This window comes from Kitasatospora sp. NPDC042419, assembly GCF_056437345.1.
On record NZ_JBWKAW010000019.1, the window covers coordinates 114,853 to 196,357 of the forward strand.

Below are 81,505 nucleotides of genomic sequence, written 5' to 3' on the forward strand. Positions count from 1 at the left end.
TGCCGGTCCCGTGGGCCTCGACCAGCCCGATGTCGGCGGGGGCGAGTCCGGCGTCCGCCAGCGCCGCCTCGATCAGGGCGGCCTCCGACAGCACGTTCGGGGCTGTGAAGCCAGTGGAGCGACCGGTCTGGTTCACCGCCGAGCCCCGGACCACCGCGTGCACCCGGTCGCCGTCGCGCCGCGCGTCCTCCAGGCGCTTGAGGACCAGCACGCCGCAGCCCTCGCCGCGGGTGAAGCCGTTGGCCCGGGCGTCGAACGGGCTGCACCGCCCGTCCGGCGACAGCGTGCCCGCCAGCTGGTGCAGCCGGGTCGCGCGCGGCGAGAGCACCAGGTTCACCCCGCCGGCCAGTGCCACGTCGCACTCCCGGCGGGCGAGGGCCTGCCGGGCCAGGTGGACCGAGACCAGGGACGAGGAGCAGGCGGTGTCCACCGTGATGGCCGGACCGGCCAGCCCCAGCGCGTACGCCAGCCGGCCCACCGTGAAGCAGTGGCCGTTCCCGGCGGCCCAGTGGGTGTCCGGCTCCCCGCGGTGCCAGTCCCAGTACTCCTGCCCGGTGATGCCGACGAACAGCCCGGTCCGGGCCGCGACCAGCCGGTCCGGGGGGAGCGCGGCGTTCTCCAGGGCCTCCCAGGCGACTTCCAGCAGCAGCCGCTGCTGGGGGTCGACACCGCGGGCCTCCTCGGCGCTCATCCCGAAGAACTCCGCGTCGAAGTCCATGACCTCGTCCAGGAACCCGCCGACGTGCGGCAGCCGCTCCCACTCCGCGGCGAACGGCCCGCGGCGGGCGGCCGGCAGCGGGCCGACCAGGTCGCGGCCCTCCGCCAGCGCCGTCCAGTACCCGTCCGGGTCGGTGATGCCGCCCGGGAGCCGCAGGCCGATCCCGACGACCGCCAGCGGCCCGGTGCCGCTCGCGGCGTCCAGCTGCGCCCGCAGCTTCCGGACGGTGTCGAGCGCCCTGGTGAGCGGCGTGGGCGCGGCCGCGGTGGTGCCCCGTCCGGTGTCCACGGCGCCCTCTCGCTGTGCCTCCATGTCCTCAGCCCTCGCCGTCCGTGGCGGTGTCGGCGCCGGCGTCCTCGCCGGCCGCCGGGTCGCCGAGCAGCCGCTCCACCAGCACGGCGGAGAGCGCCCGGGCGGAGCCGTACGTCCACAGCAGGGTCGGCGACAGCCGCAGTCCGAACGCCGCCTCCAGCCGGTTGCGCAGTTCGAGCCCCATCAGCGAGTCCAGCCCGAGCGCCTTGAACGGCGTGTCCCGGTCGATCGCCTGGACGTCCAGCCGCAGCACCCGGCCGGCCAGCTCCTGCACCTTGGCCTCCAGGAGTTCCTGCCACCGGTCCTCCGGGGCGGACCGCAGTTCGGCGAGGAAGGCCGCCCCGGCCGTGGTGGCGCTCCCGCCGTGCCGGGCGAGCTCCCGCAGCGCGCTCCAGCTGTCCAGGGTCGCGGTGTCGGGGTACGCCTCCAGGTACTGCCGCAGGTCGATCGGCACGTAGGAGACCACCTGCTCGTCCCCGCCCAGGAACCCCTCCAGGGCCCGCCAGGCCTCCCCGGTGGTGAACCCGGCCATCCCGCGCTCCGCCAGCCGGGCACCCCGGTTGTCCTCCTGGGCGGCCAGCCCGACGTCGCTGAACGGCCCCCACTGCACGCTCAGCGCGGGGAGCCCGCGCCGCCGCCGGGCCACCGCGAGGGCGTCCATGAAGGCGTTGCCCGCCGCGTAGGCGGCCTGACCGGCGTTGCCGAACAGCGCCGCCGCCGAGGAGAACAGCAGGAAGAAGTCGAGCGGGTCGTGCTCGGTGGCCGCGTCCAGGTTGAGCGCGCCGTCCACCTTGGGGGCCAGCACCCGCCGCAGCTGCTCCGGCGTCAGGTTCAGGACGGTCGCGTCGTCCAGCAGGCCGGCCGCGTGCGCCACCCCGCGCAGCGGCGGCAGCTGTTCCCGCACCCGCCGCACCGCCGCCGGATCGGCGACGTCGGCCTCGAAGGTCTCGACCGTCACGCCGCGGGCGCGGATCGCCTCGATCCGTTCCACCGCCCCGGCCCCGGGGGCCGAGCGCCCGACCAGCGCCAGCCGGCCCGCGCCGCGCTCCGCCAGGAACTCCGCCAGCGAGAGGCCGAGGGCGCCGAGGCCACCGGTGACCAGGTAGGTGCCGTCGCCCCGGAAGCGGCCGTCCCGCAGCGGTTCGGGGGCCACCGAGGTGACCGTGGACGGGTCCGACAGCACGAACTTGCCGATGTGGTTGCCGCGCGACATCTCGCGCAGTGCCTCCGCCGCCTGCGCGAAGGGGTACCGCAGCAGCGGGAGCGCCGCCAGCTCGCCCGCGGTGACCCGCTCCCACACCTCGGCGAACAGCCGGGCGAACAGCGCGGGGCGGCGGGCGATCACGGCGGCGAGGTCCAGTGAGGCCAGGCTGATGCCCTTGCGGAACGCCCCCAGGCTCAGCGTCCGCTCGCCGTAGATGTCCTGCTTGCCGACCTCGACGAAGCGCCCGCCCTCCGCCAGGACCTCAAGCCCCAGCGGGATCGCCACGCCGGTCAGCGAGTTGAGGACCACGTCCACGCCGCGGCCGCCGGTCGCCTCGCGCACCCGGTCGGCCCAGGAGAGGTCCCGGGAGTCGAAGACGTGCCGGATGCCGAGCTCCCGCAGCCGGCGGCGCTTCTCCTCGCTGCCCGCCGTCGCGACGACCTCGGCGCCGAGCAGCCGCGCCACCCCGACCGCCGCCAGACCCAGGCCGCCGGCGGCCGAGTGGATCAGCACCGTCTCCCCGGCCTCCAGCCCGGCGAGGTGCCGCAGCCCGTACCAGGCGGTGATCGTCACCGCCGGGACCGCCGCCGCGGTGGCGTCGTCCATCCCCTCCGGCACCGGGTGCGCGTGGTCGGCGCGCACCGTCTGGTGCGAGGCGAGCGAGCCGCCGCTGGTGCAGGCGACGACCCGGTCGCCGGGGGCGAACCGCGACACGCCCTCACCCGTCCTGGTCACCACGCCCACGCCGTCCAGACCGAGCAGCCGGGCGTCGGCCGTCGGGTCGGGGTAGGTGCCCATCACCTTCATCACGTCGATGAAGTTCAGCGCGGCCGCCGTCACCGCGATCTCGATCTCGCCGGGGCCGGGGGCGCGCCGCTCCAGCGGGCGGAACGCCAGCCCGTCCCAGGTGCCCTGGCGGTCGGGGCCGAGCCGGAAGGGCTGCGGCCCGACGGTCCGCCAGGCGGGCCCGGCCTGGTCCGCCGCGGCCTCCGCCGCGCCCGGGCCCCGCACCAGCCGGCCGACCAGCCGTTCGCCGTCGCGCAGCACCACCTGGTCCGCGCCCTCGGCGGCGAGCAGCTCGGCGGCGCAGTCCGCCGGCCAGGCGCCGTCCGCCGACCCGGTGTCGACGAGCACCGGCCGCAGTTCGGGGTGCTCGCGGCGGAGCACCCGGCCGAAGCCCCAGTACAGGGCCGCCCCCGGGTCGCAGGCGCCGGCCGCGCCCGGCGCGGGCTGCGCGTCGGCCGTGACCACGGCCAGCCGGGGGACCACCGGACGGGCCGTGCAGGCGCGGACCAGCGCGGCCAGTGCGAGCAGGCCGTCCCGCTGGGCCTGCGGCCCGGCGTCGGCACGCGGCGCCAGGAACACCACTCCGACGGGATCGCTGCCGGGCTTCCCGACGGACTCCACGACGGACTCCCCGACGGGCTCGCCGGCCGGGGTGAGCGCCTGCTCCCAGGCCTCGGTCCGCGCCGCCGCCGCGCCGGTGAGCGTCCGGGCCAGGGCGGTGCCACCCGCCGCACCCGGCGCGCCGCCCAGCGCCTCCGCCAGCTCCCCGGCCGCCACACCGCCGGCGGCGTCCGTCGCGCACACCACCCACCGGCCGGGGGACACGTCGCCCTCCGGGCGCTCCTGCGGCCGGAACTCCAGCCGATGGACCCGGTCGGCGTCCGCGGCGGACGGGTCGGACGCGGCCGCGAGGCCCTGCATCCGCAGGCCTTCCAGCGTCATCAGCGGCCGGCGGTCCGCGTCGAAGAGGAACAGGTCGACCCGGCCTCCGTCGCGGCGCACCGCGTGCGACCACAGCGCCGTGACCGGCTCGGCGAGGTCCTGGTGCAGGTGGATGCGGTGCACCCCGACCGGAACGGCGGCCTCCTCACCCGGGAAGAGCGGGACGGACGCCTGGAGCGCCCCGTCCCACAGCGCCGGATGCAGCCGGTGCGGGAAACCGCCGGCCAGGCAGCCGTCCGGCAGCCGGACCTCGGCCAGGCTCTCCTCCGCCCCGCCGTACAGGCCCACCACGCCCTGGAACGCCGGACCGTAGTTCAGCCCGCGCGCCGCGCAGTCCGCGTAGAACTCCCCGGCCGGCGGGGCGTCCTGGCCCGGCAGGTGTGCGGGGAAGGACGGCAGCGCCGTCGCCGTGTCGTCCGCCAGCACCCGGGCCGAGGCGTGCCGTACCCAGCCGTGGGCGCCCGCCTCCAGCGAGGACAGCGTGAAGCTGCCGCCCCCGGTGAGATCGTCCCGCCAGCCCAGACCGACCGTCACCGGCTCCTCGGTGAGCGTCAGATCACTGTGGAAGGCGACGTCCGCGAGCGTCCGGTGCGGGCCGCCGGTCCGCGCCAGCGCCGTCCGCAGGGCCAGCTCCAGCATCCCGGTGCCGGGCAGCACCACCGCCTCGTACACCCGGTGGTCGCGGACCCAGGGGATGTCCGCCGGGGCCAGCTCCAGCGTCGCGTTCCAGGCGCCCTGCTCGGTCGGCGAGGGGATCAGCACCAGCTCGTCCGCGGCGCTGCCCGCGGTGCGCCGGCGGACCGTCTCCACCCAGTGCGAGCTGCGCTGCCACGGGTACGCCGGCACCGGCGCCCAGGCGGCCCGGGGCAGGCCGCCGAACGGTTCGAGGCCGCTGACGTACGCCCGCGCCAGCGCCTCCCGGACCATGGCCGCCGCGTCCTGGTCGCGCCGCAGGGTGGACAGCACCTGCGGGGGGACCGGGCGCTGCGCCGCCAACTGCTCCAGGGACGGCGCGAGCACCGGGTGCGGGCTGATCTCCACCACGTGGGTGACCCCGCCGTCGAAGAGCCGCTCCATCGCGTCGGCGAACATCACCGGCCGGCGAAGGTTGTCCATCCAGTAGCGGGCGTCCAGTTCGGGGCCCTCCACGGAGGCCACCCGCACCGTCGACATCAGCTCGACGCCGCCCCGGCGCGGCCGCACCGTCCGCAGGGCCGCCAGCAGGTCGTCCTCCAGCTCGTCCATCTGCGGGCTGTGCGAGGCGTAGTCCACGTTGACGAGACGGCAGAACGTCCCCTCGGCCTCCAGTAACTCCTGGAGCGCCAGCACCAGTTCGGTGTCACCGGAGAGCACGCAGCTGTTGGGCCCGTTGTTCACGGCGAGGGACACGCCCTCCTCGAAGCCGGACAGCGCGGCCTTCGCGGCGTCGAGGTCGAGGTCCACCGCCAGCATCCGGCCCTTGCCCGAGGTGCGCCGGGCGATGGCGCTGCGCCGGGCCACCACCATCGCGCCGTCCTCGTAGGAGAGGATGCCGGCCGCGGTGGCGGCCGTGACCTCGCCCTGGCTGTGGCCGACCACCACGTCCGGGACGACGCCCGCCGCCCGCCACACCTCGCACAGCCCCAGCGAGACCGCCCACAGGGTGGGCTGCAGCATGTCGATCCGCGACAGCCACTCCTCACCGGCCTCGCCCGAGACGACCCGGACCAGGTCCCAGTCGACGTACGGCTCCAGGGCCTTGGCACAGCGGTGGATCACCGCGGCGAACACCGGGTCGGAGGCGAGGAGTTCGCGTCCCATGCCGTGCCACTGGGAGCCCTGTCCCGGGAAGACGAAGGCGGTGCGGCCGCGGGTCGCGGCGCGCCCGGTGAACACGCCGGGCTCCTGCGCGCCGGGCTCGGCGGCGAGGAGTTCCAGCCGCGCGGCCGCCTCGGCGGCGTCGGCGGCGGTGAAGGCCGCCCGGACCGGGAACTGGTCGCGCTGCCAGGCCAGGGTGCCCGCGAGCGCGGGGAGCGGGACGGCGCCGTCGGCCAGCGCCGCGCGCAGGTCGCGGGCCCGCTCGGCCAGCGCCTGCTCGGAGTGCGCCGAGAGCGGCAGCAGCACCGGGGAGCCCGGGGCGGCTGCGGCGGTCTCCGGGGTGCTCCCGGGGCCGGCCGTCGGCGCGTCCGTCGGGGCGGGCTCGGGCGCCTTCGTCAGCACCACGTGCGCGTTGGTGCCGCCCCAGCCGAAGCTGCTCACCCCGATGAAGGCCTGCTCCTGCTCCGGGAGCCGCAGCGGCTCCCGCACCACCCGCAGGTTGAGCTCGTCGAACGCGATCCCGGGGTTGAGCTCGGCGGAGTGCAGGCTCGGCGGGACGACCCCGTGCCGCAGCGACAGCAGGGCCTTGAACAGCCCCGGGATCCCGGCGGCGGCCTCCAGGTGGCCGATGTTGGTCTTCACCGACCCGATCGGCAGCGGGCCCGCGCCCTCGCTGCGGGCCTGCCCGAGGACCAGGCCGGCCGCACCGGCCTCGATGGGGTCGCCGAGCGCGGTGCCGGTGCCGTGCGCCTCCAGGTAGGCCACCCGGTCCGCCGGGATGCCCCAGTGCCGGTAGGCGTCCCGGAGCAGCTGCTCCTGGCCCCGCGGGCTCGGCGAGACCACGCTCTGCCCGCCCCCGTCGTTGTTGACGGCCGTCCCCGCGATGACGCCGTGGATCCGGTCGCCGTCCGCCAGCGCGCGGGCGAGGGTCTTCACGTACAGGGCGCCGACGCCCTCGCCGCGCACGAAGCCGTTCGCGCCCGCGCCGAAGGCCTTGCAGCGGCCGTCCGGGGAGAGCCCGCCGAAGTGGGTGAGGCCGATCGACGCGGTCGGGTCGAGCATCAGGGCGACGCCGCCCACGATCGCGCCGTCGACCTCGCCGGCGCGGAGCGCCTGGGCGGCGAGGTGCGCCGCCACCAGCGCGGAGGAGCAGCCGGTCTCGACGACCAGACTGGGCCCGGTGAGGCCGAGGAAGTAGGAGACCCGGGCGGCGATCATGTCGAGCGCGTAGCCGGGTGCGGTGTGCTGGGTGACGCCGCTGCCGCTCTTGCGGCCGACGTGCTCGTAGTCGTGCCACCCCGCGCCCACGTAGACGCCGGTCCGGGTGCCGGCCAGCGTCCGGGCGGGCGCTCCGGCGTCCTCCAGGGCCTGCCAGGCGGACTCCAGCATCAGGCGCTGCTGGGGATCGAGCATCTCGGCTTCCCGGGGGGAGATCCCGAAGAAGGTGGCGTCGAACCGGTCGATGTCGTCGAGGAATCCGCCGACGGCCTGGATCTCCCGCTGGGGGTCGAGCTGCGCGGTGGCGTCCCAGCGGGTGGCGGGGACGGGACGGATGGCGTCGCCCTCCTCCGTCAGCAGGCGCCAGAAGCTCTCGACGTCCGGGGCTCCGGGGAACCGTCCTGCCATGCCGATGACGGCCAGGGCCTGCGTCGGGTCCTGGACCACATGATCTGCGTGCATGTCCTCTTCCTCGGGCGTCCGTGGTGAGCCGGCCCGGTCGTGGATCGGCTCCCGGTCTGCGGGTGCTCGGGCGGGCAGGTGCTCGGGTGGACAGGTGTCGGGGCGGGTGGGTGCTCGGGCGGGCGCTGGGGCGCTCGGGGCGGCGGGTGCCGAGGCGGTCGGTCGGCGGTCGGCAGGCGGCAAAGGGCAGTTGGACGGCGGACGGCGGACGGCGGACGGCAGGGCGGGCCGGTGCGGCCGTCCTGCGCCGGGCAGGGGAGTGCCCGGAGCGCGCGGCGGGTGAGGGTCGTCGCGTGCGGGGGACGGCGGCCCGGTTCGGCCCGGTCGGGTGGCGCCGGCGGACGGGGCGCCGGTGGGTCGGCGTACCCGTACGGGGCGGTGCGGACGGCGGAGGGTTGGTCACGGGACGGGCGACGGGACGGGGCGGCGGAACGGGCGACGGGACGGGTGACGGACCGGCGTTCGCGGGCCGAGCGCCGCTACGGCAGTCGATCACCAGTGCGCATGGTGGTCCCGGCCGGCTGCGGCGGACAAGGCTTTGACCAGCTTTTACTGACACTTGTCACGTCCCTGCGCCGCGGAGGACGGTCGGCCCGGGGAGGCGGGATAAGTTGAAGGGTCACGGAATGACACGCGTAGACCCACGAGTCCTGCTGAGGACATGTCCGCTCGCGGACGTCCGGATCCGTCGACGGGACCGGACGGCCGGCCGCACACTTGGGCGCGGGCCGAATCGATCACCATGAGTTCCGTTCACAGGATCCCAGGGGGGACCTAGTGATGACCGTTCGTGTGTTGATAGCCGACGAGCACCGGCTTCCCCTGGAGGCGATCGCCGAGGTGCTCGCGTCGGTGGCGGACTTCGAGGTCGTCGGCGCGGTGAGCCGGAGCACCCTGATCGTCCCGGTGGCGGTGCGCCGACGACCCGACGTGGCCGTCCTGGGGATGGGGACCGCGCAGGGCGGCTTCCGCCTGGTGCGCGAACTCGGCCAGCGGCTGCCCGACTGCCGGGTCGTCATCATGACGGCACGGCCCACCCGGGCCCTGGTGGACCGTGCCGTGTCGGCGGGAGTCCTCGGGGTCATTCCGAAGCAGACGAGGATCCCGCGCCTGGTCGACGCCATCCGGGACGCCGCCGCCGGCGGCCGGACGACCGGCTCCGCGCGGCCGTTCCACCCGGCGCCGGTCGCCGACCAGGTCCTGAGCAACCGGGAACGGGAGATCCTCCGGCTCACCGCGACGGGGGCCTCGGTGAAGGAGGTGGCCCGCGAGCTCTACCTCGCGGCGGGAACGGTGCGCAACCTCACCTCGTGCGCGATGCGGAAGCTCGACGGGAGGAACCGTTTCGACGCCGCACGGATCGCCTTCGAACGGGGGCTGCTGTAGGAACGGCGCCCGTCGTCGTCCGGAGCGGAGGAGCGGACGGGGTTCACGGCGCCACCGCATCCTGTTCGAGGAGTCCGAGCCGGGTCGCGCGCACCATGGCCGTGAGCCTGTTGTCGGTCTCCAGGACGCGCAGGATCTCGGCGACGAAGCGCCGCACCGTCCGGTCGGAGTACCCGAGGTGCCGGGCGATGGACTTGTCGGTGGCCCCGGCGGCCATCATGCGCAGCACCAGCCGGTGCGTGTCGGTGAGCGCCGGCGCCGAGCCGGGGCTCCGCCGCCGGCGGGTGTACGGCGTGGCCGTGGACCAGCTGTGCTCGAAGACGCGGGAGAGGATCTGGGCGAGCAGGCCGCCGTTGATCACCACGTTGCGGCGCAGTCCTTCGAGTTGTGACTGGGTGACGACCTTCTCCTGGTCGAGGATGACCAGGCGCAGCGGGAGCGATTCGGTGGTGCGTACCTCGGCGCCGGACTCCTGGAGCACGTTGACGTACTCGACGGCGTCCGGACTGTCGAGGGCCGAGGAAGGGGCCATGAGCCGGTAGCGGACTCCGCGTCTGAGCAGCTCGACGTCCTCGCGGAGGCAGAGCCGCAGGGGTTCTCCCTCGGCCAGGCTGGGCAGCATCAGGGACACCTCGTACCTGCTGGCGGCGTGCAGGTCGCCGAGTCTTCGGCGCAGTTGGCTGCCGGGGGCGATCACCTCGACCGCCAGGCCCTCGCGCTCGGACGTCGGCATGGTCAGGAACCCGTTGGTCAGGTCGGCGATCAGCTCGTTGGCGCGGGTGAACTCGGCGATGCGTTCCTGCTGGTCGGCGAACAGGCGTCTCAGCGCACTCTGCGGAGTGGCGACCGGAGTGGTCGAGTCCTGTTCGAGGAGGCCGTTCCCGGCCAGCCACTCCACGGCTTCGTGGACCTCGTCGAGTCCGATGCCGAGGTTCTCGGCGATTTCTTCCTGGCATATGCCGCCGTTCTCGGTGCGGAGAAGTGAGTGGTACACGCGGTACGCGAAGCGAGCGCCGATCTCGGTTGCCGCGGTCATCGCCTTGTACTCCAGCCGTAGACACGGATCATGAGCGGGAACGTGTGGGGTGAGCCACAAGGAAATCCAGAGGCGCCTGGGTCTCGGCTGGCGACATTACTTGAACCACTTCACGGGTGGTCAAGGGGGCGCAGGTGCGGGCCCGGTCGTGCGACGGGCGGGAGAACGGCCGAATGCCGGGCAAGTTCCCAGGTCAGCGGCCATGCGTATGCGGCGGGGCCGGAAGTGACGGGAAATGGGTCGCATACTGCCGGGGGTCATTCGGGGGCCAAAGCGGTCGCACTCGGAGATCGGGTTCCTGCTACCCGCCGATTCCGGTCCGGAAATTGACTACATACGGTGACCGGCATCGCGTCATGAACATCGGGGTTCCGGTACTGAATGACATAATCCGGTCGCGTTCTCCGGCCGTTGGGCGGACTTTCCGATTCCGTCAAGGCGCCATCCGCTGTCAGGACTTCCGGTCGGCGCCGCCCCTCGACCCCTCCCGCGCCCGCGGGCCGGCCCGCGTGGGGCCCTCCCCTCGCCGTGGATCACCCACGCACGGTGACCGCCCTCCGGAAGGGCCTCTCCCTCACGTCGCTTCGTTCACCCTCGGGCGCCGACCGCGCGGGGCAGGGTCACGGCCCGCTGCGTCGGGCGAGGAGCTTGCCGGCCTCCCACAGGAGCAGGAGGGCGACGGGCGCCAGCAGGGCCCAGCCGAACTGGGGGAGGGTGATCTCGGTGGTGCCGAGGATGCGCTGGAAGGCGTCCATCTGGGTCACCAGGACCGCCAGGACGAACTCCGCGAGGGCCGCCAGGTTCATCGGCCTGCTGTCGAACGAGGTGACCGCCAGAACGGTGGCGCGTTCGCTGCGGCACTCGTAGGCCGCCACGATCAGGCTGAGCGCGAATGCGGTGAAGGCGATCGAGTTGCCGGTCTCCAGGCTTCCGTAGTGGTGCTCGCCCAGCTTGATCAGCAGGAGCAGGGCGACGGTGACGGCGAGTCCGCTGAGTCCGACGGTGAGCATGACGGACCTGGTGAGCAGGGATTCGCCGCGAGGGCGCGGGGTCCGCCGCATCAGGCCGGGGCTGGCGAGGTCGAAGCCGAGGGCGAATCCGAAGGGCGCGTTGACCACGAAGTGGATCCACAGCACCTGCGGCGGGGTGAACGGTTCGCCGGCGGCGATGTCGAACACCGCCGCGCCGAGGAAGGTCAGGACGAAGGTGACCAGGAGCATCAGGACGAAGCGGATGTACTTGGTGAGGTTGTCGTAGAGCTTCCGCCCCTCCTCGACGGCGTACACGATGGTGGCGAAGTTGTCGTCGGAGAGGATCATCCGGCCGGCGTTCTTGGCGACGTCGGTGCCGCTGCCCATGGCGATGCCGATGTCGGCGGCCTTGATGGCGGGTGCGTCGTTGACGCCGTCGCCGGTCATCGCGACGACGTCGCCCTTCTTCTTGAGCGTGTCGGCGAGCAGGACCTTGTGTTCGGGTGCGACCCGGCCGACCACCCCGATGCCGTCGATCCGGGCGAGCCGCTCGTGCTCCGGCATGGCGGCGAAGTCCGCTCCGAGGATCGCCCCGCCGGGGATGCCGAGCTGCCGCGCGATGGCCTCCCCGGTGGTGACGTCGTCACCGGTCACCATGCGGACCCGGATGTGGGCGGCCTGGGCGCTGGCCACGGCGTCCTTGGACTCCGCTCGGGGCGGGTCGACCATGCCGACCAGGCTGGTAATCCGTAGATCGGTGACGAGTGCGAGCAGGTCACCGCCCGGGTCGAACTCCGCCGGGTCCAGGTCGCGTTCGGCCGCGGCCATCACCCGGCGGCCTTCGCCGCCCATCCGCTCGGACTCCCGCTCGGCGCGGGCGTTCAGTCCGCCGTCCCAGGGGACGGTCCGGCCGTCGGCGAGCGCGGCGGTGGCGCGGGCCATGACGGCGGGCGCCGCGCCCTTGACGAAGCAGCGGACCACCGGTCGGCCCGCCGCGTCCACGGTCGAGGTGAAGACGGCCATCAGCTTGTACTCGGGGTCGAACGGCAGTGTGGCGAGCCTGGGGTGGCGCTCCCGGGTGGTGTCGATGTCCAGGCCGGCCTTGTGGCCGAGGACGAGCAGCGCCCCCTCGGTCGGGTCGCCGACCACCGTGCCGTCGACCAGCTCGGCGTCGCTGGCGATCAGGTACGGCAGGATGGCGTCCTCGATGCCCGCCGAGGAGCCGGCGGCGTGGTGGATCCGCCCCTCCAGGCCGTAGCCGCTGCCCGAGACCGTGTAGCGGTCGGTGGGGCTGAGGACCTCGACGACGGTCATCTGGTTCATCGTCAGGGTGCCGGTCTTGTCGGAGTTGATGGCCGAGGTGAAGCCCAGGGTCTCCACGGACGGCAGTTCCTTGACGATGGCGTTGCGTTTGGCGAGGTTCAGGCTGCCGACCGAAAGGATCACCTGGGTGACGGTGGGCAGGGCCTCGGGGATGGCGGCGACGGCCAGCGAGACGGCGCTGACGAACAGGGCGTCCCAGGCCTGGTCGCGGCTGCGGCCGAGGGCGAACATCACCACCATGGTCAGGCCGGCCGCCGCCGCGATCCACAGCGTCAGGGTGTTGAGCTCCCGGGTGAGCGGTGTCTGCTCCTTCTCCGTGGCCGAGAGCATCCCGGAGATCTTGCCCAGCTCCGTCCCGGCGCCCGTCCCGGTGACGATCAGCAGACCGCTGCCGTGGGTCACCGGGGTGTTCATGAACGCCATGGTGGACTGGTCGCCGGGGCCGAGCCGGTCGCCCGTCAGGGTGCCCGCGTCCTTCAGCGCCGGCACGCTCTCGCCGGTCAGCGCCGACTCGTCGATCTGCAGCGAGCTGGCCCGGACGATCCGCCCGTCCGCGGGGACGGTGTTTCCGGCGGCGATGAGCACGACGTCCCCGACCACCAGCTGTTCGGCCGGGACCTCCGCCTCGACCCCGTCCCGCCGGACCCGGGCGGTGGTCTTCATCATCGACCGCAGCGCGTTCATCGCGCTCTCGGCCTTGCCCTCCTGCCGCAGGCCGACGACCGCGTTGAACAGCGTCAGGACGATCAGCAGGATCGCGGTGCTCCACTCCTTGATCGCCAGCGCCACCACCGCCGAGGCGACCAGGATGAGCTGCATGTAACTGCGGTACTGGTCGAGGAAGCGCAGCCGGCCCGGCCGCGCACGCTCCTCCGGCAGCGCGTTCGGGCCGTCCGCGGCGAGCAGCTCCGCCGCCCGGGCGGCGGAGAGCCCGACCTCCGGGTCCACGCCGAGCCGTGCCGCCACCTCCTCGGGAGGTGTCGCGTACCAGGGCCGCATGGCCGGGCCCGCGTCCGGCGGGTCAGTCTGTGCCACCGTGCCCGTCCCTCCGATGCGTTGTGTTCCGCACGACGGGTCGGCCGGCCCGGTGGTCAGCCACGATGCCCGGTCCGGTGCTCGGACGCGTACGGGTCGCGCTCGGCGCCCTCGGGGGCCTGCTGCTCCAGCAGCCGCTTGGCGGTGCGCAGTCCCTTGCGGGCCTTCTTGCCGACGACCGGGTACCTGGGGTCGATCTCCATCAGTGTGTGCGCGAGGACCGCGGCGGCGCAGATGCGCGCGAACCACTTGCGGTCGGCCGGCACGACGTACCACGGCGCCCACGGGGTGCTCGTCGCCGAGAGCATCTCGGAGAAGGCGCGCTGGTAGTCGTCCCAGCGCTCGCGTTCGCGGAGGTCCGCCGCCGAGAACTTCCAGTTCTTCTCCGGCAGGTCGATCCGCTTCAGGAAGCGGATGCGCTGCTCCTCCTCGGAGAGGTTCAGGAAGACCTTCACGACCCTGATCCCGTTGTCGTGGAGGTAGCGCTCCCAGTCGTTGATCTCCCGGTAGCGGCGCTCCCAGACGTCGCTCCCCTTCGCCTCTTCGGGCAGCCGCTGGCGGTCGAGGTTCTCGGGGTGCACCCGCACCACGAGGACCTCCTCGTAGTGCGAGCGGTTGAAGATCGCGATGTCCCCGCGGGCCGGCAGACGCCGCGCGTAGCGCCAGAGGTAGTCGTGGTCGAGCTCCTCGGCGGAGGGCACCTTGAAGCTGCTGACGTGCACGCCCTGCGGGTTGACCCCGCTCATGACGTGGCGGATCGTCCCGTCCTTCCCGCCGGCGTCGATCGCCTGGAGGCAGAGGAGCACACCGTACGTGTCCTGGGCGGCCAGCTTCGCCTGGTACTCGGCGAGCAGGGCGACGCCGGTGCGCAGCAACCCGGCGCCGTCGCGTTTCTTCAGCCGTGCCTTGTAACGGGGGTCGAAGTCCTCGGCGAGGTCCACCCGTGAGCCCGGCTCCACGCGCAGTGGCTCGATGAACTTCGCGATCCGCCTGGCCTGCTCGTGCGCCATCGCCGACACCGCCTCCTCTCGGTCACGACGGGTCCGGGCGGCCCGCCCCGGCCCCTGCGGCAGCCGTCGGCGAGGTCTGCTCCCGGTCCGGCGCCCGGCTGCTTCTCCCACCGTGGTGGCCCGGCCCGCCGTCCGGCGGACGTCGTACCTGCCAGCGTCCGGCCCGGCGGCGGGGCCGGCAAACCGGGTACCGCCGTCCGGGCGTCCGTCCGCCCTGCTCGGCGCCGGTGGTCCGCAGCGCCCCGGGGCCCCGTCGGGTCATGACTCCTCGTCGGGGGTGCGGAAGGTGCGGCGGTAGCTCTGGGGTGTGGTTCCGACGCGGCGGGCGAAGTGATGGCGGAGGTTGTCGACGGTGCCGAATCCGGCGCGTCGGGCGATGGCGGCGACCGGTTCGTCGGTGGCCTCCAGATGCTGCTGGGCGAGGAGGACGCGTTGCCCGGTGAGCCATTGCAGGGGTGTGGTTCCGGTCTCCTGCTGGAAGCGTCGGGCGAAGGTGCGCGGGGACAGGTGGGCGCGGCGGGCCATCGCCTCGACGGTCAGCTCCTGGTCGAGGTTGGCCTCGATCCACGCGAGGACGGGGGCCAGCGAACCGGTCCCTTCCCGGGGTTGGGGGCGTTCGCGGTACTGGCGCTGGCCGCCCTCCCGGTGCGGGGGCGCCACCATGCGGCGGGCGATCGCGTTGGCGACGGCGCTGCCGTGCTCCTTGCGGACGATGTGGAGGCAGGTGTCGACGCCCGCCGCAGTGCCGGCTCCCGTGACGACCGGGTCCTCGTCGACGTAGAGGACGTCCGACTCGACCCGGGCCAGGGGGTGGCGGCGGGCGAGTTCGGCGGTGTACCGCCAGTGGGTGGTGCACCGCCGTCCGTCCAGCAGGCCGGCCTGGCCCAGGAGGAACGCGCCGGTGCAGATGCTGAGGATGCGGGCGCCCCGCTCGGCGGCGGCACGCAGTCGGGCGGCCACGTCGTCCGGCTGCCGTTCCCCCAGGTCGTAGGCCGGGACGCAGATGAGATCCGCGGATGCCAGGCGTTCGGGGCCGTGCGGGGCCCGGATCTCGAAGCCGTGGCGGGTGCTGATGCTGCCGCCGCTCGCCGAGACGAGGGCGAAGTCGTAGCGGGGCAGCCCGTCGTCGCTGCGGTCGATGCCGAACACCTCGCAGAAGATGCCGAGTTCGAAGGCGTGGGCGCCGTCGAGGGCGAGGACGGCGACATCTCGCAGCATCGGCTCCGGGTTCCTCTCGTCGTCGAGGTGCTGGCAGGAATTTCAGCCTATCTGTCATTTCTGCCACTCCGGCGCGGCGCCCCGCTCTGGAAGGCTCGTCATCGCAGATCCCACCGTCCCGAAAGCTGGGCCCCCGATGACCTCGCAGTCACTCCTTTCCGGCACCACCGTGTCCTCGCAGGCCGCGCAGGTCCTGCGTGCCCTCGCGCTCGACGAGGGCCTCAAGTGGCGCATCCCCGAGGACCCGGTCCTCGGCCCGCCGGCCCGCAAGGCCGCCCGGCGCTACACGGCCGGCGAGACCCTGTCCGACGCGGTCGAGCGGGCGAAGGCCGTCCTCGCGGCCGGCCATCGCGTGAACGTCGAGTACATGGGCGAGAGCTGCCGTGACCCGCGGCAGGCCGTCGAGGAGACCGAGGTCTTCTTCGACGCCGCACGACTGCTGCCGGCCGGCTGCTCGATCTCCCTGGACCTCTCCCACATCGGCCTTGCCGTCTCCGACGAGCTCGCCCTGGCCAACGCCCGCCGACTGGCACAGGCCACGGCGGACACCGGCCGGGAGATGATGATCTCCGCCGAGGGCTCCGATCGCACGGACGCCGTGCTGGCCGTGCACCGCGCCCTGTGCGCGTCCTTCGACCACGTGGGCGTCACGATCCAGGCCAGGTTGCACCGCACCGCCGAGGACCTGCCCCGGCTCCTCGCCCTGCCCGGGCGCATCCGCCTGGTGAAGGGCGCGTTCCTCGAACCCGAGAGCGTCGCCCATCCGCGCGAGGCCCCCGCACTCGCCACCGCCTACCTCGGCTACGCGCAGCGCCTGGCCGACTCGGGCCACCCGTGTTCCTTCGCCACCCACGACCGGGATCTCATCCGCCGCATCGACCACCACCTCGACGGAAGGGCGTCCACCGCTGCTCCCTGGGAGTTCGAGACCCTCCTCGGGCTCGGCCCCGACCGCCTGGACGCCATGGCCGAGCGGGGCCACCCCACCCGCGAGTACCTCGTCTTCGGTACCGAATGGTGGCTCTACGTCTGCAACAGGATCGCCGAGGATCCCCAGCGCCTGCTCCAGGCCCTCGTCGACGCCGCTGCGTGACCGCCTTCGGCCTGCTGCGGGACCGATCGAAGGGGGCTTGCCGGCGATGGAAGAGGCATCGGACTTGGTTCGCGCTGTGGAGGAGGCTTGGGCGGACGTCCCTGCTCCACGCCTCGCGGACCTGCGACTCGGCGGTTGGAACCGGTCCCAGGAGGAGGCTGACGCCTTCGTCGGTGTGAAGCCCGTGGAGGTCGACGTCGACTCCGTGGGATTCCTCGCGGCCACGCCCCTCCTCGACCTGCCCCCGCAGGCCGCCGCGGCCTGTCTCGGCAGCTTTCTGCGCGCACTGGTGCGGAGCCTCCACGAGCAGAAGGTGGTGGGGTTCTTCGAGGATCCGCTGACGAGGGCCCATGTCGTCACCTGCTTGAAGGACCAGGGCTTCTGGGACGAGGTGATCAGGCCTCACCTGTCGGGGAAGCGCCTGGAGGTGCTCCTGGCGGTGATCGACTACATGGTGCGGGAACGGAGGGATCTGGCACTCGACGCCGCGGACGTCAGGACACTTCGGGCGCGCGCGTCCGGTCTCCCGTAGGGGTGACGACCGGCCTTCCACGCGTGCTTGCGAGACGGTTGAACGCGCGGACGGTCACCGGCACCGACGCCCCCGCCGTCCTCCGGGCCCCGTCGCCGGCGCCGCCCCGGGAAGGCGGCAGGAAGCCGACGGGAGGGCCGACGGGGAGTCAGGCAGGCAGCCGACCGTCGGGGAATCCCTGCGGTTCCCCCGGGATCCCCCCTGTGTGCCGGTTTCGGTGTCGGCGCCGCACCGCCTCCGCCGCGAGCAGTGCGGCCGGGACGCCCGCGGCCGGCACCGTCCACCACGGCAGGTCGGCCCAGAACGCGAGCACCACGGGCACGCCGCAGGCGAGCAGCGTCCAGAGGGAGAGCGGCCGGGCGAGGGCGGCGGTGCCGGGGCGGCCGGTGAACCGCAGTGCGCCCAGGACGGCGGCGAGCACCGCCAGCAGCGCCGCGAAGGTGCCCACCCCGGCGGTGAACTGCGCCTCGTCGCGGGGCTCGTCGGCGGAGGCCTGCGCGACGCCGGCCCGCTCCAGGCGCATCACCCGGCCGCGCCACACCGTGCCGTCCACCCGGTCGCCGGGCTTCAGGTCGTCCAGCAGCGGCCCGGCGTCGCCGAACGGCACGTTGCCGCTCCAGAGCGGCGCGCCGTCCAGCGTCGCCCGGAACTCGGAGCTCTTGCCGGCGTGCCGGACGACCGTGCCGCGGACGGTGAACGGCACGGTGCGCACGCACTCCTCGCCCGCCGTGCCCGGGCTCCCGGCCGGGCAGGCCGCGGCGGCCGTGTACGAGCGGTAGCGCTCGGCGTCGTCCGGCAGCATGACGGCGAACAGGTACCAGGCGGCCGCCGCCGGGGCCAGTGCCGCCGCGGCGAGCAGCGCGCCGCCGGTGCGGGTCCACGGTGAGGGACGGTGGGTCATGACGGTTCTCCCCCCGGTCCGGTGCGTGGCCGGAACCCCCGGGGTGCCGTCGCCGGGGCGTGCCGCCCCGCCCCTTCCGGGGTCGGACGGTGCCGGACGGCCGGAACGCCGGACGGTGTCGCAGTTCTCGGAATGTGTCCGGAGTTCGCTGAAGCCCGGTGCGCAGTGGGTACGGCCCGAGGGGGCCGGGGCCGGCGTGAGGGGCGGCCGGTACGGGGCCGCGGCCGGGTCGGCGGCGTGCCGAGGGGCCTCGCGTCGAGTGCCACGCACATCACCCCCGGACCGGCCCGCGGACACAGCTGTCCCTTGTTCGCCGACCAGGCTTCCCGGCACTCCTTCGTGCAAGCTACCGGACTCCGACCCGCCTTCGCATGCCGGTTCGCCGGGGCGCCCGGTCCGGCCCAGGGCCTCCGGCCCGTCGTCGGGCAGGCGTCGGGCAGGCGTCGCGCCGCGCCGGAACCGCCGGGGGCCGCCCGTCCTGCCCGGCGCGGACGGCGCCGTCCTCCGTACCGGGCTCGGCTCAGTCCTGCTCTTCGCCGCTGACCGCGGCTTCGTAGGCGAGCAAGGTGTCGACGAACAGCTTGCGCTGATCCGGCGTCAGGGGGGCCAGGGTCTTGCGCCACGCGGCCGCGCCCGGGGCGAGCCAGGAGGTGATCGCGGGTTGCTGCTCGGCGGCGATGCCGATGATCCGCCGACGGCGGTCCGCCTCGTCCTCGCGCCGTTCCAGGATTCCCTTCCGGCTCAGGTCGCCGACCAGCAGGCTCACCGTCGTCGGTGCGACCTGCAGTCGAGCCGCCAGGTCGTTGACGGTCATCGGCCCGTCGAAGAGCAGGTAGGAGAGCAGCGAGAGGTGGCGCGGCGCGAGTGCGAAGGACTGCAGCGCCTCGGGGACGGGGATCTTCTTGACCCGGCCCACCATCCGGGGCATGAGCAGCAGCAGGGCCCTGACGGTGTCGTCGACCCCACTCCCGCCGCCCTCTGTCGCGTCGTGCGCCGTGGGCCTTGACATGGCACACCCCTTCATCATTATCTTTGTAGTCAAAGGTACTTTGCTGGCAAAGCCAGGTGCCTTCATCCTATGTACCGCGTGAACGGAGTTGCCACCATGCCGCACTTCACCGTGCACATCCGCGAAGAAGCCCTCGACGGGACGGTAGAACCGAAGTTGATCAGCGCCCTGGCCGACGCGGTCGGAGCCGTCTACGGCAAGGAGTTCCGCCGCCTCGTCGGGGTGGACCTGATCGGCATCCCGCAGCACCGGCGCGGCATCGGCGGCGAACCGGTCGACCACGACGCACCGCTCGTCACGCTCAGCATGCGCGAGGCCGCGTACCACGTGCCCGAGGTCCCGGACGCCCCCGCCCGCCTGGTCGCCACCACGACCGACGCACTGGTCGACGTCTTCGGCGAGGCCGTCCGCGAGCAGGTCATCGTGACGATCGTCGGCGTCCCCGACGGCCGCACCGGCGTCGCCGGCTCGGTGGCCTGACACGCGTGCGCAGGCCGGCGGCGCTCACCCCGGCCTGCGCACGCGCCCCCGGCCAGGTCAGGCTGGGTCAGGTCGGGCCAGGTCAGGCCAGGTCAGGCCAGGCCGGGGGCGGGAGCGCGGGCGCCGCGGAATGGCAGCATGGCCCCATGGATGCAGCGGATCTCGGGGAGTTCGTCGTACGTCGTGCCGGGGAGTCGGAGGCGGACGCGCTCGTCGCCGTCGACTCGGTCGCGGCCGGAGGGGACGGGGAACGGGCGGCGAGCATCCGACGGTGGTGCCGCCAGGGGCTGGTCCTCGTCGCGGCGGACGCCTCCGGCCCGCTCGGCTACTGCGTGACCGATTACACGTTCTTCGAGCAGGGCTTCGTCACGATGCTGATGGTCGCACCGTCCGCCCGTGGCACGGGCGTCGGCCGTCGGCTGCTGGACGCCGCGGCGGCCGGCTGCGAGACCCCGAAGCTGTTCACCTCGACCAACGTCTCCAACCAGCCGATGCAGCGACTGCTGCGACGAGCCGGGTGGGAGCCGGCCGGCCTCCTCCACGGCCTCGACGAGGGCGACCCCGAACTGTTCTACCTCTGCCGGCCGCAGCCCGGTGCGCTGCGCCCCTGACCCGTGCCGTGGCGGCCGCCGCGCGGAGTCCTCGCGTGGGACCGGGGAACGCGCCCGTGCGGCCGCCGTTGCACGAGCGGGCCCCGGTCGTGGTGGAGTGGGAGTGGAGGGCCGGAGTGGGAGCCGGAGTGGGGGCGGAGTGGGAGTGCGGGGCGGTCAGGGCTTGAGTGCGACGGCGGCGTAGGCCGAGGTCTGGGCGTCGGTGATCTCCGGGTGGGGCCGCGCCGGGTCGGGGCGCCAGCGGTGGGTCGCCACCAGGCCGGGCGGAAGGACCTCCCAGCCGGCGAAGAAGCGGTCGACCTCCTCGCGCGTGCGCATCCGGATCCGGGTGCCGGCCGCCGCGTAGACCTGGGCGACGCGCTCCGTCTCGGCCGGGGCGAAGTCCGGTGTGCCGTGGCTGATCACGAGCGCGCTGCCCGGGGCGAGCGCCGCCTTCAGCCGCTCGACCACGGCCCGCGCCCTGTCGTCGTCCGGCACGAAGTGCAGGAGCGCCACCAGGCTGAGCGCCACCGGCCGGGCGAGGTCGAGGGTGGCGCCGACCTCGTCGGACCCCAGGACCGCTTCCGGGGCGTGCACGTCGGCCTGGAGGTACGCGGTGCGCCCGCCCGGGGTGGACCGCAGCAGCGCCTGGGCGTGGGCGTAGACGATCGGGTCGTTGTCGGTGTAGACCACCCGCGCCCGCGGGTTGACCTGCTGGGCGACCTCGTGGAGGTTGGGGCTGGTGGGGATGCCGGTCCCGATGTCGAGGAACTGGTCGATCCCCAGGCCGGCCAGCACCCGGGTGGAGCGGTGCATGAACGACCGGTTCGCGCGCGCGGCCGCCGGTGCCCACGGGAACACCGCCAGGGCCTGCCCGGCGGCCTCCCGGTCCGGCTCGAAGTTGGTGGTGCCGCCGAGGAAGTAGTCGTACATCCGCGCCGAGTGCGCCCGGTGCAGCTGCAGATCGACCTCGTCGTCGTCGGCGTTGCGGCTGCCTGTCGTCATTTCTCCCCCTGATCCGCCACGTTGGACCCCTCGCGCCACCGGTGCGCCATGCGGAGCGCGCCCGGGGCGCGCCAGGGCGCACCCCCCGGTGGAGAGTTGTGCCCACGGTAGGCGTCCGGCAACCGGAGGCGGCCGGAGGCCGCTGCCCGTGATCGCCGTTTCGACCGTGTCCAACCTATGCCAAAGGGATGTGACTGCCAATCAGGTCCTGTGGTAGTCGTTCTACTACTGTCAGTCAGTATTCGGGGGCGCACCGTTGCACGTGGGGGGACCTCCTGCGCTTGCATGTCCCAAGAGGGCTCAGGAGTTCCCCTGGCCCGCACTCGGCGGCTCGGCCGCACAGGGGGAGGACCGACATGACGATCGACCGGCAGGCGCCGCCCCGCGAGGGCAGGCGCAGGGGAGGGCAGGCCATGAACGACAGCAGCGCACCGGACGGCGCCCGCTTGCGGCTGACTTTCGAGGCGTTCTGCGCCACCCACGAGCGCGCGTGGGGCGCGTTCGCCCGCACGCAGGTCGGCGCCCACCACGACGCCGCCGAGCTGGTCGTCGCCGACATGAAGGGGCACCTGCGCCGCAACTGGTCCCTCGCGCTGCGCCAGGAGATCCCCGCCGCCTACGCCTGGCGCCTGCTGAAGGAGCACATCGGGGCCTGGCTCGACACGCAGAGCCAGCCCGCCGCGGTGCAGACCGCGGCGATGGACGCGGTGATCGCCCACTTCTGCCGCCAGGCCTGCCTGAGCCTGGAGAACCTGCCCGAGCAGATTGGCCTGCTCACCGCGATCCTCGGCCTCCCCGAGCGCCAGCGCGACATCATGATCCTCACCTACTGCCTGGACCTCGACGACGACGAGGCCGCCGCCTACCTCGGAACGCCCCCCACCACCCTGCGGTCCAACCGCCGCCACGCCCGCCGCCGCCTCGCGACGGCGATCGGCCGGCCCGACCTCGCGGACAAGGACGTCGCGGACAGGGACGTCGCGGACAGGGACGTCGCGGACAGGGACCGCGCCGACAAGGACAAGGAGACCCGGTGAAGCCCCATCTCGACCACGGAAGTCTGTCCTCCTGGCTCGAAGGGGACCCGGCCACCGTGCCGTGGACGGGCGGCCCGCCCCCGGCGGAGGTCTTCACCGGAACCGCGGCCGCGCCCCCCACGCAGCCGCCCCGGGTGACCGCCGCGCCGCCCCCCTTCCCCTCCGCGTGCGAGCAGGCCGCCCACGAACTCGGCCTCGCCACCGCGCTGGTCCTCAACGCCCCCCAGGCCGGCACGTCGTTGGAGCAGTTGGTCAACAGCCCCCAGATCCACCCCGAAGGGGCCCTGGTGCTCGCCTGCCTGCTCGCGGTCACCGACCGGGCGGACGCCGCGCAGTTCTGGTGGCAGTTCGCGGCCGGCTCCGGCAGCGCGACCGCCGCCTACCTCCTCCACCTCCACCACCAGCAGTTGGGCGAGACCCGGGACGCCGCCTACTGGCGCGCCCAGGCGGAGACGCTGGCCGACGGCTCCCGGAGCGGGGCCGCGCGCAGCGGCCCGGTGAGCCCGCTGCTGCCCGAACGGGTGCGGCACGACATCCTGACCCGCTGTCACGCCGGGCTCCACCCGCGACTGCCCGTCCACCTCGAAGCGGCGATCAACCGGCTGGCCGTGGACTGCGACGACGAGGACTTCGGCGAGATCCCCCGGCCCTCCGACAGCCTCGGCAGCGACCTGGCCGCCAGCCGGTAGCTCGGGGCCGGGAGGTGGCCCGGGGCGGGGCCGGGAGGTGGCCCGGGGCCGCAAGGTGGTCCGGGGCGGGGCACCGCCCCGTTCGCTCAGGGGCGGTCGCCCGCCCTCAACTCGGTGGCGATCTGGCGCCGGCCGGACACCAACGCCTCCAGGACCACCCCGGCACAGATCAGCAGCGCCAGGCCCGCGGTGGGCAGCAGCACCGGCAGCAGCAGCGGTGTGAGCACCTCGCCGACCTCGGAGCCGAGCAGCAGCGACAGGTCGAACGACGGCCCGAGCAGCCCGACCGCCGCCGTCGCGACCAGTCCGCCGAACACCGCCGCCACCAGGGTCTGCGGGATGGTCTCGGTGATGATCAGCGCCAGCCCCTGGCGGGGCCGCAGGCCCATGGTACGCAGCCGGGCGAGCAGCGCCGCACGGTCGGGGGAGGTCCGCAGCAGCGTCAGCAGGACGGCGAGCAGGGCGAATCCGGCGCCGGCGGCGACCGAGGTCCAGAACAGCCGCCCGGCGGAGCGCTGGATCGGGTCGGCGGCCAGTTCGGCGGCCACCTCGCTGCTGGAGCGCACCTTGAAACCGGCGGGCACGCGGCCGCGGTCCTTGCTGACGGTCCGGGCCTCCTCGCGCAGGAGGGCGGCCACGCCCGTCACCTCGGTCAGACCGTGCTCCAGGAACAGCGACCGCAGGTCGTCCGGGGCGATGTCGCCGACGGCGAGCCAGCCGTTGGCCTCCGCGAGCCCGGGCAGCCGTGCGGTCGCGGGCCCGGCGGGCAGGACGACGAACTGGCGGACGGCGTCCGGGATCGCGGGTGTGGCGTCGACGCGGCCCACGACGCTGGTGAGCAGTTCGCCGCTGGGGACGCGCAGCCGGTGCCGGGCCCCGGACAGCTCCTCGGCGAGCCCCGCGCTGAAGAGCGCGGGGACCGGGGCGTCGGGGCCGCCGGGAGCGCCGTCCAGCAGGGCGGGGTCGAAGGCGCCGGCGCCGGCGGTCCGGGCGATCTCCGCGTACGCCCGGGGCTCGGCCACCACCAGGTTGACCTGGACGGCGGTCCCGGTCGTGCGGAGCACGTAGGCCAGCCCCTCGACGCGGACCGCGGTGGAGGTGCGCACGCCGGGCAGGGCCGGGGCGGCCGAGGTGAACGCCGCCGGAAGGACGGCGTCGAGCGGCACGGAGACCGCGGCGTCGCCGCCCACCGCCGTCCGGGCCGCCTGCAGTCGTACGTCGTCCAGGGTGGCGAGCACGGTGGCCCCGAAGCCGGCGGTGCTGACGGCGAGCAGCAGGGCGAGCGGCGCCAGCACCGCCGGCCGGCGGCTGCCGGAGGTGTCGCGGGTGGCCCGGGCGAGGCCGAGGAAACCGGTCAGGCCGCGGCCGCGCCGGGCGAGGGCGGCGAGCCGGGACGCCACCACCGGCTGGATGCGGGCCAGCAGGAGTCCGCCGGTGAGCGCGAGCAGCAGCGGGGCCGCGGCCAGCAGCGGGTCGGTGCCGGTGCCGGGTGCGAGGCCGCGGCGGCGGACCTCGGCCACGGCGGCCGCCGTGACGGCCAGGGCGGACAACTCGCCGACGATCCGCCGGCGGCTGCTCCGCCCCCCGGCGGTGCTGGGCCGGTCGGAGTGGAGGGCGGCGCGGACCGGGAAGGCCAGCATCGCGAGCAGGGCGGCGGCCAGCGCCGCGAGTGCGGAGGTTCCCCAGCGGGGGGAGGGGAACAGCGTCAGGGCGAGTGCGACGGCGGCCGCGGCGGCGGGCAGGACGGTCACCGCGCCCTCGCCGAGCAGGCGCAGCAGGATGCCCGCGCGTGAGCCGCCGCGGGCCCGGAGCAGCCGGACCTCGGCGGCGCGCCGGTCGCCGGTGAGGGCGGCGGCCAGGCAGAGCACCACGGCGGCGACGCCCGCGACGCCGGCCGGGCCGATCGCCGCCAGCGGGGCGGCCGCCTCGTACCGGGAGGTGGCGGTCGCGAGGAGCTCGGTCAGGAAGGTGCTGAACTCCAGCTCGTCGCGGTCGGCCACCTTGGCGGCCTCGATGGAGCCGGGGCCGGAAAGGTACGAGGCGAGGGCGGCGCGGGTCTCGTCGAGCCGGTCGGCGCGCAGGGCGTGCGCGTCGATGGGAAGGCGCCAGAAGGCGTGCCCGCCGTCGCCCCAGGCGAGCAGCGCGGACAGGCTGTCGCCGCCGGCGAACCCGGTGGTCACCCATCGGGTGCTGCCGTCGTCGAGCATCTTCAGGCAGGCGCGCGTCGGGCAGGTGAGGACCTCCCAGAAGCGTTCGGCGGGGTCGTTGGCGCGGTAGAGCCCGGTGACCTTGGCGGGGGTCGATCCGCCGTTGTCGACGAGGTCGCCGACCTCGACGCGGATGCTCTCGGCGGCCGCCCGGCTGAGCACGACGGGCAGCGGCTCACCCGGCGCCGCCGGGCCCGGCCAGTCCCCGGCGGTCAGGGTCGCGTGCTCGGCCAGCCCGCCCAGGTACCGCACGGAGAGCATGGCGGGGTCGCCGTGCGGCCGGTCGTACCCGGCGTTGGTCATCGGCCGGTCGAGCCGGGCGGCGGCGCCGTAGTTCTCGCCGTCCGGGGTGAGCGGGAAGTCCGGGTCGATCAGCGCGACCAGGCGGTCGCGCACGGCCTGGAGGGAGGCGCCGGTCTCGTCCTCGCGCAGCGCGGCGCCTCCCTGGAGGGTGGTGCCGTTGACCCCGCGGTCCAGGACGACCCGCTGAAGCGCGCCGTCCGCGCCGCGGTCGGCGGCGCGGGGGAGGGCCACCGCCAGGAAGACGGTGACGAAGGTGAGCGCCGCCATCAGCAGGGCGGCCGCGGGTGCCGCGCGCAGCCGGGTGCGGACCCAGGGCGCGGGGACCGGGGCGTCGGCGGCCGGTGCGCTCCGGGCGCGGCCGCGCAGCAGCCGGCGTACGGCGGGACCCCGCATCGTCGTTCCTCCCCGGGACACCATCCGGAGCCGCACGTCGGTCCGGTCCGGGCACGCGTCGGCGGCACGCACCCACGGGTGCGGGGACGTGGCACAGTGATCACCGGATAGCGGACGATGCTGTCAGATGCGGCCGGGGAACGGAAGGTGCTTGCGCGAATCGATCGGGCGCCGGGTGGATTCCCGGCCCTGACGGGGGATCCGGTGCCCCTTCGGGCATCGCGGTGCCCCTTTCGGCACCCGGGTAGGCGCCCTCCGGACGCGCGCACCGGCTGCGCGCGCCTGCTACGCCCACCTGCGTGGCGAGGGCCACCCGGCGTGGGCCCGTCACCTGGAGGCCGGGGCGCGGGCCGCCCTCAAGCACGGGCTGGCGCATCTGGCCGCCCACCCGCTCGGCTGACCGCGACGGGCCGATGGAAAAGTCGGTGCGAGGCCGGTGCAAGGCCGGTGGGACGGGCCGATGAGACGGGCCGGTACCCGCCCCGGCACACCGAGTGCAGCACCACGACAAGCGGAAGAGGTTGTGCGACATGACAGGTGAGAACACCCACGTGCGGGAGAGCCACCGCGCCGAGGGCCTGGTGGCGGCGCAGGAGAAGGCGATCGCGCTGTTCGCCGAGGTCGAGGCGCGCGGACTGGTGGCGCCGGGCCGCGGGGAGCGGGAGGTGAGCGACCTGATCCGGGACCTCGCCAACGAGATGTTCGGCACCACCAAGCACTGACACAAGCGGATCATCCGCTCCGGCCCCAACACCCTCGCGCCGTACCAGGAGAACCCGCCGGACCGGATCATCGGCACCGACGACATCGCCTTCGCCGACTTCGGCCCGATCTTCGAGGAGTACGAGGCGGACTTCGGCCGCACCTACGTCTTCGGCGACGACCCCCGGAAGCACCGCCTCCTCCACGACCTCCCGCGCGTCTTCGACGCCGGCCGCGCCGCCTTCGCCGCCGACCCGGACATCACCGGCCGGCAGCTGCACGCCGAGGTGGAGCGCCTCGCCGTCGAAGCCGGCTGGACCATCGGCATCTGGCACGCGGGCCACCTGGTCGGCGAGTTCCCGCACGAGACCAACGAGGGCGCCAGGGCCGAGTCCTACATCGCCCCGGAGAACGGCACCGTGCTGCGCCGCACCGACCGGGCGGGCCAGGTCTGCCACTGGATCCTGGAGCTGCACCTCGTCGACCGGGAGGGCGGGTTCGGCGGCTTCTACGAGCAGCTGCTCGACCTGGCGTGACCGCCCGCGCCCGGCACCCCGGCCGCAGGATCGGCCGGGTGGCCCCTCCCGCCAGTCGGAGCCGGGGTCCGCGGGGGAGCGGTGCGGAGCAACCGGTCCGAGGCGCCCGCGCGGCTGGGCCCGGTGGCCGGGGCGGCGGCCAGCTGCGGGTCGACGGTGAGTGCGGTGACGCCCAGCGGCTCGGTGAGGGCGCGAAGGGCGGGCTCGGCGAGGGTGATCCACGGCTGGGCGGCGCCGAGGACGGTGACGAGCTGCTGCTCGGTCGTGAAGGCGACGGCGGTGCGGTCGCCGAGGGGTGTGCGGAAGAGCCGGGCGGCGTGGCCCAGCGAACCCGGCCGGACGGGGACCAGGAGGAGTCCGGCCGGGCCGGGTTCGGAAGGCTCGGGGTCCTCGGAGCACTGACGTCGGTTCATGACTGCCTCCAGGCAGGTACGGAAAGCGTGGACGGAGCCCCGGCCCCCGGCAGCGCCGCCGGCCGGGCTCACACCAGGACCGTATGCCCGACCGCGCCCTCGGCGTCCCGGCCCTTGACGCTTTCATGATCCGGCTGCGCCCGCCCTTGACGCCGTGCTGACGTGCTGACGTGCTGACGTGCTGACGTGCCGGCCCGGCCGGCCGGAGGGCGGGGGTGCGAGGGACCGCGGTGCCAGGGAGCGCGGTGCGAGGGACCGGCTGCGGTAGTGCGTGCCCGGTTGCCCGGCGGCCGGTACGCCCGTTCGCGCCACCGGCGTCAGGAAGGCGTCAAGGACGGCCGCCCGGGCGTAGGCCGCGCGTCAAGGACGGCTGCGCTCGGCCCGCTCCGGGTCTCCACTGGAACCGCGGGCCCGACCGGTGCCCCGCACCCGCATTCGGAAGGAAGCGCCGCCATGAGCGAGACCCGGCTCGTCACCGCCGCCACGAGGCCGCTGCGCGGCGTCGGACAGGCCGTCGCCGTCCTGCCCGGCCGCGCCGATCGCGCGCCGGTCCCCGCAGTCCGCCCGGAGCGCGGCGGGCGTGCGTCCGGGAGCGATGCCGTGGCCGAGCCCGAGGATGGACCGTCCGCGGACGAGGCCCGGCAACTGCGCGAGCGGGCGGCGCACTGCCGGATCGCCATGCGGTACGTCGACTGACACCACCCGCGCCGTGCGCGCGGGTTCGCGTCGCCATCTCCCCGAGATCCCTTCCGCAGGAGCAGTACGCCATGACGAAGCCGTCCACCACCCCGTTCGCCGTCCTTCCGGTGCCCGACCGCCCCGTGTCAGACCTCCCGGTGTCCGGCGTTCCCGCACCCGGCGTTCCCTCGCCCGGCCTCCCGTCCGGTCCGGTGCCCGGCCGTCCGGCCGAAGCGGTCGGCGGCCCCTGGCCGGCCTCGGCCCGCCCGGGGCGCGGCGGAGAGCTGCTGGTCGGCGGCGTGGGCCTCGCCGAGGCCGCCGACCGCTTCGGCACCCCGCTGTACGTCCTGGACGAGGCCGAGGTGCGGATCCGTGCCCGCGCCTACCGGCAGGCCCTGCCGCACGCCGACGTGCTGTACGCCGCCAAGGCGTTCCTGTGCAGCGCGATGGCCGACTGGGTCGCCGAGGAGGGCCTGGGACTGGACGTCTGCTCCTCCGGCGAACTCCGGCTGGCCGCCGCGGCGGGCTTCCCCGCCGGGCGGATTCTGCTGCACGGCAACGCCAAGACGCCGGAGGAGCTGCGGCTCGCCCGTCGGCTGCGGGTCGGCCGGATCGTCATCGACGGCCCCACGGAGATCCCCCGGCTGGCGGCCCTGGTCGCCGCGGACGCCCCGCAGCGGGTGCTGGTCCGGGTGGTCCCGGGGATCGCCGCCGGTCACCACGAGGCGGTGCGGACGGGCGTCGGCGGCCAGAAGTTCGGATTCCCGATCGACGGCGGCGAGGCCGCCGCCGCCGTCGCCCGCGTACTGGGGCAGCCGGGCCTCGAACTGCTCGGCCTGCACTGCCACCTGGGCTCCCAGATCACCGAACTCGGGCCCTACCTCGCCGCCGTGGACACCCTGGTCGGCTTCCTGGCCGGCGTGCGCGACCGCCACGGCGTCGAGCTGCCCGAGCTGGACCTCGGCGGCGGCCACGGCATCCGCTACCTGCCGGGGGACGACGAGCTCGACGTCGCGGACTTCGCCGACCGGGTGACCGCCCGTCTGGCCGAGCGCTGCGCCGCGGCCGGTCTGGCCGTGCCGCGCCTGGTGGTCGAGCCGGGACGCGCGATCGCCGGGCCGGCCGGCGTCGCGGTCTACCGCGTGCTCTCGGTGAAGCACACCGCCGACGGCCGGGTCTTCGCCGCCGTCGACGGCGGCATGAGCGACAACCCGCGGCCCGCCCTGTACGGCGCGCCGTACACCGTCCGGCTGGTCGGCCGGCGCTCCGACGCCCCGTCGGCGCGGGTCGACGTGGTCGGCCGCCACTGCGAGGCCGGCGACGTCCTGGTCCGGGACGCCCGGCTGCCCGGCGACCTGAGGGCCGGTGACCTGCTGGCCGTCCCGGGGGCCGGCGCCTACCAGTTCTCGATGGCCTCCGGCTACAACATGGTCGGCCGTCCGGCCGTCGCCGCCGTCCGGGACGGCCGCGCCCGTCTGCTGATCCGCCGGGAGACCGTCGAGGACTTCCGCGCCCGCGAGGTCGGCCGCTGACGCGGCCGCGGGTACCTGCCCCCCGGCGGCGTCCCGACCCGTGCCCGGACCGCCGACCGCCGACCGCAGGCCGCCGGTTGCCGATCGCCGACGGGCCGGGCCGGCAGGTGGGAAAACGGTTGAGCCCCGGGTGGTCGTGTGGCAGGCTCGCCAGCCTTGACCCGGATCACCGAGTCGTACGACGGCGGGGGCGGCGCCGGTGCACCCCTGATGGCGCGTCCGCTCTCCGCACCGCGCGCTCACAACCGGTGCTCCGGTGTTCCGGTGTTCCGGTGAACAGCACGCGCCATGGAGGGCCGATGACAGCGACCAAGAAGTTCCAGGTCACCTTCGACTGCGCAGAACCCGAGCGCCTCGCCCGGTTCTGGTGCGAGGTGTTGGGGTACGTCGTACCGCCGCCGCCGGAGGGGTTCGCCACGTGGGACGACTTCAGTCGCTCGCAGCCGCCCGAGCAGCGGGATTCGTGGTTCGCCTGCAGTGATCCCTCGGGGGTGGGCCCGCGGCTGTACTTCCAGCGCGTCCCCGAAGGGAAGGCCGCCAAGAACCGGGTGCACCTCGACGTGCGGGTGGGCACCGGGCTCGTGGGCGAGGAGCGCCTCGCCGCGCTGGAGGCCGAATGCGCACGACTGGTCCCGCTCGGCGCGGTACACGTGCAGACGCTGTACGACGGGACCGATTCGTGCATTCCGATGCTGGACATCGAGGGCAACGAGTTCTGCATCGACTGAGGACACGCCCTCGACCTGTCAGGCCTTCGGGCCCGCGGCGCCGCTCCGGTGGGCGGCGCCGCGGGCCGGGGCCCGTGCGTCAGGCCTCCGCGACCGCTTCCAGCGGGCTCAGGGCGGCCGCCCGGCGGACCGGCACGGTTCCGACGGGCGGGCGGGTGCTCCGCGGTGGACGCCGGACGGGCGCACCATGCTGCTGACGAATTGTCAGCAAGTGCCGCGCAGCTCCTTGACGGTGCACCGACACCGCTCTACAAAGCGAAGTGAGCTCCCCGGCGGTCCCCAACCGCCCTGCAGCCGGAGCACGTCCGCCCTCTCGCACCCTCACCGAGATCGAGGCTTCCCATGCGCACTCGCACCTGTCTGGCACTGGCCGCCGCCGCCGCGACGCTCGCCGCCGGCGCCGTCCCTGCCGCCTCCGCCTCCGCCTCGGCGGCCCCTCGCGCGGCCGCCGAGGTCCCCGTGCTGACCACCGGCGGCGCGGGCGGGCCGGCCGTCGCCGTGGGCGACGTCCTGGTCGCACCGCTCGCCGCCGGCACCCGGGCCACCTTCTACTCGGCCACCACCGGCGCCACCGGGGTCAGCTGCGGCGTCTCGCCGTTCACCGCGCGGGTGCTCGCCAACCCCGCCGCGCCGGGGAACGCGACCGAGTCCCTGACCGGGCTGACCTTCGGCTCCTGCACCGCCAACGTCACCGGCGTCACGTCGGTCAAGAGCCTGACGGTCGGCAACCTCGCGTACAACGTCTCGGTCGGGAGCGCCGCGGGCCACCCGGTCGTCCTGACCCCCGGGACGGCGGGGCCGATCCAGGCCTCGGCCGTACTGAACTCCTGGTTCGGCACCATCACCTGCACCTACCAGCTCAGCGGCGCCTTCACGGGCTCCGCGGACAACGCCGCGCACAGCCTGACCTTCCGCAACGAGCACTTCGTCAAGAGCGGCGGGTCGAGCCTCTGCCCCGGCGAGGGGTACTTCTCCGCCACCTACGGGCCGCTGGCCGACACCAGCCAGGCCGGCAGCCCGCTGGTCCACGTGAACTGAGCGCCGGGGCCGGGGACTGGTGCCGGCACCGCAGGCCGGCACCGCAGGCCGCCTCCGACACCCGTCCCCGACGCCCGACGCCCGACGCCCGTCCCCGACGCCCGGCCCCGGCAGGACGGTACGGAGACCACCCGATTACATGCTCGTTCCGCGGGCAGGCGCTCCAGTGGTACGGAACAGCTGAGCCCGTCGATGCGGAAGGAGACTGTTGTGAGCACGGTGAAGGAGTCCATCGACGTGGACGTCCCGCTGCACAACGCCTACAACCAGTGGACGCAGTTCGAGGAGTTCCCGCGCTTCATGGAGGGCGTGGAGGAGGTCCGCCAGACGGACGACCGGCACTGCCACTGGACGACGAAGGTCGCGGGCGCCCGCCGCGAGTTCGACACGGAGATCATCGACCAGCTCCCCGACGAGCGGATCGCGTGGCGCACGGTGGGCGGCGACGTCCAGCAGATGGGCGTCGTGACGTTCCGGCGCCTCGACGACTCCCACACCAGGGTGAGCCTGGCGATGGAGTTCGAGCCGCACGGCATGGCCGAGCGGGCCGGTGCCATGCTCGGCGTCCTGGACCGGCAGGTCAAGGGCGACCTGAAGCGGTTCAAGGGCTTCATCGAGGAGCAGGGGCGGGAGAGCGGCGGCTGGCGCGGCCGCCTGACCCCGGACGGCGCCTCGGACGCGCCGGCCACCGGCGGACCGGCCGGCACCCTCGGCGACGCGCCCCCGCGCGAGACCCCCGGGACCCGGATGACCGGAGAGGGCGCGCCGCCCGCGCCCGAACGGCCGGACGGCCCCCGTCAGGGCTGACGCCGCCGTTGCCGGCGCACCGGCGGCATGGAAGGGCGGGCGGCGCCGGACGGAGCGTCCGGCGCCGCCCGCCCGCAAGGGTCGGTGGACCGCCGCCCGGCTCGGCCGCACCGTCGAGGTGCCGCACGGCGACCGCCACGTCCGCCGCCGGCAGGCGGCAGGGACGCGGACGGTGTCGCAGGCGGTAGGGACGCAGACGGTAGGGACAAGGACATGACTCTCTCCCATCCCGCCACCCGCAGTGACGGCGAGCGGGGCCGGTTCGAGCGGCTCGCCGAAGCCGCCTCCAACCTCACCAGCTCGCCGGCGTTCTCGGTGTTCTGCGTCGTACTGGTGGCCGCCTTCATCGCGGTCCACGCGGCCGGCCTGTCGGCGGAGTGGCAGATCCTCGTGGGCGACACCATGGCGGCGATCACCCTGCTCCTGCTGGCGCTGCTCAAGAACGCCGAGCGTCGCGCGGAGCACGCCGTCCAGCGCAAACTCGACGCGATCGCCGCCGCCCTGCTCGAACAGCACGAGGGCCACGAGGGCGACGCCCACCGGCAGCTCCGGAAGGCGATCCGGATGGAGGAGCGGCTCTGAGAACTCACCGCCCCGCTCGACCGGTGTCGGCCGCGGGCGGTCAGGCCCGGTGCTGCCGGTGCGGTCGCGGTTGGGCCGACGGCGCGGTTGGGCCGACGGAGTGGCGGCGGGTGCTCGTCGGGGTGGCCTGCGGGAGGTGCGGCCGAGCACGGGGGAGAAGTTCGGCATGCTATCGGATCATCAGATGATTTCGCGTAGATTGCTGCTGGCTGCGGCCGGACTGTCCTTCCTCGGGATCGCCGGGTGCCGCGGACCGCTCCGGGACGGGGAGGGCGGTACGGCGTCGACCGCCGACGCCGCGGGCGGGGCGGTCCCCGAACCCGCGGCCACCGCGACGCCCGCGACGATCGCCACACCCGTGACGCCCGTGACGGTGCCGGGCGGCGCCGCTGCCGCCACCGCGCCCGCGGGTTCGCCCGCGGCCTCGGCGCCGTCCGCGCCACGCGAGCTGACGGCGGCCGAGACCTGGCCGGTGTACGAGCTGGACGCCGGGCGGAAGGTTGTCGCCATCACCGTCGACGACGGCCCGGACCCGCGGTACACGCCGGCCGTCCTGGCCCTGCTCGACCAGCACGGGATCCGGGCGTCCTTCTTCCTGATCGGCGAGAACGCGGCCGCGCATCCCGAGCTGGTCCGCGAGATCGCTGCCCGGGGGCACCACATCGCCAACCACTCCTGGAGCCACCCCGACCTGCGGAGCCTCTCCGAGGCGAAGGTGCGGGAGGAACTGGCGCGCACCTCCGAGCTGCTCGCCCGGACCACCGGCAGGGCGCCGACGTGGTTCCGTGCCCCGGGCGGGGACTGGTCCCCGACGACGCTGAGGGTCAGCGCCGAGCTGGGGATGCGGCCGATGGCCTGGTCGGTGGATCCGCGGGACTGGGCGGAGCCGGGGGCGGACGTGATCACCAAGCGGCTGGAGAAGGAGCTGCGGCCGGGCGCGATCGTGCTCACCCACGACGGCGGCGGGGACCGTTCGCAGACCGTGGCGGCGCTGAAGTCCTACCTGCCGATGCTCATCGACTCGGGCTACCGCTTCACCGCACCGCCGGCCGCCTGAGCACCGGGCTGCCTGCCCGGCGTCGCGAGGACGTCGGACCCACGGCTCCGGGCCCCGCCGCACGCGCGGCGGGGCCCGGAGCCGTCCCGCTCACTCCCCGACGGCGCTCGCGGCGCCCATGGCCTCGGCGCGGGCCCGGCGCCGGGCGTGCACCTCGGCCCGCTGCTCGGCCGTCTCGGCGAGCACCGCGCGGCGCTCGCGCCTGGGCAGCCGGTCGACGTAGAGCATTCCGTCGAGGTGGTCGCTCTCGTGCTGGAGGCAGCGGGCGAAGTAGCCGGTGCCCTCGATCACCAGCGGGTGCCCGTCCTGGTCGAAGCCGCGCACGACGGCGTGGTCGGCGCGGCCGAGCTCGCGCCGCGGGCCGGGGACCGAGAGGCAGCCTTCGCGCGCGTCGACCAGGCGCCGGGTTCCCGCGGGCTCGTCGAGCACCGGGTTGACGATGTGGCCGACGTGCCGGACGCCGTCGTCGTCGGGGCAGTCGTAGACGAACAGGCGCAGGTCGACGTCGACCTGGTTGGCGGCCAGGCCGACGCCCCGGGCCGCGTACATGGTGAGGAACATGTCGTCGACCAGCCGGGCGAGTTCGGCGGTGCCGAACCCGGTCACCGGCCGGCACGGGCGGTGCAGGACGGTCTCACCGACCTCGGTGATCCGCAGGACCCGGCCCCGGCCGGCCTCGGGCGCCTGCTGCGGGTAGGCGTCGACGGGACGCCCGAGGACGCGGACCCGTCGGTCCGGAGGGCTGTCCGCACGGGAGGACGGGGACATGGCGTGGAGCCTTTCGACGGTGTGGGACGGGAAGGGAGGGGCGACCGGCCCGCTGCCGTCGGATGCCGGGCGGCCTCGACGACCGCGGCGGCCCCGGCGGGCTCCGCAGCCGTCACGCGACCCGGGCTGCGGCGCGCGGGCTCAGCGCGGCGTACTCCAGCGGGGCGGACGGGTCGATGGAGAGGTCCATCGGGGAGGGCGCGGCGCCGGAGCGGACCAGGAGGTCCCCGATGGCGGCGATCATGGCGCCGTTGTCGGTGCACAGGCGCAGCGCCGGGACGCGCAGGGTGATGCCGGCGGCGGCGCAGCGCTGCTCGGTCAGGGCGCGGATGCGGGAGTTGGCGGCGACGCCGCCGACCACGACGAGGGTGTCGATGCCGTGGTCGGTGCAGGCCCTGACGGCCTTGCGGGTGAGGGTGTCGGCGATGGCCTCCTGGAGGGAGGCGGCCGCGTCGGGGACGTGCGGTTCGGTGCCGGCGGCGCGTTGCGCCTCGACCCAGCGGGCGGCGGCGGTCTTGAGGCCGGAGAAGGAGAACGCGTAGGGCGGGTCGTTCGGGCCGCTGAGCGGGCGGGGGAGTCGGACGGCCTTCGGGTCGCCCTCGCGGGCGGCACGGTCGATGGCCGGGCCGCCGGGGTAGGGCAGGCGGAGGATGCGGGCGACCTTGTCGAAGCACTCGCCGGCGGCGTCGTCCAGGGTGTCGCCGAGGTGGACGATCGGGTCGCGGGCGAGGTCGCGCACCAGCAGCAGCGAGGTGTGGCCGCCGGAGACGATGAGCACGATGGAGGGGTCGGGCAGCGGTCCGCCGTCCAGGGTGGCGGCGGCGACGTGTCCGGCGAGGTGGTGCACGCCGTAGAGGGGGACGCCGAGCGAGAAGGCGTAGCTCTTGGCGGCGGCCACCCCGACCTGGAGGGCGCCGGACAGGCCCGGTCCGGCGGTGACGGCGACGGCGCCGACGTCGGCCAGGGTGAGCCCGGCCCGGTCGAGTGCCTCGCGGACCACCGGTGCCATGGCGTGGACGTGCGCGCGGGCGGCGATCTCCGGCACGACCCCGCCGAAGCGGGCGTGCTCGTCCATGCTGGAGGCGACGGCCTGGCCGAGCAGCACGCCGTCACGCACCAGGCCCGCGCCGGTCTCGTCGCAGGAGGACTCGATCCCCAGAACCACCGGCGATCCCGCCATCAGCCACAACTCCTTCTTGCCTGCAATGTGCAACTACATCCTAGGTGCAGTAGGGGGGTGCCCGGCGGGCCGTCCGTCCCGCTGCCAGTCCCGCCGTTCGTTCCGCCGTCCGTTCCGCCGTCCGCCCCGCCCCCGGTCCCGCCGTCCGCCCCGCCCCCGGCGCGCGGCGGCGGGCGGTGCGACCGGTGGCCGTCGGGCACGCCGGCGTGCATTGGTCCGCCTGACCCGTTCGTGGCCAATCCATCGAACCGGTGTCGTTTGTCCGAGTGATTCCGAGCGCCTCCGGTGTGGCCGTCACCCGGTGCGGCTACGACCTTGACCACGACCTCCGGCGGCCGTCCGCCGCCGGTCCCCCGGCCGGGTCGACGCCGGGTGACCGCCGTCCGGCACGTCTTCACCCGCCGGTGCGCACGGCCGGGCCACCGGGGTCGTCCAGGGCACATCGGCAACACGCCTCCGGGAGAGCCCCCGGAGGAGAAGAGGACACCATGAGCAGCAGTGCCACCATCGCGGCCCCCTCCGGGCTGCGCGCCGACATCAAGCACCGGGCCGACGGCGGCTACACCGTGTACGGCCTGCACCTGCGCTGGCAGATCGGGGAGAACCAGCCGGACCACCCGACCTGGCCCCCGCCGGCGGACTGGAACGAGGGGGCCGCGCCCTACCCCCACCAGTACGAGGTGTGGATCGACGGCGAGGCGCGGCAGACCCTCTACATGTACTGGTCGGCCTGGGACTGGTCGGCGGCCAACTCCCACTGGGTGGACCTGGGCGAGGAGCCGGCGGCGGAGTACCGCGTGAAGATCCGCGCCAGGGTGGACGGCCAGGACACCCCCTTCACGAACGAGGTGACCGTCAGGCGGGACGACGCCGGACCCTGGTCCGCTCCCGCGCCGCGCCGGGGCGCCCCGGCCGCCGACGCCTCGGCCGCCGCGCCCCGGCACGGCACCGTCGACCACCCGCGCAGCCGGGCCGCCGCCGCGATCCGGGACGCGGACCCCGCGCCGATCTGCGTCGAGGCGCGGAGCATCAACACCAGCACCGACTGGCACGAGGTCCTCCCGGGCGCCGACCGGATGCTCGCCGACTACCCCTGGAACCACGCCTTGCGGTACCTGGAGTACCGCAAGTTCTTCGACGGCAACACCGTCGCCTCCACGGGCAACAAGGCCTACCAGGGGCTCGACCTGGCCCCGGACGGCGCCCACGGCGACTGGCCGGTGACCGTCCTGGAGGCCGGCGCCGACCGGCACACCTTCTCCTACGACTACATGGCCTACCACGACGGGGAGACCTGGTCGCACCGGTGGTTCCTCACCCGGCCGGGCTGGGACCCGGCCGGGGGCCTGTCCTGGGAGGACGTCGACCCGACGCCGTTCCTGGTGGAGCTCCAGGGCGCGGCCGAGGCGGACTCCACCGACTGGGAGTTCCCGACCCTCCCGCGCCGCCGTGGGCGGGCCGCGATCGTGCACGTCTGGGGCGGGCACGGCGGCCCGGACACCCCCGACGGCGGCAACGGCGGCAAGTCGGGCGAGTTCTTCCTGTCCGTGAGCGACGTGGACATCCGGTAGGACCGGCCGCTCGTGGCGCCCCGCCGGCACCGGGAACCGGCGGGGCGCCGCGGCGTCGGGGCTGCCCAGCCGGAAGGGCGTCGGGGCTGCCGCCCGTCCGGCTCCCGTCCGGCTCCCGCCCGGCGCAGCCCGGTCCCGTCCGGGTCCCCTCCGCCCCCGTCCGGGTCCCCTCCGCCCCCGTCCGGCCCCGGCGGACGGGCGGATTTCCCGGTCCCCCTGCTCGCCGCGTTCGCACCGCGTTCGATAAATTGGGGCCCGGCGTGCGCGACAGAGGTTCCGCGGAGGGGTCTTCACGATGGCTGATCAGACGGTCCACCAGTTGTTCTCCTACGGGACGCTCCAGCTCCCCGAGGTCCAGCTCGCCCGGTTCGGCCGGCGCCTCGACGGGCGCCCCGACGCGCTTCCCGGCTTCCGGCTGACCCACATCGCGATCACCGACCCGGAGGTGATCGCGGCCAGCGGCACCGACAGCCACCCCCTGGTCGTCGCCTCCTCGTTGGACGGCGACGCGGTGGAGGGCGGCGTCTTCGCGATCACCGACGCGGAGCTCGCCGCCGCGGACGACTACGAGGTCGACGACTACGCCAGGACCGAGGTCGTCCTGCGGTCGGGCGCCAGGGCCTGGGCCTACCTCGACGCGAGCACCCAGGGCGCCACGGCCCCCTGACCAGGGGCGGAACGCTGAGGCCAGCGCCCTGGAGGAGGCGTGACCGGCGCCCCGCCGTGCTCACGGCGGCCCGGAACGTGTGTGCGGTCCGGTTTACCCCGCGCTCCATGCGCCGTGACGACGCGGAAACGCGGCCTTCCTAGGGTGACGATCGTGGGACCTTCCCACTGCGTGATCCCTCGGGAGGGAGTCTCGGTGACGACGCCAGGTTCGAAGGCGGACGGCAGCGTGCGGACGGTCTGCTCGTACTGCGGCGTCGGCTGCGGCATCGTGCTCGACATCGGCCGCGACGCCGCGACCGGCAGGCGCACCGCCGGGAAGGCCGCCGGGGACCGCAACCACCCGGCGAACTTCGGGCGGCTCTGCACGAAGGGCTCGACCAGCGCCGACATGATGGCCGCCCCGGGGCGGGCCGCCAAGGCGCTGATCCGCGCCGAGCGCGGTGCCGAGCCCGCCGAGGCGGACGTCGACGCGGCGATCACGGCGGTCGCCGGCCGGCTGCGGGCGATCCTGGACCGGCACGGCCCTGACGCGCTCGCCTTCTACGTCTCCGGGCAGATGTCGCTGGAGGCGCAGTACCTGGCGAACAAGCTCGCCAAGGGGTTCGTGCGCACCAGCCGGATCGAGTCCAACTCCCGCCTGTGCATGGCCTCCGCCGGCTCCGGCTACAAGCTGTCGCTCGGCGCGGACGGGCCGCCCGGCTCGTACCGGGACCTCGACCGGGCCGACGCGTTCCTCGTCATCGGCGCGAACATGGCCGACTGCCACCCGATCCTGTTCCTGCGCATGATGGAGCGGATCAGGTCGGCGGGGGCGAAGCTCATCGTCGTCGACCCGCGGCGCAACGCCACCGCCGACAAGGCCGACCTGTACCTGCCGATCAGGCCGGGGACCGACCTGGCCCTGCTGAACGGCCTGCTGCACCTGCTGGTGGCGAACGGCCACACCGACGGGGCGTTCATCGCGGAGTTCACCGAGGGCTGGGAGGAGATGCCCGCCTTCCTGGCGGACTACCCGCCCGAGAAGGTCGCCGCGATCACCGGCATACCGGAGGCGGACATCCGGCAGGCCGCGCGCTGGATCGGCGAGGCGGGGGAGTGGACGAGCTGCTGGACGATGGGCCTCAACCAGTCCACCCACGGCACCTGGAACACCAACGCCCTGGTCAACCTGCACCTGGCGACCGGCGCGATCTGCCGCCCCGGCAGCGGCCCGTTCTCGCTCACCGGCCAGCCCAACGCGATGGGCGGCCGCGAGATGGGTTACATGGGCCCCGGCCTGCCCGGCCAGCGCTCGGTGCTGGTCGACGACGAGCGGGCCTTCATCGAGGACCTGTGGGGGATCGGGGCGGGCACGCTGCGGACCGAGGTGGGGAGCGGCACGGTCGAGATGTTCGAGCAGATGGCCGCCGGCGACATCAAGGCCTGCTGGATCATCTGCACCAACCCGGTCGCCTCGGTAGCCAACCGCAGGACCGTCATCGCCGCCCTGGAGGCGGCGGAACTGGTCGTCACCCAGGACGTGTTCGCCGAGACCGAGACCAACGCGTACGCGGACGTGGTGCTGCCGGCCACGCTGTGGGCCGAGTCCGACGGCGTCATGGTCAACTCCGAGCGGAACCTCACCCTCGTCCAGGGCGTCGTCGACCCGCCCGGACAGGCCCTGCCGGACTGGCAGCTGATCGCCCGCGTCGCCTGCGAGATGGGCTTCGCCGAGGCCTTCACCTACGCGAGCGCCGAGGAGGTCTTCGAGGAGCTCAAGCGGGCCTGGAACCCCAAGACCGGCTGGGACCTGCGCGGCGTCAGCTACCGGCGGCTGCGCGAGACCCCGGTGCAGTGGCCGGCGCCGACCCCCGACGGCAGCGACCGCAACCCGATCCGCTACCTGAACGACGGCGTCAGCCAGACCCTGCTGGAGCGCGCGGACGGCACCCGCCCCCGGCTCGTGTTCCCCACCGGCAGCGGACGCGCCCGGTTCTTCGCCCGCCCGCACCTGCCCGCCGCCGAACTCCCCGACGACGACTACCCGTTCGTCCTCAACACCGGCCGCCTCCAGCACCAGTGGCACACCCTCAGCAAGACCGGCAAGGTCGCCAGGCTCAACCGGCTCGACCCCGGGCCCTTCGTCGAACTCCACCCGGAGGACGCCGCCGCGATGGGCGCCGCGGACGGCGACCACATCGAGGTCGCCTCCCGCCGCGGCCGCGCCGTCCTGCCCGCCGTCGTCACCGACCGCGTCCGCCCCGGCAACTGCTTCGCGCCGTTCCACTGGAACGACCTCTTCGGCGAGTACCTCAGCATCAACGCCGTCACCAACGACGCCGTCGACCCGGTCTCCTTCCAGCCCGAGCTCAAGTCGTGCGCCGTCGCGCTGCGCGTGGTGTCCGCCCCCGTGCGGGCGGAGTCGGCCCCGGCGCCGGCGGAGGCCGACCCCGGCGTCCCGGCGCAGCGGAACACGCGGCGGCGGCGCTCGCCGCACGACCTGTCCGACCCGCCGCAGGCCGCTGCGGCGGCCGACGCCCCGGCCGCGACCGGCGGCCTGCCCGAGGCCGGTCCCGCGTTGGCCGGACTGCTGGGCCTCGCCGACCTCGCACCGCCCGCCCTGGCCGAACCGGAGCGCCGCTACCTGTCCGGGTTCCTGGCCGGCGTCACGGTGGCACCGCCCGGCGGGGTGCCGGTCCTGCCCGCGGACGCGCCGTTGGCCCCGGAGACGGCGCAGTGGGTGGACGGGCTGCTGGCCGGCATGTTCTCCCGGACCGCCGTTCCCCGCGCCCGGGCCCTTCCCCCCGCCCAGGCCGTTCCCGCTGCTCCGGCCGCTCCGGGCGCTCCCGGGGGTCCCGCCGCCGGGGCCGTCCGGGCCAGGGAACTGCTCGTCCTGTGGGCCTCGCAGACCGGGAACGCCGAGGAGTTCGCCGCCGGGGCCGCGGCCCGCCTGACCGAGGCCGGCTGCTCCCCGGTCCTGGTCGCCATGGCCGACACCGCCCCCGGGCGGCTCACCCCGGACACCGACCTGCTGATCGTCACCAGTACCTTCGGCGACGGGGACGCGCCCGACAACGGCGCCGACTTCTGGCGGGCGCTGGCCGACGACGGCGCGGCCCGGCTGGACGGCGTGCGGTACTCCGTCCTCGCCTTCGGCGACGACAGCTACGACGACTTCTGCGGGCACGGGCGCCGTCTCGACGAGCGCCTCGACGAGCTCGGTGCCGCCCGCCTGCACCCGCGGGCCGACTGCGGACCGGACGACGAGGAGGCCGCCGGGCAGTGGCTCCAACGGGTCACCGGTGCCCTCACGGCGGCGGGCGGGCAGCAGTTCGGGCCCGCCCCGGCCCCCGGCGGAACGGCCGTGGCCACGGAGGCGGCGGCACCCGCCGTCGCCCGGCCCGTCCCCGGCGCCCCGGCCACCACGCCTCCCGCCGCCGTGGCCCCGGCGGTGGCCCCCGCCGTCCTCCCCGCGGTCACGACGGCACCCGCCGCCGCACCGGCCGGGTACTCGAAGGCAGCCCCCTTCACCACCCTGCTGGTCGGCAACCGGGTGCTCAGCCTGCCCGGCGCACAGAAGGAGGTGCGGCAGTTCGCGTTCGACACCCGCGACGGCCGGCTCGCCTACGAGGCCGGGGACGCCCTCGGCGTGTGGCCCGCCAACGGGACCGGGCTGGTCGCCGAATGGCTCGCCCTGACGGGCCTCGACGCGGAGGAGTCCGTCTGCCTGCCCGGCATCGGCGACCTCCCCCTCGGCGACGCCCTGCGGACCCGTCTCGACATCGCCCGCGTCACGCCGGAGCTGCTCAGGTTCGTCGCGGAACGCACCGGTGACCGCGACCTGCGGCGGCTGCTGCGGCCGGACAACAAGGGCGAGCTGGCGAAGTGGGGCTGGGGCCGGCAGGCGGCGGACGTGGTCGGCGCCTTCCCCGTCCGGGCCTCGGCCGCCGAGTGGGCCGGTGTGCTCCGACGGCTCCAGCCCCGGCTGTACTCCGTGTCCTCCAGCCCGCTGGCGCACCCCGGCGAGGTGCGGCTCACCGTGTCCGTCGTCCGGTACACCAACGACCTCGGGCGCGACCGCAAGGGCGTCTGCTCCAGCTACCTCGCCGACTGCGCCGACGACGGCCCGGTGCAGGTGTTCGTCCAGCGCTCCCCGCACTTCCGCCCGCCCGCGTCCTCCGCCACGCCGATGATCATGGTGGGTCCCGGTACCGGCATCGCGCCCTTCATCGGCTTCCTGGAGGACCGCCGGGCCCGCGGTCACACCGGCCCCAACTGGCTGTTCTTCGGAGAGCAGCGCGAGGCCACCGACTTCTACTACCGGGAGGACCTGGAGGCCTTCCGCGCCTCGGGCCACCTGGACCGCCTCGACGTCGCCTTCTCGCGCGACCAGCGCAACAAGGTCTACGTCCAGGACCGGATGCGCGAGCACGGACCGCGCCTGTGGCGGTGGCTCCAGGACGGCGCCCACCTCTACGTCTGCGGTGACGCAGGGCGGATGGCCAGGGACGTCGACCGGGCCCTGCGCGAGGTCGTCGCCGCCCACGGCGCGATGGACGAGGAGTCGGCCGCCGCGTACGTCCGGCAGCTCGCGAGCGACAGACGCTACGTCAGGGACGTCTACTGACGCCCGCGTCACGTGGCGGCCGCGCCCGCCAGGTGTCGTGCCTGCTCGACGGCGGCGGGGATGTCGCCGACCGGGAAGAGGACGTGCCGCACGGTGCGCTCCGCGTCGACGACCAGGACGAGGCGCTTGAGGCGCAGCCGGCCCGCGCCGCGGAAGGTGGGCAGGCGCAGCGCCGCGGCCAGGCGCAGCTCCGTGTCGGAGAGCAGCGGGTAGGGCACCGACTCGGCCCGGGCGAAGGCCGCCTGTTCGTCCGGCAGTTGGGTGCTGACCCCGTGGACGGCGAGGCCGGCGCCGGCGAAGGACGGCCAGGCGTCGCGGAAGAGCCGGTTCTCCAGCGTGCAGCCGGCCGCCGCTTCGAACGGCGCCTCCCAGTCGACCCCGGTGGCGGGGTAGGTGAACAGCACGGTCGCGGCGGCGCCGGGCGCGACGACGTCCCGGAGGGTGCCGTCCGTGGTGGGCAGGCGCAGGTCCGGCGGCAGCCGGGTGCCGGCCAGGGCGTGGACGCGGGCGTGCTCGGCCCCGTCGTCGGACGCGGTGGCGGTGGGGGAGCCGTCGCCCAGCACCCACCGGTCGGCCCAGTCCTGCATGGCGACCAGCAGCGGCAGCAGGCCGCGGCCGGCTTCGGTGAGCAGGTACTCGTGGCGCGGCGGGCGCTGCTGGTACGGGCTGCGGTACAGGACGCCGCGCGCGACGAGTCCGCCCAGGCGCTCGGTGAGGACCTTGCGGGAGAGGCCGAGTCCGCCGGCGAGCTCGTCGAAGCGCACGTGGCCGCGGGCGACCTCACGCAGGATCAGCACGTTCCACCAGTCGCCCACGACCTCGGCGGCCCGGGCGATGCCGCAGTTCTCGTCGGCGTTGTGCATTCTCATCCCCCCATAGTAGGTTCCCCATCGGAACCCAGTGAGTTCCCCAAGGGAACTCACTGGGCGGATCGATCGGGAGGACACACCATGACCGCCATCGCCGGGACCACCGGGCGCGAGGCCGCCGACGGCCGGGGCGACCCCGCCGCGCCGCACCGGGGGGAGGCTCCGGGGCCGGGGCCGCTCCCGGGCGGCGTGCAGGCGGTGGTCTTCGACTGCGACGGGCTGCTGGTCGACACCGAGGTCTGCTGGACCAGGGCCGAGACCGCGATCTTCGCCGCGCACGGCCGCGGCTTCGGCCCGCGGCAGAAGGCCCTGGTGATCGGCCGCACGCCGGCCGGCGCGGGCGCGGCGATGGCCGAGTACTTCGGCCGCCCCGACGCCGGCGAGGAGATCGCGGCCGAACTCCTGGACCTGGTGCGGCAGGAGCTCGCGAAGGGCGCCGAGGCGCTGCCCGGTGCGGAGGACCTGGCCCGGCTGTGCGCGGCGGCGGTGCCGGTCGCGGTGGCCAGCAACAGCCCGCGCGAACTCCTCGACACCGCGCTCGCCTCCTCCGGACTCGCCGGGTACTTCCCGCACACCTTCGCCGCCGACGAGGTGGCCTCGCCCAAGCCCGCCCCGGACCTGTACCTCGCGGCCTGTGCCGCCCTGGGGGCGGATCCGGCGCGGTCGGTCGCCTTCGAGGACTCGGCCACCGGGGTGGCCGCCGCCCGCGCCGCCGGGCTCCGGGTGGTGGCGGTGCCGTCGCTGGCCGACGTGCCGCTCGACCACGACTGGCTCGCCCCCACCCTCGCCGACCCCGGGCTGCGCCGGTGGGCGGCGGGCCTGGCCCCCGCGGCCGGCGCCCGCCGGGGCGCCGACCGGGGCGCCGGCCGGGGTCCGCGGTAGGGCCCCGTCGGCCCACCGGCGCCGCATGTGCGGGGGCGGCGGCGCGGCTCAGGTGCGGTCGGTCGGCCGGTAGGGGCTGTGCATGGTGAGGAAGCGGATTTCGAGGTCGGTCTCCAGGTAGTCCATGCGCCGCTCCCAGAAGTCCCGCAGGTGGGGGAGGGCGAGGTGGGCGTCGAGATCGGCCTCGGAGCGCCAGGCCTCGTAGAAGACGAAGACGCCCGGCTCCTGGCGGTCCTCGTGGAAGTGGTACTCCAGGCAGCCGGGCTCCTGCCGGGTGGGCTCGACGAACGAGAGCAGGAGCTGCTTCAGCTCCTCGGCGCGTTCGGGCTTGGGGCGGGCGGTGCCGACGAGCGTGAACGGCTGGGACATGCGGGGTTCCCCCTTCGAGAGGTACAGGAAATCTCGTACCTGCCGGACGCTACCCAACGCGCAGGTACGATGCAATCCATACCTGGAGGAAGGTGTTCCGCATGCCCGACGACGAAGGCCACCCGGGCGTCGAGGAGATCGAACTCGGACCGGTGCTCTCCGCGCTGGCCGATCCGCTGCGCCGCCGGGTGGTGCGCGAGCTGGCGGCCGAACCCGACGGCACCGCGCGGACCTGCAGCTCCTTCGCGCTGCCGGTCTCCAAGGCGACCGTCACCTACCACTTCCGCGCCCTGCGCGAGGCCGGGCTGATCCGGCAGGTCGACCGGGGCAACAGCCGGATGGCCACCCTGCGCCGGGCCGACATCGAGCAGCGGTTCCCCGGGCTGCTGGGCATCCTGGCGGCCGAGTCGCGGGAGTGAGCCCGGGAACGGTTCGGACCCGCTGCGCCGGAACCCCCGGCGCAGGCGTCGGGTGAGCCTGCGTCAGGGGCGCCGGTGGGGCGGGTCCGAACCGTCGGGGCGGGGCGGGGGAGGCGGCCGGGTCAGCGGGCCGCCTGGGCGAGCCGGCGGGGGCGGACCATGACCCGCCGGAGGTCGCAGAGTTCGACGTCGAAGTTCGCGGAGGTGCTGCGCAGTCGGGAGAGCATCGCGTCCGGGCCGGTGATCCAGAGCCGGTCGACGCCCAGGCCGCGCAGCGTCCGCGCGGTGTCGACCCAGCGGATCGGGCTGACGAACCCGTCGAGCAGGGCCGTCCGCAGGGCCTGCGGTTCGGTCAGCACGGTGCCGTCGTGGTAGCAGACGATCGGGATCCGGGGCGCCGACAGGGTGTACCGCGCGTACACCTGCTCCATCTGCGCGCGGAGCCCGGCGAACAGGGACGTGTGCGCGGGCGGACGCATCGTGTAGAGCGAGTAGCCGCCCGCCTCGCCGATCGCCGACTTGAAGGCGGTCAGCTCCGCCTCGCGCAGCGACACCATGTGGAAGTCGGTGTCCATCCGTCCGGAGACGTCGTGCCACTCCAGCCCGGCCAGCAGCGGGTCCAGCCGCTCCTCGGGCACCCGGACGAACGAGTGGGTGACGATGTCGCGGTGCTCGGTGGCGAAGTACTGCCGTTCCACCCGGGCGATCTCGTCCACCAGCCGCACGGTGTCGGCGAACGGCAGCGCGCCGGTGTAGGCCAGCGCGGTGCGCTCCCCGAAGCTCGGGCCGGCGCAGTACGCGGGCGCCGCGCCGAGCCGCTGCTCGGCCCACTCCGCCAGGGCCAGGCACGCGACGAGGGCCGCCACCTGGACCGGTTCGGCGTAGTCGTCGTCGGCCGGTGCGTCGGCCAGCGCGTCGGCGAGGCGGTAGCCGAGCGCCTCGTCGGCCTCGGCGAGCCGCCGGCGCGCGAGCGGGTGGACCATCAGGAACGTGCCGAGTTCCCCGCGGCGGACCGGTGAGAGGGCCGGGAAGACGATCGCGGCGGTCATCGGGGCTCCTTCGTCGGGGCCCCGCCCGCCGGGGCGGGGCGGGGACGGACGCTTGCGGCTGCGGCTTCGGCTCACGAGTGGACCGGTTTCCCGGCGGCCGGGCGGGCGGCCAGCTTCTCCAGCGCCTTCCGGTCGGGCTTGCCGTTGCGGTTGAGCGGCAGCCGGTCCAGGACGACGACCCGGTTGGGCTGCTCGTAGGCCGGCAGCACCGCGCAGATCCGCTCCCGCCAGTGCGCGGCGTCCGCGCCGGCCTCGTCCTCGACGAAGAACACCAGGGAGCTGCCGCGCCGTTCGTCCGGGACGGCTATCACCTTCGCCGAGCAGCCGGCCTCGGCGATCCGCGCCTCGATCCGCTCCGGGTAGAGCGTGTAGCCCATCCGGTGCACGGCCAGCTTGCGGCCGAGGACGGACAGGTTGCCGTGCTCGTCCAGCCGTCCGAAGTCGCCGGTGCGCCGCCAGCCCCGGGCGACCGGGGCGAGGGTGCCGTCGGGGTCGAGGTAGCCCTCCATGAGCTCGGGGGAGTCGACCTCGATCTCGCCCGCCTCGTAGGGGCCGAGCACCGCGCCCGCGTCGTCGACGATCCGCACGCCCATGCCCACCACCGGCCGGCCGGTGGCCACCGGGTTGTCCTCGGTCGCGAAGGCGACGTTGCCCAGTTCGGTGCTGCCGTAGCTGTCCAGCAGGGGCTTGCCGCACAGGTCGACGTACCGGTCGACCAGGGTGGGGTCCAGCGGGGCGGCGCCGCTGCAGAACAGCCGCACGCCGTGCAGGTCGGCCATCGGCTCGGGGCGCCGGTTGACGATGTTCCAGATGCTGCGGTAGGTGGCGGGGGTGGCGTCGAGCACGGTGGCGCCGGTCCGGTTGGCCATGGCGAGCGCCTGGTCGACCCGGCGGTACGGGGCGACCACCAGGGAGCAACGGACCAGCCAGGCGATGAGCACCATGGACAGCCCGTACTGGTGGGAGAACGGCAGCAGCGGCAGCAGGACGTCGTCCGGGCGGTGGCCGATCTGGGCGGCGTTGCGCTCCAGGTTGCGCAGGAAGCGCGCGCCGGTCTTCACCACGCCCTTCGGGACGCCGGTCGAGCCGGAGGACCACATGATCAGCCCGTCCGGGAGCGCCCGCCAGACGGACAGGTCCAGCGGGCGGTCAAGCACGGCGGAGGGCCGGGTCGCCGCGGCGGCCAGCAGGTCGTGGACGAGGACGGTCCGGTCGTCGGCCGGGAGCGCCCCGCCGTCGACGACCGACACTTCGGCGCGGGTGAGCCGGTGGATGCGGGCGGTCTCCTCGGCCGTGTCCTGGTGGTCGAGGAGCACGATCGACGCGCCGGCGTGGGCCAGGCCGAGCAGCACGGTGACCCAGGCGGCCGAGTTGTCCGCCTTGAACAGCACGCGGGTGCCCGGGCGGACGCCGAGGTCGGCGAGGACGCCGGCGACGCCGACGGCCGATCGCTCCACTTCGGTCAGGGACTGGTCGGAGTCGGGGGCGAACACAGTGGCGGTCATCGGCGGATGCCGTCCTTCCGCGGGTGTCAGGATGCGGGCGGGGTCAGGCCAGCGGGAACTTCAGCCGGCCCGAGGCGATCGGATTGACGTAGTCGGCGCTGGTCATTCCGGCCTTCTTCATCGCCAGGCCGGTGAGGCCCTCGAAGATGGCCCGGCGGGCGTTCATGGTGGTGGAGTAGCCGGGGTCCAGGTGCGGCGCGATCTCCACGACGTCCATCCCGATGACGTTGGTCTCCGCGCACAGCCGGCGGAACGCCGGGAGCAGCTCGCGCGGGGTCAGGCCGCCCGGTTCCGGCGTGCCGGTGCCGGGTGCGTACGCGGGGTCGAGGACGTCGATGTCGAGCGACAGGTAGACGAACTCCGGGCCGTCCTGGACCTCTTCGATGACCTTGTCGAGCACGGCGCTGAAGCCGATCCGCTCGATCTCGGCCATGAAGTGGGTCCGCATGCCGTTGCGGCGCATCCAGTTGAACAGCGCGTCGTCCGGGCCGGTCGGCGTGCGCAGGCCCACCTGCACGAAGTTCTTGCCGGGGATCCGCTTGTCGTCGATCAGCCGCCGCAGCGGCGTGCCGTGGGTGATGCGGTGGCCGAAGACGTGCTCGTGGCAGTCGGGGTGGGCGTCGAAGTGGACGACGCCCACCTTGTCGGGGCCGTAGAGGTCGGCGAGGGCGCCGACGCTGGCGATCATGAGCGAGTGGTCGCCGCCCAGGATGACGGGGATGGCGCCGACGTCCACGACCTCGCGGACGGTCGCGGCGATGGACGGCAGCGAGTTCTCGACGCTGAAGATGTCGACCGCCGCGTCCCCGTAGTCGACCACCTTGAGGAGGTTGAACGGGCTCACCCGGGTGCTGGCGTTGACCAGCAGTTCGGGGGTGTTGAAGACGTAGCGTTCGTCGGAGCGCAGCGCGCGGGGGCCGTAGGCGGCGCCCCGGTGGCCGGACGAGGAGTCCAGCGGCACGCCGAACACCGCGACGTCGACGCCGCCGGCCCGCAGGTCCTCCTGGTCGAGGCAGACCGGGACCCCCATGAACGTGGGGATGCCGCTGTAGGCCGGCTGGATGAAGTTGCGCCGCAGGTCGATCGGTCCGGGCTCGCGGGCGGGGGCCTGCGAGCGGTCGATCGGAATTTCCCAGGACTCTTCGACACTGTTATCCGTCACGCTGATTCCTTACCGTGGCCTTGCCGTGAACGGGCTTTGCGGCGATTTCGTCAACGCGCTCGCGGAGACTTCGCAACGCCGACGGAAGGTTATTCAGCGGAATTCGGCGGGCCAACCCCAGCGGATCCCCTACCGAGTGCGCCCGACCGGGCCGTCCGATCCATCCGCAAGATCACGAAGGTCTGGAATGTCCGAATTCGAGCCGAGGTGTGCGTTGTGGTCGGTTCCGGCGGCCGGCAGAGCCGTCCGGGGTGCCGTCCGAGACACCTTCCGAGGTCGCGAGGCCCTTGGGGCAGCGGCGGAACGGGTCCTGACGACGCGCCAGACGCGCCGTAGGGTACCTTAAACATCTGATGCCCTTTCGGGCACAAGATTCTTTGTTCACGCTGCGTACCCCATCGATTCCACGGAGGATCATCTCGCGCGGGGCATACTGATGCTGTCACGCCAAAGCGAAACCAATTCTATTTTCAACCGTGATAGTGGCGAAACATTGTCGACGCCGCGTCCCCGTCGGTCCTGTGTCGCGCAGCCATGTCATGGGTGCAGCGAATTCCTGGCGGGCGCCGGCGGATCACGGATCACGAATGTGTCCTACGGGGAGGATCACACAGGTGTTTGTTGAACGGCAGGAGCAAGTCGTCGGCTTCATGGCCGCATTGGAGGAGTGCCGGGCGGGGAAGGGCCGGCTGCTGTCAGTCGTCGGCCCCCTGTCCAGCGGGAAGACCACGTTGCTGCGCGCCTTCACCGAGCGCGCCGAGGCGGAGGGGTTCGACGTCCTGTGGGCCACCGGCTCCCGGACCGAGCGGGAGCTGCCGCTGAGCCTGGTCAACCAGTTCGGCCACGGCTTCCCGTCCCCGACCGGTCACGCCGACCGGGCGGCGCTGATCCGCGAGGTCCACCACGCGTCCGCGGCGCTGCTGGCGAACAGCGAACGGACACCGCTGCTCATCGCGGTCGACGACCTGCACCACGGCGACATGCTCTCCCTGCACTGTCTGCTCTACCTGGTCCGGCGCACCCGCGGCGCACGCGTCCTGGTGGTGGTCAGCGGCCGCGACCTGACGGAGCCGACCGACCCTCAGATGTACGCCGAACTGATGGTGCTGGCCTCCGACAACCACCTCGAACTGCCGCCGCTCTCCCGGAACGGCGTCGGTGAACTCCTCGCCGACGCCTTCGGCGACCAGCCGGCCGACGCGCTGGTGGACGCCTGCACCCGGGCCTCCGGCGGAAACCCGCTGCTGGCCCGCACCCTGATAGCCGACCTCCGCGGTGGCGGCGGCCCGGTCGTCGACCGGGACGGCGAGGTCCGGCCCGGCCGCGCCTACACCGCCGCCGTGCGCCGCTACGTGGAACGGTGCGAACCGGTCACCCGGCGGGTCCTGGCCGCCGCCGCACTGCTGGACGGCCGCCCGCCGGCCGGTCTCCTCACCCTCGCCCGGCTGGCCGAGGTCGACACCCCGGCCGCCCAGCGGGCGCTGTCCGGCCTGGAGAGCGCCGGCCTGATCAGCGACGGCCGCCTCCCGCACCCGCAGGCCCGCCAGGCCGTGCTCGACCAGCTGCCGCCCCAGGCCCTCACCCACCTCCACCTGAGGGCCGCCCTGATCATGTACGAGGGAGGGGCCGCGCCGCTCCCGGTCGCCCGCCACCTCCTGGCGGCCGGCCGTTCGCCCGACTGGGCCGGTCCGGTGCTCGGCGCCGCCGCCGAGGAACTGCTCGGCACCGGCGACGCCGACCTCGCCACCGCCCTGCTGCGGCTCGCGCACGACGGTGCCACCGACGAGACCGAACGGATCGCCTTCAAGGTCGCACTGCTCCGCGCGGAATGGTGTACCGACCCGGCATCGGCCGGGCACCGACTGGGACAGCTCGCGGCCGCCGTGCGGAACGGCCGGACCGACGTCGCCGCACGCGTGACCACCGCCTACTGCCTGCTCTGGCTGGGGCGCACCGCCGAGGCGGTCGAGGTGCTCGACGGCCTCGCGGCGCTGGACGCCGACCCGGAGGAGCGCGCCAGGATCCGGCTCCTCACCGCGTGGACCCGGTTCACCCACCCGGGCCTGCTCCGTGACGACCCGGCGGAACCCTGGTCGCCCCGGCGCGACACCGAGAGCGTGGTCAACACCAAGGAGGCACTGGCGCAGGCCCTGGAGACCGTCCTGGTCAAGGGGCCGAACAGCGCGGCCGTCATCACCGCCGAACAGGCCCTGCCGCGCTCGTCCGTCCGCGGCGACGCGCTGACCATGCACATCGCGGCGCTGACCATCCTCGTCTACGCCGACCAGCTGGAGACCGCCGCCCAGTGGACCGACCGCCTGCTGGCCCAGGCCCGTGAGTGCGGCGCGACCTCCACCCAGGGCATGCTGACGGCGGTCCGCGCCGACATCTCGTTCCGCTCCGGCCGGCTCGCCGACGCCCAGCGCCACGCCGAGACCGCGCTCGCCACGATGTGCCGCGACAGCTGGTCGACCGCGGTCGGCGGCCCGCTGGGCACCCTGCTGCTGACGCTCACCGCACGCGGCCGGCTGGCCGAGGCCGCCCGGTACCTCGAACAGCCCGTCCCCGACGCGATGTTCGAGACCATCTGGGGCCTGCACTACCTGCGCGCCCGCGGGGCCTACTACCTGGCGGCCGGCCAGCCGGAGGCCGCCCTGGACGACTTCACCACCTGCGGGGACCTGATGGCCCGCTGGAACCTCGACCTGCCGGCGCTCGCCTCCTGGCGGATCCACGCGGCCCGCGCCCACCAGGCGCTCAACCAGCCGCAGCAGGCCCGCGCGCTCGCCGAGAGCCAGCTGACCCAGATGGGTCAGGAGCCGAGCCGGACCAAGGCGGCCGCGCTGCGCGTCCTGGCCGCGGTCTCCCCGCTCGCCCAGCGCCCGACCCTGCTGCGCGAGGCCGCCGAGATGCTCCGCGGCTGCGGGGACCAGCTGGAACTGGCCTACGCCCTGGCCGACCTCAGCCAGGCGCAGCGCTCGCTCGGCGACTTCCACCGGGCCCGGATGACCGTCCGGCGGGCCTACGGCCTGGCCGGCGACTGCCAGGCCGACGGGCTGCGCCAGCGGCTGCTGCCCGACGTCGACGAAGCGGCGCCGGAGGAGGCCGAGGAGTCCTACACCGAGGCCCTCAACTCGCTCAGCGACGCCGAGCGGCGGGTCGCCGTCCTGGCCGCGCAGGGCAACACCAACCGGCAGATCGCCAACCGCCTGCTGGTCACCCTCAGCACGGTCGAGCAGCACCTGACCAAGGTCTACCGCAAGCTCAGCGTGACCCGGCGGGCCGACCTCCTGGCCAAGCTCGGGCCGCGGGTCAGCAACATCGCGTGAGCAAGGGCGGCGGGCCGGCGGCCGGGAACCGACCCCGGCGGCCGGCCCGCCCGAGCACCCGGCGGAGCGCCCCGGACGGGGGGCTCCGCCGGGTGCTCGCGCGGGGCCGACCGGCCGACGGCTGTCCATGGTCGGAGGCTAGACGCGGCGCCCACCTGCACCAACCCCTAGCGGACCCCGGCGTTTCGGGGCCCGCCGCCCGGTGTCAACCGATCGATGGACAGCTGTCGGTCCACCGGCCGTCGCGGACCGGCGGCCGCGCGGCCGAGGCTGGCACGGTGACAGACGCAGTGCAGGTACGCGGCCTACGCAAGGCCTACCAAGGGGCTCCCGCCGTCGACGGCGTGGACCTGGACATCGGGGACGGCGAGATCTTCGCGCTGCTGGGCCCCAACGGAGCCGGGAAGACGACGACCGTCGAGATCCTCGAAGGGTTCCGCAAGCGCGACGCCGGCAGCGTCCGCGTCCTCGGCGAGGACCCGGAGAAGGCGCCCAGGCGCTGGCGCTACGGCATCGGCCTGGTGCTGCAGAACGCCTCCGACATGGCCGACATGACGGTCGCGGAGACCGTGCGGCACTTCGCCGGCTACTACCCCGACCCCCGCCCGGTCGACGAGGTGATCGACCTGGTCGGCCTGACCGCGAAGGCCGGCACCAAGGTGCGGACGCTCTCCGGCGGCCAGCGGCGCCGGGTCGACGTCGCGATCGGCGTCGTCGGACGGCCCCGACTGCTGTTCCTGGACGAGCCGACCACCGGGTTCGACCCGGAGGCGCGCCGCCAGTTCTGGGCGCTGATCCGGCAGTTGTCGGACCAGGACGGCACCACGATCCTGCTCACCACCCACTACCTGGACGAGGCCGAGGCGCTGGCGCAGCGGGTGGGCGTGATCGCCGCCGGGCGGATCCTCGCCGTCGACACCCCGGCCGAGCTGGGCGGCCGCGCGTCGGCCGAGGCCACGGTGACGTGGTCCGAGGACGGCGAGCAGCGGCAGCTGCGCACCGACAGCCCCACCGCGGCCGTGCGGGAGCTGGCCGCCCGCTTCGAGGGCGAGATCCCCGGACTGGTCGTCACCCGGCCGTCGCTGGAGGACATCTACCTCGACCTGATCGGAGGCCCGCGATGACCACCCCGACCACCGAACCCGAGGCGGCGCCCGAGGCGACCGCCGGGCCGACCGCGACCGCGGCGGCGTCCGCCGGACGCGCACCCGGCCGCGCGGAGCGGACCCCGGACACCGGCCGGGACCCGTCGGTCCTGCGGCTCTGCCTCGCCCGCGGCGGCGTCGAGCTGCGCCAGTTCTTCCGCGAGCGCACCGCCGTCGTCTTCACCTTCGCCCTGCCGGTCGTCCTGCTGACCCTGCTCGGCTCGATCTTCGACCGGCAGACGGGCGCCACCGGCATCCCCGCCAGCCAGCTGCTGGCCGCCGGCATGATCGCCGGCGGCATCGGCTCGACCTGCTTCGTCAACCTCGCCGTCAGCATCACCAGCGACCGCGAGGACGGCACGCTCAAGCGGCTGCGGGGGGTCCCGATGCCGCCGATCGCCTACTTCGTCGGCAAGATCATCCTGGTCCTGGTGACCGCCGTGGCCGAGGTGGTGATCGTGCTGGCGGTCGGCGTGCTCTTCTACGACCTGCCGCTGCCCGCCGACGCCGGACGCTGGGCGGCCTTCGTCTGGATCTTCCTGCTCGGCGTGACCGGGTGCGCGCTGCTCGGCACGGCGATGAGCAGCGTTCCGCGCTCGGTGCGCGGCGCGGCACCCATCGTCAACCTGCCGTTCCTCGTCCTGCAGTTCGTGTCGGGTATCTTCATCGTGCCGCTGACCACGCTGCCGACGGCGTTGCAGCACATCGGCGCGGTGTTCCCGCTCAAGTGGATGGCGCAGGGCTTCCGCTCGGTGTTCCTCCCCGACTCGGCGGCCGGCACGGAACCGGCCGGCGCCTGGGAGCACGGCCGCATCGCGCTGGTCCTGGCGGCCTGGTGCCTCGGAGGTCTGATCCTGTGCCTGACCACGTTCCGCTGGCAGGGAAGGAAGGACGGTTGAGTCGCGCCCCCGACGAGTGGCTGCGCTGGCAGCCGGTCTGGGACGTGTACTTCACCCTGGTCAGCTCGGCGGCCCTCGGCGGCGTCCTGCTCACCGGCGGGGTCACCCCCGCCCGGCGGGCCGGCGCCGCCGCGCTGCTGCTCCTGCTGGTCGCCGCCCACCTGCTGCTCGGCCGGCGGCTGATCCGCTCCCACCGGGGCACCCGACAGGCCCTGCTGTACCAGGTGGGCGTCGTCCTGGTGTTCGCCGCCGCCGTCGGGCTGTCGACCAGCAGCGCGCTCGTCCTGTACGCGCTGTGCGCCCCGGCGTTCATGACCGCCGGGCCCGTCGTCGGGGCACTGGCCGTCCTGGCCATGAACCTCGCCTGGCTCGGGATCGCGGCGGCCGCCGAGACCCTCCCTGGTACCGGCCGGCTGCTGGGCATCGTCGGGTCGACGAGCGCGGCGCTCTCCGTCGTGCTGGGCGTCTGGGTGAGCCAGATCATCCGGCAGAGCGCCGAGCGGGCGGAGCTGATCCGCGAACTGGAGGCCACCCGCGCCGAACTCGGCCGGCTGTCCTACGAGGCCGGCCGCACCGCTGAGCGCGAGCAGTTCGCCGACGTCATCCACGACACCCTCGCCCAGGGCCTGTCCAGCACGGTCATGCTGCTCCAGGCCGCCGGCTCCGCGCTGGCCGTCGACCCCGCGCGGGCCCGCCACTACCTGGAGGTCGCCGAGGCCGCCTCCCGCGACAACCTCGCCGACGCCCGCGCGCTGATCACCTCGCGGCCCCTGCCCGAGGCCACCTCCGCCTCCCTCGTCGACGGACTGCGCCGGGCGGTCGAACGGCTCCGGGACGACCACGGCATCGAGGCCTCCCTGCGGGTCGACGGCGCCCCCGACCCCGCCGACACCGCCCTCAACGTCGACCTGCTCCGCCACGCGCAGGAGGCGCTCAGCAACGTCCGCAAGCACGCCGGCGCCGGCCGCGTCGAGGTCGTCCTCGCCACCGACCCCGACGGCGTCCGGCTGGAGGTGCACGACGACGGCGCCGGGTTCGCCCCCGGCGGCACCACCACCGGGCACGGCCTGCCGCTGATGCGCCGGCGGCTGCTCCAGGCCGGCGGGACACTGCACGTCGAATCGGCGCCCGGACAGGGCACCTCCCTACGGATCCGGGTGCCCGCATGACGATCACCGTGCTGCTGGTCGACGACCACCCCGTGATCCGGGCCGGGATCCGCGCCATGCTCCACGACCAGCCCGAACTGGCCATCGTCGGCGAGGCGGTGTCCGGCGCCGACGCTCTGACCGCCGCCCGCGAGCTCACCCCCGACGTCGTCCTGATGGACCTCCGGATGCCGGACGGCGACGGCGTCGGCGCCACCGAGGCGATCCTCGCCGAGCTCCCCGCGACGCGCGTGGTGATCCTCACGACCTACCGGACCGACGGCGACATCCTCCGCGCGGTCGAGGCGGGCGCCGTCGGCTACCTGCTGAAGGACAGCTCGCCGGCCGAACTCGCCCAGGCCGTCCGGGCCGCCGCGCGCGGCGAGACCGTGCTCTCCCCGGCGGTCGCCGCCACGCTCCTCGACCGGGTCCGCCAGCCCCGCCCGGAGACGCTGTCGCGCCGCGAGGTCGAGGTGCTGCGCCTGGTCGCCGAAGGGCTGACCAACGCCGCCGTCGGACGCGCCCTGTTCATCACCGAGGCCACCGTGAAGACCTACGTGGTGCGGATCTTCGCCAAACTGGGCGTGTCCGACCGCACCGCCGCCGTCATGGCGGCGGTCCAGGCGGGAATCCTCTGACCGGGCCGGGAGGTATCGGGGCCGGGGCAGGCGGGGAGGGGCAGGCGAGGCCGGGCCGGGACGTGCCGAAGCCCGCGGGGGCCGACCGTCGGTCGGCCCCCGCGGGCCCCGTCGGGACTCAGCCCGGCAGCTCGATCGGCGCCAGCGCCGGGAAGTCGTCCCCCGGTCCCGGATTGGCGGCCGGCGTCCGCCCGCCGAGGTGGTGCAGCACCCCCCACACGGCGTTGAGCGCGGTGGTCACCGCCCCCTCGGCGAAACCCCCGGTCCACGACACGTCGTCACCGGCGAGGAACACCCCGCGCTGGTGCCCGGGGAGCGCGTCCTGCCGGAAGTGCGTGAACAGGCGCCGCTGGTAGCGGTACTGGCCGGGAAGGTTGCTCTTGAACGCGCCCATGAAGTGCGGCTCCGACTCCCACGACACCGCGATCGGCGGCGCGATGATCCGGCTGCGGACGTCCACCTCCGGATAGATCCTGCGCAGGTGGCGGAGCATGACGTCCAAACGCTCGTCGGGCGACAGCGCGGCCGTCTTCATCGAGTCGTCGTTCCACGTGTACGACAGGCACATCACCCCCGGCGCGTCCGGGCCGTCGTCGAACAGGTAGACCCCGCGCGGCGCCCGGTCGGTGAGCGTCATCCCCATCACCGGACGCCCGGTCCGCTCGTCGACGTCCTGCCAGAACGGCCGGTCGACCAGCGCGAACAGCTTCGAGGAGCCCATGTAGTGGGTGCGCTCCATCGCCGTCCACACCTCGTTCGGGAACAGGTCCTCGTCCGTGTCGATCCCGGAGAGCAGCAACCGCACCTGCGGGGTCAGCACCGCCGCGGCGAACTCCGCCGCCCCGTCCGCGGTCTCCACCCGGATTCCCCCGCCGGCCCGCGACAGCCGGGTGACCGCCGGCCGCGGGCCCTCGGGGTGCAGGTCCGCCAGCGAAGTCCCGGTCGGCCAGTGCGCCGCCGAGGCCGGCGCGTGCCGCCACAGCCGCAGCGGGAGCTGCTGCGCCCCGCCGGTCAGCGCCCGGTGCCCGTCGTCGGCCCCGGTGTAGACGACCCGCAGGATCTCCAGCATCGAGTTGGGGAAGTCGGTGTCCCAGCCGCCCGAACCGAAACCCACCTGGCCGAAGATCTCCCGGTGCCGGAACGACGCGAAGGCGGACGAGGAGGACAGGAAGCCGTAGAACGACTGGTCGTCCAGCAGCGGCACCAGCCGGTTCCAGATCGCCTTGATCATGGCCGTGTCCCGGCGGCGGATCGCCGAGTCCATCGCGGTGAAGTCCGCGCCCTCCTCCAGCACCTTCGTCCAGGCGTCGTAGACCTCCTGGTACGCCGACGGCAGGTCCTCGGGCACCCGGGCGAAGTGCCGGGCGCCGTTGACGTCGACGACCGTGTGCGGGGTCGCCGGGGCCATCGGGTTCGGGAACGGCCGCGTCCCCAGCCCCACCAGGTCGATGTAGTGGAACAGCGTCGTGGCCGAGGGCGGGAACCGCATCGCACCCAGCTCGGCGACCGTGCCCGGGTGCCCTGCGAAGCTCTCCGTCCGCATCCGGCCGCCGAGCTGCCCCGCCTCGAACACCACCGGGCGCAGGCCCAGGCGCATCAGCTCGTACGCCGCGACCAGCCCGGAGATCCCGCCGCCGACCACCGCGACCGGCGTGCCCAGCCGCTCGGCCGGCAGCGAACCGAGACCGCCCTCATGACCCACCCACCGGTCGTAGGCGAAGGGGAAGTCGGGGCCGAGCATGGTGACCGGCGGTGCGGACAGGTCCACCGCGAGCGCGGTCACCGCGCCGCACCGTACAGCTCGGGCCGGCGGTTCAGCAGGTAGGGCGTGGCCCGGCGGCTGGCACCGATCGCGTCGAGGTCCACGTCGGCGAAGAACAGCGCCTCGGCCTGCTCGGTGCTCTCGGCGCGGACCACGCCGTCCGGACCGACCACCCGGCTGAGGCCGCAGTAGTTGTTCGCCCCGGGGCCGTACCAGTTGACGTACGCGACGAAGAGCTGGCTCTCGAACGCCCGGGCCGGCACCAGCGTCCTGGGGACGAACTCCCAGGGGCGGACCAGCGCCGTCGGCACGACCAGCAGCTCGGTGCCGGCCAGCATGTGCGCCCGCACGGTCTCGGGGAACTCGACGTCGTAGCAGACCAGCAGACCCACCGTCAGCGAACCCAGCCGTGCCTGGACCACCAGCCGGTCGCCGGGCGCGAACACCGAGCGGTCGAAGTCGCCGTAGAGGTGCGTCTTGCGGTAGCGGGCCGCCACCGCGCCGTCGGAGCCGACGAGTTGGACGCTGTTGTAGACGCTCCCGCCGTCCAGTTCCGGCCATCCGTAGACGATCGCCAGGCCGTTCCGCTCGGCGATCGCGCGCACGCCGTCGGCCAGCACCCCGTCGGCGGGCTCCGCCAGCTCGACCGTGCGGGCCAGGCCCAACTGGTAGCCGGTCGCCGACAACTCGGGTGTGACCAGCAGCTCCGCACCGCCCTCCGCCGCCCTGGCGGCGATCCCGCCCAGCCGGTCGAGGAAGTCGTCGCGGCCCGACTCGCCGCCGGCCCACGCGGGTTGCCAGCACGCGACGCGCACCGACTTCGCTGTTTCCGAAGAAGTCATCGTTCGTTCGTCCCGAAATCCGAGGGCGTGGTGAGGTGACGGAGAACTGATATCGGCGCCCACCGGGGCGGACAACCCCTATTCGACCGGGATAGCCCGGCTGCTCCCGGTACGCCCCGACTGGTGTTGTCCGCGAATTGGATGGGCCTTTAGAGTGACGACGTGTCCAGTCGTGAAGTACCGCGCCTCCGGCCTCCCCGGCACCGACTCGAACGCCGTGCCCTCGGCTGGTGGAGCGCCCAGGCCGCCGTCATCGCCCTGCCCCCCGTCCTGGTGCTGGCGCTGCTGACCGCGCTCATCCCGCCCGCCCGCACCTGGCTCGGGCTCAGCCTCGCCCTCGTCGCCGCGCTCGCGCTCGCCTACCTCCTGGTCGTGCCGGCCTGGCGGTACCGCGTCCACCGCTGGGAGGCGACCGACGACGCCGTCTACGCGGTGTCGGGCTGGTTCTGGCAGCGGGCCCGCATCGCCCCGCTCGCCCGGATCCAGACCGTCGACACCGCCAGCGGCCCGATCCAGCGGCTCTTCGGACTGAGCGGCCTCGTGGTCACCACCGCGTCCGCGGCCGGACCGGTCCGGATCCAGGGCCTGGACCGGCAGGTCGCCGCCGACCTGGCCGAGACCCTGGCCGTCCGGGCCCAGGCCCTGCCCGGGGACGGCCAGTGACCGCGGCACCCTGGCAGCGCCTCGACCCGCGGATGCCGGCGACCAGCCTCACCTGGCTGGTCCCGCCGGTCTGCTCCACCCTGCTGACCCTGCTGATCACCGGCGGCACCCTCGACCTCGCCGCCCTCATCACCCTCGGCTCCATCGCCCTGACCTGCGTGATCATCGCGGTGCTGTTCGGCGTCCGCCTGCTGACCACCAGGTACCGGATCACCGACGACAAGGTCGAACTGCGCAGCGGCCTGCTCTTCCGCCGGCACCGCGCGGTGCCCCGCGACCGGATCCGCAGCGTCGACACCACCGCCAGCCCGCTCCACCGCCTCCTCGGACTGCGCACCGTCCGGATCAGCTCCGGCACCCACGTCGCCGCCGAAAGCCGGGAACTCGCCCTCGACGGCGTCTCCCGGGACTCCGCCGAGCAGCTGCGCCGCCGGCTGGCACCCGACGCGACGGCCGGCGACACCGCCCTCGCCGTCCTGCGCCCCGGCTGGCTCCGGTACGCGCCGCTCACCGTCTGGGGCATCGCCTGGGTCGGCGGCGCCGCCGGCGCCTTCGCCCGGCTGCTCGACTCGCTGCGGATCAACCCCGCCGACGTCGGCTTCCTCCGCGCCGCCTGGAACGGCCTGACCGGCCTCCCGCTCTGGGCCGCGATCACCCTGCCGGTCCTCGTCGTCATCCTGCTCGGCGCCCTCACCTCCGTGGCGACCTTCGTCGAGACCTGGTGGGACTACCGGCTGGAGGAGGCCGAAGCCGGCTCGCTCCGACTGCGCCGCGGCATGTTCAGCACCCGCTCGATCTGGCTGGAACGACGCCGGCTGCGCGGCATCCAGATCGCCGAACCGCAAGCGCTGCGCCTCGCCCGCGGCGCCCGGCTCAACGCGATCGCCACCGGACTCGGCACCGCCGACGACCGGTCGACGTCCACCAAGAGCGCCCTGCTGCCGCCGACCTCGCGCGCCGAGACGGAGCGGGTCGCCGCCGCCGTCCTCGGCGAGGAGCCCGGCTTCCTGAGCGGCCTGCGGCTGGCCGGCGCCCCCAGGGCGGCGCTGCGCCGCCGGATCACCTGGGCCCTCGCGGCGGTCGTCCTGGTCGAGACGCCCCTGGTCGTCCTCGGCGTGCTCCTGACCGACGTGCTGCTCCGGATCGCCTGGATCTCGGGAGCCGTCCTGCTGCCGCTGGCGCTCGCCGCGGCGGTCGACGCCTACCGCAGCCTCGGCAGCGGCCTGCACGGCCGGTACCTGGTCACCCGTTACGGCACCTTCGCCCGCCGCACCGTCCTGCTCGACCGGTCGGGGATCCTCGGCTGGAGCGTCAAGCAGTCGCCCGCCCAGCGCCGGGCCGGCCTGGCCACCCTCGTTGCCGTGGTCGCCGCGGGCCGGGGCGGTTACACGATCCGCGACGTGGCCCTCGCCGACGGCCTCGCGCTCGCCCGCGCGGCGACCCCCGGAATGCTCGACGAATTCCTCGAACCGGCGCCGGACGGAATCGCCGACCGCGCCTGGCGACCGGGCCCCGCCGAAGGCACGGCCGTCCCGGTCTCCGGCGACGAAGGCGCGGCCCGGTAGCCTTTCCGCGCCCTCCGGACGCGGCACCCGTCCCGCGCGGCTGTTCGTACGCGATGGCCGAGACGGTGCCGCGCTCCGGGGCGGCGGTGGCACGGTTGTGGCACGTCTGCGGCACGTCCGGTTCGACGTTCACCCGAACAGGTGAATTCTGTGTGCTGAAACGATGACCTGGACGGTGCGGCCCGCCCGTCCTGCCGCCGCCCACGACGGCGCCGGCCGCGGACCGGACGCCGTCCGAACCCTCCTGCCACCCCTTCAGCGGGAACCGGCACCGGCGGCCGCGCCCCACCCGTCCGGTGACGCCCACGGCGGCGCGCCGCACGAAGAGCCCGAGGCACCGGTCCGGGCCGGCGGCCCCCCGCCCCGGCCCGCACCCCTGACGGCGGGCGGACACCCCGGGACACGCCGTCACGCCCCCGCCTGCCCGACGACGCGCCCCGGCCTTCGGCCGAGCGGGCGCCACGTCGCGTCCCCGTCGGCCGCCGTCGGTCGCCGACGGCCACAGCCCCCGCCCCTGCTCGGCCCGGCGGACCCCTAGGGGTGCGGTAGGAGCTGTGGCCCGGGAACCGGCTGGTTAGCCTCGCCGAACGGTGTGGGCTATCCACGGTTCTTCTCGCCGAATGTGAGCGCTTGATGATGAGTTCGTCCGGGGACTTCGGAGCATCCGTGCCGAACGGCAATGAGGGAACGGGGACCGGGGCGGGGCCGGAGCTGCGGTCGCACCTGGCCGGCCTGCCGGCGGCCGAGGCACAGCAGGTAGTCACCGCGCTGGTGACCGACCTCGCCGCCGCCGCGCTGCGCCGCCCGGCCGACGAGCCGGTCGCGGCCCACGGCACCTTCTTCGAGACCGGGTTCGACTCGCTCACCGCTGTCGAGCTGCACAGCCGGCTGACCGCAGCGACCGGCCTGGCGCTCCCCGTGACGCTGGCGTTCGACTACCCGACGCCCGCCGCACTGGCCCGCCACCTCTACGCCGAGCTGCTCGGCCTCGCCCCGGAGCGGGCCGTCGCCGACACCGCCGCCGGGCACGCCGACGAGCCGATCGCGATCGTCGGCATGGCCTGCCGCTTCCCCGGTGGGGTCGGTTCCGCCGAGGACCTCTGGCAGCTCGTGGAGTCCGGGGCGGACGCGATCGGCGAGTTCCCGACCGACCGCGGCTGGGACGTCGACGCGCTGTACTCCGCCGACCCCGACGAGCCGGGCACCAGCTACACCCGCCAGGGCGGCTTCCTCTACGAGGCGGCGGAGTTCGACGCCGACTTCTTCGGCATCAACCCGCGCGAAGCCCTCGCCATGGACGCCCAGCAGCGGCTGGTCCTGGAAACCTCCTGGGAGGCGCTGGAGGGCGCCGGAATCCAGCCCGAGACGCTCCGCGAGCAGCGCGTCGGCGTGTTCGTCGGCGCGGAGGCCCAGGAGTACGGGCCGCGCCTCCAGGACGCCACCGACGCGCTGGAGGGCTACCTCGTCACCGGCAACGCGGCCAGCGTCGCGTCCGGCCGCGTCTCGTACGCGCTCGGCCTCCAGGGCCCGGCGCTCACCGTCGACACGGCCTGCTCCTCCTCGCTGGTCGCCCTCCACCTGGCCGCGCAGGCGCTGCGCCAGGGCGAGTGCACGATGGCGCTGGCCGGCGGTGTCGCCGTGATGGCCAGCCCGGCGTCGTTCGTGGCGTTCTCCCGCCAGCGCGGCCTGGCCGTCGACGGCCGGTGCAAGCCGTTCGCCGCCGCCGCCGACGGCACCGCCTGGGCCGAGGGCGTCGGCATGCTGCTCGTCGAGCGGCTCTCCTCCGCGCGGGCCGCCGGCCGCCGGGTCCTCGCCGTGATCCGCGGCTCGGCCGTCAACCAGGACGGCGCGTCCAACGGCCTGACCGCGCCGAACGGCCCCTCCCAGCAGCGGGTGATCCGCCAGGCCCTCGCCAACGCGCGGCTGGAGGCGGCGGACGTCGACGCCGTCGAGGCGCACGGCACCGGCACCACCCTCGGCGACCCCATCGAGGCGCAGGCCCTGCTGGCCACCTACGGGCAGGACCGCGACGGCGCCCCGCTCTGGCTCGGCTCGCTGAAGTCCAACATCGGGCACGCCCAGGCCGCGGCCGGCGTCGGCGGCGTCATCAAGATGGTCCAGGCCCTCCGGCACGAACTGCTGCCGAAGACCCTGCACGTGGACGAGCCGACGCCGCACGTCGACTGGCAGGCCGGTGACGTCCGGCTGCTCACCGAGGCGCAGGCGTGGCCCGCCACCGACCGGCCGCGGCGGGCCGCGGTCTCCTCGTTCGGCATGAGCGGCACCAACGCCCACCTCATCCTCGAAGCACCGCCGGCGGAGCAGCCGGAGCCCGCCGCGGCGGCCCCGGAGCAGGACGCCCCGGCGGCCGGCGTGTTCGCGCTGCCGCTCTCCGGCCGCACGCCGGAGGCGCTCGCCGGGCAGGCGGCGCGGCTGCTCGCCCGGCTGGACGGGCCGGACGCCGGCCTCGCCGACCTGGGCCTCTCGCTGGCCACCGCCCGCACCCACTTCGCCCACCGCGCCGTCGTGCTCGGCGCCGACCGCGGGCAGGTGGCGCAGGGCCTCGCCGCGCTCGCCGCCGCCGAGCCGTCCGCCCGGGTCGTCACCGGGGCCGTGGGCCGCGGCCGGACCGCCTTCCTGTTCACCGGCCAGGGCTCGCAGCGGACCGGGATGGGCCGCGAACTGTACGCCACCCAGCCGGTGTTCGCCGCGGCCTTCGACGAGGCCGCCTGGTACCTGGACATCCAGCTCGACCGCCCGCTCGCCGACGCGCTCACCGACGAGGAACTGCTCGGCCGGACCGAGTACGCGCAGCCGGCGATCTTCGCGGTCGAGGTGGCCCTGCTCGCGCTGCTCCGGCACTGGGGCGTCACCCCGGACGTCCTGGTCGGACACTCGATCGGCGAGATCGCCGCCGCCCACGCCGCCGGGGTGCTCTCGATCGCCGACGCGGCGGCCCTCGTCGGCGCGCGCGGCCGGCTGATGCAGGAGCTGCCGGACGGCGGCGCGATGCTCGCCGTCCGCGCCACCGAGTCCGAGCTGCGCGAGGCGTTCCCGGAGATCGACATCGCGGCGGTCAACGGGCCGGACGCCGTCGTCCTCTCGGGTCCCGCGGGCGACATCGACGCGGCCGCGGCCGTGGCCGCCGAGCGGGGCTGGAAGACCTCGCGTCTGCGGACGAGCCATGCGTTCCACTCGCGGCTGATGGAGCCGATGCTGGACGAGTTCCGCCGCGTCCTGCGCTTCCTGACCTTCCACGAGCCGAAGCTCCCGGTCGTCTCCACGGTGACCGGCCGCCCGGTCGAGGCGGGCCAGTGGTCCGACCCGGAGTACTGGGTCGACCAGGTCCGCAGGCCGGTCCGGTTCGCCGACGCGCTGGCCGCCCTGGACGGCGTCGGCGCGTACGTGGAGCTGGGGCCGGACGCCGTCCTCACCGCGGCGGCCCAGCAGGCCGCCCCCGAGGCGGTCTGCGTGCCGCTGCTGCGGCGCGACCGGGACGAGGCCGCCACCGCGGCCGCGGCACTGGCCGCGCTGCACGTCCACGGGGCGGCGGTGGACTGGCCCGCCCTGTACCCCCACGCCCGGGTGGTGGACCTGCCGACCTACGCGTTCCAGCGGGAGCGCTTCTGGCTGGAGAGCGCCCCGGCGCGCCCCGGCGCGGGCCACCCCGGGGACCCGGGGGACGCCGCGTTCTGGGCCGCGGTCGACCGCGCCGACCTCCCCGCGCTCGCCGAGGAGCTCGGGGTCGACACCGCGGCCGTGGCCGACGTGCTGCCGGCCCTGGCTTCCTGGCGCACCCGGAACCGCGAACGCTCGCTGGTCGACGGGTGGCGGTACCGGATCACGTGGCAGCCGGCGGCCCACGAGGGCGCGGCCACCGCGACGGCCACCGCGACGGCCGCCGGACTCGGCGGCACGTGGGCGCTGCTGGGCGAGGACGTCCACGGCCTCGGCGACCTGCTGTCCGGGCTGGGCGCGACGGTCGTACCGCTGGCCGACGCGGCCGCGACCGCGGACCTGGACCTGGCCGGTGTGCTGGCCTCCCCGTCCACCGTGCACGAAGCGCTGTCCCTGGTCCAGGCCCTGACGGCGGCCCGCAGCGAGACCCCGCTGTGGCTGGTGACGCGGGGCGCGGTGGCGACCGGCCGGGCGGACCGCCCGGTCGACGTCGACCAGGCCGCGCTGTGGGGCTTCGGCCGGGTGGTCGGTCTGGAGCACCCCGAGTTCTGGGGCGGCCTGCTGGACCTGCCCGAGACGGTCGACGCCCGTGCGGCGGCCCGGATCGGCGCGGTCCTCTCCGGCGCGCTGGGCGCCGAGGACCAGATCGCGGTCCGCGGCGGCGGCGTGCTGGTCCGCCGGCTGGAACACGCGCCGGCCGGCGCGGCCGCCGCCTGGCGGCCGCGCGGAACGGTCCTCATCACCGGCGGGACGGGCGGCCTGGGCGCCGAGGTAGCCCGCTGGGCCGCCGACGGGGCCGACCGGCTGGTCCTGGTGTCGCGGCGCGGCGCGGACGCGCCCGGGACGGCGGAACTGCTGGCCGGCCTGCCCAACGCCGAGGTCCACGCCTGCGACCTGGCGGACCGTGCGGCGGTCGAGGCGCTGCTGACCGCGGTCGGCCGGATCGACGCCGTCGTGCACGCCGCCGGCGTCGGCGAGGACGCGGCCCTCGCCGAAGCCGACGACGCACACCTGCGCCGCGTGCTGTCCGGCAAGGTCGACGGCGCCCGGCACCTGGACGAACTGGTCGGCGACGTCGACGCGTTCGTGGTCTTCTCGTCCATCTCCGGCGTCTGGGGCAGCCGCGGCCAGGCCGCGTACGGGGCCGCCAACGCGGCCCTGGACGCCCTCGTGGCCCGGCGCCGCGCGCACGGGCTGCCGGGCACCGCGATCGCCTGGGGCCCGTGGGCGCGGATCGGCATGGCCGCCGACCAGGGCGAGACCGAGCTGCTGCGCCGACAGGGCCTCCTGCCGATGGCGCCCGCCCAGGCGATCACCGCCCTGGCCGGCGCGGTCGGCGGGGAGGTCGGGGGAGGGGACGGTGTGGTCACCGTCGCCGACGTCCGCTGGGCGGACTTCGTCCCGCTGTTCGCCTCGGCCCGCCCGCGCCCGCTGTTCGACGCCCTGCCCGAGGTGGCGGCGCCCGCCGTCGGCGGCACGGTGTTCTCCACGCTGGGCCAGCGTCTCGCGGGCCTCCCCGCCGGGGAGCGGGAGCGGTTCGTCTCGGACCTCGTGCGCACCCACGTGGCCGTGGTCCTGGGCCACGCCTCCGGCGAGGCGGTCGCACTCGACCGGGCGTTCAAGGAACTGGGCTTCGACTCGCTGACGGCGGTCGAGCTGCGGAACCGGCTGCAGGCCGCGACCGGGCTGGCGCTGCCGGCGACCCTGGTGTTCGACCACCCCAGCGTCGAGCGCCTGGCCGCCCACCTCCTCGACGGACTCGGCGGCGCCGTCGACGCCGTCACCGTGCCGCGGACGGCCGCGGCCGCCGACGACGATCCGATCGTCATCGTCGGCATGGCCTGCCGCTTCCCCGGCGGCGCGGACACCCCGCAGGCGTTCTGGGACCTGGTCGCCTCCGGCGCCGAGGCGATGGGCGGCTTCCCGACGGACCGCGGCTGGGACCTGGAGGGCCTGTACCACCCGGATCCGGACCACGCGGGCACGTCCTATGCCCGCGAGGGCGGATTCCTCTACGGCGCGGGCGAGTTCGACGCCGGGCTGTTCGGGATCTCGCCGCGTGAGGCGCTGGCGATGGACCCGCAGCAGCGGCTGCTGCTGGAGACCTCGTGGGAGGCGCTGGAGAGCGGCGGGTTCGACCCGCTCGCGCTGCGCGGCGCCCAGATCGGCGTGTTCGCCGGCTCCAACGGCCAGGACTACGCCAGCCAGCGGCACGACGTCCCCACCGACCTGGAGGGGTACCTCGGCACCGGAACGGCGGGCAGCGTCGTCTCCGGGCGGCTCTCCTACACGTTCGGGCTGGAGGGCCCGGCGGTGACGGTGGACACGGCCTGTTCGTCGTCGCTGGTGGCGCTGCACCTCGCGGTGCAGGCGCTGCGGTCGGGCGAGTGCTCGATGGCGCTGGCCGGCGGCGTCACCGTCATGTCCACCCCGGACGCGTTCATCGACTTCAGCCGCCAGCGCGGGCTCGCCCCCGACGGGCGGTGCAAGCCGTTCGGCGCCGGTGCGGACGGCACCGCCTGGGGCGAGGGCGTCGGCATGCTGCTCGTCGAGCGGCTGTCCTCGGCGCGTGCCGCGGGCCGTCGGGTGCTGGCGGTGGTGCGGGGCACGGCCGTCAACCAGGACGGTGCGTCGAACGGTCTGACGGCGCCGAACGGTCCGTCGCAGCAGCGGGTGATCCGGGCGGCGCTGGCGCAGGCCGGTCTGTCGGCGTCCGAGGTGGACGCGGTGGAGGCGCACGGCACCGGTACGGCGCTGGGTGACCCGATCGAGGCGCAGGCGCTGCTGGCCACGTACGGGCAGGGCCGTGACGGCGAGCCGCTGTGGCTCGGGTCGGTGAAGTCCAACATCGGTCACACCCAGGCGGCGGCGGGCGTCGCCGGCATCATCAAGATGGTGCTGGCGATGCGGCACGGCGTGCTGCCCGCGACGCTGAACGCCGACGAGGCGTCCCCGCACGTGGAGTGGTCGGCGGGTGCGGTCGAGCTGCTGACGGAGGCCCGTCCGTGGCTGGCCGGAGAGCGGCCGCGCCGGGCGGGTGTGTCGGCGTTCGGTGTCTCGGGCACCAACGCGCACGTGATCGTGGAGGAGCCGCCGGCGGCGGAGCCGACCGTCCCGGCCGTGGCGGAACTCCCGCTGGTGCCGGTGCTGTTGTCCGGCCAGACCCCGGACGCCCTGCGGGCGCAGGCGGTGCGGCTGCGGACGGCGGCGGACGCCGACCTGCCCGGGATCGGGCTCGCATCGGTCGTTCGTGGAGCACTGGCCCACCGTGCGGTGGTGCTGGCGGGGGACCGGGAGGCGCTGGTCGGCGGGCTGGACGCGGTGGCGTCCGGGACCGGTGGTGTGACGGGTACCGCACGTGCGGGCCGGGTGGCGTTCCTGTTCACCGGTCAGGGCGCGCAGCGGGTCGGGATGGGTCGGGGTCTGTACGAGGCCTACCCCGTGTTCGCGGATGCCTTCGACCAGGTCGCCCTGCACCTTGACGCTTATCTGGAGCGGCCGTTGGCGGAGGTGCTGGCGGACGAGGAGCTGATCCACCGGACCGGGTACGCACAGCCGGCGATCTTCGCGGTCGAGGTGGCGCTGCACGCGCTGCTGTCGCACTGGGGTGTGCGCCCCGATGTCCTGGTCGGTCACTCGATCGGTGAGATCGCGGCCGCCCACGTCGCCGGGGTGCTGTCGCTGGCGGATGCTGCCCAACTGGTGGCCGCGCGTGGCCGGTTGATGCAGGCGCTGCCTGCCGGTGGGGCGATGCTCGCCGTCGGGGCGTCCGAGGCCGAGGTGGCGGCGGCGTTCCCGGACGTGGATGTCGCGGTGGTGAACGGCCCGGCGTCCGTGGTGGTCGCGGGGCTCGAAGCCGAGATCGACGCGGTGGCGGAGGCGGCGGCCGAGCGCGGTTGGAAGACCTCGCGCCTGCGGACCAGCCACGCGTTCCACTCGCGGCTGATGGAGCCGATGCTGGAGGACTTCCGCGCCGTCGTGCGCGGACTGTCCTTCGTCGAGCCGGTGGTTCCGGCGGTTTCGACCGTGACCGCGAGCCCGGTGGAGCCGGGCCAGTGGACGGACCCGGAGTACTGGGTGGAGCAGGTCCGCAAGCCGGTCCGCTTCGCCGACGCCCTGGCGGCCCTCGACGGCGTCGCCGCCCATGTCGAACTCGGCCCGGACGCCGTGCTGTCCGCGCTCGTGCGGCAGCCCGAGGCCGTCACCGCGCCGCTGCTGCGCCGTGAGCGCGACGAAGTCACCACCGCCCTCACGGCGTTGGCGACCCTGCACGTCCACGGCGTCACGGTCGACTGGACCCCGTTCTTCACCGGGGTCCGTCCGGCCGAGCTGCCGACCTACGCCTTCCAGCACCAGCACTACTGGCTGGAGAGCCGTCCTGCCAAGGCGGTCGCGGCCGACCCCGTCGAGTCCGGGTTCTGGGCCACCGTGGAGCAGGGCGACCTGTCCGGCCTGTCCGAGCAACTCGGTGTCCCCGCAGAGTCGTTGGAGAACGTGCTGCCCGCGCTCGCGTCGTGGCGGGCGCGCGGTCAGGAGCGGTCGCTGGTCGACGGCTGGCGCTACCGGGTCACCTGGAAGCCCGCCGACCTGCCGACTGCCGGGCTGACCGGCCGGTGGGTACTGGTCGGCGAGGACGTTCACGGCCTCGGCGAGGCGCTGGCCGGACTCGGCGCGTCGGTGGTCCGGGTGCCCGTAGGGACCCGGGACGAGCTGGCCGCCCGCCTCGAAGGGCTCGACGTCTCCGGCATCGTGGCGACGACGCCTTCGATCGTCGAAGCACTGTCGCTGGTACAGGCCCTGACGGACAGTCGGATCACCTCTCCGCTGTGGCTGGTGACGCGGGGCGCGGTGGCGACAGGCCGGGCGGACCGCCCGGTCGACGTCGACCAGGCCGCGCTGTGGGGCTTCGGCCGGGTTGTCGGTCTGGAGCACCCCGAGTTCTGGGGCGGCCTGCTGGACCTGCCCGAGACGGTCGACTCCCGTGCGGCGGCCCGGATCGGCGCGGTCCTGTCCGGCGCGCTGGGCGCGGAGGACCAGATCGCGGTCCGCGGCGGCGGCGTGGTCGTCCGGAGGCTGGAGCACGCTCCGGCTACCACCGGGTCGGCCTGGACTCCGCGTGGCACGGTGCTGATCACCGGTGGTACGGGTGGTCTGGGCGTGGAGGTGGCCCGTTGGGCGGCGGCGAACGGCGCGGAGCGGCTGGTGCTGGTGTCGCGTCGTGGCGCGGAGGCGCCGGGTGCGGCGGAGCTGCTGGCCGAGCTGCCGATCGCGGAGATCCACGCCTGTGACCTGGCGGACCGCGCGGCGGTGGCGGAGTTGCTGGCGGCCGTCGGCGGTGTCGACGCGGTGGTGCACGCGGCGGGCGTCGCGGCCGACGTGCCGCTGCGCGAGGCCGACGAGGCGCACTTCCGGACCGTGCTGTCCGGCAAGGTCGACGGCGCCCTGTACCTGGACGAACTGGTCGGCGACGTCGACGCGTTCGTCGTGTTCTCGTCGATCTCGGGTGTCTGGGGCAGTGGCGAGCAGGCGGCGTACGGGGCCGCCAACGCGGCTCTGGACGGTCTGATCGCCCGGCGCCGTGCGCACGGTCTCCCGGGTACCGCGGTGGCCTGGGGGCCGTGGGCCGAGGTGGGCATGGCTGCGGACGGCGAGGTCGCGACCCAGCTCCGCCGCCGCGGTCTGGTGCCGCTCGACCCGCAGCGGGCCGTGGCCGCGCTGGCCGCCGCGGTGGGCGGCGACGAGGGTGCGCTGACGGTCGCCGACGTCCGCTGGGACGCGTTCGTGCCGGTGTTCGCGGCGGCGCGCGCGCGTCCGCTGTTCGACACCCTGCCCGAGGCGCAGGCCGCACCGGCCGCCGGCGGGACGGTGTTCTCCACGCTCGCCCAGCGGTTGGCGGGTCTCGCCGCCGGGGAGCGGGAACGACTGGTCGGGGACGTGGTGCGTACGCACGTCGCCGCCGTGCTGGGCCACGCGTCGGCCGAAGGCCTGGAGCCGGGGCGGGCGTTCAAGGAACTGGGCTTCGACTCGCTGACGGCGGTGGAGCTGCGGAACCGGCTGCAGGCCGCGACCGGGCTGGTCCTTCCGGCGACGCTGGTGTTCGACTACCCGAGCGTCGAGCGGCTGGCCGCCCACCTCCTGGGCGAGTTGAGCGGGTCGGTGGACGCCGTGCTGGCGCCGGTGGGCGCGGCCGCCGGCGGCGCCGACGATCCGGTCGTCATCGTCGGGATGGGCCTGCGGCTGCCGGGCGGGGTGGACACCCCGGAGGCGTTCTGGGACCTGGTGGCTTCCGGCCGGGACGGCATCGGGGCCTTCCCGACCGACCGCGGCTGGGACCTGGAGGGCCTGTACCACCCGGATCCGGACCACGCGGGTACGACGTACACCCGCGAGGGCGGATTCCTGTACGACGCGGCGGAGTTCGACGCCGGGCTGTTCGGGATCTCGCCGCGTGAGGCGCTGGCGATGGACCCGCAGCAGCGGCTGCTGCTGGAGACCTCGTGGGAGGCGTTCGAGCGGGCTGGGATCGACCCGCTGTCGCTGCGCGGGGAGCAGGTCGGCGTGTTCGCCGGCGCCAACAGCATCGACTACGCCGACCTGGCGGCGGGGCTGCCCGAGGAGCTGGAAGGGCACCTGCTGACCGGAACGGCGGGCAGCGTCGTCTCCGGGCGGCTCTCCTACACGTTCGGGCTCGAAGGCCCGGCGGTGACCATCGACACGGCGTGCTCGTCGTCGCTGGTGGCGCTGCACCTCGCGGTGCAGGCGCTGCGGTCGGGCGAGTGCTCGATGGCGCTGGCCGGTGGTGTCGCCGTGATGTCGGGACCGGAGACCTTCGTCCAGTTCTCGCGTCAGCGCGGACTCGCTCCCGACGGGCGGTGCAAGCCGTTCGGGGCGGGTGCGGACGGTACGGGCTGGGGCGAGGGTGTCGGCATGCTGCTCGTGGAGCGGCTGTCGTCGGCGCGGGCTGCCGGGCGCCGGGTGCTCGCGGTGGTTCGCGGTACGGCGGTGAACCAGGACGGTGCGTCGAACGGTCTGACGGCGCCGAACGGTCCGTCGCAGCAGCGGGTGATCCGGGCGGCGCTGGCGCAGGCCGGCCTGTCGGCGTCCGAGGTGGACGCGGTGGAGGCGCACGGCACCGGCACCACGCTGGGTGACCCGATCGAGGCGCAGGCGCTGCTGGCCACCTACGGCCAGGGCCGTGACGGCGAGCCGCTGTGGCTCGGGTCGGTGAAGTCCAACATCGGTCACACGCAGGCCGCGGCCGGTGTGGCGGGCATCATCAAGATGCTGCTCGCGATGCGGCACGAGACCCTGCCCGCGACGCTGTACGCGGACGAGCCGTCCCCGCACGTGGAGTGGTCCGCGGGTGCGGTGGAGCTGCTGACGGAGGCGCGTCCGTGGCGGGCCGACGGCCGGCCGCGCCGGGCGGGCGTCTCGTCGTTCGGCATGAGCGGCACCAACGCGCACGTCATCCTGGAGGAGCCGCCGGCGGTCGAGCCTTCCGCTCCGGCCGTGGTGCAACTGCCGCTGGTGCCGGTCGTGGTCTCCGGACACACGGCGGACGCGCTCCGGGCCCAGGCCGAGCGTGTCCTGAGGACGACCACCGAGGGCACGGACCCGGCGGAGGTCGGCGCCGCGTCGATCCGGCGGGCCGCGCTGGCCCACCGTGCGGTGGTGCTGGCGGGGGACCGGGAGTCGCTGGTCGGCGGGCTGGACGCGGTGGCGTCCGGGACCGGTGGTGTGACTGGTGTCGCCGGTCCGGGCCGGGTGGCGTTCCTGTTCACCGGTCAGGGCGCGCAGCGGGTCGGGATGGGTCGGGGTCTGTACGAGGCCTTCCCGGTGTTCGCGGATGCCTTCGATCAGGTGGCGCTTCACCTGGACGCCTACCTGGAGCGGCCGTTGGCGGAGGTGCTGGCGGACGAGGAGCTGATCCACCGGACCGGGTACGCCCAGCCGGCGATCTTCGCGGTCGAGGTGGCGTTGCACGCGCTGCTGTCGCACTGGGGTGTCCGGCCGGACGTGCTGGTCGGTCACTCGATCGGTGAGATCGCGGCCGCCCACGTCGCCGGGGTGCTGTCGCTGGCGGACGCGGCCCAACTGGTCGCCGCACGTGGCCGGTTGATGCAGGCGCTGCCCGCCGGTGGCGCGATGCTCGCCGTCGGGGCGTCCGAAGCCGACGTTCTGGCGGCGTTCCCGGACATCGACATCGCCGTCGTCAACGGGCCGACCTCGGTCGTCGTCGCCGGACTCGAAGCCGAGATCGACAAGGCGACCGAGCTGGCCACCGAACGGGGCTGGAAGACCAACCGCCTGCGGACCAGCCACGCGTTCCACTCGCGGCTGATGGAGCCGATGCTGGAGGAGTTCCGCACGGTCGTGCGCGGACTGTCCTTCGCCGAGCCGGCCGTCCCCGCCGTGTCGACCGTGACCGCGAGCCCGGTGGAGCCGGGCCAGTGGTCCGACCCGGAGTACTGGGTCGAGCAGGTCCGCAGGCCGGTCCGATTCGCGGACGCCCTGGCCGGGTTGGGCGATGTGACCAGGTTCGTGGAGCTGGGCCCGGACGCCGTCCTGGCCGCGCTCGTGCAGCAGCCCGAGGCCGTCACGGCGCCCCTGCTGCGTCGCGAGCGTGACGAAGTCACCACCGCCCTCACGGCGTTGGCGACCCTGTACGTTCACGGTGTCCCCGTCGACTGGACCCCGTTCTTCGCCGGGGTCCGTCCGGCCGAGCTGCCGACCTACGCCTTCCAGCGGGAGCGGTACTGGCCCGACGAGATACCCGCCGGCCGCGGTGCCGGGCAGGACCGGGACGACACCGACTTCTGGACCACCGTCGAACGCGGCGACCTGCGGACGCTGGCCGACCAGCTCGGCGTCGAGACGACGGCGCTCGAAGGCCTGGTCCCCGCATTGGCGTCCTGGCGGGCGCAGGGGCGCGAGCGGTCGCTGGTCGACGGCTGGCGCTACCGGGTCGACTGGGAGCCGGCGACCGTGTCGCCCGAGGCCCGACTCGACGGCGTGTGGGCGGTCGTCGGCGAGGACGTGCACGGCCTCGCCGAGGTGCTGACCGCACTGGGCGCGACGGTGCTGCCGGTGACCGGTCAGGAGCAGCTGGCGGGGCTCGACGTCGTGGGCCTCGTCGCGTCGCCGGTCACCCCGGCCGACGCGCTCGGGCTGGTCCGGGACCTGGTGCAGGCCGGCTGCCGGGCTCCGCTGTGGCTGGTGACGCGCGGCGCCGTGGCCACCGGACCGGCGGACGGCGCGGTGGACGTCGGCCAGGCGCAGCTGTGGGGCTTCGGCCGTGCGGTGGGCTTGGAGCACCCCGAGCTGTGGGGCGGCCTGCTGGACCTGCCCGTGGAGTTGGACCGCCGGGCGTCGGGCCGGGTCGCCGCCGTTCTGGGCGGTGCGCTGGGCGCGGAGGACCAGGTCGCGGTGCGCGGTGGCGGCGTGCTGGTGCGCCGGCTCGTGCACGCGCCTGCGGGTTCCTCCCGGCCGTGGACTCCGCGTGGCACGGTGCTGATCGCCGGTGGCACGGGTGGCCTGGGTGTCGAGGTGGCCCGTTGGGCGGCCGTGAACGGCGCCGAGCGGCTCGTCCTGGTGTCGCGTCGTGGCGCGGAGGCGCCGGGTGCGGCGGAGCTGCTGGCCGAGCTGCCGACGGCGGAGATCCACGCCTGTGACCTGTCGGACCGTGCGGCGGTCGAGGCGCTGCTGGCGGCCGTCGGCCGGGTCGACGCGGTGGTGCACGCGGCGGGTGTGGGCGAGGACGTGTCGCTGGTCGACGCGGACGAGGCCCATCTGGACCGGGTGATCCGGGGCAAGGTCGAAGGGGCGCTGCACCTGGACGAACTGGTCGGCGACGTGGACGCGTTCGTGGTGTTCTCGTCGATCTCGGGTGTCTGGGGCAGTGGTGAGCAGGCGGCGTACGGTGCGGCGAACGCGGCCCTGGACGGTCTGGTCGCGCGGCGTCGGGCGCAGGGTCTGCCGGGTACGGCGGTGGCGTGGGGCCCGTGGGCCCGGGTGGGTATGGCCGCCGATGACGAGACGGCCTCGCAGCTGCGGCGCCGGGGCCTGAACCCGATGGCGCCGGACCGTGCGCTCGCCGCGCTGGCGTCGGCCGTCGGATCGGGCGAGGCCGCCGTGACCGTCGCGGACGTCCGCTGGGAGGAGTTCCTGCCGCTGTTCACCGCGGTCCGCGAGCGCCCGCTGTTCACCCGGCTGGCCGCTCCCGCCGTCGCGGGTTCCGCCCCGAAGGAGACCGGTCTCGCCGCGCGGCTGGCCGGCCTGTCGGCGCCGGAGCGGCACCGCACGGTGCTGGACCTGGTGCGGGCCGAGGTCGCGGCGGCGCTCGGGCACGCGTCGGCCGGGGCGGTCGAGCCGTCGCGGGCGTTCAAGGAGCTGGGCTTCGACTCGCTGACAGCAGTCGAACTGCGCAACCGCTTGCAGACCGCGACCGGGCTCGTGCTGCCCGCGACGCTGGTGTTCGACTACCCGGACGCCGAGCGGCTCACCGCGTTCGTCCTCGGACGCTTCGCACCGGGCACCTTCGTGTCCGACGCGACCGTCGCGGAGGCCGTCGCGCCCGCCGGTGGCGATGACCCGGTCGTGATCGTGGGCATGGGCCTGCGGCTGCCGGGCGGGGTGGACACCCCGGAGGCGTACTGGGACCTGGTGGCCTCCGGCGCCGACGGGATCGGGGCCTTCCCGACGGACCGCGGCTGGGACCTGGAGGGCCTGTACCACCCGGACCCCGAGCACGCGGGGACGTTCTACGCCCGTGAGGGCGGATTCCTCTACGGTGCGGGCGACTTCGACGCCGGACTGTTCGGGATCTCGCCGCGTGAGGCGCTGGCGATGGACCCGCAGCAGCGACTGCTGCTGGAGACCTCGTGGGAGGCGCTGGAGACCGCCGGGGCCGATCCGCTCGGTCTGCGGGGCGAGCCGGTCGGCGTGTTCGTGGGTGCCTCGTTCATGGGCTACGGCTCGGGACCGGTCGAGGCCTCCGAGGGTGTGGAGGGGCACCTGCTGACGGGCACGGCCTCGTCGGTGATGTCCGGCCGGATCTCGTACTCGTTCGGCCTCGAAGGCCCGGCCGTCACCGTGGACACCGCCTGCTCGTCGTCGCTGGTCGCGCTGCACCTGGCCGCGCAGGCGCTCCGCGCCGGTGAGTGCTCGATGGCGCTGGTCGGCGGTGTGACCGTGATGCCGAACCCCGACATCTTCGTCGAGTTCTCGCGTCAGCGCGGGCTGGCTCCGGACGGCCGCTGCAAGTCCTTCGGGGCGGGTGCGGACGGTACGGGCTGGTCCGAGGGTGTCGGCATGCTGCTCGTGGAGCGGCTCTCCTCGGCGCGTGCTGCCGGGCGCCGGGTGCTCGCGGTGGTGCGCGGTACGGCCGTCAACCAGGACGGTGCGTCCAACGGTCTGACGGCGCCCAACGGCCCGTCGCAGCAGCGGGTGATCCGCGCCGCGCTGGCCCAGGCAGGGCTGACCCCGGCCGAGGTCGACGCCGTCGAGGCGCACGGCACGGGCACCACGCTGGGCGACCCGATCGAGGCGCAGGCCCTGCTCTCGACGTACGGGCAGGAGCGTGACGGCGATCCGCTGTGGCTCGGGTCCGTGAAGTCCAACATCGGCCACACCCAGGCCGCGGCCGGTGTGGCGGGCATCATCAAGATGCTGCTCGCCATGCGGCACGAGACCCTGCCCGCGACGCTGTACGCGGACGAGCCGTCGCCCGAGGTCGACTGGTCGGCGGGTGCGGTGGAGCTGCTGACGGAGGCCCGTCCGTGGCGGGCCGGTGACCGCCCCCGCCGGGCGGGCGTGTCCGCGTTCGGCGTGAGCGGCACGAATGCGCACGTGATCATCGAGGAGCCTCCGGCGGTCGAGCCGTCCGGCGTGCCGGCGGTGGAACTCCCGCTGGTGCCGGTGCTGTTGTCCGGCGCCGACGAGGCGGCACTGCACGCCCAGGCGCAGCAGCTGCGAGCCGTTGCCGTGCAGGACCTCCACGCGCTCGCCGCGGCGACCGCGCGGCGCGCCGCGTTGGCCCATCGTGCGGTGGTGCTGGCGGGCGACCGGGAGTCGCTGGTCGCCGGGCTGGACGCGGTGGTGTCCGGTACCGGTGGTGTGACGGGTACCGCACGTGGTGGCCGGGTGGCGTTCCTGTTCACCGGTCAGGGCGCGCAGCGCACCGGCATGGGTCGGGGTCTGTACGAGGCCTTCCCGGTGTTCGCGGATGCTTTCGATCAGGTGGCGCTGCACCTGGACGCGTATCTGGACCGGCCGTTGGCGGAGGTGCTGGCGGACGAGGAGCTGATCCACCGGACCGGGTACGCCCAGCCGGCGATCTTCGCGGTCGAGGTGGCGCTGCACGCGCTGCTCACGCACTGGGGTGTGCGCGCCGACGTGCTGGTCGGTCACTCGATCGGTGAGATCGCGGCGGCCCACGTCGCCGGGGTGCTGAACCTGGCGGACGCGGCCCAACTGGTGGCCGCGCGTGGCCGGTTGATGCAGGCGCTGCCCGCCGGCGGCGCGATGCTCGCGATCCGGGCGTCCGAGGCCGAGGTGGTGGCGGCGTTCCCGGACGTGGATCTCGCCGCCGTGAACGGCCCGACGTCGGTCGTCGTCGCCGGCCCCGAGGCCGAGATCGACGCGGTGGCCGAGGCGGCCACCGAACGGGGCTGGAAGACCAACCGCCTGCGGACCAGCCACGCCTTCCACTCCCGGCTGATGGAGCCGATGCTGGAGGACTTCCGCGCCGTCGTGCGCGGACTGGACTTCACCGAGCCGACGATCCCCGCCGTCTCGACCGTCACCGGCCGCCCGGTGGAGCCCGGCCAGTGGACCGACCCCGAGTACTGGGTCGAGCAGGTCCGCAAGCCCGTCCGCTTCGCCGACGCCCTGGAACTCCTGGACGGCGAAGGCGCGTTCGTGGAGCTCGGCCCAGACGCCGTCCTGTCCGCCCTCGTCCCGCACTCCGACGCCGTCACCGCCCCGGTGCTGCGCCGGGACCGCGACGAGGCGGCCACCGCGCTCACCGCCCTCGCCACCCTGCACGTCCACGGCGTCCCCGTCGACTGGACCCCGTTCTTCACCGGGGTCCGTCCGGCCGAGCTGCCGACCTACGCCTTCCAGCACCAGCGGTACTGGCTGGAGGCGGCGCCGACCGTCCGCTCCGCGGAACCCGCGGAGGCGGGCTTCTGGAACGTCGTCGAGCGCGGCGACCTCCCGGCGTTCGCGGCCGAGTTGGGCGTCGACGCCGACGCCGCCGCCACCGTGCTGCCCGCACTGTCGACCTGGCGCGCACGCGGCCGGGAGCGGTCGCTGGTCGACGGCTGGCGCTACCGGGTCACCTGGAAGCCGGTCGCCGATCCCGGCCCGGCCCGGATCGACGGATGCTGGCTGCTGCTCGGCGCCGACAACGGGGACAACGAGGCGAACGCCGCCCTCGCCGATGCCCTGACCGCCCACGGCGCGACGGTGCAGCGGCTCGCGGCCGGCACGCGGACCGAACTGGCCGACCGGCTGCGGACGCTGGACACGCCGATCGCCGGTGTGCTCGTGGCGGCGGGCCCGCTCACCGAGGCGCTCACCGCCGTTCAGGCCCTCGGCGACGCCGCCGTCACGGCGCCGCTCTGGCTGCTCACCCGCGGCGCCGTCGCGACCGGCTCCGCCGACCCGGCGGTCCGTCCGCTCCAGGCGGAGACCTGGGGCTTCGGCCGGGTCGTGGGGCTGGAACACCCCGATCGCTGGGGCGGGCTGATCGACCTCCCGGAGCGGCTGGACGCGCGTGCCGCCTCCCGGCTGGTCGCCGTGCTCGCCGGCCGGCTCGGCGACGAGACCGAAGTCTCGCTCCGGGCGGCCGGGTTGCTGGTCCGCCGGCTGGCCCCGGCACCCCGGCGGTCGGGGAGTGGCTGGGAGCCGCGCGGGACCGTCCTGGTCACCGGCGGCACCGGCGGGATCGGCCGACAGGTCGCCCGGTGGGCCGTGGAGCACGGCGCCGAGCGCGTCGTGCTGGTCGGACGGCGAGGGGCCGAGGCGGACGGCGTCCGCGAGCTGACGGCCGAGTTCGGGAACGTCGAGGCGCGCGCCTGCGACCTGACCGACCGCGACGCGCTCGCGGCGCTGGTCCGGGAGTTCGACGACGAGCCCGACCTGGCGATCGTGCACGCCGCCGGAGTTCTGGCGGACGGGGTCGTGGCCGGTCTCGACCCGGCGCGGCTGGACGCGGTGCTGGCGAGCAAGGCCGGCGCGGCCTGGCAGCTGCACGAACTGACGGAGCACCGACCGCTGTCGGCGTTCGTGCTGTTCTCCTCGACCGCAGGCGTCTTCGGCAACCCGGGCCAGGCCAACTACGCCGCCGCCAACGCGGCGCTCGACGCGCTCGCCGAGCACCGCGCGGCGCGGGGGCTGCCGGCGACCTCGGTCGCCTGGGGCCCCTGGGCCGACGCCGGCATGATGGCCGGCCACGCGGACTCGGCGCAGTTCCGCCGCTCCGGCCTCTCACTGCTGGCCCCCGCCGCCGCGCTGGCCGCCCTGGCCGCCGCGGTGGGCGCCGGCGAACCGACGGTGGTCGTCGCGGACGTGCAGTGGGAGCGGTTCGCCGCCGAGCTGGGCGTGCTCCGTCCGGCACGGGTCCTGGCCGACCTGCCCGAGGTGCGCGCGCTGGGCCGCGAGGTGACCGTGACCGGCCGGCTGCCGCTCGCCGTGCGGCTGGCGGACCTTCCGCCCGCCGAGGCGCACCGGACGCTCCTCGCCGAGGTGCGCGACCAGGCCGCGGTGGTGCTGGGACACGAGTCGGCCGGTGCCGTCGCACCCGACCGCTCGTTCCAGGAACTCGGCTTCGACTCGCTGACCGCGATGGAGCTGCGGAACCGGCTGGCCGTCGCGACCGGCCAGACCCTGCCCGCGGCGCTGGTCTTCGACTACCCGGACGCCGAGCGGCTGGCCGGGTACCTGCTCCAGCGCCTCGTCGGCGCACTTCCCACGGCGGCACCGGCCGCAGCGGCCGGCACCGCATCCTCGGTCACCGACGACCCGGTCGTCATCGTCGGGCTGGCCTGCCGGTTCCCGGGCGGGGCCGACACCCCGGAGGGCCTGTGGGACCTCCTGGCCGCCGGTACCGACGCGATGGGCGGCTTCCCCACCGACCGCGGCTGGGACCTGGAGGCCCTCTACCACCCGGACCCGGACCACCCCGGCACCACGTACACGCGGGACGGCGGCTTCCTCTCCGCCGCCTCCGAGTTCGACGCCGCACTGTTCGGTATCTCGCCGCGTGAGGCGCTGGCGATGGACCCGCAGCAGCGGCTGCTGCTGGAGACCTCGTGGGAGGCGTTCGAGCGGGCCGGTGTCGATCCGCTGTCGCTGCGCGGCGAGCAGGTCGGCGTGTTCGCCGGCACCAACGGCCAGGACTACATCGTGCTGCTGGACGACGGCTCCGTGGACGTCGCGGACTCCGCCGGCCACATCGGCACCGGCAACGCGGCGAGCGTGCTGTCCGGCCGCGTCTCCTACTCCTTCGGGCTGGAGGGCCCGGCGGTCACGGTCGACACCGCCTGCTCGTCGTCGCTGGTGGCCCTGCACCTGGCCGCGCAGGCGCTGCGGTCGGGCGAGTGCTCGATGGCGCTGGTCGGCGGCGTCACCGTGATGGCGACTCCCACCGCGTTCCTGGACTTCAGCCGCCAGCGCGGACTGGCCGCCGACGGACGGTGCAAGTCGTTCGGAGCGGACGCGGACGGCACCGCCTGGGGCGAGGGCGCCGGCGTGTTCGTGGTGGAGCGGTTGTCGTCGGCGCGGGCCGCGGGTCGTCGGGTGCTGGCGGTGGTGCGGGGCACGGCGGTGAACCAGGACGGTGCGTCGAACGGTCTGACGGCGCCGAACGGTCCGTCGCAGCAGCGGGTGATCCGGGCGGCGCTGGCGCAGGCCGGTCTGTCGGCGTCCGATGTGGACGCGGTGGAGGCGCACGGTACCGGCACCACGCTCGGTGACCCGATCGAGGCGGAGGCGCTGCTGGCGACCTACGGCCGGGACCGCGAGAAGCCCCTGTTGCTGGGGTCGATCAAGTCCAACATCGGCCACACCCAGGCCGCGGCCGGTGTGGCGGGCATCATCAAGATGGTTCTCGCGCTCCAGCACGGGACCCTGCCCGCGACCCTGCACGCGGACCAGCCGTCCCCGCACGTCGACTGGGCGTCGGGCGCGGTGGAGCTGCTGACGGAGGCGCGTCCGTGGCAGGCCGGTGACCGGCCGCGCCGGGCGGGCGTGTCCTCGTTCGGGATCAGCGGCACGAACGCGCACGTGATCCTGGAGGAGGCGCCGGCCGAGGAGCCGGAGACCGCCGCGGTGCCGCTCCCGACCGTGCCGCTGCCGCTGGTGCCGGTGCTGCTCGCCGGGCAGTCGGAGGCGGCGCTGCGGGCGCAGGCGGAGCGGCTCGCCGAGGTGGCGGACGCCGACCTGCCGGCCCTGGCGGCGGCAGCCGTCCGCCGCCCGGTGCTGGCCCACCGTGCGGTGGTACTGGCGGGCGACAGCGGGGAGTTGGCAGCCGGGCTCGCCGCGGTGGCGTCCGGTTCGGGTGCTCTGACCGGTACCGCGGGTGCGGGTCGGGTGGCGTTCCTGTTCACCGGTCAGGGCGCGCAGCGGGTCGGGATGGGTCGGGGTCTGTACGAGGCCTTCCCGGTGTTCGCGGATGTTTTCGACCAGGTGGCGCTGCACCTGGACGCTTATCTGGACCGGCCGTTGGCGGAGGTGCTGGCGGACGAGGAGTTGATCCACCGGACGGGCTTCGCGCAGCCGGCGATCTTCGCGGTTGAGGTGGCGCTGCACGCACTGCTCACGCACTGGGGTGTTCGGCCGGACGTGCTGGTGGGGCACTCGATCGGTGAGATCGCGGCGGCGCATGTCGCCGGGGTGCTGTCGCTGGCGGACGCTGCCCAACTGGTGGCCGCGCGTGGCCGGTTGATGCAGGCGTTGCCTGCCGGTGGCGCGATGCTCGCCGTCGGCGCTTCCGAGGCCGACGTTCTGGCGGCGTTCCCGGACATCGACATCGCCGTGATCAACGGGCCGACCTC

At 74.7% G+C, this 81,505-nt stretch carries 46 protein-coding genes and 2 pseudogenes (1 of these 48 cut by a window edge); 28 read left to right on the forward strand and 20 right to left on the reverse strand.

Going from position 1 to position 81,505, the window contains the following annotated elements; all coding sequences use genetic code 11:
* Positions 1-1,030: the start of a beta-ketoacyl synthase N-terminal-like domain-containing protein gene (locus AC067J_RS29480; protein WP_478304253.1), read on the reverse strand. Its footprint begins 4,016 nt before the window's first position; the window shows 1,030 of its 5,046 coding nt (coding positions 1-1,030); its start codon is at positions 1,028-1,030; the stop codon falls past the left edge of the window.
* 4 nt (positions 1,031-1,034) lie between these two features.
* Entirely contained in the window at positions 1,035-7,439 is a 6,405-nt protein-coding gene (locus tag AC067J_RS29485) for an SDR family NAD(P)-dependent oxidoreductase (RefSeq protein WP_478304255.1), read from the reverse strand.
* Positions 7,440-8,219: 780 nt separating this feature from the next.
* Between AC067J_RS29485 and AC067J_RS29490 the strand changes: the two genes are divergently transcribed.
* Positions 8,220-8,825 (forward strand): response regulator transcription factor, encoded by a 606-nt coding sequence (locus tag AC067J_RS29490; RefSeq protein ID WP_478304257.1) that lies wholly within the window; start codon positions 8,220-8,222, stop codon positions 8,823-8,825.
* 43 nt (positions 8,826-8,868) lie between these two features.
* Here AC067J_RS29490 and AC067J_RS29495 read toward each other — a convergent pair whose 3' ends face one another.
* The 4 genes from AC067J_RS29495 to AC067J_RS29510 all read right to left on the reverse strand — a co-directional run bounded on the left by AC067J_RS29495 (position 8,869) and on the right by AC067J_RS29510 (position 15,418).
* Positions 8,869-9,861 carry a helix-turn-helix transcriptional regulator gene (locus AC067J_RS29495; RefSeq protein ID WP_478304259.1) on the reverse strand — a complete coding sequence of 331 codons (993 nt, stop codon included), beginning with the start codon at positions 9,859-9,861 and terminating at the stop codon, positions 8,869-8,871.
* Positions 9,862-10,481: 620 nt separating this feature from the next.
* A complete protein-coding gene (locus tag AC067J_RS29500) occupies positions 10,482-13,154 on the reverse strand; it encodes a cation-translocating P-type ATPase (protein WP_478304339.1) in 2,673 nt (890 codons plus the stop codon).
* Between the two features lie 92 nt (positions 13,155-13,246).
* A complete protein-coding gene (locus AC067J_RS29505; RefSeq protein WP_478304261.1) occupies positions 13,247-14,200 on the reverse strand; it encodes a polyphosphate kinase 2 family protein in 954 nt (317 codons plus the stop codon).
* A 258-nt stretch (positions 14,201-14,458) separates the two neighbouring features.
* Entirely contained in the window at positions 14,459-15,418 is a 960-nt protein-coding gene (locus AC067J_RS29510) for a GlxA family transcriptional regulator (protein WP_478304262.1), read from the reverse strand.
* 136 nt (positions 15,419-15,554) lie between these two features.
* Here AC067J_RS29510 and AC067J_RS29515 point away from each other — a divergent pair, with 136 nt between their 5' ends.
* Both AC067J_RS29515 and AC067J_RS29520 read left to right on the forward strand, forming a co-directional pair.
* Positions 15,555-16,511: a proline dehydrogenase family protein gene (locus AC067J_RS29515; RefSeq protein WP_478304264.1), complete on the forward strand. Its 957-nt coding sequence runs from the start codon at positions 15,555-15,557 to the stop codon at positions 16,509-16,511.
* 46 nt (positions 16,512-16,557) lie between these two features.
* Positions 16,558-17,043 carry a hypothetical protein gene (locus tag AC067J_RS29520; protein WP_478304266.1) on the forward strand — a complete coding sequence of 162 codons (486 nt, stop codon included), beginning with the start codon at positions 16,558-16,560 and terminating at the stop codon, positions 17,041-17,043.
* Positions 17,044-17,191: 148 nt separating this feature from the next.
* Here AC067J_RS29520 and AC067J_RS29525 read toward each other — a convergent pair whose 3' ends face one another.
* Complete coding sequence (locus tag AC067J_RS29525; protein ID WP_478304268.1) at positions 17,192-17,944, reverse strand: hypothetical protein; 753 nt, start codon at positions 17,942-17,944, stop codon at positions 17,192-17,194.
* A gap of 520 nt (positions 17,945-18,464) precedes the next feature.
* On the reverse strand, positions 18,465-18,953 hold the full coding sequence (locus AC067J_RS29530) for a MarR family transcriptional regulator (RefSeq protein WP_478304270.1): 489 nt from the start codon (positions 18,951-18,953) through the stop codon (positions 18,465-18,467).
* Positions 18,954-19,031: 78 nt separating this feature from the next.
* On the opposite strand from AC067J_RS29530, the gene AC067J_RS29535 reads away from it, so the two are divergent.
* A complete protein-coding gene (locus AC067J_RS29535) occupies positions 19,032-19,433 on the forward strand; it encodes a hypothetical protein (protein ID WP_478304272.1) in 402 nt (133 codons plus the stop codon).
* 146 nt (positions 19,434-19,579) lie between these two features.
* The gene (locus tag AC067J_RS29540; protein WP_478304274.1) at positions 19,580-20,044 is read left to right on the forward strand and encodes an N-acetyltransferase family protein; all 465 of its coding nucleotides are present in this window, start codon (positions 19,580-19,582) and stop codon (positions 20,042-20,044) included.
* Between the two features lie 156 nt (positions 20,045-20,200).
* On the opposite strand, the gene AC067J_RS29545 is transcribed toward AC067J_RS29540, so the two are convergent.
* On the reverse strand, positions 20,201-21,028 hold the full coding sequence (locus AC067J_RS29545; RefSeq protein ID WP_478304275.1) for an SAM-dependent methyltransferase: 828 nt from the start codon (positions 21,026-21,028) through the stop codon (positions 20,201-20,203).
* Between the two features lie 413 nt (positions 21,029-21,441).
* Here AC067J_RS29545 and AC067J_RS29550 point away from each other — a divergent pair, with 413 nt between their 5' ends.
* A complete protein-coding gene (locus AC067J_RS29550) occupies positions 21,442-22,065 on the forward strand; it encodes a sigma factor-like helix-turn-helix DNA-binding protein (protein WP_478304277.1) in 624 nt (207 codons plus the stop codon).
* Positions 22,062-22,754 carry a hypothetical protein gene (locus tag AC067J_RS29555; protein WP_478304279.1) on the forward strand — a complete coding sequence of 231 codons (693 nt, stop codon included), beginning with the start codon at positions 22,062-22,064 and terminating at the stop codon, positions 22,752-22,754. The genes AC067J_RS29550 and AC067J_RS29555 overlap by 4 nt, the downstream gene beginning before the upstream one ends.
* An 86-nt stretch (positions 22,755-22,840) precedes the next feature.
* Here the strand turns inward: AC067J_RS29555 and AC067J_RS29560 are convergent, their stop codons facing one another.
* Entirely contained in the window at positions 22,841-25,657 is a 2,817-nt protein-coding gene (locus tag AC067J_RS29560) for a hypothetical protein (RefSeq protein ID WP_478304281.1), read from the reverse strand.
* Positions 25,658-26,187: 530 nt separating this feature from the next.
* Here AC067J_RS29560 and AC067J_RS29565 point away from each other — a divergent pair.
* Positions 26,188-26,895, forward strand: a pseudogene (locus AC067J_RS29565) (M24 family metallopeptidase).
* Here AC067J_RS29565 and AC067J_RS29570 read toward each other — a convergent pair.
* Positions 26,868-27,308, reverse strand: a complete 441-nt coding sequence (locus AC067J_RS29570; RefSeq protein ID WP_478304283.1) for an SAV_915 family protein — start codon at positions 27,306-27,308, stop codon at positions 26,868-26,870. The pseudogene AC067J_RS29565 and the gene AC067J_RS29570 sit on opposite strands and share 28 nt — an antisense overlap.
* Before the next feature lie 453 nt (positions 27,309-27,761).
* On the opposite strand from AC067J_RS29570, the gene AC067J_RS29575 reads away from it, so the two are divergent.
* The 7 genes and pseudogenes from AC067J_RS29575 to AC067J_RS29605 all read left to right on the forward strand — a co-directional run bounded on the left by AC067J_RS29575 (position 27,762) and on the right by AC067J_RS29605 (position 33,730).
* Positions 27,762-28,004: a hypothetical protein gene (locus tag AC067J_RS29575; protein WP_478304285.1), complete on the forward strand. Its 243-nt coding sequence runs from the start codon at positions 27,762-27,764 to the stop codon at positions 28,002-28,004.
* Positions 28,005-28,075: 71 nt separating this feature from the next.
* On the forward strand, positions 28,076-29,518 hold the full coding sequence (gene lysA, locus AC067J_RS29580; protein ID WP_478304286.1) for a diaminopimelate decarboxylase: 1,443 nt from the start codon (positions 28,076-28,078) through the stop codon (positions 29,516-29,518).
* A 299-nt stretch (positions 29,519-29,817) separates the two neighbouring features.
* Positions 29,818-30,246 (forward strand): VOC family protein, encoded by a 429-nt coding sequence (locus AC067J_RS29585; protein WP_478304288.1) that lies wholly within the window; start codon positions 29,818-29,820, stop codon positions 30,244-30,246.
* 342 nt (positions 30,247-30,588) lie between these two features.
* Positions 30,589-31,284 carry a Tat pathway signal sequence domain protein gene (locus AC067J_RS29590; RefSeq protein WP_478304290.1) on the forward strand — a complete coding sequence of 232 codons (696 nt, stop codon included), beginning with the start codon at positions 30,589-30,591 and terminating at the stop codon, positions 31,282-31,284.
* 210 nt (positions 31,285-31,494) lie between these two features.
* A pseudogene (locus AC067J_RS29595) lies at positions 31,495-31,947 on the forward strand (SRPBCC family protein); the annotation flags it as partial.
* Between the two features lie 357 nt (positions 31,948-32,304).
* Entirely contained in the window at positions 32,305-32,673 is a 369-nt protein-coding gene (locus AC067J_RS29600; RefSeq protein ID WP_478304292.1) for a low affinity iron permease family protein, read from the forward strand.
* A gap of 184 nt (positions 32,674-32,857) precedes the next feature.
* Positions 32,858-33,730 carry a polysaccharide deacetylase family protein gene (locus AC067J_RS29605; protein WP_478304293.1) on the forward strand — a complete coding sequence of 291 codons (873 nt, stop codon included), beginning with the start codon at positions 32,858-32,860 and terminating at the stop codon, positions 33,728-33,730.
* 90 nt (positions 33,731-33,820) lie between these two features.
* Here AC067J_RS29605 and def read toward each other — a convergent pair whose 3' ends face one another.
* Both def and tsaD read right to left on the reverse strand, forming a co-directional pair.
* Positions 33,821-34,498: a peptide deformylase gene (def, locus tag AC067J_RS29610; RefSeq protein ID WP_478304295.1), complete on the reverse strand. Its 678-nt coding sequence runs from the start codon at positions 34,496-34,498 to the stop codon at positions 33,821-33,823.
* A 112-nt stretch (positions 34,499-34,610) separates the two neighbouring features.
* Complete coding sequence (gene tsaD / locus AC067J_RS29615; protein WP_478304297.1) at positions 34,611-35,678, reverse strand: tRNA (adenosine(37)-N6)-threonylcarbamoyltransferase complex transferase subunit TsaD; 1,068 nt, start codon at positions 35,676-35,678, stop codon at positions 34,611-34,613.
* Between the two features lie 488 nt (positions 35,679-36,166).
* On the opposite strand from tsaD, the gene AC067J_RS29620 reads away from it, so the two are divergent.
* The 3 genes from AC067J_RS29620 (at position 36,167) to AC067J_RS29630 (ending at position 42,524) form a co-directional block, all read left to right on the forward strand.
* Positions 36,167-37,249: a lytic polysaccharide monooxygenase gene (locus tag AC067J_RS29620; RefSeq protein WP_478304299.1), complete on the forward strand. Its 1,083-nt coding sequence runs from the start codon at positions 36,167-36,169 to the stop codon at positions 37,247-37,249.
* A 295-nt stretch (positions 37,250-37,544) separates the two neighbouring features.
* The gene (locus AC067J_RS29625) at positions 37,545-37,916 is read left to right on the forward strand and encodes a gamma-glutamylcyclotransferase family protein (protein WP_478304301.1); all 372 of its coding nucleotides are present in this window, start codon (positions 37,545-37,547) and stop codon (positions 37,914-37,916) included.
* 195 nt (positions 37,917-38,111) lie between these two features.
* Entirely contained in the window at positions 38,112-42,524 is a 4,413-nt protein-coding gene (locus tag AC067J_RS29630) for a molybdopterin-dependent oxidoreductase (protein WP_478304302.1), read from the forward strand.
* Between the two features lie 8 nt (positions 42,525-42,532).
* On the opposite strand, the gene AC067J_RS29635 is transcribed toward AC067J_RS29630, so the two are convergent.
* Entirely contained in the window at positions 42,533-43,393 is an 861-nt protein-coding gene (locus tag AC067J_RS29635; protein WP_478304304.1) for a winged helix-turn-helix transcriptional regulator, read from the reverse strand.
* Positions 43,394-43,474: 81 nt separating this feature from the next.
* Between AC067J_RS29635 and AC067J_RS29640 the strand changes: the two genes are divergently transcribed.
* Positions 43,475-44,275 carry an HAD family hydrolase gene (locus AC067J_RS29640; protein WP_478304306.1) on the forward strand — a complete coding sequence of 267 codons (801 nt, stop codon included), beginning with the start codon at positions 43,475-43,477 and terminating at the stop codon, positions 44,273-44,275.
* Between the two features lie 48 nt (positions 44,276-44,323).
* Here AC067J_RS29640 and AC067J_RS29645 read toward each other — a convergent pair whose 3' ends face one another.
* On the reverse strand, positions 44,324-44,644 hold the full coding sequence (locus tag AC067J_RS29645) for a putative quinol monooxygenase (RefSeq protein ID WP_478304308.1): 321 nt from the start codon (positions 44,642-44,644) through the stop codon (positions 44,324-44,326).
* Positions 44,645-44,745: 101 nt separating this feature from the next.
* Here AC067J_RS29645 and AC067J_RS29650 point away from each other — a divergent pair, with 101 nt between their 5' ends.
* Positions 44,746-45,063 (forward strand): ArsR/SmtB family transcription factor, encoded by a 318-nt coding sequence (locus AC067J_RS29650; protein WP_478304310.1) that lies wholly within the window; start codon positions 44,746-44,748, stop codon positions 45,061-45,063.
* A gap of 122 nt (positions 45,064-45,185) precedes the next feature.
* On the opposite strand, the gene AC067J_RS29655 is transcribed toward AC067J_RS29650, so the two are convergent.
* The 3 genes from AC067J_RS29655 to AC067J_RS29665 form a co-directional block, all read right to left on the reverse strand.
* A complete protein-coding gene (locus AC067J_RS29655) occupies positions 45,186-46,112 on the reverse strand; it encodes an ACP S-malonyltransferase (protein WP_478304311.1) in 927 nt (308 codons plus the stop codon).
* Between the two features lie 71 nt (positions 46,113-46,183).
* Positions 46,184-47,617, reverse strand: coding sequence for a class I adenylate-forming enzyme family protein (locus AC067J_RS29660; RefSeq protein ID WP_478304312.1), 1,434 nt, complete (start codon positions 47,615-47,617; stop codon positions 46,184-46,186).
* Positions 47,618-47,660: 43 nt separating this feature from the next.
* On the reverse strand, positions 47,661-48,779 hold the full coding sequence (locus tag AC067J_RS29665) for an agmatinase family protein (RefSeq protein WP_478304314.1): 1,119 nt from the start codon (positions 48,777-48,779) through the stop codon (positions 47,661-47,663).
* A gap of 614 nt (positions 48,780-49,393) precedes the next feature.
* On the opposite strand from AC067J_RS29665, the gene AC067J_RS29670 reads away from it, so the two are divergent.
* The 5 genes from AC067J_RS29670 to AC067J_RS29690 all read left to right on the forward strand — a co-directional run bounded on the left by AC067J_RS29670 (position 49,394) and on the right by AC067J_RS29690 (position 55,938).
* Entirely contained in the window at positions 49,394-52,108 is a 2,715-nt protein-coding gene (locus AC067J_RS29670; protein WP_478304316.1) for an AAA family ATPase, read from the forward strand.
* A gap of 278 nt (positions 52,109-52,386) precedes the next feature.
* Positions 52,387-53,232 carry an ABC transporter ATP-binding protein gene (locus AC067J_RS29675; protein ID WP_478304318.1) on the forward strand — a complete coding sequence of 282 codons (846 nt, stop codon included), beginning with the start codon at positions 52,387-52,389 and terminating at the stop codon, positions 53,230-53,232.
* Positions 53,229-54,152, forward strand: a complete 924-nt coding sequence (locus AC067J_RS29680) for an ABC transporter permease (RefSeq protein ID WP_478304320.1) — start codon at positions 53,229-53,231, stop codon at positions 54,150-54,152. The genes AC067J_RS29675 and AC067J_RS29680 overlap by 4 nt, the downstream gene beginning before the upstream one ends.
* Entirely contained in the window at positions 54,149-55,321 is a 1,173-nt protein-coding gene (locus AC067J_RS29685) for a sensor histidine kinase (RefSeq protein ID WP_478304322.1), read from the forward strand. Before AC067J_RS29680 ends, AC067J_RS29685 begins: the two co-directional genes overlap by 4 nt.
* The gene (locus tag AC067J_RS29690) at positions 55,318-55,938 is read left to right on the forward strand and encodes a response regulator (protein WP_478304324.1); all 621 of its coding nucleotides are present in this window, start codon (positions 55,318-55,320) and stop codon (positions 55,936-55,938) included. The genes AC067J_RS29685 and AC067J_RS29690 overlap by 4 nt, the downstream gene beginning before the upstream one ends.
* A 118-nt stretch (positions 55,939-56,056) precedes the next feature.
* On the opposite strand, the gene AC067J_RS29695 is transcribed toward AC067J_RS29690, so the two are convergent.
* On the reverse strand, positions 56,057-57,679 hold the full coding sequence (locus tag AC067J_RS29695) for a flavin monoamine oxidase family protein (RefSeq protein WP_478304341.1): 1,623 nt from the start codon (positions 57,677-57,679) through the stop codon (positions 56,057-56,059).
* A gap of 38 nt (positions 57,680-57,717) precedes the next feature.
* The gene (locus AC067J_RS29700; protein WP_478304326.1) at positions 57,718-58,542 is read right to left on the reverse strand and encodes a carbon-nitrogen hydrolase family protein; all 825 of its coding nucleotides are present in this window, start codon (positions 58,540-58,542) and stop codon (positions 57,718-57,720) included.
* Between the two features lie 162 nt (positions 58,543-58,704).
* Between AC067J_RS29700 and AC067J_RS29705 the strand changes: the two genes are divergently transcribed.
* From AC067J_RS29705 to AC067J_RS29715, 3 genes are all read left to right on the forward strand, one after another.
* Complete coding sequence (locus AC067J_RS29705; RefSeq protein WP_478304328.1) at positions 58,705-59,205, forward strand: PH domain-containing protein; 501 nt, start codon at positions 58,705-58,707, stop codon at positions 59,203-59,205.
* On the forward strand, positions 59,202-60,770 hold the full coding sequence (locus AC067J_RS29710; RefSeq protein ID WP_478304331.1) for a PH domain-containing protein: 1,569 nt from the start codon (positions 59,202-59,204) through the stop codon (positions 60,768-60,770). The genes AC067J_RS29705 and AC067J_RS29710 overlap by 4 nt, the downstream gene beginning before the upstream one ends.
* 666 nt (positions 60,771-61,436) lie before the next feature.
* Positions 61,437-81,505 (forward strand): type I polyketide synthase (locus tag AC067J_RS29715; protein ID WP_478304333.1); only part of this gene is annotated, 20,069 nt, incomplete at its 3' end.

Excerpts from the sequence above, each read along its gene's own strand:
- AC067J_RS29485 (WP_478304255.1), bottom strand. The coding sequence starts at position 7,439 with ATGCACGCAGATCATGTGGTCCAGGACCCGACGCAGGCCCTGGCCGTC.
- AC067J_RS29490 (WP_478304257.1), top strand. The coding sequence starts at position 8,220 with ATGACCGTTCGTGTGTTGATAGCCGACGAGCACCGGCTTCCCCTGGAG.
- AC067J_RS29495 (WP_478304259.1), bottom strand. The coding sequence starts at position 9,861 with ATGACCGCGGCAACCGAGATCGGCGCTCGCTTCGCGTACCGCGTGTAC.
- AC067J_RS29500 (WP_478304339.1), bottom strand. The coding sequence starts at position 13,154 with ATGCGGCCCTGGTACGCGACACCTCCCGAGGAGGTGGCGGCACGGCTC.
- AC067J_RS29505 (WP_478304261.1), bottom strand. The coding sequence starts at position 14,200 with ATGGCGCACGAGCAGGCCAGGCGGATCGCGAAGTTCATCGAGCCACTG.
- AC067J_RS29510 (WP_478304262.1), bottom strand. The coding sequence starts at position 15,418 with ATGCTGCGAGATGTCGCCGTCCTCGCCCTCGACGGCGCCCACGCCTTC.
- AC067J_RS29515 (WP_478304264.1), top strand. The coding sequence starts at position 15,555 with ATGACCTCGCAGTCACTCCTTTCCGGCACCACCGTGTCCTCGCAGGCC.
- AC067J_RS29520 (WP_478304266.1), top strand. The coding sequence starts at position 16,558 with ATGGAAGAGGCATCGGACTTGGTTCGCGCTGTGGAGGAGGCTTGGGCG.
- AC067J_RS29525 (WP_478304268.1), bottom strand. The coding sequence starts at position 17,944 with ATGACCCACCGTCCCTCACCGTGGACCCGCACCGGCGGCGCGCTGCTC.
- AC067J_RS29530 (WP_478304270.1), bottom strand. The coding sequence starts at position 18,953 with ATGTCAAGGCCCACGGCGCACGACGCGACAGAGGGCGGCGGGAGTGGG.
- AC067J_RS29540 (WP_478304274.1), top strand. The coding sequence starts at position 19,580 with ATGGATGCAGCGGATCTCGGGGAGTTCGTCGTACGTCGTGCCGGGGAG.
- AC067J_RS29545 (WP_478304275.1), bottom strand. The coding sequence starts at position 21,028 with ATGACGACAGGCAGCCGCAACGCCGACGACGACGAGGTCGATCTGCAG.
- AC067J_RS29550 (WP_478304277.1), top strand. The coding sequence starts at position 21,442 with ATGAACGACAGCAGCGCACCGGACGGCGCCCGCTTGCGGCTGACTTTC.
- AC067J_RS29560 (WP_478304281.1), bottom strand. The coding sequence starts at position 25,657 with ATGCGGGGTCCCGCCGTACGCCGGCTGCTGCGCGGCCGCGCCCGGAGC.
- AC067J_RS29570 (WP_478304283.1), bottom strand. The coding sequence starts at position 27,308 with ATGAACCGACGTCAGTGCTCCGAGGACCCCGAGCCTTCCGAACCCGGC.
- AC067J_RS29575 (WP_478304285.1), top strand. The coding sequence starts at position 27,762 with ATGAGCGAGACCCGGCTCGTCACCGCCGCCACGAGGCCGCTGCGCGGC.
- lysA (WP_478304286.1), top strand. The coding sequence starts at position 28,076 with ATGACGAAGCCGTCCACCACCCCGTTCGCCGTCCTTCCGGTGCCCGAC.
- AC067J_RS29585 (WP_478304288.1), top strand. The coding sequence starts at position 29,818 with ATGACAGCGACCAAGAAGTTCCAGGTCACCTTCGACTGCGCAGAACCC.
- AC067J_RS29590 (WP_478304290.1), top strand. The coding sequence starts at position 30,589 with ATGCGCACTCGCACCTGTCTGGCACTGGCCGCCGCCGCCGCGACGCTC.
- AC067J_RS29600 (WP_478304292.1), top strand. The coding sequence starts at position 32,305 with ATGACTCTCTCCCATCCCGCCACCCGCAGTGACGGCGAGCGGGGCCGG.
- AC067J_RS29605 (WP_478304293.1), top strand. The coding sequence starts at position 32,858 with ATGATTTCGCGTAGATTGCTGCTGGCTGCGGCCGGACTGTCCTTCCTC.
- def (WP_478304295.1), bottom strand. The coding sequence starts at position 34,498 with ATGTCCCCGTCCTCCCGTGCGGACAGCCCTCCGGACCGACGGGTCCGC.
- tsaD (WP_478304297.1), bottom strand. The coding sequence starts at position 35,678 with ATGGCGGGATCGCCGGTGGTTCTGGGGATCGAGTCCTCCTGCGACGAG.
- AC067J_RS29620 (WP_478304299.1), top strand. The coding sequence starts at position 36,167 with ATGAGCAGCAGTGCCACCATCGCGGCCCCCTCCGGGCTGCGCGCCGAC.
- AC067J_RS29625 (WP_478304301.1), top strand. The coding sequence starts at position 37,545 with ATGGCTGATCAGACGGTCCACCAGTTGTTCTCCTACGGGACGCTCCAG.
- AC067J_RS29635 (WP_478304304.1), bottom strand. The coding sequence starts at position 43,393 with ATGAGAATGCACAACGCCGACGAGAACTGCGGCATCGCCCGGGCCGCC.
- AC067J_RS29640 (WP_478304306.1), top strand. The coding sequence starts at position 43,475 with ATGACCGCCATCGCCGGGACCACCGGGCGCGAGGCCGCCGACGGCCGG.
- AC067J_RS29645 (WP_478304308.1), bottom strand. The coding sequence starts at position 44,644 with ATGTCCCAGCCGTTCACGCTCGTCGGCACCGCCCGCCCCAAGCCCGAA.
- AC067J_RS29650 (WP_478304310.1), top strand. The coding sequence starts at position 44,746 with ATGCCCGACGACGAAGGCCACCCGGGCGTCGAGGAGATCGAACTCGGA.
- AC067J_RS29655 (WP_478304311.1), bottom strand. The coding sequence starts at position 46,112 with ATGACCGCCGCGATCGTCTTCCCGGCCCTCTCACCGGTCCGCCGCGGG.
- AC067J_RS29660 (WP_478304312.1), bottom strand. The coding sequence starts at position 47,617 with ATGACCGCCACTGTGTTCGCCCCCGACTCCGACCAGTCCCTGACCGAA.
- AC067J_RS29680 (WP_478304320.1), top strand. The coding sequence starts at position 53,229 with ATGACCACCCCGACCACCGAACCCGAGGCGGCGCCCGAGGCGACCGCC.
- AC067J_RS29690 (WP_478304324.1), top strand. The coding sequence starts at position 55,318 with ATGACGATCACCGTGCTGCTGGTCGACGACCACCCCGTGATCCGGGCC.
- AC067J_RS29695 (WP_478304341.1), bottom strand. The coding sequence starts at position 57,679 with ATGCTCGGCCCCGACTTCCCCTTCGCCTACGACCGGTGGGTGGGTCAT.
- AC067J_RS29700 (WP_478304326.1), bottom strand. The coding sequence starts at position 58,542 with ATGACTTCTTCGGAAACAGCGAAGTCGGTGCGCGTCGCGTGCTGGCAA.